At 61.3% G+C, this 115,343-nt stretch carries 102 protein-coding genes, 1 tRNA gene and 1 pseudogene (2 of these 104 cut by a window edge); 58 read left to right on the top strand and 46 right to left on the bottom strand.

Going from position 1 to position 115,343, the window contains the following annotated elements; all coding sequences use genetic code 11:
* The 6 genes from glgX to PQR53_RS23180 all read right to left on the bottom strand — a co-directional run.
* A protein-coding gene (glgX, locus tag PQR53_RS23205; RefSeq protein ID WP_408458937.1) for a glycogen debranching protein GlgX crosses the window boundary here: on the bottom strand, window positions 1–1,489 show its 5' portion. It extends 731 nt beyond the left edge of the window; 1,489 of the gene's 2,220 nt are visible here — the first part of the coding sequence; it begins with the start codon at window positions 1,487–1,489; its stop codon lies beyond the left edge, outside the window.
* 98 nt (window positions 1,490–1,587) lie between these two features.
* Complete coding sequence (glgB, locus tag PQR53_RS23200; RefSeq protein WP_408458934.1) at window positions 1,588–3,798, bottom strand: 1,4-alpha-glucan branching protein GlgB; 2,211 nt, start codon at window positions 3,796–3,798, stop codon at window positions 1,588–1,590.
* Window positions 3,791–7,255: a maltose alpha-D-glucosyltransferase gene (treS, locus tag PQR53_RS23195; protein ID WP_408458931.1), complete on the bottom strand. Its 3,465-nt coding sequence runs from the start codon at window positions 7,253–7,255 to the stop codon at window positions 3,791–3,793. The genes glgB and treS overlap by 8 nt, the downstream gene beginning before the upstream one ends.
* Window positions 7,252–10,692, bottom strand: coding sequence for a maltotransferase domain-containing protein (locus PQR53_RS23190; RefSeq protein WP_408458928.1), 3,441 nt, complete (start codon window positions 10,690–10,692; stop codon window positions 7,252–7,254). The genes treS and PQR53_RS23190 overlap by 4 nt, the downstream gene beginning before the upstream one ends.
* 405 nt (window positions 10,693–11,097) lie before the next feature.
* Window positions 11,098–11,760: a DUF1345 domain-containing protein gene (locus PQR53_RS23185; RefSeq protein ID WP_408458925.1), complete on the bottom strand. Its 663-nt coding sequence runs from the start codon at window positions 11,758–11,760 to the stop codon at window positions 11,098–11,100.
* Between the two features lie 418 nt (window positions 11,761–12,178).
* Window positions 12,179–12,331 (bottom strand): hypothetical protein, encoded by a 153-nt coding sequence (locus tag PQR53_RS23180; RefSeq protein ID WP_408459056.1) that lies wholly within the window; start codon window positions 12,329–12,331, stop codon window positions 12,179–12,181.
* On the opposite strand from PQR53_RS23180, the gene PQR53_RS23175 reads away from it, so the two are divergent.
* From PQR53_RS23175 to PQR53_RS23160, 4 genes are all read left to right on the top strand, one after another.
* Window positions 12,262–12,864, top strand: coding sequence for a sugar dehydrogenase complex small subunit (locus PQR53_RS23175; RefSeq protein WP_408459054.1), 603 nt, complete (start codon window positions 12,262–12,264; stop codon window positions 12,862–12,864). The genes PQR53_RS23180 and PQR53_RS23175 overlap by 70 nt on opposite strands.
* Before the next feature lie 122 nt (window positions 12,865–12,986).
* On the top strand, window positions 12,987–14,588 hold the full coding sequence (locus tag PQR53_RS23170; RefSeq protein WP_408458923.1) for a GMC family oxidoreductase: 1,602 nt from the start codon (window positions 12,987–12,989) through the stop codon (window positions 14,586–14,588).
* Window positions 14,589–14,608: 20 nt separating this feature from the next.
* A complete protein-coding gene (locus PQR53_RS23165) occupies window positions 14,609–16,057 on the top strand; it encodes a c-type cytochrome (RefSeq protein ID WP_408458920.1) in 1,449 nt (482 codons plus the stop codon).
* Between the two features lie 148 nt (window positions 16,058–16,205).
* Window positions 16,206–16,943: a metallophosphoesterase gene (locus PQR53_RS23160; RefSeq protein ID WP_408458917.1), complete on the top strand. Its 738-nt coding sequence runs from the start codon at window positions 16,206–16,208 to the stop codon at window positions 16,941–16,943.
* 194 nt (window positions 16,944–17,137) lie between these two features.
* Here PQR53_RS23160 and PQR53_RS23155 read toward each other — a convergent pair whose 3' ends face one another.
* Both PQR53_RS23155 and PQR53_RS23150 read right to left on the bottom strand, forming a co-directional pair.
* Entirely contained in the window at window positions 17,138–17,839 is a 702-nt protein-coding gene (locus tag PQR53_RS23155) for an RES family NAD+ phosphorylase (protein ID WP_408458914.1), read from the bottom strand.
* A complete protein-coding gene (locus PQR53_RS23150) occupies window positions 17,836–18,273 on the bottom strand; it encodes an MbcA/ParS/Xre antitoxin family protein (RefSeq protein WP_179739403.1) in 438 nt (145 codons plus the stop codon). Before PQR53_RS23150 ends, PQR53_RS23155 begins: the two co-directional genes overlap by 4 nt.
* Before the next feature lie 112 nt (window positions 18,274–18,385).
* On the opposite strand from PQR53_RS23150, the gene PQR53_RS23145 reads away from it, so the two are divergent.
* Window positions 18,386–19,030: a hypothetical protein gene (locus PQR53_RS23145; protein ID WP_408458911.1), complete on the top strand. Its 645-nt coding sequence runs from the start codon at window positions 18,386–18,388 to the stop codon at window positions 19,028–19,030.
* A 3-nt stretch (window positions 19,031–19,033) separates the two neighbouring features.
* On the opposite strand, the gene PQR53_RS23140 is transcribed toward PQR53_RS23145, so the two are convergent.
* A complete protein-coding gene (locus tag PQR53_RS23140) occupies window positions 19,034–19,957 on the bottom strand; it encodes an HTH-type transcriptional regulator ArgP (protein ID WP_408458908.1) in 924 nt (307 codons plus the stop codon).
* A gap of 106 nt (window positions 19,958–20,063) precedes the next feature.
* Window positions 20,064–20,915, bottom strand: coding sequence for a LysR family transcriptional regulator (locus tag PQR53_RS23135; protein ID WP_408458906.1), 852 nt, complete (start codon window positions 20,913–20,915; stop codon window positions 20,064–20,066).
* Between the two features lie 101 nt (window positions 20,916–21,016).
* Here PQR53_RS23135 and PQR53_RS23130 point away from each other — a divergent pair, with 101 nt between their 5' ends.
* Together PQR53_RS23130 and PQR53_RS23125 are read left to right on the top strand one after the other, a co-directional pair.
* The gene (locus PQR53_RS23130; RefSeq protein ID WP_408458903.1) at window positions 21,017–21,400 is read left to right on the top strand and encodes a tautomerase family protein; all 384 of its coding nucleotides are present in this window, start codon (window positions 21,017–21,019) and stop codon (window positions 21,398–21,400) included.
* Window positions 21,401–21,511: 111 nt separating this feature from the next.
* On the top strand, window positions 21,512–22,348 hold the full coding sequence (locus PQR53_RS23125; RefSeq protein WP_408458900.1) for a TOBE domain-containing protein: 837 nt from the start codon (window positions 21,512–21,514) through the stop codon (window positions 22,346–22,348).
* 40 nt (window positions 22,349–22,388) lie between these two features.
* On the opposite strand, the gene PQR53_RS23120 is transcribed toward PQR53_RS23125, so the two are convergent.
* From PQR53_RS23120 to PQR53_RS23105, 4 genes are all read right to left on the bottom strand, one after another.
* On the bottom strand, window positions 22,389–23,090 hold the full coding sequence (locus tag PQR53_RS23120) for a sulfate/molybdate ABC transporter ATP-binding protein (protein WP_408458897.1): 702 nt from the start codon (window positions 23,088–23,090) through the stop codon (window positions 22,389–22,391).
* 1 nt (window position 23,091) lies between these two features.
* Entirely contained in the window at window positions 23,092–23,766 is a 675-nt protein-coding gene (modB, locus tag PQR53_RS23115; RefSeq protein ID WP_408458894.1) for a molybdate ABC transporter permease subunit, read from the bottom strand.
* A 25-nt stretch (window positions 23,767–23,791) separates the two neighbouring features.
* Window positions 23,792–24,565 (bottom strand): molybdate ABC transporter substrate-binding protein, encoded by a 774-nt coding sequence (modA, locus tag PQR53_RS23110; protein ID WP_408458891.1) that lies wholly within the window; start codon window positions 24,563–24,565, stop codon window positions 23,792–23,794.
* A gap of 166 nt (window positions 24,566–24,731) precedes the next feature.
* Complete coding sequence (locus tag PQR53_RS23105; RefSeq protein ID WP_408458888.1) at window positions 24,732–25,433, bottom strand: phosphatase PAP2 family protein; 702 nt, start codon at window positions 25,431–25,433, stop codon at window positions 24,732–24,734.
* A gap of 380 nt (window positions 25,434–25,813) precedes the next feature.
* Between PQR53_RS23105 and PQR53_RS23100 the strand changes: the two genes are divergently transcribed.
* Both PQR53_RS23100 and PQR53_RS23095 read left to right on the top strand, forming a co-directional pair.
* The gene (locus PQR53_RS23100; protein ID WP_408458885.1) at window positions 25,814–27,010 is read left to right on the top strand and encodes an extracellular catalytic domain type 1 short-chain-length polyhydroxyalkanoate depolymerase; all 1,197 of its coding nucleotides are present in this window, start codon (window positions 25,814–25,816) and stop codon (window positions 27,008–27,010) included.
* A 108-nt stretch (window positions 27,011–27,118) separates the two neighbouring features.
* Window positions 27,119–27,295, top strand: coding sequence for a DUF3563 family protein (locus PQR53_RS23095; protein WP_408458883.1), 177 nt, complete (start codon window positions 27,119–27,121; stop codon window positions 27,293–27,295).
* Between the two features lie 105 nt (window positions 27,296–27,400).
* Here PQR53_RS23095 and PQR53_RS23090 read toward each other — a convergent pair whose 3' ends face one another.
* The 6 genes from PQR53_RS23090 to PQR53_RS23065 all read right to left on the bottom strand — a co-directional run bounded on the left by PQR53_RS23090 (window position 27,401) and on the right by PQR53_RS23065 (window position 33,038).
* Entirely contained in the window at window positions 27,401–28,900 is a 1,500-nt protein-coding gene (locus tag PQR53_RS23090; RefSeq protein WP_408458880.1) for a cryptochrome/photolyase family protein, read from the bottom strand.
* A 264-nt stretch (window positions 28,901–29,164) separates the two neighbouring features.
* A complete protein-coding gene (locus PQR53_RS23085) occupies window positions 29,165–29,584 on the bottom strand; it encodes an organic hydroperoxide resistance protein (RefSeq protein ID WP_408458877.1) in 420 nt (139 codons plus the stop codon).
* 171 nt (window positions 29,585–29,755) lie between these two features.
* Window positions 29,756–30,208: a MarR family winged helix-turn-helix transcriptional regulator gene (locus PQR53_RS23080; RefSeq protein ID WP_323043245.1), complete on the bottom strand. Its 453-nt coding sequence runs from the start codon at window positions 30,206–30,208 to the stop codon at window positions 29,756–29,758.
* A 295-nt stretch (window positions 30,209–30,503) separates the two neighbouring features.
* Window positions 30,504–31,310: a BPSS1780 family membrane protein gene (locus PQR53_RS23075; protein ID WP_408458875.1), complete on the bottom strand. Its 807-nt coding sequence runs from the start codon at window positions 31,308–31,310 to the stop codon at window positions 30,504–30,506.
* On the bottom strand, window positions 31,301–32,296 hold the full coding sequence (locus tag PQR53_RS23070) for a homoserine kinase (protein ID WP_408458872.1): 996 nt from the start codon (window positions 32,294–32,296) through the stop codon (window positions 31,301–31,303). Before PQR53_RS23070 ends, PQR53_RS23075 begins: the two co-directional genes overlap by 10 nt.
* A gap of 346 nt (window positions 32,297–32,642) precedes the next feature.
* Window positions 32,643–33,038 (bottom strand): hypothetical protein, encoded by a 396-nt coding sequence (locus PQR53_RS23065; RefSeq protein WP_408458869.1) that lies wholly within the window; start codon window positions 33,036–33,038, stop codon window positions 32,643–32,645.
* 200 nt (window positions 33,039–33,238) lie between these two features.
* Between PQR53_RS23065 and PQR53_RS23060 the strand changes: the two genes are divergently transcribed.
* The 4 genes from PQR53_RS23060 (at window position 33,239) to PQR53_RS23045 (ending at window position 37,075) form a co-directional block, all read left to right on the top strand.
* A complete protein-coding gene (locus tag PQR53_RS23060; RefSeq protein WP_408458866.1) occupies window positions 33,239–34,765 on the top strand; it encodes an AMP nucleosidase in 1,527 nt (508 codons plus the stop codon).
* 670 nt (window positions 34,766–35,435) lie between these two features.
* Complete coding sequence (locus tag PQR53_RS23055; RefSeq protein WP_408458863.1) at window positions 35,436–35,918, top strand: hypothetical protein; 483 nt, start codon at window positions 35,436–35,438, stop codon at window positions 35,916–35,918.
* 267 nt (window positions 35,919–36,185) lie between these two features.
* Complete coding sequence (locus PQR53_RS23050) at window positions 36,186–36,671, top strand: hypothetical protein (protein WP_408458860.1); 486 nt, start codon at window positions 36,186–36,188, stop codon at window positions 36,669–36,671.
* Window positions 36,650–37,075, top strand: coding sequence for a hypothetical protein (locus tag PQR53_RS23045; protein WP_408458858.1), 426 nt, complete (start codon window positions 36,650–36,652; stop codon window positions 37,073–37,075). Before PQR53_RS23050 ends, PQR53_RS23045 begins: the two co-directional genes overlap by 22 nt.
* Before the next feature lie 112 nt (window positions 37,076–37,187).
* Here PQR53_RS23045 and PQR53_RS23040 read toward each other — a convergent pair whose 3' ends face one another.
* The 3 genes from PQR53_RS23040 to PQR53_RS23030 form a co-directional block, all read right to left on the bottom strand.
* Window positions 37,188–37,646, bottom strand: coding sequence for a hypothetical protein (locus PQR53_RS23040; RefSeq protein WP_408458855.1), 459 nt, complete (start codon window positions 37,644–37,646; stop codon window positions 37,188–37,190).
* A 194-nt stretch (window positions 37,647–37,840) separates the two neighbouring features.
* Complete coding sequence (locus tag PQR53_RS23035; RefSeq protein ID WP_408458852.1) at window positions 37,841–38,371, bottom strand: chromate transporter; 531 nt, start codon at window positions 38,369–38,371, stop codon at window positions 37,841–37,843.
* Complete coding sequence (locus PQR53_RS23030) at window positions 38,368–38,937, bottom strand: chromate transporter (protein ID WP_408459052.1); 570 nt, start codon at window positions 38,935–38,937, stop codon at window positions 38,368–38,370. The genes PQR53_RS23035 and PQR53_RS23030 overlap by 4 nt, the downstream gene beginning before the upstream one ends.
* Window positions 38,938–39,034: 97 nt before the next feature.
* Between PQR53_RS23030 and PQR53_RS23025 the strand changes: the two genes are divergently transcribed.
* On the top strand, window positions 39,035–39,952 hold the full coding sequence (locus tag PQR53_RS23025) for a transcriptional regulator GcvA (protein ID WP_408458849.1): 918 nt from the start codon (window positions 39,035–39,037) through the stop codon (window positions 39,950–39,952).
* 81 nt (window positions 39,953–40,033) lie between these two features.
* On the opposite strand, the gene PQR53_RS23020 is transcribed toward PQR53_RS23025, so the two are convergent.
* Window positions 40,034–40,777, bottom strand: coding sequence for an LOG family protein (locus PQR53_RS23020; protein ID WP_179739347.1), 744 nt, complete (start codon window positions 40,775–40,777; stop codon window positions 40,034–40,036).
* Window position 40,778: 1 nt separating this feature from the next.
* On the opposite strand from PQR53_RS23020, the gene polA reads away from it, so the two are divergent.
* The 3 genes from polA to PQR53_RS23005 all read left to right on the top strand — a co-directional run bounded on the left by polA (window position 40,779) and on the right by PQR53_RS23005 (window position 46,008).
* A complete protein-coding gene (gene polA, locus PQR53_RS23015) occupies window positions 40,779–43,520 on the top strand; it encodes a DNA polymerase I (protein ID WP_408458844.1) in 2,742 nt (913 codons plus the stop codon).
* A gap of 177 nt (window positions 43,521–43,697) precedes the next feature.
* Window positions 43,698–45,047 (top strand): NAD(P)/FAD-dependent oxidoreductase, encoded by a 1,350-nt coding sequence (locus PQR53_RS23010; protein ID WP_408458842.1) that lies wholly within the window; start codon window positions 43,698–43,700, stop codon window positions 45,045–45,047.
* Window positions 45,048–45,135: 88 nt separating this feature from the next.
* Window positions 45,136–46,008, top strand: a complete 873-nt coding sequence (locus PQR53_RS23005) for a dienelactone hydrolase family protein (RefSeq protein ID WP_408458839.1) — start codon at window positions 45,136–45,138, stop codon at window positions 46,006–46,008.
* A gap of 149 nt (window positions 46,009–46,157) precedes the next feature.
* Here the strand turns inward: PQR53_RS23005 and PQR53_RS23000 are convergent, their stop codons facing one another.
* Together PQR53_RS23000 and PQR53_RS22995 are read right to left on the bottom strand one after the other, a co-directional pair.
* Window positions 46,158–47,027, bottom strand: a complete 870-nt coding sequence (locus PQR53_RS23000; RefSeq protein ID WP_408458836.1) for a sulfurtransferase — start codon at window positions 47,025–47,027, stop codon at window positions 46,158–46,160.
* Between the two features lie 209 nt (window positions 47,028–47,236).
* Window positions 47,237–48,343 (bottom strand): aromatic ring-hydroxylating oxygenase subunit alpha, encoded by a 1,107-nt coding sequence (locus PQR53_RS22995; protein ID WP_408458833.1) that lies wholly within the window; start codon window positions 48,341–48,343, stop codon window positions 47,237–47,239.
* A 287-nt stretch (window positions 48,344–48,630) separates the two neighbouring features.
* On the opposite strand from PQR53_RS22995, the gene PQR53_RS22990 reads away from it, so the two are divergent.
* From PQR53_RS22990 to folE2, 4 genes are all read left to right on the top strand, one after another.
* On the top strand, window positions 48,631–48,939 hold the full coding sequence (locus tag PQR53_RS22990) for an exodeoxyribonuclease VII small subunit (RefSeq protein WP_408458830.1): 309 nt from the start codon (window positions 48,631–48,633) through the stop codon (window positions 48,937–48,939).
* Window positions 48,936–49,817, top strand: coding sequence for a polyprenyl synthetase family protein (locus tag PQR53_RS22985; protein ID WP_408458827.1), 882 nt, complete (start codon window positions 48,936–48,938; stop codon window positions 49,815–49,817). The genes PQR53_RS22990 and PQR53_RS22985 overlap by 4 nt, the downstream gene beginning before the upstream one ends.
* Before the next feature lie 85 nt (window positions 49,818–49,902).
* Window positions 49,903–51,810, top strand: a complete 1,908-nt coding sequence (gene dxs / locus PQR53_RS22980; protein ID WP_408458825.1) for a 1-deoxy-D-xylulose-5-phosphate synthase — start codon at window positions 49,903–49,905, stop codon at window positions 51,808–51,810.
* A 357-nt stretch (window positions 51,811–52,167) separates the two neighbouring features.
* Window positions 52,168–52,974 (top strand): GTP cyclohydrolase FolE2, encoded by an 807-nt coding sequence (gene folE2 / locus PQR53_RS22975; RefSeq protein ID WP_408458822.1) that lies wholly within the window; start codon window positions 52,168–52,170, stop codon window positions 52,972–52,974.
* A 74-nt stretch (window positions 52,975–53,048) separates the two neighbouring features.
* Here the strand turns inward: folE2 and tsaD are convergent, their stop codons facing one another.
* Window positions 53,049–54,077 (bottom strand): tRNA (adenosine(37)-N6)-threonylcarbamoyltransferase complex transferase subunit TsaD, encoded by a 1,029-nt coding sequence (gene tsaD / locus PQR53_RS22970; RefSeq protein WP_408458819.1) that lies wholly within the window; start codon window positions 54,075–54,077, stop codon window positions 53,049–53,051.
* Window positions 54,078–54,198: 121 nt separating this feature from the next.
* On the opposite strand from tsaD, the gene PQR53_RS22965 reads away from it, so the two are divergent.
* The 9 genes and pseudogenes from PQR53_RS22965 to PQR53_RS22925 all read left to right on the top strand — a co-directional run bounded on the left by PQR53_RS22965 (window position 54,199) and on the right by PQR53_RS22925 (window position 64,841).
* Window positions 54,199–55,416 (top strand): BaiN/RdsA family NAD(P)/FAD-dependent oxidoreductase, encoded by a 1,218-nt coding sequence (locus PQR53_RS22965; protein ID WP_408458816.1) that lies wholly within the window; start codon window positions 54,199–54,201, stop codon window positions 55,414–55,416.
* A 68-nt stretch (window positions 55,417–55,484) separates the two neighbouring features.
* A pseudogene (gene rpsU / locus PQR53_RS22960) lies at window positions 55,485–55,696 on the top strand (30S ribosomal protein S21).
* A 260-nt stretch (window positions 55,697–55,956) separates the two neighbouring features.
* Complete coding sequence (locus PQR53_RS22955; protein WP_408458814.1) at window positions 55,957–56,403, top strand: GatB/YqeY domain-containing protein; 447 nt, start codon at window positions 55,957–55,959, stop codon at window positions 56,401–56,403.
* Window positions 56,404–56,480: 77 nt separating this feature from the next.
* A complete protein-coding gene (dnaG, locus tag PQR53_RS22950) occupies window positions 56,481–58,346 on the top strand; it encodes a DNA primase (RefSeq protein WP_408458811.1) in 1,866 nt (621 codons plus the stop codon).
* Between the two features lie 93 nt (window positions 58,347–58,439).
* Window positions 58,440–60,830: an RNA polymerase sigma factor RpoD gene (gene rpoD, locus PQR53_RS22945; RefSeq protein ID WP_408458808.1), complete on the top strand. Its 2,391-nt coding sequence runs from the start codon at window positions 58,440–58,442 to the stop codon at window positions 60,828–60,830.
* Window positions 60,831–60,981: 151 nt separating this feature from the next.
* Window positions 60,982–61,069 (top strand) — tRNA-Ile (locus PQR53_RS22940).
* 470 nt (window positions 61,070–61,539) lie between these two features.
* Window positions 61,540–61,746, top strand: coding sequence for a hypothetical protein (locus PQR53_RS22935; RefSeq protein ID WP_408458805.1), 207 nt, complete (start codon window positions 61,540–61,542; stop codon window positions 61,744–61,746).
* 1,371 nt (window positions 61,747–63,117) lie between these two features.
* Window positions 63,118–64,260 carry a porin gene (locus tag PQR53_RS22930; protein WP_408458802.1) on the top strand — a complete coding sequence of 381 codons (1,143 nt, stop codon included), beginning with the start codon at window positions 63,118–63,120 and terminating at the stop codon, window positions 64,258–64,260.
* A 227-nt stretch (window positions 64,261–64,487) separates the two neighbouring features.
* The gene (locus PQR53_RS22925) at window positions 64,488–64,841 is read left to right on the top strand and encodes a transposase (protein WP_408458799.1); all 354 of its coding nucleotides are present in this window, start codon (window positions 64,488–64,490) and stop codon (window positions 64,839–64,841) included.
* 136 nt (window positions 64,842–64,977) lie between these two features.
* Here PQR53_RS22925 and PQR53_RS22920 read toward each other — a convergent pair whose 3' ends face one another.
* Entirely contained in the window at window positions 64,978–66,537 is a 1,560-nt protein-coding gene (locus tag PQR53_RS22920; protein WP_408458796.1) for a methyl-accepting chemotaxis protein, read from the bottom strand.
* Window positions 66,538–66,913: 376 nt separating this feature from the next.
* Here PQR53_RS22920 and PQR53_RS22915 point away from each other — a divergent pair, with 376 nt between their 5' ends.
* A complete protein-coding gene (locus PQR53_RS22915; protein ID WP_408458794.1) occupies window positions 66,914–68,545 on the top strand; it encodes an acyl-CoA synthetase in 1,632 nt (543 codons plus the stop codon).
* Between the two features lie 96 nt (window positions 68,546–68,641).
* On the opposite strand, the gene PQR53_RS22910 is transcribed toward PQR53_RS22915, so the two are convergent.
* The 3 genes from PQR53_RS22910 to PQR53_RS22900 form a co-directional block, all read right to left on the bottom strand.
* Window positions 68,642–68,866, bottom strand: coding sequence for a hypothetical protein (locus tag PQR53_RS22910; protein WP_408458791.1), 225 nt, complete (start codon window positions 68,864–68,866; stop codon window positions 68,642–68,644).
* A gap of 290 nt (window positions 68,867–69,156) precedes the next feature.
* Entirely contained in the window at window positions 69,157–69,360 is a 204-nt protein-coding gene (locus PQR53_RS22905; RefSeq protein ID WP_007178877.1) for a cold-shock protein, read from the bottom strand.
* A gap of 303 nt (window positions 69,361–69,663) precedes the next feature.
* Entirely contained in the window at window positions 69,664–70,299 is a 636-nt protein-coding gene (locus PQR53_RS22900) for a LysE family translocator (protein ID WP_408458788.1), read from the bottom strand.
* Window positions 70,300–70,856: 557 nt separating this feature from the next.
* Here PQR53_RS22900 and PQR53_RS22895 point away from each other — a divergent pair.
* Window positions 70,857–71,120, top strand: coding sequence for an H-NS family nucleoid-associated regulatory protein (locus tag PQR53_RS22895; RefSeq protein WP_323047768.1), 264 nt, complete (start codon window positions 70,857–70,859; stop codon window positions 71,118–71,120).
* A 102-nt stretch (window positions 71,121–71,222) separates the two neighbouring features.
* Window positions 71,223–71,495: a hypothetical protein gene (locus PQR53_RS22890; RefSeq protein ID WP_408458784.1), complete on the top strand. Its 273-nt coding sequence runs from the start codon at window positions 71,223–71,225 to the stop codon at window positions 71,493–71,495.
* A gap of 10 nt (window positions 71,496–71,505) precedes the next feature.
* Here PQR53_RS22890 and pcaG read toward each other — a convergent pair whose 3' ends face one another.
* Entirely contained in the window at window positions 71,506–72,093 is a 588-nt protein-coding gene (gene pcaG / locus PQR53_RS22885; RefSeq protein WP_408458781.1) for a protocatechuate 3,4-dioxygenase subunit alpha, read from the bottom strand.
* A gap of 3 nt (window positions 72,094–72,096) precedes the next feature.
* Window positions 72,097–72,801, bottom strand: a complete 705-nt coding sequence (pcaH, locus tag PQR53_RS22880) for a protocatechuate 3,4-dioxygenase subunit beta (RefSeq protein ID WP_408458778.1) — start codon at window positions 72,799–72,801, stop codon at window positions 72,097–72,099.
* Window positions 72,802–72,908: 107 nt separating this feature from the next.
* Here pcaH and pcaQ point away from each other — a divergent pair, with 107 nt between their 5' ends.
* Window positions 72,909–73,907, top strand: a complete 999-nt coding sequence (gene pcaQ, locus PQR53_RS22875; protein WP_408458775.1) for a pca operon transcription factor PcaQ — start codon at window positions 72,909–72,911, stop codon at window positions 73,905–73,907.
* A gap of 213 nt (window positions 73,908–74,120) precedes the next feature.
* On the top strand, window positions 74,121–75,254 hold the full coding sequence (locus PQR53_RS22870) for a 4-hydroxyphenylpyruvate dioxygenase family protein (RefSeq protein ID WP_408458772.1): 1,134 nt from the start codon (window positions 74,121–74,123) through the stop codon (window positions 75,252–75,254).
* A gap of 72 nt (window positions 75,255–75,326) precedes the next feature.
* On the opposite strand, the gene PQR53_RS22865 is transcribed toward PQR53_RS22870, so the two are convergent.
* On the bottom strand, window positions 75,327–76,259 hold the full coding sequence (locus PQR53_RS22865; RefSeq protein WP_408458769.1) for a LysR substrate-binding domain-containing protein: 933 nt from the start codon (window positions 76,257–76,259) through the stop codon (window positions 75,327–75,329).
* A 168-nt stretch (window positions 76,260–76,427) separates the two neighbouring features.
* Between PQR53_RS22865 and PQR53_RS22860 the strand changes: the two genes are divergently transcribed.
* Together PQR53_RS22860 and PQR53_RS22855 are read left to right on the top strand one after the other, a co-directional pair.
* Entirely contained in the window at window positions 76,428–77,465 is a 1,038-nt protein-coding gene (locus PQR53_RS22860) for a DUF1338 domain-containing protein (RefSeq protein ID WP_408458766.1), read from the top strand.
* A gap of 52 nt (window positions 77,466–77,517) precedes the next feature.
* The gene (locus tag PQR53_RS22855) at window positions 77,518–80,523 is read left to right on the top strand and encodes an FAD-binding and (Fe-S)-binding domain-containing protein (protein ID WP_408458763.1); all 3,006 of its coding nucleotides are present in this window, start codon (window positions 77,518–77,520) and stop codon (window positions 80,521–80,523) included.
* A 9-nt stretch (window positions 80,524–80,532) separates the two neighbouring features.
* Here the strand turns inward: PQR53_RS22855 and PQR53_RS22850 are convergent, their stop codons facing one another.
* A complete protein-coding gene (locus PQR53_RS22850) occupies window positions 80,533–81,165 on the bottom strand; it encodes a helix-turn-helix domain-containing protein (RefSeq protein ID WP_179739262.1) in 633 nt (210 codons plus the stop codon).
* A gap of 228 nt (window positions 81,166–81,393) precedes the next feature.
* Here PQR53_RS22850 and PQR53_RS22845 point away from each other — a divergent pair, with 228 nt between their 5' ends.
* The 5 genes from PQR53_RS22845 (at window position 81,394) to PQR53_RS22825 (ending at window position 86,160) form a co-directional block, all read left to right on the top strand.
* Window positions 81,394–82,356: a 4-hydroxyproline epimerase gene (locus PQR53_RS22845; protein WP_408459050.1), complete on the top strand. Its 963-nt coding sequence runs from the start codon at window positions 81,394–81,396 to the stop codon at window positions 82,354–82,356.
* The gene (locus tag PQR53_RS22840; RefSeq protein WP_408458759.1) at window positions 82,353–83,513 is read left to right on the top strand and encodes an NAD(P)/FAD-dependent oxidoreductase; all 1,161 of its coding nucleotides are present in this window, start codon (window positions 82,353–82,355) and stop codon (window positions 83,511–83,513) included. The genes PQR53_RS22845 and PQR53_RS22840 overlap by 4 nt, the downstream gene beginning before the upstream one ends.
* Window positions 83,506–83,772 carry a 2Fe-2S iron-sulfur cluster-binding protein gene (locus tag PQR53_RS22835; RefSeq protein WP_408458756.1) on the top strand — a complete coding sequence of 89 codons (267 nt, stop codon included), beginning with the start codon at window positions 83,506–83,508 and terminating at the stop codon, window positions 83,770–83,772. Before PQR53_RS22840 ends, PQR53_RS22835 begins: the two co-directional genes overlap by 8 nt.
* Entirely contained in the window at window positions 83,769–85,046 is a 1,278-nt protein-coding gene (locus PQR53_RS22830) for an FAD-dependent oxidoreductase (protein ID WP_408458753.1), read from the top strand. The genes PQR53_RS22835 and PQR53_RS22830 overlap by 4 nt, the downstream gene beginning before the upstream one ends.
* Window positions 85,047–85,239: 193 nt before the next feature.
* Window positions 85,240–86,160 (top strand): dihydrodipicolinate synthase family protein, encoded by a 921-nt coding sequence (locus tag PQR53_RS22825; RefSeq protein WP_408458750.1) that lies wholly within the window; start codon window positions 85,240–85,242, stop codon window positions 86,158–86,160.
* Window positions 86,161–86,170: 10 nt separating this feature from the next.
* On the opposite strand, the gene PQR53_RS22820 is transcribed toward PQR53_RS22825, so the two are convergent.
* The gene (locus PQR53_RS22820) at window positions 86,171–87,898 is read right to left on the bottom strand and encodes a tannase/feruloyl esterase family alpha/beta hydrolase (protein WP_408458747.1); all 1,728 of its coding nucleotides are present in this window, start codon (window positions 87,896–87,898) and stop codon (window positions 86,171–86,173) included.
* Window positions 87,899–88,112: 214 nt separating this feature from the next.
* Entirely contained in the window at window positions 88,113–88,721 is a 609-nt protein-coding gene (locus PQR53_RS22815) for a TetR/AcrR family transcriptional regulator (RefSeq protein WP_408458744.1), read from the bottom strand.
* Window positions 88,722–88,902: 181 nt separating this feature from the next.
* On the opposite strand from PQR53_RS22815, the gene PQR53_RS22810 reads away from it, so the two are divergent.
* The 4 genes from PQR53_RS22810 (at window position 88,903) to PQR53_RS22795 (ending at window position 92,047) form a co-directional block, all read left to right on the top strand.
* A complete protein-coding gene (locus PQR53_RS22810; protein WP_408458742.1) occupies window positions 88,903–89,934 on the top strand; it encodes a saccharopine dehydrogenase family protein in 1,032 nt (343 codons plus the stop codon).
* Between the two features lie 220 nt (window positions 89,935–90,154).
* Window positions 90,155–90,559 (top strand): VOC family protein, encoded by a 405-nt coding sequence (locus tag PQR53_RS22805; RefSeq protein ID WP_408458739.1) that lies wholly within the window; start codon window positions 90,155–90,157, stop codon window positions 90,557–90,559.
* Window positions 90,560–90,986: 427 nt separating this feature from the next.
* Entirely contained in the window at window positions 90,987–91,463 is a 477-nt protein-coding gene (gene bfr / locus PQR53_RS22800; protein ID WP_408459048.1) for a bacterioferritin, read from the top strand.
* Window positions 91,464–91,576: 113 nt separating this feature from the next.
* Window positions 91,577–92,047: a ribonuclease gene (locus PQR53_RS22795; RefSeq protein WP_408459045.1), complete on the top strand. Its 471-nt coding sequence runs from the start codon at window positions 91,577–91,579 to the stop codon at window positions 92,045–92,047.
* 11 nt (window positions 92,048–92,058) lie between these two features.
* Here the strand turns inward: PQR53_RS22795 and PQR53_RS22790 are convergent, their stop codons facing one another.
* The gene (locus PQR53_RS22790) at window positions 92,059–92,949 is read right to left on the bottom strand and encodes a hypothetical protein (RefSeq protein ID WP_408458736.1); all 891 of its coding nucleotides are present in this window, start codon (window positions 92,947–92,949) and stop codon (window positions 92,059–92,061) included.
* A 561-nt stretch (window positions 92,950–93,510) separates the two neighbouring features.
* Between PQR53_RS22790 and PQR53_RS22785 the strand changes: the two genes are divergently transcribed.
* Complete coding sequence (locus PQR53_RS22785) at window positions 93,511–93,705, top strand: hypothetical protein (protein WP_408458733.1); 195 nt, start codon at window positions 93,511–93,513, stop codon at window positions 93,703–93,705.
* 171 nt (window positions 93,706–93,876) lie between these two features.
* Here the strand turns inward: PQR53_RS22785 and PQR53_RS22780 are convergent, their stop codons facing one another.
* Window positions 93,877–94,800, bottom strand: a complete 924-nt coding sequence (locus PQR53_RS22780; RefSeq protein ID WP_408458730.1) for a LysR substrate-binding domain-containing protein — start codon at window positions 94,798–94,800, stop codon at window positions 93,877–93,879.
* Between the two features lie 175 nt (window positions 94,801–94,975).
* Between PQR53_RS22780 and PQR53_RS22775 the strand changes: the two genes are divergently transcribed.
* From PQR53_RS22775 to PQR53_RS22760, 4 genes are all read left to right on the top strand, one after another.
* Window positions 94,976–95,863 carry a transketolase gene (locus PQR53_RS22775; RefSeq protein WP_408458727.1) on the top strand — a complete coding sequence of 296 codons (888 nt, stop codon included), beginning with the start codon at window positions 94,976–94,978 and terminating at the stop codon, window positions 95,861–95,863.
* Complete coding sequence (locus PQR53_RS22770) at window positions 95,860–96,861, top strand: transketolase family protein (protein WP_408458724.1); 1,002 nt, start codon at window positions 95,860–95,862, stop codon at window positions 96,859–96,861. Before PQR53_RS22775 ends, PQR53_RS22770 begins: the two co-directional genes overlap by 4 nt.
* Window positions 96,862–96,870: 9 nt before the next feature.
* Window positions 96,871–97,716, top strand: a complete 846-nt coding sequence (locus PQR53_RS22765; protein WP_408458721.1) for an NAD(P)-dependent oxidoreductase — start codon at window positions 96,871–96,873, stop codon at window positions 97,714–97,716.
* A gap of 73 nt (window positions 97,717–97,789) precedes the next feature.
* Entirely contained in the window at window positions 97,790–99,115 is a 1,326-nt protein-coding gene (locus tag PQR53_RS22760; RefSeq protein ID WP_408458718.1) for an MFS transporter, read from the top strand.
* Between the two features lie 18 nt (window positions 99,116–99,133).
* Here PQR53_RS22760 and PQR53_RS22755 read toward each other — a convergent pair whose 3' ends face one another.
* Window positions 99,134–101,368, bottom strand: a complete 2,235-nt coding sequence (locus tag PQR53_RS22755) for a xanthine dehydrogenase family protein molybdopterin-binding subunit (RefSeq protein WP_408458715.1) — start codon at window positions 101,366–101,368, stop codon at window positions 99,134–99,136.
* A 684-nt stretch (window positions 101,369–102,052) separates the two neighbouring features.
* Between PQR53_RS22755 and PQR53_RS22750 the strand changes: the two genes are divergently transcribed.
* On the top strand, window positions 102,053–102,553 hold the full coding sequence (locus tag PQR53_RS22750; protein ID WP_408458712.1) for a lipocalin-like domain-containing protein: 501 nt from the start codon (window positions 102,053–102,055) through the stop codon (window positions 102,551–102,553).
* Window positions 102,554–102,722: 169 nt separating this feature from the next.
* Window positions 102,723–103,190, top strand: a complete 468-nt coding sequence (locus PQR53_RS22745; RefSeq protein WP_408458709.1) for a YybH family protein — start codon at window positions 102,723–102,725, stop codon at window positions 103,188–103,190.
* 80 nt (window positions 103,191–103,270) lie between these two features.
* Here PQR53_RS22745 and PQR53_RS22740 read toward each other — a convergent pair whose 3' ends face one another.
* Window positions 103,271–103,852: a LuxR C-terminal-related transcriptional regulator gene (locus tag PQR53_RS22740; RefSeq protein ID WP_408458706.1), complete on the bottom strand. Its 582-nt coding sequence runs from the start codon at window positions 103,850–103,852 to the stop codon at window positions 103,271–103,273.
* 150 nt (window positions 103,853–104,002) lie between these two features.
* On the opposite strand from PQR53_RS22740, the gene PQR53_RS22735 reads away from it, so the two are divergent.
* Both PQR53_RS22735 and PQR53_RS22730 read left to right on the top strand, forming a co-directional pair.
* Window positions 104,003–105,283 (top strand): MFS transporter, encoded by a 1,281-nt coding sequence (locus PQR53_RS22735; RefSeq protein ID WP_408458703.1) that lies wholly within the window; start codon window positions 104,003–104,005, stop codon window positions 105,281–105,283.
* Between the two features lies 1 nt (window position 105,284).
* Entirely contained in the window at window positions 105,285–106,289 is a 1,005-nt protein-coding gene (locus tag PQR53_RS22730; RefSeq protein ID WP_408458700.1) for an alpha/beta fold hydrolase, read from the top strand.
* 60 nt (window positions 106,290–106,349) lie between these two features.
* Here PQR53_RS22730 and PQR53_RS22725 read toward each other — a convergent pair whose 3' ends face one another.
* The 5 genes from PQR53_RS22725 to PQR53_RS22705 form a co-directional block, all read right to left on the bottom strand.
* Window positions 106,350–106,712: a cupin domain-containing protein gene (locus PQR53_RS22725; protein ID WP_408458697.1), complete on the bottom strand. Its 363-nt coding sequence runs from the start codon at window positions 106,710–106,712 to the stop codon at window positions 106,350–106,352.
* Between the two features lie 130 nt (window positions 106,713–106,842).
* A complete protein-coding gene (locus PQR53_RS22720; RefSeq protein WP_408459043.1) occupies window positions 106,843–107,919 on the bottom strand; it encodes a polyamine ABC transporter substrate-binding protein in 1,077 nt (358 codons plus the stop codon).
* 818 nt (window positions 107,920–108,737) lie between these two features.
* On the bottom strand, window positions 108,738–109,046 hold the full coding sequence (locus PQR53_RS22715; protein ID WP_408458694.1) for a DUF4148 domain-containing protein: 309 nt from the start codon (window positions 109,044–109,046) through the stop codon (window positions 108,738–108,740).
* A 173-nt stretch (window positions 109,047–109,219) separates the two neighbouring features.
* Window positions 109,220–110,305 carry an aldose epimerase family protein gene (locus PQR53_RS22710; RefSeq protein WP_408458691.1) on the bottom strand — a complete coding sequence of 362 codons (1,086 nt, stop codon included), beginning with the start codon at window positions 110,303–110,305 and terminating at the stop codon, window positions 109,220–109,222.
* A gap of 33 nt (window positions 110,306–110,338) precedes the next feature.
* Window positions 110,339–111,556 carry a XylR family transcriptional regulator gene (locus PQR53_RS22705; protein ID WP_408458688.1) on the bottom strand — a complete coding sequence of 406 codons (1,218 nt, stop codon included), beginning with the start codon at window positions 111,554–111,556 and terminating at the stop codon, window positions 110,339–110,341.
* A 311-nt stretch (window positions 111,557–111,867) separates the two neighbouring features.
* Here PQR53_RS22705 and xylA point away from each other — a divergent pair, with 311 nt between their 5' ends.
* The 3 genes from xylA to xylG form a co-directional block, all read left to right on the top strand.
* On the top strand, window positions 111,868–113,190 hold the full coding sequence (gene xylA / locus PQR53_RS22700) for a xylose isomerase (RefSeq protein WP_408458685.1): 1,323 nt from the start codon (window positions 111,868–111,870) through the stop codon (window positions 113,188–113,190).
* Window positions 113,191–113,361: 171 nt separating this feature from the next.
* The gene (gene xylF / locus PQR53_RS22695) at window positions 113,362–114,390 is read left to right on the top strand and encodes a D-xylose ABC transporter substrate-binding protein (protein ID WP_323047409.1); all 1,029 of its coding nucleotides are present in this window, start codon (window positions 113,362–113,364) and stop codon (window positions 114,388–114,390) included.
* Window positions 114,391–114,478: 88 nt separating this feature from the next.
* A protein-coding gene (gene xylG / locus PQR53_RS22690; RefSeq protein ID WP_408458682.1) for a D-xylose ABC transporter ATP-binding protein crosses the window boundary here: on the top strand, window positions 114,479–115,343 show its 5' portion. Its footprint extends 704 nt past the window's final position; the window shows 865 of its 1,569 coding nt (coding positions 1–865); its start codon is at window positions 114,479–114,481; its stop codon lies beyond the right edge, outside the window.

Genomic DNA, 115,343 nt, shown 5'->3' with positions numbered 1-115,343 from the left:
GACCTTCCACGCCCCAATTGCGGCTGCAATTTTCATTGTGGCCGTCGTTGTTGTCTTCGCGATTCGCTTCGTTGTGCTTGTGCTCGTACGCGGTGACATCGGCGAGCGTAAAGCCGTCATGCGACGTGACAAAGTTGACCGATGCCCACGGTTTCCTGAAACGCCGGTTGAACAGATCGGCCGAGCCAGTTAGACGCGCGGCGAGATCGGGACGCAGGCCCGCGTCACCGCGCCAGAAACGGCGTACGGTGTCGCGAAAGCGATCGTTCCATTCGCCGAAGCCCGGTGGATGATTGCCGAGTTGATACCCGCCGGGGCCAATGTCCCATGGTTCGGAAATCAGCTTGCGTTGCGACAGGATCGGGTCCTGGCGCAAGGCGTCGAAGAAACCGGAGCCGGGGTCGAAACCATGGTGCTCGCGGCCGAGCGTCACGCCGAGATCGAAACGGAAGCCGTCGATATTGAACTTGGTCGACCAGTAACGCAGCGAATCCATCACCATCTGCAGCACGCGCGGATGCGGCAGGTTCACGGTATTGCCGCAGCCGGTGTCGTTGATATGGTGGCGTTCGTCGCCGGGAATCAGGCGGTAATAGCTGGCATTGTCGAGGCCGCGCCACGAGACGGTCGGTCCCATCTCATTGCCTTCGCAGGTGTGGTTGTAGACCACGTCGAGAATTACTTCGATGCCGGCCGCGTGCAACTGGCGCACGGCAATGCGCATTTCATCGAGCCGGTGCGTGCTCAGATACGACGGCTCCGGTGCAAAAAATGCCGCGGTGTTGTAACCCCAGTAGTTGCGCAGGCCGCGCTCCACCAGAAAGCGGTCGTTCAGAAACGCGTGCACGGGCAGCAATTCGACGGCGGTCACGCCGAGCTTCAGCAAATGCTCGATGAATTCCGGCGATGACAGCGCGGCGAACGTGCCGCGTTCGTGCTGCCGCAAATCGGGGCGCAACATCGACACGCCGCGCACATGCGCCTCATAGACGATGGTTTCGCCCCACGGTACATTCGGGCGCTTGTCGTGCGACCAGTCGAAAGCTTCGTCGATTACGACACACTTCGGCATGGCCGGCGCCGAGTCGCGCCGGTCGATGGAAAGGTCGGCACGATTCGAATGCACGCGATACCCAAACAGCGCGTCGGACCAGCGAAACTGCCCGACCAGTTTGCGCGCATACGGATCGAGCAGCAGCTTGTGCGGATTGAAGCGGTGCCCATGCTGCGGCTGATACGGGCCATGTGCGCGAAACCCGTAAGCCGTGCCGGGGTGCGCGTTGGGCAGGTAGCCGTGCCAGACTTCATCGGTGCATTCGGGCAGCGTGTAGCGCCTGATTTCCTTGCGACCGGTGGGATCGAACAGGCAAAGCTCGATTTTCTGCGCATTCGCCGAGAACACCGCAAAGTTGACGCCGAGGCCATCCCAACTGGCGCCAAGCGGATAGGGCGAGCCGGGCAGAAGCCGGTCGGGCATTGCATGCGACATGATTCCCCTTCCTTGTTCTGTTTTATCAACGCTATCGTGGGTCTTCATGCAACGGGCGCGCGGCCGCGAGGCTGCGCGCCCGTCTTACATCACCTTCGTTAATCCGCGCGCAGGACGATCGTTGCCAACGGCGGCAACGTCAGCGCGGCGGAATGCGGCCTGCCGTGGCTCGAGATTTCCTCGGTGTGAATCAAGCCGCCGTTGCCCATGTTCGAGCCGCCGTACACGCCGGCATCCGTATTCAGCACTTCGACCCAGCGGCCGCCGCGCGGCATGCCGATCCGGTAGCCGACGCGCGGCACTGGCGTCATATTGCACACGACCATGACTTCGCTGCCCTCGCCGTCGGTGCGGCGGTAGGCGTACACGCTGTTGCCGCTGTCGTCGCCGACCAGCCATTCGAAGCCGCCCGGCTCGCTGTCGAGCCGGTGCAGCGCAGGTTCCGCGCTGTACAGATGGTTCAGGTCGCGCACGAGCTTTTGCACGCCGTGATGGTTGGGATCGTCGAGCAGATGCCAGTGCGGTGACGTGTCGTGATTGAATTCCGCCAACTGACCGAATTCACCGCCCATGAACAGCAGCTTCTTGCCCGGATGCGTCCACATGAAACCGAAGTACGCGCGCAGGTTGGCGAACTTCTGCCATCTGTCGCCGGGCATCTTGCCGAGCAGCGAGCCTTTGCCATGCACGACCTCGTCGTGAGAGAGCGGCAGCACGAAGCGCTCGGAATACGCATACACCATCCCGAACGTCATCATGTGATGATGGTATTGGCGATAAACCGGATATTCTTCCATGTAGTGCAGCGTGTCGTGCATCCAGCCCATGTTCCACTTGAACTGGAAGCCGAGGCCGCCGTCTTCGACGCGCGCCGTCACGCCCGGCCACGCGGTCGACTCCTCGGCGATCGTGATCGCGCCAGGCACCCCCGGCACATAGCCGACTTCGTGATTCAACCGCTTCAGAAACGCGATCGACTCGAGATTTTCGCGGCCGCCGTAGATGTTCGGCACCCACTCGTCGGCGGCGCGCGAATAGTCGCGATACAGCATCGATGCCACGGCATCCACGCGCAGGGCGTCGACGTGATAGCGCTTCAACCACGCAAGGCCCGACGCCACCAGGAACGCACTCACCTCGTTGCGTCCGAGGTTGTAGATCATCGTGTTCCAGTCCTGGTGATAGCCTTCGCGCGGATCGGCGTGCTCGTAGAGCGGTGTGCCGTCGAAGTCGATCAGACCGTGCGCGTCGTTTGGAAAGTGCGCTGGCACCCAGTCGAGAATCACGCCGATACCGGCCTCGTGCGCCTTGTCGACGAACGTGGCGAACTGCTCTGGCTTGCCGAAGCGTGCCGACGGCGCGAATTGACCTAATGGCTGATATCCCCACGAGCCGCCGAACGGGTGCTCGGCAATCGGCATGAACTCCACGTGCGTGAAGCCCATGCTTTTGACGTAAGGAATCAAACGCTCGGCGAGTTCTTCCCACGTGAGGCCGCGCTGACCTTCTTCGGCGACGCGCAGCCACGATTCGGCGTGCACTTCATAGATCGAGATCGGCGCGCGCGGCGTTTGCCGGGCGCCGCGCGCTTGAATCCATTCGTGATCGGTCCATTGAAACTGTTCGATCTCGTCGACATGCGCGACCACCGACGCGGTGCCCGGCGGTTTTTCCGTTTGCATGGCGCAGGGATCGGCCTTGAGCGGCAACGGATGACCATCACGGGCGAGCAATTCGTATTTGTAGCGCGTGCCGGGCCCCACGCGCGGCACGAACAACTCCCACACACCGGCCTGATGACGCAAGCGCATCGGATGGCGGCGGCCATCCCACGCGTTGAAGTCGCCGACCACTGAAACGCGCCGCGCATTCGGCGCCCATACGGCGAAGCGCACGCCGGGCACACCGTCCACTTCCATGGGACGCGAGCCGAGGCATTCGAGTACCGCGTACGGGTCGCCGCCGGCGAGACGGCCGAGCGGTTCGTCGCCGAGCACGGCGCCGAACGAATACGTGTCCTCGATTTCCTGCACGGTGCCGTGCCAGTCGATCCGCAAGCGGTACGGCGCCGCCGACGTGATGCGGCCGGCAAACAGCCCCGGCCTGAGTTGTTCGAGCTCGCCGAGCGTCGCACCGTCGGCACGCGAAATGACGGTGACGTGCGAAGCGTTCGGCAACAGCGCGCGCACTACCGGACCGGCGTCCGTCTGATGCATGCCCAGCTGCGAGAAAGGATCGGGGTGGCGCGCTTCGACGAGCGCGTCGATATCGAGCGGTTGGAGGCCTGCGGCCGGATCATGCTCACTCATAGTCGCCCTCGGCCGGATTAGGCGGTGTGGCGGCGCCTGGCGCCTGGGTTGATGGATCGTGCTGCGGGCGGCCAGTGTCGCCGAGTAGCCGGCTGGTGAGCGCGGCGAGGCCGCGTACCGGCAAACTGAGCCACGTCGGACGGTTGGCCGCTTCGTAACGGATTTCGTACGCGGCTTTCTCGATCAGGAAGAGATCGAGCAAGGCCTGTTCCGCCTCGGGCGCCACCAGTTGCGTCGGCGAGTCAGCAATCGCGGTGCGGTATTCGTTCAGGAATGTCTCGGTGGCATGCGCGCGGAAACGGTCGAACAGCGCGCGCTTGCGATCGGCGGTTTGCTGCGGCGCGCTTTCGGTGGTGGACTGTGCCGCCGCGCTTGCATACGACAGCGAGCGCATCAAGCCGGCCACATCGCGTAACGGACTCGACTTCTGACGACGCTCTTCGAGCGTGCGTGCGGGCTCGCCTTCGAAGTCGATCAGGTACGCATCGCCCTGCGCGACCAGCACCTGACCCAGATGGAAGTCGCCGTGAATGCGCGTACGCAATGCGCCCGCATCGCTCGACACCAGCTTGCCGACCACCTCGACGAGTGCCGCGCGACGGTCGATCAGGCTTTGCGCCAGCGCTTTGGTGTCCGGATCGCTCATCTGCTCGATGCGCGGTGCGAGCAGATCGAGCGCGCTAGCCAGCATGGACTGCGTGCCGTCGACCCACGCCTTCACCTGTTCGGCGTTGGCGGGTTCCGGCGCGAACGCCGGGTCGTCCGTCGGCGAGGCCAGCGCGACATGCAGTTCGCCGAGCCGCCGGCCGATGATGCCGGCCAACGCGCTGTAGCCTTCCACCAGAATCGCTTCGTTGTCACGATCCGGCGCGGATTGCGCTTCCGTATCGACAGCGATCGCAAGTTCGTCCACCGAGCGGCGCAGATAGTCGAGCGACCAGTTCCAGGCGTCGCCCTGATTGTCGATAAAGCCTTGCAAGATACAGAGTGTGTGCGGCACACCTTCGGGATCGACGCGTACTACCTCACCATACAACGGCGCGGTGTTCGCGTAGCCGAGCTGGGTCAAATAGCGGCTGATTTCTGCTTCCGGATGGATGCCGCTTACCAGACGGCGCACCAGCTTCAGTACGGCGGCGTCGGCAATGATCAGCGAGCTGTTGCTTTGCTCGGCCGCCAGCCAGCGAATCTCAGGCCGCTCACCGAGGTCCTTGAGTTCGTCGAACCGTTCGGTCGGGATGAACTTGATCTCGCTCTTCTGCACGGTCGGCACCACGGCGCGTTCGCGCAGCTTGCGCAGCACGCCATGGGCGAAGATCGGCAGCGCGAACGCGTCCGTCAGATGACCCACGTTGCGGCCGCGGCGCACGCGCGCCAGCGCCAATTGCATGAACAGCGGGAAAGTGGTTTCGCCGCCCCACGTGATCGCGATCGGCACCACGTAGCGTTCGGTGTGATCGCCCACGTCTGCTTCGATTTCAGTGAAGGCGAAGCCGCCGTTCGGAATCGTGGTGAGCGCGGCGAGACGCACCGCATGCATCTTCTGATCCTTCGAGGCAAACCAGCGGCGCCGGCTCAGCCACGACGGCAGCACTTCGGATTCGAGCAGGCGTACGTTCTCCGGCGTCGGGCCGACCTGGCCCTCGCGAATCACGATGGTGACGAATTCCGGCAGCGGTTCCGAATGCGCCTGCGCCCACGTGGGACGCTGGCCGCCCGGGCACAGCATGAACCAGAGGAAGCCGTACGGCGGGAAGGTCAGCAGATACGTGAGCTGGCCGATGGCCGGAAACACCGAATCGGCGGTCATTTCGATCGGTACCGAGCCGTTGAATTCGGACAGATCGAGTTCGACCGCTTGCGGCGCGCGCGACAGATTCGCCACGCACAGGATCGGCGGCTCGCCCGGCATCTCGCGCAGATACGCGAGAATCTTGCGGTTTTCCGGCTTCAGGAAACGGATCGTGCCGCGCCCGAAGGTTTGCTTCGCGCGGCGGGTGGCGAGCATGCGCCGGGTCCAGTTCAGCAGCGAATGCGGGTCGCGGCTTTGCGCTTCGACGTTGACCGCGTCGAAGCCGTACAACGCGCCCATCACCGGTGGCAGTACCAATTGCTCAGGATCGGCGCGCGAGAAGCCGCCGTTGCGGTCCGACGACCATTGCATCGGCGTACGCACACCGTCGCGATCGCCCAGGTGGATATTGTCACCCATGCCGAGTTCGTCGCCGTAATAGATCACGGGCGTGCCGGGCATCGACAGCAGCAACGAATTGATCAACTCGATGCGGCGGCGGTCGCGTTCCATCAGCGGCGCGAGGCGGCGCCGAATGCCAAGATTCAGGCGCGCGCGGCGATCGCTCGCGTACGTGTTCCACAGGTAATCGCGCTCGGAATCCGTGACCATTTCGAGCGTCAGTTCATCGTGATTGCGCAGGAAAATCGCCCACTGGTTGGTTTCCGCGAGGTCCGGCGTCTGACGCATGATGTCCGTGATCGGAAAGCGATCCTCGCTCGCGATCGACATGTAGATGCGCGGCATCAGCGGAAAGTGGAACGCCATGTGGCATTCGTCCTCGTCGCCGAAATATTCCTTCACGTCTTCCGGCCACTGGTTCGCTTCGGCAAGCAGCATCCGGTTCGGATACTCGGCGTCGATGGTCGCGCGGATCTTCTTCAGTACCGCGTGCGTTTCCGGCAGGTTCTCGTTGTTGGTGCCTTCGCGTTCGACCAGATACGGCACCGCGTCGAGCCGCAGCCCGTCGATCCCCATGTCGAGCCAGAAGCGCATCACCTGCAGCACCTCCCTCAGCACGGCCGGATTGTCGAAGTTCAAATCGGGCTGGTGCGAGTAGAAGCGGTGCCAGTAGTACGCGCCCGCCATCGGATCATGCGTCCAGTTCGACGGCTCCGAATCGATAAAGATGATCCGCGTTTCCGTGTACTTCTGATCCGTATCCGACCACACGTAGTAGTTGCGATGGTTCGACCCTGGCTTGGCGCGCCGGGCGCGCTGAAACCACGGGTGCTGATCCGACGTGTGGTTGATGACCAGTTCGGTAATCACGCGAATGCCGCGGGCATGTGCTTCCTGAATGAAGCGCCTCACATCGGACAACTGCCCGTAGTCCGGATGCACGTTGCGGTAATCGGCGATGTCATAGCCGTCGTCGCGACGCGGCGACGGATAGAACGGCAGCAGCCAGATCGCATTCACACCGAGTTCGGCAATGTAGTCGAGCTTGGCGATCAGGCCGGGAAAATCGCCCACACCGTCGTTGTTCGCGTCGAAAAACGACTTGATGTGCACCTGATAAATGATCGCGTCTTTGTACCAGAGCGGATCGTCGCTCAAGGCCGCGGGCCTGCCTCGCCGATGCGAACGCGCCTTGGCGGCGCTGCCGGTGACTGCGCTCGTATGAGCCTGCGACGTGGTTTGGGCTGGATCGTCACGCTTCATGTCGCACCTTCCGTAGGGGTTGGGTTGCCAGCGTCTGCGTGATAGTCGCTGTCGGCGTCATCCGGACGTTCGGCGGGCAGGCCGCCGAGCGGCGCGATGCGCCAGATCGAAAACGGTTGGCCCGAACCGAGCCGGATATGCTGCCAGCGGCCGTGCCATTCGAAACGCGCGCCGGTCATCTGATCGGTCACTTCCAGCGCGCCATGGTCGTGCAGATTCCAGTTCTGGAAAGTGTCCCACGACAATTCGATGTCCGCGCCCTGTTCGTTGAACGGGTCGAGATTGATGGCCACCAGGATGACGTTGTCGCGTGCTTCGGTCGCTTTTTCGAAGAACAGAATGTTGTCGTTGTGCGCGGGCAGGAACGTGAGGCCGAGATGCGTTTGCAGCGCCGGGTTCGCGCGGCGAATCCGGTTCAACGCAGTAATCTCGCCGACGATGTTGCCGGGCCGGTTCCAGTCCCACGCGCGCAGCTGATACTTTTCGGAGTCGAGATATTCCTCGCTGTTCGGCAGCGCGGCGGCCTCGCACAATTCGAAACCGCTATACACGCCCCACAAGCCGGCGAGCGTGGCAGCGAGGGCAGCCCGAATCAGAAATCCCGAACGCCCGGACGACTGCAAATGCCGCGGGTTGATGTCCGGCGTATTGACGAAGAAGTTCGGCCGGTAGAAATCGCGCTCACTGGTTTGCGTGAGCTCGGTCATGTACTCGATGAAGTCGCGCTTCGACTCGCGCCACGTGAAATACGTGTACGACTGCGAGAAGCCAATCTTGCCGAGCCGGTTCATCATGCGCGGCCGGGTGAAGGCTTCGGCGAGGAAGATCGTGTCGGGATAGCGCGACCGCACGTCGCCAATCACCCATTCCCAGAACGGCAGCGGCTTGGTGTGCGGATTGTCGACGCGGAAAATATGCACGCCCGCTTCGATCCAGAACAGGAATACGTCACGCAAGGCGAGCCACAAATCGGGTTTGGCATCGTGCGCATAGAAGTCGGGATTGACGATGTCCTGGTACTTTTTCGGCGGATTCTCCGCGTAACGCAGCGTGCCGTCGGGGCGCCACGCGAACCAAGTGGGATGCGCCTTGAGCCACGGGTGATCGGGCGAGCATTGGATCGCGAAGTCGAGCGCGATTTCGAGGCCGTGCGCGTGCGCGGCGGCAAGCATCTGCTTGAAGTCGTCGAGCGTGCCCAGTTCGGGATGCACGGCGGTGTGACCGCCTTCGGTTGCGCCGATCGCGTACGGGCTGCCTACATCGCCTGGTTGTGCGTTCAGCGTGTTATTGCGGCCCTTACGGTTCGCCAGACCGATCGGGTGGATCGGCGGGAAATACAGCACGTCGAATCCCATGTCGCGAATGCGCGGCAGCTTCTTGATGACATCAGCGAACGTGCCGTGGCGCGCTTCGTCGTCGCTCATCGAACGCGGGAAGATCTCGTACCAGCTTGCGAAACCCGCGGCGGTCCGATCGGCGTCGATCTTGTAGATGATCGGATCGCGGCTCAGGAACGGGCGGTGGCGCGCGGCGATCATCGCCTTCGCCGTGGTCGGCGCAAGGATCAACGCGAGCTTCGTTTCGGCGTCGGCCTTGGTGAACACCTTGACGATGTGTTCGAGCGGTTCGGTCACCGCGCCTTCCGCCGTTTCCACTTCGGCGAGCACGAGGGCGAACAGATGCGCGGCTTCGTCGAGTTCGAGTTCGACGGTTTGGCCCGCCTTCAGCTTCTTCTGGATATGCTCGACCAGCGACGCAAAGTCGTCCCGCCATGCAATCACCGTGAATTCGTGACGGCCGAGGCGCTCCAGCGGAATGCGCGCCTTCCAGATGTCGAGGCCCGCTGGTTGTGCGGCGCTCATCGGGACTTCGTGCCAGGCGGTTTCGTCGGCGGCGCGCCAGACCACCGCGGCGGCGATCTTGTCGTGACCTTCGGCAAAGATCGCGGCGGTGATTTCAGCACGCTCGCCCACCGTGCGCTTGGCCGGGAAGCGTCCGTGATCGACCGAGGGTGTCACGCTCTCGATCGCCACGCGCGGCGCGTTGATCGCTTCAAGCACGGTCTTGCGGCCGCTGCGTTTGCTGTTCGCTTTGTCGATTGGCGGGGCGAGACGGATCGGCTTGTCGGCGGCGGCGCGGAACAGGCGCACGGCGCCAGGCGCGAGCGTGAACGGCGTCAAGGTGGCCGGCGTGACATGCCCGGGCGAGCCGAGCGGGACGAAACGCGTGAAATTTCCCGGCACGCCCGCGAGAAAGCGCGCCGGATCGACGCGCACAGGCGCGCCGAGGTCGGGATTGATGGCGATCAGGACAGCTTCATCGGCGTTGCGGAGGTCGGGTGTATCGGCGCGCAGCAAAACGGCGGCAGGCGCGCCGGGGCCGCTTAGCGGGCGCAATTCGCCATTGGCGTGCAGCGTCTTTGAATTGCGCAGCACCTCGTTGACATGGCCGATCCGCTCCGAGAGGTCGAATTGCTTCGACTGGCAGGCGCGAGCGAACTGCGCAGCATCGCCGCGTGTCTGCCACATCGGCTCGGTGATGCCGTATTCGAAGCCCATCGGCATCATCCAGCCGGTGCCGGTCGAGGCCGATGCGAACAGCGCGCGCCGGTAGGCACGCTCGACGATGGCGGCGTCGTGCGCATCGCTGAGATCGGCGGCGAGGCGCGTGCCGTAAGGCGCTTCGGGAAAGGCGATCGGGGCGGCGATGCGGGCGAGGGCGGCATGCTCCTCCACCATCCAGCTGGCGCGGAAGTCCCACCAGCGTACCGACGAGAACACGCTGTCGAAGCGCGCGCCCTGGAGGCTGAGCAGATCGCCACGGGCGAGACCGGGCGTCGCGGCGAGGAAACGCACCTCGGGATGTGTTGCGCGAACCGCGTCGCCGAGCTTCCCCCAAACGGCGGCCGGCACGCGATGCGGTGAATCGAAGCGAAAGCCGCTTACACCGGCGTCGGCCAGTGCCAGCAGTTGCTGCGTCCACCAGTCGACTAGCGCGGCGCTGCTGCCGGCCTCGTTGAAGTTGGCGTACGCGACGTTATCCTCGCGATGCACATGGCGCGGATCGAGCCGCGCCTCTTCAGACTCGAATGGGTGGAACCAGCCGGCATGTTCGGCGTACAGCGCGCCATCGGCGGCCATCCGGTCGATCACCAGATCGACCAGCAAACTCAGACCGTGCTGGCGGGCGGCTTGCGCGAGCGTGCGGATCGCCTCGGTGGCCGGTTGCTGAGTCTCGAACACCGGGTGCAGCCGGCCGTGGTTGCCGACCACCTGCCCGTGACCCGCCTGGCCCGGCTCGAAGACGCCGCCAATCAGCGCGTGATCGAAGCCCAGTCCGGCTGCGTGAGCGAACTGCGCAGGCCATGCATCGAGCGGCCCAACGAGAAGTGAATGAAAAAAGTAGATCCGCGGCGCATACCCGTTTGGGGATTCCATCGGTCGTTTCCAGATTCGTCCTGCTGCGGTGTGGATGCAAGTGACATGCGATCACAGCGCTCATTGGGCTTCCAGAGCCGGATACCGCGCGATGCGTGAAGCGAGGGCGCGTACTGGTCAATGTAGTGCAAAGATCGTCACGCCGCTGGCCAGTAGCAGGTGCTTTGACGCCAGGCGTCGACGGCACGGGGCCGGCCAGAACTATTGGCAAGACGCAGCAAACGCTGTGCCAGTGCGTTTGGGGACGAAGGGAAGGGGGCGGCGAGCGCCCCCGGCAGATGACAGGAGAAGGGGCGGCAAGCGCCCCCGGCAGGATGAGAGGAAGGCGGCCCTGAGGCCGGCTCACGCGGTTGCCGCGGACGGCTCGCGTGTAAAACGGGCGGCTGTCGTCCGGGTTTTACACGGCTAGGAGCCGAGCAAGCCCGCCGCGATATTCACGCACAGGCCGAGCACGGCGACGTTGAAGTAGAACGAGAGGATCGACTGCGCGAGTGCACCCCGGCGAATCGTGCGGGAACGCAGCACCACGTCCGACGTTTGCGAGGCCACCGCGATGGTGAAGGAAAAGTACAGGAAGTCCCAGTAATTCGGCTCGAGCTGGTCGTCGGGAAACAGCAGCGCCGTCTCCGGTGCAGTGGGGTCGTAGTAGAGCCGCGCGTAATGCATGGTGAAAATGGTCGGGATCAGGAACCACGCGCCGATCATCGTGAAGCCGGTCAACAGGGAGTGCCACACCGTCGCGGCGCCGGCCGTCCCCTTCGCCGAGGCCAGTTCGAGCACGATCGCGGCAATGCTGGCGACCGTCGCGACGCAGATCACGGCCAGCACCACACCCGCGTTTTCATCGTCGCGCCGGGCGAATTCGCGGACCCCGCGTTCGTCGGCCAGTGCCATGTGCACCCAGATCAGCACGAGATAGCTCCATACCGCGGCGTCCCAACCGACCAGAACGCGCACCATGGAACGTGTGTGCTCAGGCACGACCAGCGCAGCCACGACGCCGACGGCAAGGCCGACCAGCATGCGCGGCCGATTGCGAAGCACCTGCGGATAATATTTTGTGAACATGAAATCCAGTGTGGAGGGGCGTCTGTGTCGCGGATTCTACTCGCGCTTCAGGCACCATTTGTCGAATCGGCGAGTCACAGGCTATAGTCTTTCGCAACGGCCTTGCGCGCCGCTTTCAGTTGAAAGGCGATTGGCAGGCGGCAGGTTTTTCGCCGTGCGCATTGCGTGGAGGAGCTCGCAGTGGGGCTCGCCGTGGAGCTATTTCACACGGCTGTCATCAGCACAACGTAATGCGGCGGAACGTAACGCTGCACAACGTACTGCGGTTCGCACCGGCATCACGCAGTCACACAAGACCGCTTAAGCGGCGCTAGACCAGGTTTGGGGTAGAGAAATCGACGCAACGCGCGAGCGGCATCACGCCATGGCCGCGTTGCCCGTTGAGCATGACTCACGATCCACTCACCATCTGGAGCCCCTATGACAGATGTCCCTGAGAATAAAGATGCGCACCACGAAGTGACGCATTCGTCCAGGTTTTCGTCATCAGCTTCGTCTTCGCTGCCTTCTTCGCCAGGTTCTTCATCGAGCGCTTCTCAGCGGTCTTCGCAATCGCCTTCGCTTCAGGCATCGCGTTCGTTTTCGTTTTCGGCCTCACGCAGGGCATGGGTGCTGGGCGCATGCGCCGCTGCCGCCGCGCTCGCGTTTGCCGGGGCGGGCCGCTCGCTCTCATGGATCGCCCCTGCCTTCGCCGATGCGCCCGCCGGCGGTGGGCTCGATGCCTTCCTTGTGCTCTCGCAGCGTCTCACCGGCCGCACCGGCTTCGACGCCGTGCTCGGCAAACGTGTCTACGACGCCCTTGCCAAATCCGACAGCCAGTTCCCGCAAAACATCGCCGCGCTCAATACGTGGCTGCAAGGCCACGGCGGCGTACCGTCCGATACCGTCACGCAGGCATTGCAGGTCGATCAGCCGGCACTCGCGAAATCCGTGAGCGCGATCATGCGTGCGTGGTATCTCGGTCTCGTGGGCGACATGCCGCATGTGGACGTGGTCGCTTATGAAAAAGCACTGATGTTCGAGCCGGTCAAGGACGTGCTGACCATTCCATCCTATTGCCGCGACGTGCCGTTCTACTGGACACGCAAGCCGATGAGCGCCTGAACGACGTTCCTCTCGCGCGTGCCGTATCGCTGATTGAGATCGATCAGGATGAATTGACGGCATGTGAAACCAGCAAGCAACGATAAGTCGGCACAACCATCGAGCCGACACAGAGGGCAACAATGGCAAATTCAAACTCCGCCGACATCGTCGTGGTCGGCTCGGGCGTGGCAGGTGGCCTGGTCGCGCATCAGATGGCGCTGGCCGGCGCATCGGTGATTCTGCTCGAAGCGGGACCGCGCATTCCGCGCCGGCAGATCGTCGAGAATTTCCGCAACTCACCGGCCAAGTCCGACTTTGCAACGCCCTATCCGTCCACACCGTACGCGCCGCATCCCGAGTACGCGCCGGCCAACAATTATCTGATCCAGAAAGGCGACTATCCGTACAACTCACAATACGTGCGGCTGGTCGGCGGCACGACGTGGCACTGGGCGGCCGCTGCATGGCGGCTGTTGCCGTCGGACTTCCAGTTGCACAAGCTGTATGGCGTGGGACTTGACTGGCCTTATCCGTATGAAACGCTGGAGCCTTGGTATTCGGCGGCTGAAATGCAACTCGGCGTGTCGGGCCCGGATAATTCGGTCGATCTCGGTTCGCCGCGCTCGAAGCCTTATCCGATGGGCCAGCTTCCGCTCTCGTATATGGATCAGCGTTTTAGCGACGTGCTCAACGCACAGGGTTTCAAGGTGGTGCCCGAGCCGGTCGCGCGTAACAGCCGGCCGTACGATGCGCGGCCTACCTGCTGCGGCAATAACAACTGTATGCCGATCTGCCCGATCGCCGCGATGTACAACGGCGTGGTGCATGCAGAGAAGGCCGAACAGGCCGGCGCGAAGCTGATTGCCGAAGCCGTGGTCTACCGCGTCGAAGCGGATAACAAAGGGCTCATCACGGCCGTCCACTACAAGGACGCGAACGGCAACAGCACACGCGTGACCGGCAAACTGTTCGTGCTCGCGGCGAACGGCATCGAAACGCCGAAGCTGATGCTGATGTCGACCACCGACAAATTCCCGCACGGCATCGGCAACAGTTCCGACCAGGTGGGCCGCAACCTGATGGACCATCCCGGCACGGGCGTGACCTTCCTCGCCAACGAACCGTTGTGGCCCGGACGTGGGCCGATGGAGATGACCTCGATCGTCAACTTCCGCGACGGCGCATTCCGCTCCGATTACGCGGCGAAAAAGCTGCATCTGTCGAACGGCGTGCCGACCATGAGCGTGACTGCCGATCTGCTGAAAAAAGGTCTCACCGGCGCCGAGCTCGACCGCCAGATCCGCGACCGCGCGTCCCGCACGTTGAACATCAACAGCTTTCACGAGCATCTCGCGGAGCCGCAAAACCGCGTGGTGCCCTCGGCGGATCACAAGGACGCGCTCGGCATTCCTCAGCCCGAGATCTACTACTCGATCAACGACTACGTGAAGAAGAGCGCGGCGAACACGCATGAACTGTATGCGCAGATCGCGACGCTGTTCGGCGGCGCCGAGGTCTCGTTCGACGATACGTTCGCGCCGAACAACCACATCATGGGTACCACCATCATGGGCAGCGATCCCGGGGATTCGGTCGTCGACGCTGACTGCCGCACGCACGATCATTCGAATCTGTTCATTGCCAGCAGCGGGGTGATGCCGACCGCGGCGTCGGTGAATTGCACGCTGACGATCGCGGCTTTGTCGCTAAAACTGGCCGACAAGCTCAAGCGTGAAATCTGAGCCCTGAACGGAGAGCCACAATGACGAAGAACATCTCTCGCGTGCAGCCGGCCGATGCGCTTGTTCACCGCACGCGGCGTCGCCTGTTCCGGATGGCGACACTGGCGGCGGTCTTTTCGCTGTTTGCGCTGTATGTCGCCTGGCACGAAGCGCATGGGCCTGGCGCGCGACGTAACGATGAGCTGGCGATCACGCAGGCCCATGCGGACGACGCCTCGCAACCGGCCGATGCGATGGCCACCCCCACGGCCACCCCCACGGCCACACCGACGGCCGCCAGCGGCGATCTCGTGAAACGCGGTGAATATCTCTCCCGCGCCGGCGATTGTGCCGCCTGCCACACGGCTGACAAAGCGCGTCCGTTCGCGGGGGGCCTGCCGATCAACACGCCGTTCGGCACGATCGTGACGCCGAACATCACGCCCGACCCGGAAACCGGCATCGGCCAATGGAGCGACGCCGATTTTCTGCGCGCGATGCATGAAGGCGTCGGCAAGAGCGGCGAACGGCTTTATCCGGCCTTCCCGTATGCGGAGTACACCAAGGTCACCGACCAGGACGTGCTGGCGATTCGCGCGTATCTGAACACGCTCGCGCCGATCCACTATGCACCGCCGAGCAATAGCCTGAAATTTCCGTTCAACCAGCGCTGGCTGATGGCGTTCTGGAACCTGTTCAATTTCGACGAAGGCCGCTTCGTTCCCGATCCGAAACAAAGTGCCGTGTGGAATCGCGGCGCGTACCTGGTTCAAGGTCTCGCGCATTGCGAGGAGTGCCATACGCCGCGCAATTTCACGCAGGGTTTGAAAACGAGCTCGCGTTTTTCCGGAGCGGTACAGGCCGGCTGGCATGCGTACAACATCACGTCGGACAAGAACAGTGGCGTGGGTAACTGGAGCGACGATGAACTGGTGGCGTATCTGTCGACCGGTTCGGCGCCGGGCCGCGCCAATGCGGCGGGTCCTATGGCTGAGGTGGTCAACGACAGCACGCAGTATCTGACGCGCGAGGACCTCGGCGCGATCGTCACGTATCTGCGCGCGGTGCCGCCGATCAGCGGTGGCGAGTCGCGTCCGCGCGACCAGTGGGGCAATCCCGCCGTCGACGACGTCACCGCGCTGCGCGGCACCAAGGTCAACGCGGTGAACGGCGCGCAACTGTTCATCGCCAATTGCGCGACGTGCCATAACTGGACCGGGGAGGGCGTGGGCGCGAGCGCGCCGGGTGCGTATCCGTCGCTGATTCACAACTCGGCGGTCGGCGCGAGCGACGCCAATAATCTGGCGATGGTGATCCTGCGCGGCGTCAGTCGTACGACGAAACAGGCTGACGTGCTGATGCCCGCGTTCGGTAGCCAGCTCACCGACGACCAGGTGGCCGCTATCACCAACTATGTGACCAGACAGTTCGGCAATCCGCAATCCACCGTGACAGGGGATCAGGTCGCTCAACTGCGCACGCAGCAATAATGACTCTGCTAATGGCGCGTTTTCCGGTAAGTCCTGCCGGAGACGTGCCGTTTTAGCGTCGTTTCTACGTAATTGCAGCACGGCGGGCGACCAGGAAAAGATAGGCAGCGCGCATACGCAATGACGGATGCCGCACTATCATGAGCGAATGGCTTCCGTACTCATCCACCCCGTCCAGCATCATCCGGCCAATCGGAGCGGCCGCGACTTTGTCGTCGGCGATTTGCATGGCTGTGTCGATGCATTGCGCTATCTGCTGCGCGATATCGCGTTCGATCCGGCGCGCGACCGGCTCTTTTCGGTCGGCGATCTGGTGGACCGCGGCGAACAGTCGGAGCAGGCTTTGGCCCTGCTCGACAAGCCGTGGTTTCACGCCGTGCTCGGCAATCACGAAGACACCTTATGCGCCGTCGCCGACGGACGCTTGCGGCGTCAGTGGTGGTATGGCATCGGCGGAATATGGGCGGCGAATTTGTCCGACGAACGTTTGCAACACTACGCCGAACAGCTGCGGACGTTGCCGCTCGTGCGTGTGGTCGGGAGCGGCAAGGAACGCTTCAATGTTCTGCATGCCGAATTTTTTGGCACTGATGCTGAGCTCGACGCCGGCAATTTCTCCACTGAAACGCGCCAGCAGTTGTTATGGGGCCGTGATCTGGCCTTGGGCAATGGTGACCCGGTGCGTCAGCATGGCCTGTCGCTGACCTACTGCGGCCATACGCCGATGCGCGACATCCAGCAGTTCGGTTCCCAGGTTTTTATCGACACGGGCGCATTTGGCACTGGCGGCAGGCTGACGATCGTCGAGCCGCAGGCGTTGCGGCGTTGGTCGATCTCGGTCGAGGCGGCGCGGGAAGCCGGAGCGGCAGCGATGGCGCTGCCTTGATGGTTTCGGCTGCCGCGGTCGGTTGTGATTGCGAGCGGTTGTTCACAACTGCCCGCAGTTGCTTTGTGGCCGCCCGCTCTGCGTCGCTTCCGTGTCGATCTCGGGGCGCACCTGATTGAGTTCGAACGCCCTATCCCGTGCTGTTTCCTGGCGGCACACCTGTTTGAACTCGAAGCCCCATCCCCACCGGTCTCTCAGCCCACCTGATTGAGTTCGAACACCATATCGATGCTCGTGCCATTCCAGTTGTATTCCAGATACGCCGCGTGATGGCAGTCGCGCAGCAGCGTGGTTCTGAACGCGGCGAGGCACTCGCCTTCGACATCCCGCACCGACGGATACACGATGCCCGGCGCACCGCCCTCGCGCACGGTACGGCCGAGCGCCTGGCCGGCGACGTAGTCGTCCGGCGACAGCACCGCGAGATCGAGCGATACGTCGCCGCGAATATCGACCACGTTGCCTTGCGCTACGACGGTATAGAGCCGCATTTGCTGCCGCATGGGCGGCTCGGCGGTCGCTTCGAGAAATTTACCCGTGTGATAGCGCGTCTCGGCGATCGCCGTGGCACGCGAGCGGGCGCAATAGAACACGCCATAGGTGCCGTCCGAGAAGCGGCTGCCGAGCGGATTCAGATGGGTCAACGCGGCCATGATCGGTCCGTATCCCGGGCCGAAACGACGCTCTTCGCGGGGCACCAGATCGAGTTCACCGACTTCGGTGCGCAAGCGGTCGTTGGTCATGGCTTCGAGCGCGTAGAGGGCGTCGAAATCTTCCGGCGAGGCGACCCGGTCGAACAGATTGACGGCCGGAAAGCGCGTCGGAATCACGCGATACGCGGGCGACCAGTCGAGCGGCGTGCTGCGCCAGCGGTGCTGCCAATGCGGTTCTGTCACGCCCAGCCGCCTCGCATCGCGTCGAGATACTGGCGCACGGCCACGAGATCGCTGATGTTGCCGGCCAGCATGCGGTCCAGCGCGCGGCGGCCGCCGAATGGCGGCGCGCTGTTGGGGCGCTTGATCCAGGTGTCGGCGGCGCTGGGCTGCGGCAGCAGGATTTGCAGCGCCTTATAGATGCCGAGCAGCAGCGACAGACGTTCCAGCGTGTCGCGCCCAAGGCGGGCTGTCTCCGGCGCCTGCTTCCATTTGAAGTAAGTGGAGCGGCCCGGCGAGCCGAGCAACACGATCTGCTCCTCGGCGCTCAAGTCCCAGTCTCGTGCGATGTTGAAGAACGCACGCAGGCCTGCCGCCGACATTTCGGTCAGTGTGGGTTCCGAAACCGGCCGGCGAATGGGTGGTTCGGGCTGGGTTAGACGGGCTGCGTGAGCCATGAGTGGGTGAGTCCTTATCTGTACTTTAGCTTGATATTAGTCTAAAAATGGATTTTTGCAAGGGAATATAATCCGGGCTCGTTATGAAGTCGAAGATCAGGAGAAGCAGGAGATGTGGGTTCGAGTTGTAGCAATGGCAGTGGCAGCGTGGTGTGCGTCCGGTGCCGCAATGGCGGCGGGTTATTCGGAAGTGTGGAATCCGCCCGAGTCGGCCGGGCATACGGCGAAGCATCCCAGGAAAACGACGGGTGCCACCAAGGTCAAGTCTAGCGCTAGTGCGAAGGCCGGTTCGAAGCACGCGGCGGGCGGTCAACATGGTGCGCAGCGGGTTGTGTTGGCGTCGAAGAGCGGTGGTGCCAGGCCGGCAGCGCACGGAAGTGTGAAGAAGGTCGCGGCTAAGAATGCTGGCCACGCTGGCGTGGCGAAGGTCGCGGGCAAGCCTAAGTCGAAGTCGAAGGCAACAGTAGTTGCGCAGGGTAAAAAATCGCGCGCACCACTCGCTCAGGCGAAACCGGCTCAAGGCAGGGTCATGCATGCCAACCTGGTTCAAGGCCACACGGCGCATGCGCACGTGGTCAAGGTGGTGGCGAAAACCGGCGCGGCCAAACCGGCGGCAGTCCATACGAATGCGCCTGCTAACGCCGCAAATGTGACGGCGAGTCCCGCTGCCGCCACGGCCAATCCCACCACGGCTAATCCCACCACGGCCAATCCCGCCACCGCCAGCAGCGGCTCGTTGCCGCCGATCCTCCACTAACCTTCAGGCGCCGCGTTTGCGTTTGACCTTCGTACCCGGCGGACCCAGGGCAGTCCGGCCGAGTTCGACGATGCGCGCCGAAAGCCTTTCGAGCCGTGGCGACTGGACCTTCCAGGTGTGCCAGTACAGCTCGACGTTGGTGGGCTGCTTCGGCGCAAGGTCGATCAGTTCGCCGCGCTCGACGGCATCGCCGAATTCCAGTTCGGGCACCATGCCATAAGCCAGGCCACGCTGGATCGCCATGTAACGCGGCACCGGCGCGGGCACGTAGTGGCACGGATAAGCTTCCGGCGGCAGGCCGAAACGTGTCTCAAGAAAGCGCGCCTGCAACGCGTCCTTACGTGAGGAGAGGATCACCGGCGCGCGCCGCGCGCTTTCACGCGTCAATCCATGCGGAAACCATCGCTCGACGAACGCCGCCGACGCCACCAGCCGGTAGCGCATCGCGCCGAGTCGCTCCGCGAAACAGCCCCGCATCGGCGCCGGTTCGGTAGTGATGCAGCCGATCGCAAGTCCTGAGGCGAGCAGGGCGTGGGTGTGATCCTGATCGTCGACGGTCAGATCGAGCAGCACGTTTTCCTGCAGCAGGATTTCGGAGAGCGCGGGGAAAAACCACGTGGACAAGGTATCCGCATTCACTGCGGCGGCGACGTTCAGCAAGGCTTCGTTCGCGCCCGCGAGATCGCTGGCGAAGTCGTCTTCGAGTAAGGCCGTGCGCCGTAGATATTGCAACAGACGCTGGCCCGTCTGCGTCGCGCGACAGGGGCGCGTGCGGACAATCAGTGGGTTGCCCAGACGCGTTTCGAGTGCCCGCACACGCTGCGAGACCGCCGACGGGGTGAGGTTCAGGCGCACGGCGGCCTGCTCGAAGCTGCCGGTTTCGATGACTGCGCGGACAGCGGCGGTTTGTCGAGGGTCGAGGTCCACTGAGTGCCTATATGAGAGAGGGCGCCACGCGGCTTTATCAGGCTTCGCGCCGCCTCATGCCGCTTTGCGAGGACGGCCGCCTTTGCTGATCAAGCGTCTTGATGTCTCATGCGCTTGCCAACCCATTCGTCATCAACCGCAACGTTTCCATCGACCGCTTATCCCTCACCCGCGAATGCACACTCACGCGCGATTCCGGGAGCTGAGGCAAACCGAGCCGAGCGCCGACATCCACCAGGCCACGCGGCGCCACTCTGCGCGCCAGCGGCGACACGGCGAGCCCAGCTGCGACCGCGGCGCCGACCGCCGTCACACCGCCGCCGACGAACACTTCCTGCCACGCAACCCCCGCCTCATTCAGCGTTTGCAGCGCGATGTCGCGCACATTGCAGGGCGGACTCAGCAGCGCGAGCGCCAACGGCTCGCCGACGCGCGGCAGCCATTGCGGCGTGGCGAGCCAGCCAAGCGGCTCGCTGAACAGAACCTGCGCGTCGTCACGCGGCGGCTCGTCGGGACCATGGCGGACGATCACCGCGTCGAGGCGCCGTTCGTCGAATTGCGCGAGCAGCGCTGCCGACATGCCCAGATGCAATTCGACCACGAGACCCGGATCATGCGCGTTGAGCCGCGCGAGCAACGCCGGCAAGTCCGTTCCCGCGACGTGCTCGCTCAGCCCGAGCGTGAGCCGCCGCCGCTCCACCGACAGCGAACCCAGCGCCCGCTCGTGCGCGCTCAGCAGATCGCGGGCCGCGCCAAGGAACGCGCTGCCGTCCGCGGAAAGACGCACGACGCGTGGTGTGCGTTCCACCAACTGCTTGCCGAGATGCGCCTCCAGCCGCTTGAGCTTCAGGCTGACGGCCGATTGCGTGGTGTCGAGCGCGTCGGCGGCCCGCGTGAAGCTGTGCAGATCGGCGACCAGCACGAATGCGCGCACAGCATCGAGATCGAGGACTTTCATTTGGATTCAATATAGATGAAATAGCCGATGATGGCTGTTCATTATGACTGAGTGCGCCTAAGCTGTGTTTACCCCATCACAGCAACCAAGGAGGTTTCATCATGCCGCTCACACGAATCGCATTGCGCGCCGGCAAGCCGGCGGAATATCGGAAGGCACTGACGGACAGCATCCAGCGCTCGCTGGTGGAGACGTGCAATGTGCCGAAAGACGACATCTTCATGCTGATCACCGAGCACGAAGCCGGCAATTTTATTTACGACAGGCAGTATCTGAACATCGAACGCAGCGACGATCTCGTGGTGATTCAGATCACGTTTAACAACACGCGCACGCTCGAACAAAAGAAGGCGCTGTACAAACGGATGGCGGATGAACTGGCGGAGTCGCCTGGGCTGCGACGAGAGGATGTGTTCATCAATCTCGTCGAGGTGCTGAAGGAGAATTGGTCGTTTGGGAACGGGATCGCGCAGTACGCGGTTTGACGTTCCGGTGAACTCGATGGCCGGCGCGGATTGGGCGGCGCCCGTCCGCCGGGAGAGGCGCGCATCGCTATAATGATTCGCTGTCCTTTCCTACCTCGCCGACCCGCCGCCATGACATCCGACCGCACCGATCCGTCTCACGAAGCCCTTGAACTTGGCGGCTCCGTCTGGTTTCAGGCCGGCGCGCAAACGCTCGGCGGCGCGGCGCGGATCGCGCTGCTCGCGGCGATCGGCGAGACCGGTTCGATCACCAGCGCGGCGAAAGCCGTCGGCATGAGCTACAAAGGCGCGTGGGACGCCGTCGACACGATGAACAATCTCGCTGGCGAACCGCTGGTCGTGCGCTCGACCGGCGGCAAAGGTGGCGGCGGCACGAAGCTCACGCCGCGCGCCGTGAAGCTGATCGAGACGTTCCGGGCGGTCGAACGCGAGCATCGGCGCTTTCTCGAACGCGCGGGTGCGGCAATCGAAGGCTTTGCGACGGATTGGGATCTGATCGGCCGCATCGCCGTGAAAACGAGCGCGCGCAATCAGTTTTATGGCATGGTGTCGGCGATCACGCGCGGCACGGTCAACGACGAAGTGTCGCTGGCGCTGACCGGCGGCCACACAATTGTCGCGATAGTCACGCATGAAAGCACCGAGACGTTGGGGCTTGCGGTGGGCTCGGCGGCGTTCGCGTTGATCAAGGCGTCGTGGGTGGTGCTGTTCGTGGAGGCTGGCAGCGGTGCGCCGCTGAAACTGTCCGCGCGCAACCAGTTGCGCGGCAGGGTAGAGAGCGTGAAGCGCGGGGCGGTCAACGCGGAAGTGTCGTTGGTGCTGGAAGGCGGCGCGGTAATTACCGCAGTCGTCACGAATGAGAGCGTCGACACGCTCGGACTCGCGGAAGGTGGGACCGCGGTTGCGGCGTTCAAGGCGTCGAGCGTGATTCTTGGCGTGAAGGATTGAGGCGCTGAGGTTCTTGAGACTCGGACGGCACGCGGCGGCCTTAAGGCTCGCTGCGCACATACCCGGTGAACGCCTGATTCTCGCGCACGCAACCATCGCTGACCTGCACGACCTGATCGCCGAACGCGGCGACATCGTCGGGATCATGGGTGATCAACACCATCGGAATATCGAGCCGCGTCTGCAGGTCCGACAGCTCGCGCCGCATACGCTGACGCAGCGCGCTATCGAGTGCGGAAAACGGTTCGTCCAGTAACAGCAGCCGAGGTTGCGCGACAAGCGCCCGCGCCAGTGCCACGCGCTGCTTCTGTCCGCCCGAGAGCTGCACAGGATGATTCCCCGCCACGCTTTTTAACTCGAGTGCCTCGAGCCAGTAGTCGACTTGCGGGTGCGCGATTTTCGCCCGCGGATTGAGCCAACCCTGCTGCAACCCGAAGCCGATGTTCTGCCGCACGTTCAGATGCGGAAACAGCGCGTAGTCCTGAAACAGAAACGCAATCTTGCGTGCCTGCGGTTTCAGATCGACGCCGCGCGCGCTGTCGAATAAAGCGTTGCCGTGCAGCGCGATCGTGCCTTCGTTGGGGCGCAGCAAGCCGGCAATGGCCTGCAACGTCAAACTCTTTCCCGCACCCGACGGCCCGAACAGCACCACGCGCTGCGTGATCGTCTCGAACGAGACGTCCAGCGTGAAGCGTCGCTCGGCACTCTCGAAGGTCTTGCGGATGTCGACGGCGAGCGGCATATCAGCGGGACTGCAAAAGCGTGTGCTGTGGCACCAGACGGCCCGCGAGCAACAGGATTACGACACACGTCACCGAAGTCACGAGCACGAGGAAATTGGCGGTGCTGTCGTCGCCGGCTTGCACGGCTGAATAGACAGCAACCGAGAGTGTCTGCGTGCGTCCCGGCAAATTGCCCGCGATCATCAGCGTCGCGCCAAATTCGCCTAGCGCCCGCGCAAACGCCAGCAATCCGCCAGCGAGAATGCCGCGTGCCGCGAGCGGCAGCGTCACGCGAAAGAAGATTCCCGTCTCGCTGACGCCGAGCGTGCGGGCGGCCCGCTCGAGCTGCGGATCGACCGCCTCGAAGGCGGCGCGTGCCGATTTCAGCACGAGCGGAAACGCGACGACCGTCGACGCGATCACCGCGCCCTGCCAGGTGAACACCAACTGGATGCCATGGCGATCGAGCCAGCCGCCGATCACGCCACGCCGGCCCAACAAGACGAGCAGGTAGTAGCCGAGCACGGTGGGCGGCAGCACGAGTGGCAACATGAGTAGCGAATCGATCACATCGCGCGCGCCCGAGCGCCAGCGCGACAGACCGAAGCCTGCCGCGACGCCGAATACCAGATTGAGCGCGGTGGCCCAGCCCGCCACTTTCAGCGACAGCAAGAGCGGAATCCAGGCCTGTTGCATGGGCGTGCGATACCTGCTTGAAAAGTTAATGCGCGGGCTTGAATCCGTACTTCGCCAGCACGGCCTGGCCGGCCGGCGACAGCACGAAATTCATAAAGGCCTGGGCGTCGGCTGCGTGACGGCTGCCTTCGACTTGCGCGATCGGATAGGTAATCGGCGTTTGCGTCGGCACGTTCATCGCGACCTTGACCTTGTCCGGCATGACTGCGGCGTCAGTGCTGAACACGAAGCCCGCGTCGACTTCGCCGCGCGACACATAATCCAGGCTCTGGCGTACGTTCGATGCCAGGACGGCCTTCGCACTCACCGCGTCCCATACGCCCGCTGCTTGCAATGCGCCTTGCGTATAGCGGCCAACCGGCACTGAGGCCGGATCGCCATAAGCGACACGCTTCACGTTCGCCGACGTCAGGTCGTTCAGCGACGCGGGCGCAAAGTGGCTGTCGGTCGGCACGATCAGCACCAGCGAATTGGCGGCGAAGTCCTTGCGCGTAGCCGGGACGATCACCTTTTCCGCGGCGGCCTTGTCCATCGCTTTCTGATCAGCGGAGGCGAATACGTCGGCGGGTGCGCCTTTGACGATTTGCTGCATCAACACGTCGGATGCGCCGAAGTTCAGCAACACCTTGGTGCCGGGATGCTGCTGCTCGAAGACCTCGCTCACTGCCTTGAAGGCGTTGGTCAAGCTGGCGGCGGCGGAAACCACCAGTTCGTCGGCACGTGCGTTGGCGCTGACGGCAACGGAGATGGCGCTGGCGATGAACAGCGCATGTTTCGCAAGGCGACGGGACAGTGTCATGCGGCTGGAGGTCCGGCATGGACCGGAACGGTGGGTTAAAACGCTATCGTAATATACGAAAGGTTATAGCGGTACCCATGACGACTATTAGTCGTGCGCACGAAGCGGCGCGCGGATCGATCGAGGTGGAATTCAGTCGCCGGACGGGCAGCCGGCTGAACGTGCTTCAGACATCCGGCGAGTGGGGCGGCGCAAGCGTGTTAAGCGTTTGCGACAACGGCGCCGTGGCCGGGCGTACGTCACGAACGGCTTTCCACTTGGCGCGAATGAACGGTCTGTCGTGGCCCGAGACCTTCAGCGCAATATGCGTGACCCAACGTTGTGTCGGCACGTGCACGCCGTGCATCAGCACCGCGAGGATCATCAGACTCGCAGTGACGGGCAACGCCGACAGCCGTCCCGGCTCGGCATTCCAGGCCATGCGGACAAAGACCAGCGCTGCCAGCGCACCGACCAGGCAGCCGGTAACGGCTTCAGACGGCGAGTGAGCGCTCAGCACGACGCGCGACAAGCCAACCGCGATGCCCGCGGCCAGACCTAGCAGGACGCCAAGCAGACGAAGCGCTGGACGCGCCGGCAGCAACATCAGGAACAGCGCGACCGGATAGACGGCGGTAGAGAGCATGGCGTGACCGCTGACGCCGGTGAAATCCAGTTCGCGCACGCCGACGCCCCAACCGAGGAAAGCCAGCTTGGTCACGGTCACAACGCCGATGGCCGCGCCAAGCAGCAGCAGCCAGCCGGCAGCCATGCGCCACGTGTAGCCGACCGCCAGCCAAAGTGCGATGGCGAACGCGAGCGGCAGCGTCATACCGGCACCGCCGAGGCTGGTGATCGAGTACCACAAATGGGCAGGCAAATCGGGCATGGCAAAGGCGCGACCAAGGCCGCGTAGAATCGGGTTGGTAATGGTTTAACGGGTTTAACGCAGGTTTAACGCGCAGGCGGCATGAATCGCCGACGCAGCAAAAAAGCGTGTACCGAAATGATTTACCCCGCCAGTATAGACGGGTGCCAAGGGCCGGACTCGCCACGCACCAGGCTTTTTGTGACGGAGCGTGGGCTGGCGAACAAGCTTTGCGACGGTTTGACGTTGATGTGACTGCAAGGTTCGCTGGGGGAAAATTCCGGTGCCCGGTAGCGGTTTTGGCCCTCAGCATCGCATGAGGATTGGTGTTATTGTGCATTGCACAACGAAGCGTCGTTCGATCGAGCGGCACCTGTCCCTTTTTGCGAGGTTATCCGCCGATGGCAAAAAGTCTATCGAAAATCTGGCTGCGCGGTCTCAAGCGGCTGCTCGCCATTCAAACCGAGCACGCTCACGCAACGACCAAGCGCGCCCCCAAACGGCCGGTCCGCGCTGCCACCAGTAAGCCTTCGGCCAAGGCCCGTCCTATCAAGCCGGCGGCAGCGTTGCGCGCATCCGCGAAACGCGAGGCGCCGCGCACTGCCCCACGGGAATCGCGAGTTCGGCCCCGCGCCTCGGCGTGGGCGAGCGGTTCGTGGACGCGCTCGTTCCATTCGGCGCCTGCCTCGCCCGGGCGGCTCGTCAATCATCTGCAATACGGTTTGTACATGCCGTCCGGTCATACGCTCGAGGCGATGCCGCTGGTGGTGATGCTGCACGGCTGCACCCAGTCGATTGACGAATTCGCGGAAGGCACCCGGATGAACGTGCTCGCCGACCGGTTCGGCTTTGCCGTGGTCTATCCTGAGCAGTCGAAGCACGTGCATTCGCATCGCTGCTGGCATTGGTACGACGCCAGTGACAGCGCCGGCGGCGCTGAGGCGCGTGCGGTCGTCTCGCTGGTGGATTCGCTGATTGCTCAGCATGGCTTCGACGCCGAGCGGGTGTATGTCGCCGGCATCTCTGCGGGCGCCGGCCTGACGGCGCTTCTGGCCGTCAACTATCCGGAGCACTTCGCGGCGGTCGCGCTGCATTCCGGCCCCGCTTTCGGCGAGGCTCGCTCCGGCATTGCGGCAATGGATGTGATGCGGCGCGGCGCCCGCCGCGAGCCGGCCGAGCTGGTCGACGAACTCGTCAATGTGGCTGAATACCCGGGCATGCCCGCCATCATCCTCCATGGCGACGCCGACCATGTGGTCGCGCCGGTCAATGCGGACCAGTTGGCGGCGGAGTTTCTCCGACTGAACCGCATCGTCGACGAGAAAGGCGCGCGCAAATCCGGCGAAGTTCGGGAAGAGCGCAAGAGCGGCGTGATGATGCGCGACTATCTTCGCGGCGGGCGGCGCGTGGTGCGGCTGTGCCGTGTGCAAGGGCTCGCACACGCCTGGAGTGGCGGCGACGACGCCGTGCCGTTCCATTCCGCCAAAGGTCCGGACGCAAGCGCCCTGGTGTGGGAGTTCTTCAAGCATCAACGCCGCACTGGCGCAGGCCGTATCGCTGAAAGCGCCGCCACGGAAGCCTCGGGGGGCGTTCGGTGACAGCGGAACCACACTTCGAAATGAATAGTGGCGCGGTCCGAGGGTTTTCCCTATAATAGGGGTTATCCCTTAGGCGTTAACGCCTAAAATTCATTGTCGAGGTTGACCATGTATCTGCTTAGCCGCCTGTTTCTGTTCCTGACCAAATCGCCCGATCAACTCGCGAAAGAACGCGCTGACGCTTTCCTCGCAGAGGCAACCGATCTGTATGATCTGGAATTCCGTATGCGCAAGCTTGACCGTGAGGCGCGCACCCGCCAGCCGTCGTGGATGAACCAGCACTAAAGCTGCGCAAGTTGAAGCATCGGCGTGTATTTGAAGAGCGTCGGTGTTTGGGCGAGTTGTTCAAGGTGTTACCCATTCCTCGATCAAATCTGCGTGAGCAGGCGCTCACTTGCCGAAACGGGCAAGCGTACGCTGCCGAGCTTCGGCATGGTCGACGATCGGCGCAGGATAATCCTTACCCAATATCACGTCGAATTCCGCGAGCCGCTCCGCGCCCGCCAGCCATGGCGCGTGGATCCATTTGGCCGGCAGCTTCGCAAGCTGGGGCAGATAGCGTTTGATAAAGCGCCCTTCAGCGTCGAATTTTTCCGATTGCGTGATCGGATTGAAAATCCGGAAATACGGTTGCGCATCACATCCCGTCGATGCCGCCCATTGCCAGCCGCCGTTATTCGCCGAGAAATCGAAGTCGTTCAGTAATTCCGCGAAGTAGCGCTCGCCGAGCCGCCAGTCCACGCCCAGATCCTTCACCAGAAAGCTTGCCGTTACCATTCGCAGCCGGTTGTGCATGTAGCCCGTGCGGTTCAGTTGCAGCATCGCGGCATCCACCAGCGGATAGCCCGTTCGGCCGTCGCACCATGCGGCGAACGCTTCGCCGGCTTCCGGGCCCTGTGCCCAGCGCAGTTGGTCGTACTCTTCCTTGAATGACGCGCCGGCCGCCAGCCTCGGATGATGCGCGAGGATCATGAAGTAGAAATCCCGCCAGACCAACTCCGAAAGCCATGTGGCCGAGCCTTCCCCGTCGGGCTGCAGCGACATCTCGTGCGCGAGTCGTACGAGTGTGCGGATCGAAACGGTACCGAAGCGCAAATGCACCGACAGATAGCTTGGACCTTTAGCAGCGGGGAAGTCGCGCCGGTCCTTATAGCTGTCGATGCGAGTCATGAAGTCGTCGAGCAGACGTTGCGCTCCGCTCATGCCAGTGGGCAGGTTGAGCTCCGCAAGATTGCTCGGTGCGAAACCGAGTTGATTGAGCGTCGGTAACGGGTGGTCCAGGCTGGACGGCAAGGTGGCCAGATGTTTCGCGTAGGTTTCGACGGGATACGGCTTCAGATCGAAGGCCGTCAGCTGCTTGAGCCACGCGTTTTTGTAAGGCGTGAACACCGTGAAGGGTTTGTTCTGACCCGTCAGCACCTCATCGCGTTCGAAAATGACCTGGTCCTTGAACGTCAGCAACTGGCGTCTGGCAACGGTCAGCCGCTCCCGCACCGTCTCGTCACGCTCGATTGCGACCGGTTCGTAATCGTGATTCGCAAATACCACGTCTACGCCGAGCTCGTCGGCAAGCCTCGGCACGAGATCAGCCGGATTGCCGTACAGCACGATGAGGCCGCCGCCTTTGGCGCGCAAGGCCGCGTCCAATTCGCTCAACGCAGCGAGAATGAACTCGATCCGCCGGTCCTGTGGTTGTGTATCCGGATGGCGAGCTTGCCAGGCGCCGATCAGCGGTTGCAGGATCGTCGTGTCGAATACGAAGACGCACCAGACCTGCTCGCAATGCTTGAGCGCGTAGTAAAGCGCGGCGTTATCCGTGTTGCGCAGGTCGCGGCGGAACCAGACCAGACCGGTATCGAAGGTGTCGTTCAGGCGTCGGGCGCGTGTCATCGGAATCATCGGTCGGATGGAGGGTTGTGCGGCCGGGCATCGAGCGGCGCATTGGGTTCTGTCACGCGAAAACGTATTACTGCGCTGCGCGATTGTTCACCGGGTTAGCGATGGTAAGTGATCGCACAGTCCGGTATTGCACATTGCATGCCGCCTTCGCAAACGGAACAGTGCCCGTAACTGTTTTGCAGGTACGGGCACTGTTCATGGCGAGGCGGTTTAGCCGCGCCGCGCCGGTTCAGCGCGATTCATCATGGCCAGGCCTTACGCGACTTGCAAACGCACCGCGACGTTGTTGCGCGTGGCGTTCGAGTACGGGCAGACCTGATGCGCGGCGTCGACCAGTTCCTTCGCTGCGTCAGCGGGGAGGCCCGGCAACGAGATGCGCAGATCGATGTCGAGCGCGAAGCCGCCGTTGTCGTTCGGGCCGATACCCACTTCCGCCGTGACTTGCGTGTCAGCCGGCAAAGCCTGCTTGCGCTGGCCGGCGACGAATTTCATCGCGCTCAGGAAACAGGCCGAATAGCCGGCTGCAAAGAGTTGTTCCGGGTTGGTGCCCGCCGCGCCCGTGCCGCCCAGTTCACGGGGTGCTGCCAGCTTCACGTCCAACGCGTTGTCCGACGATACTGCACGGCCGTCACGGCCACCGGTGCTGGTTGCGCTTGCCTTGTAGAGAATGTTCATGGTGCTGCTCCTTTGTCTGGGTTGAGAGGATCTCATGCTTGCCGCTGTTGCTCGGCCACCGTTCCGGCGGCGCCCTATCGAAGCGGCATATGACAAAGATAGTACACAAATCATTTGTGTGCAAATGAATTTTTGCATCATAGCGATAGCGTGCTTTTTGAAGCAGGCTGGCTAGTGGTCCATGAAATCGTTGAGAGTGGCGCGAAGGCGCGTCAGATCGTCTCGCAGACGGAGCAGGAATTCGGGTGTCTGCTGGGTTGCGCAGAGGATTTCCGCCGGCACTTCGCGCGCCTGGCGCTTCAGTGCGGTGCCGGCTTTCGTGAGGCGGATATAGACGAGCCGCTCATCTTCCACGCCGCGTACCCGTTCCAGGTAGCCTTGCGCCTCGAGGCGCTTGAGGAGCGGCGTGACCGTTGCCGAGTCGAGATTCAGACGCGCGGCGAGGTCTTTGACCGTGACGTCGTCGGCTTCCCAGAGCACCAGCATCGCAAGATATTGCGGATAGGTGAGGCCGAGCTTGTCGAGCAGCGGCTTATACGCTTTCGTCATCGCAAGCGAGGTCGAATAGAGCGCGAAGCAGAGTTGTTCGTCGAGCGTGAAGGGCAAAGCGGGGCGCTGGGTCATGGTGCATCTCGCATAAAAAGAGCGTGCAAATCGATTGCGTGCAAACCATTGTGCCGCAATTCGAGGCCGGTTGACGAGTGTGGCGGGGATGTGGAACAGCGGCGCGGGGCCGCATGACGTGCCCTGAGGCGCAAGCGCTGAGGGCACCCGAGACGAGAGTACAGGGCCGCCGGGGCTGGTATGCGGACGGTCAGACGGGGACTGCGAAGGACACCAGGACGGAAGCGGGCAGCGTTCCGAATCGAAAGCACGCGGGCGCCAAAAGAACGCCCGCGCCTGAATAGCTAGCCGTCGTTCAAGCTGCCGGCGTGGTCGGCAGGTCCGGCGTTTCGGGCGTCTGCACGCCGAAGCAGCCGCGATAAGTCGCGTAGAACGAGCAGTACAGCATGGTCGTCACGATCATCGTGGCGGGCATCAGAATCGCGAACGCGAAGTCGCCCGCGCCCAGCGCCTGCATCAGCGCGGACAAGCCGAATGAGACGGTTGTTGCCACCGCGAACCACAATGCGCCGAACACGATGAACGCGCCGCGATTGCGCCAGCAACTGACGATGCTGAAGAACATCGCCTTGATGGGCGGCACGTCGTGCCACGCGGCAAGAATTGGCGAGAACCAGAAAATCATCGCGACCGGAATGTAGAACGCGAACGCGGTGATCACCGCCAGCGGAATATTGCTGTTGGCAATCGCCTCTTGATCCATCGTGGCCGCGCCGAGCATGATCTTCAGCAGCATGCCGCCGTCGGCGAGTGCCGAACCGGCCAGCACCAGCGCCATTGCGACGACATACAGCACACCGAGCACGAGCAGACGTTTGGTGACCACGGGGCCGTACGAATGAAAGCCGTCGACCAGAATGGTCGGGAACACCGGCTTGCCGGCGATGGTGTTGCGGCACGCCGCCATGAAACCGACCGCGACACCCGGAATGAAGACGAGCGGCAGCACGCCGCCGATGACCGGAATCTGCGCCGCCAACGTCATGACCAGCAGATAAGTGAAGAACAGCGTCAGAAACGCAAGCGGGTTCTTGCGGAACAGCCAGATACCTTGCCGGAACCAGACATAGCCGGTTTTCGCGGGGACTTCGATCAGTTGCATGAGGTATGAATGCCTGGAAGTGCAACGCCGGACAGGCGTTCGCGCAGAATGCGCTCGAAATGGCCGGGATCGTGCGGTTTGAGCAGCTCCGCCGCGCGCGGCAAATGAAAATCATACAGGCGCGAGACCCAGAAGCGGTAAGCGCCCGCACGCAGCATGTCGCCCCAGTGGCGGTTTTCTTCGACGGTGAACGGGCGTACGGTCTGGTAGGCACGCAGCATGGCTTCGGTGCGCGCTTCGTCCAGCTTGCCGGTGGCGAGGTCGACGCACCAGTCGTTGACCGTGACCGCGACATCGAACAGCCACTTGTCGCAGCCGGCGAAATAGAAGTCGAAGAAGCCGCCGAGCCGCACCTCGTGGCCGGTTGCCGGCTCGGCATGCGCGAACAGCGCGTTGTCGCGGAACAGGTCGGCGTGACAGGGGCCTTCAGGCAACGCGGCGTAATCCGTCGACGCGAAGAAAGCCTCCTGATGCGCCAGTTCGGACGACAGCAAGTCGCGCTGCGCGCCCTCGAGGAACGGCAGGATGGTGGGCACGGTTTCCTTCCACCACGGCAGGCTGCGCAGATTCGGCTGATAACGCGCGTAATCGCGCCCTGCCAGATGCATGCGCGCCAGCATTTGCCCGACCTCGACGCAATGCTCGACTTGCGGCGCCAATTCCGGCGCACCTTCGAGCTTGGTCACGATCGCCGCGGGCTTGCCGTGCAGCGTGCCGAACAGCGCGCCGTCTTCGCGCGGCATGGGATCCGGCACCGGCACGCGGTGCGCGGCCAGATGCTGCATCAGGTCGAGATAGAACGGCAGTTGTCCGGCCGTCAGCTTTTCGAAAATCGTGAGGACGTATTCACCGCGCGTCGTCGTCAGAAAGAAGTTGCTGTTCTCAATACCGGACGGGATGCCGCGAAACTCGACGACGTCGCCGAGATCGTAATGACGCATCCATTCTGCTAGTTGGGGTTCGGTGACAGCGGTGAAGACAGCCATGCGGGAAACGTCGGATCAGAAGTTAGTCGGGCTGGCGCGATGCGGCCAGTGCGAGGTGTGGCAAATGTGTTGCGGACTGCGCGATCAAGCTCAATCGGGCTGCGGGTTCCGGCCAAGCAACTGGCCGTGCAACGGGCCGCGATCTGGCCACGACTCTGGCCGCGATCCTCGCCATCCCGCCAAAGCCGTAAATCGTTGCGGCAATTGAGCGCGGCATCGCGGTGTTTCAGGCCATGCTGCAGGTGGCGCTAAAAATAGCCAGGCAAGCTGAAATCCCGAGGCGACGCCCTCGGGCCGCATAGATCCCGGGGGCGCGGTTCATGCCGCGCCGCCGCCCAGGCATGCATCAATAAGTCAGATTCACCGACGGCAACCGCGTGCTCGCGCGGCCGTTGTCGCGCACGCTGGGCGACGTGTCGAGCGGCGCGCTCATCTGATAGTGCGTGCCGAGATTCGAACGCACGTTGATTTCAACGGGCTTGCCTTTGTCGCGATATTCGGTGATTTCGGTGCCGTTAGCGCTGCGTTCGTAGAAACTTGGGGTGCGCGGAACGTTGATTTCGACCTTCGAACTGACCTCAGCGCCCGGACGATTGATCTTCTCCAGGTCAGGCAGACCGGCCCGTTCGTTGGCGGACTGGGGCGCACCGGGGGCCGGAGTGTCATCGACAGGCTGGGCAGCCATCGCGGCGTTGCCAAAGGCGAGGGCCAGTGCAACGGCGACGGGAAGGAGCGGCTTCATGGTGATTCTCCAATATGGTGCCCCGATTCTAGCAAATCCAGCCTTGCCCACGGGCGCGATCGCCTCATTTTGCGCCGCTTTCGCGCGCCGCGCGCGCAATCTTGCGACCGCTGTTGCAGCAGTTGTAGTAGGTGCCGCGGGGTCATTTGGCGATCGCGGGTTCCGTGGTAATGTCGTCTCATCAATAGGGGCGAATGAAGATGAACAACGATACCAATCAACGCGCGGTGCAGACTCCCGCCAACAGCTTCCCGACCGAATCCTTTGACGACGCCACCGAGGCCGTCACGCGTTTGTCGGCGATCTACGAAGCGAACACTTCGTTTCTGCGCGACGCCTTCGCGCGCTATCGCCGCAACGAACTGTTCGAACGCCGGGTGCGCGCCTGCTACCCGTTCGTCCGGGTGTGCACCGAAGTCAACACGCATATCGATTCGCGCCGCTCGTACGGTTTCGTCGCGGGCCCTGGCGTGTTCGAGACCACGGTCACGCGGCCGGATCTGTTCGGCAACTACTATCGCGAGCAGTTGCGTTTGCTGGCCAAGAACCATCACGTGAAGATCGAAGTGGGTGTGTCCGATCAGCCGATTCCGATTCACTTCGCGTTCGCTGAAGGCATCCACCTCGAGGGCGATCTGGATCGCGAGCGCCTGTTCCTGATGCGCGACGTATTCGACACGCCAGACCTCGCGCTGCTCGACGACCGCATCGTCAACGGCACGTATGAGCCGCTGCCGGGCGAGCCGCATCCGCTTGCGCTGTTCACGGCGGCGCGGGTGGATTTCTCGCTGCATCGGCTGAAGCACTACACGGCGACCTCGCCCACGCATTGCCAGAATTACGTGCTGTACACGAACTACCAGTTCTATATCGACGAGTTCGTCAAGCTCGGCCGCACGATGATGGCCCATACCGACGACGAGGAATTGCGCGCGTATCGCAACGAATACACGTCGTTCGTCGAACCGGGCGACGTGATCACATACAACGAGAATCTCGGCGAGCAGACGCAGGAGGGCACGGCGCCGCCGCGTCTGCCGCAGATGCCCGCCTATCACCTCAAGCGTGCCGACGGCAGCGGCATCACGATGATCAACATCGGTGTCGGGCCATCGAACGCGAAGACCATCACCGACCACGTCGCCGTGCTGCGTCCGCATGCGTGGATCATGCTCGGCCACTGCGCGGGGCTGCGTAACACGCAGCGTCTGGGTGACTACGTGCTGGCGCACGGCTATGTGCGCGAAGATCACGTGCTCGACGACGATTTGCCGCTGTGGGTGCCGATTCCCGCGCTCGCCGAAGTGCAGGTGGCGCTGGAGCGCGCGGTCGCGCAGATCACGCAACTGGATGGTGTCGAACTGAAGCGCGTGATGCGCACGGGCACGGTGGCGAGCGTCGATAACCGTAACTGGGAGTTGCGCGATCATCGCGAGCCGGTGCAGCGATTGTCGCAAAGCCGCGCGGTGGCGCTCGACATGGAAAGCGCGACGATCGCTGCCAACGGGTTCCGTTTCCGGGTGCCTTACGGCACCTTGCTATGCGTGTCGGACAAGCCTTTGCATGGCGAATTGAAACTGCCCGGCATGGCGGATCAGTTCTATCGCGCGCAGGTCGATCAGCATTTGCAGATCGGCGTGAAGGCAATGGAGTTGTTGCGGATGAATGGGCTGCATCGGTTGCATAGCCGGAAGTTGCGTAGTTTTGCGGAGGTGGCGTTTCAGTGAGTGCTATGCGCTGCCCTGGCGGAATACGGCTGTGAACGGATCGGCCATATGGAGCATTGCGCCAGGGCAATCGCATGCAGCTCACTCGCCGATCCGGCTGTAGCGCGACGTTGATCGGATCGACCAACTCCACGATCGCCATGATCCCGTTGCTTTTGTTTTTCGTGCCCACGCGTCCCGGTACCACGCCAAGCTACTGCCGTACGCCGACACCAGATGGAGCTCCCACTGGTCGCCGCGCACCGTCTTGCCGTTGAGGGCTACCGATCTGATCGGCCAACGTCCGAAACAGATGCGCATTCCAGCTTCGCTTCGGTGCGTGTCTGAATTGCTGCCCGGCTATCGACGCTCAACCGAGTTGCACGCCGCGCCACCACCGCTATCTCCGTCAGATCATGAGCCGGTGTGCGGCTGCGCGGATCGCGCAAATCTCCAAACGCCCCTTCGATACTGAATTACGCCTTCTTGCTCTGCTTTTCCCTGGCCTCAAAAGCCAGAGCACACGCGCCTTCAACAAAGCTTACAGGGTGCTCGTCGCCATCTGTAACGTTTCATGCGATCGCGCTGCGCTTATTCACCGCAATAGCCGCCATTCTTTCGGAATTATCTGATGTCAATCACGTCTGCGGTGACGATACATTCGCAAATGTAGTGAAAGCTACATTTGCGAATGACGATATCCACCAAACTAAATAAAAACGCGATGACTACCAGACGGTTATTTTTGCAAAAAAGTGCATTGGCTCTTATTGGCATTACATATAAAGTCGCAAAAGCATCGCCGCCATCCCCTCAGATTGCAGCCACTTCACTGCGCGGATATGCGCTAACAAACGGCGCGACTGCATTGAGACGCGACGATGGGTCATGGGTATTCTGGGTGCGCATCATAAACTTTGAGGATCCGAATAGTGATATTTCAGCGAGTCTCCAGCTGGCGACTGATAAAGGGTTCTCGCAGATTATTGATGTCCTGCCTGTCGTTCTAACAAAGACAAAATCATTTATCGCACAGCCGGTGTATGCGCCTAAAACAGGCAATGTACAGATCTATTACCGCTACGTTGTCGGATCAAGTCCGTCTACCGCGCCATCCGTCAGTTCCTCAGTGAATTCAATTGCCCCGTGGAATACAGAGTCAAAGGCTGAATGAAATGGCAAAAGCAGAAATGGTGTTTCAGTTCATCGAAAATGGTTCGAATTTGATGACTACTTTTCAGGCATTTATGTCCGCAGTAAATAGCCCGAATGACTCGCTGTCAGTTATACAGAATGGCACCAACGTCGTTGCGACCATAACAAATGTCACTCCGATGCTGCAGCCAATACGCATTCAGACAAACCGGATGAATGCGACGTCTGCATTAATAAGGGTTATGGCGGATTGGAAAACCCAAATAAGAGGGTCCCGACAAACGATGTGCTGACTATTATCAGATCCGCTGGAATGATCGCGGTCACAGTGTTTGTTTTAGCTGAAATTGGTCCTGGCACCGCAGCAGTAATCGGCGGACTCGTCCTCGCGGCCGACTTGCAATCGGCCTTTCAGCCCTATATGAACTCTGCCAAAATATGGTTGGGTAACTATATGTCAAATTTGCTGCAAATCTCGCAACCTGTATCGGTTGCTAGCGCGTCGCTTTATTGGTCAAGTCTCCAAACTGGGAGTGCGTACACCCTTGCGTCATACAACGAAATTTTGACGCAAAACGGGTTGTTTGTTTGTCTGAGTGATAAGGGTGTTTCAGGTAAAGGCTTGATGCCTATGGCGACCCCCGTCCCAGGTGGCTTCACGCCAGTCAACGAGGATCAATACAAAGAAAATTACTGTAGATATCTAAGTGTAGAGCAGGGTTGGAGCGATATTGTTAGTGGGATGGATTATTGCAAGAACGTAAAATTCTGATCGCTATGAAAACAATGCCGCGTTGTATTCGCGTTTCACTTGTTGTATTTTTTCTCGCCTTCCTGTGCGAGGCTTGGGTGGAGATTGGCTTACTTCAATCTGGCTTCCTGCCTTGGGAGGGATTTCTGGCCGTGTTCGCAAGTCTCGTGGCGAATTCCCTGGCGCTTGTGTATGGGGTAAAGAGACGGAGATGGGCTTACGATCTGCTTAAGTGGATCGGGGCCTTTGGTCTTTTATGGGCTATATTTGGCCACCCGTATTTGCAAGCATTGGGATTGTGGGCTATCGCGCTAATTACCCTTAGTGTGTGGCTCCGACTCGGGGCGCTGTTCATATTGCGGCGCAAGACGGTGAAAGATTGGATCGAAACGACTACCACCGGCGACGGTTTGCAGTGGCTTTGACGACTGCCGAATAACCGGCCTTTCTCTCCTACCATCACCTACCGCATTGCGCGGTAAGTGATGGCAGAAATTTTCACCACAGTCATCGCGCAACTTTGAAATGCCCAGACATCTAAGGTTTCAGTAACCTGTAGACCTTCGCCGACCTCCGCCAGCGGAATAGCGTCCACGCGTTCATCGCGACGACCACGATAATCCAAACTACGCCACGTGCACCAGCGTCGCCGTTGTGAGCGTCGTGTATGCATTTAATGTAAAGCTGGGCTGACATCAGGATGCCAGCCACAAACCACCAGAAGCAAATCTCGGGTGAATCGACGCCGCAAATCTCGCCCGTGGAGTGGTTTAACCATCCCATGAGTGTTTGCCAGTTATCCGTATTGCGCAGTACCGCCGTCACGACCATGCCGTTTTCGAGTCGGGGCGCGCCGCGCATTTGTACAGCGTACTGACGTTTACCTGCAACTGTGACGTTAAAGGCTATTCCAACGGTTCTCCTGCCATATTTGTCTTTATTGGCGACTATCCCGCCGATGTTTTCAAGCGTGACAGTAGTGGCATGGTAGGTCATAAGCAGATGGCGCAATAGCTAAGCTATAAGCATAGCTGTGCCGCTTAATCCCGAGATGCTGACCGAACGGTTTTTCGGCTCTACATTGCGTTTGGTCAATGCGCGAGACCGCAGGTCATCAGCATCCTTCAGCCTCCGCCGGAATCCGAAGTGTCTTGCTGACTAAAGTAACGCGATCGGATCCTCAGCTAACTTCAAAACTGCCCAAACCCCGTCAACCCAATCAAACTCCCAGCCGCCAGCAACCACAGCGGGTGAACGCGTGTCTTCAACGCCATAACAGCCGTGAACGCGGCGATCGCCCATGCAAGCGCCGTCGGATTCGACGTCTCGGCGATCAACGCCGCGCTCGCCGCAACAATCCCGGCCGTCACCGGCACCAACCCCATTTGCGCATAACGCCGCCACGGACGGTCCTTGAATCGATCCCACGCATGCAGCGCGAGTATCGTCACGAGCGACGACGGCCCGAATTTGGCCACTGAAGTCACCAGCATCCCCGCCCAACCCGCCACGTGCCAACCGACCAGTGTCACGATCATCAGATTCGGACCTGGCGCCGCTTGTGCGAGCGCGAACAGCGCGCTGAATTCGCTAGCCGGCATCCAGTGATGCACCTCCACTACCTGACGCTGCATCTCCGGAAGAATCGTATTGCCGCCGCCGAACGCGAGCAGCGAAAGCTGACTGAAAATGACTGCAAGAGAAATGAGCGTGTCGTTCATCGTGCGGCCCTCGACGCGATGTAGATGCTGAGCGGGGTGAGCACCAGCATCGTAGGCAGAAGCGGCAGTCGCATGATGGCGATCGCGATGAAGCCGAGCGCTGCGATGAGCGCGGCCATCGGTTTATTCCGCAACGGCAGCAGGATTTTCACCGCCATCGAGACCAACAGACCGGACGCAGCGGCCGAGAGACCAGCAAACAGATGGCGGACGTGCGGGTCATTTTGCGTGTGCTCGTAAAGCACACCAAGGCCGATCACGACCAGCGAAGGCCCCGCAATGAACCCGAGCAAACCCGCCAGCGCACCCGGCACGCCGCGAAAGCGCATCCCGATCGCCACTGAAAGATTGATCACATTGCCCCCCGGCAAGAATTGGCAGAGGCCGAGCAGGTCGGTGAATTCAGTGCCAGTCAGCCAACGCCGTTGCTCGACCAGGGCGCGCCGAGCCAGTGGCAGCGCGCCGCCGAACGAGATCAGCCCGAGGCCAAGAAAGCCGCCAAAAATTTCTCGCAAGGTGGGCGCGGGCGCGAGCGCTGCCTCGGTTGAGGTGAGATCGTGATCCATGTCGTTAAGCTTCCGGTTCAAGCTCAGGAGGGTAGCGCCTAACCGGCGGCGAGCAAAACGATTTTTCGGCGTGCCTTTGTGATCTAGAATCACAAGCATGGCTCGCAATCTTCCTCCATTTCCGGCGCTGCGCGCCTTTGAAGCTGCCGCGCGGCATGAGAGCTTCACCGCGGCGGCGAACGAGTTGCATGTGACGCACGGTGCAATCAGCCGCCAGGTTGCAGCTCTTGAAATGTGGCTCGGCGTGCAGGTATTCCATCGCCGCGGCAAGCGCGTGCGCCTGACCGAGGACGGCCGCCGCTATCTGGCCACCGTGCAGGCCGCGTTCGACAGCATCGCGCTTGCCACCGATCAACTGCGCGATACAGGCGTCGTCCACGTTTTAAGAGTGAATGCACTGCCGACCTTCGCAATGAAGTGGCTGCTGCCGCGGCTGCATCAGTTCCAGCGTAAGGTGCCGAACGTTGAACTGCGGCTGTCGACTTCAAACGCGCCCGTCGAAACCCTGGACAGCTTTGACGTCGCCGTCCGGCGCGGGCCGGCGCATTGGCCGAACTGCGTGAGCGGCCATTTTCTTGGTGAGAGCGAGCTCCCGGTGTGTAGTCCTGCGCTCCTGCAACGCTCGCCGATCAATACGGCCGACGATCTCGCGAAGCACGTCCTGCTGCATTCGGACACACGGCCCGATGCGTGGGGCAACTGGTTATCGGCAGCGGGTGTGACGGCGAGATGCCGGAAGAAGCAATCGTTCGATCACTTCTATCTGGCCTTGCAGGCTGCGGTGGATGGGCTCGGCGTGGCGCTCGGTCCGTTGCCTTTGCTCGCGGACGAACTGACATCGGGACGGCTCATCGTGCCTTTGGCCGGGCCACGTATCGATGCACGCGGCTATTGGTGGGTGGCGAGGCGGGAGGTCGCGCAGGCGCCACTCGTGGCGCAGTTCCGCGAATGGCTGCAAGCGCAGGGTGATCAGACGGATGCAGTGGAAGCGAGCGGCCTGAAGGCGGCCCGCTAGCAGCGCTTGCGGGCGTTGCTCGATGCGTATCGAACACCGCACGTTCGCTGCGCTTCGCGCACTGGGCGCGAAGCGCCAGCATCACAGATAGAACATCCGGTCTTCGTCCGACTTGGCCGGATGCGGCTCGGTTTCTTCCCGGTCTTCGTAGAATTTCAGCACCGCTTCGAGTACCTGATCCGGATCGTCGATCACCTGCATCAGGTCCATATCCGCCGGATTGATCAGGCCCATCGGCGTGAGCGAATTCTTGAACCACGCAAGCAAACCTTCCCAGAACTCACCGCCCACCAGAATGATCGGCACGTGGCGCGACTTCTTGGTTTGAATCAGCGTGAGGACTTCGGCGAGTTCATCCAGTGTGCCGAAGCCGCCGGGCATCACGATCACCGCGTCCGAGTTCTTCACGAACGTGACCTTGCGCGTGAAGAAATGGCGGAAGCGCAGCGAAATGTCCTGCCACTGATTGCCCGATTGCTCGTGCGGCAGTTCGATATTCAGGCCGACCGAGGGAGCTTTGCCAGCATGGGCGCCCTTGTTGGCCGCCTCCATGATGCCGGGGCCGCCGCCCGAGATCACCGCGAAGCCTGCGTCCGACAGCTTGCGCGCGATTTGCGTGGCGAGTTTGTAGTAGGGCGAGTTCGGTTTCAGGCGCGCTGAACCATAGATGCTGACAGCCGGACGAATCTCCGAGAGGTACTCGGTCGCCTCGATAAACTCTGCCATAATCGTGAACATCTGCCACGATGCGCGGGCCTTCTTAGCCGTTGCGCGCTCTTGATCTGCGAGTGATCGCAGACTCGGAATCACTTTTCTCTTAGTCATAATGCCTGAAGAACGAAGCCTTGAAGGTAAGACCCTGCTATTGGTCGACGGTTCGAGTTACCTGTACCGGGCCTACCATGCGATGCCCGATTTGCGCGGGCCCGAAGGTGGCCCAACGGGTGCGCTCTACGGGATGATCAACATGCTGCGGCGCATGCGCAAGGAAGTCACAGCAGAGTATAGCGCGTGCGTGTTCGACGCCAAGGGCAAAACGTTTCGCGACGACTGGTATGCCGACTATAAAGCGAACCGTCCGTCGATGCCGGACGATCTCTCGCGCCAGATCGAGCCGATTCACGTCGCCGTGCGTGCGCTCGGCTGGCCGCTTTTGATGATCGAAGGCGTCGAAGCCGACGATGTGATCGGCACGCTCAGTACCGAAGCCGAAAAACGCGGCATGAATGTGATCGTGTCGACTGGGGACAAGGATCTGGCGCAGCTTGTGTCGGATCATGTCACCCTCATCAATACGATGACGAACGAGAAGCTCGACCGCGAGGGCGTGATCGCCAAGTTCGGCGTGCCGCCGGAGCGCATCATCGACTACCTGTCGTTGATCGGCGATACCGTCGACAACGTGCCTGGCGTCGAGAAATGCGGGCCGAAAACGGCGATCAAATGGCTCACGCAGTACGAAACACTCGATGGCATCGTCGCACATGCGGACGAGATCAAAGGTGCGGTAGGAGACAATCTGCGACGTGCGCTCGATTTTCTGCCAATGGCGAAGAAACTCGTCACCGTCGAGCGCGCTTGCGATCTGACCGACCATATCGTGTCGATCGAAGAAAGCCTGGAGAGCCGGCCGGAATCGCGTGAAGAACTGCGCGACGTGTTCACGCGCAACGGTTTCAAGACCTGGCTGCGCGAAGTGGAGATCGCGGACGCGGTGGAAGGGCCCGAGACCGATGTGCCGCCGGCGCTCAGCGTGGATCACGAACGTCACTACGACACCGTGCAGACGTGGGAGCAGTTCGATGCATGGCTCGAGAAGATCAACGCAGCGGAGTTGACTGCGTTCGATTCGGAAACCACCTCGCTCGATCCGATGACCGCGCAAATCGTCGGATTGTCGTTCTCGGTCGAGCCGGGCCACGCTGCTTATGTGCCGCTCGCGCATCGCGGCCCGGACGTGCCGGTGCAACTGCCGCGCGACGAAGTGCTCGCGAAGCTCAAGCCGTGGCTGGAAAGCGCCGAGCACAAGAAGGTCGGCCAGCATATGAAGTACGACGAACAGGTGCTGGCGAACTACGGCATCGAAATGCGCGGCGTCGAGCACGACACACTGCTGGAATCGTATGTGGTCGAATCGCATCGCACGCACGACATGGACAGCCTCGCGCTGCGCCATCTCGGCATCAAGACGATCAAGTACGAAGAGGTGGCGGGCAAAGGCGCGTCGCAGATCGGTTTCGACGAAGTCGCGCTGGAGCAGGCCGCCGAATACGCAGCGGAAGACGCCGACATCACCTTGCGTCTGCATCAGGCCTTGTATCCGCAGGTGGCCGCGGAGAAAACGCTCGACTACGTGTATCGCGGCATCGAAGTGCCCACGTCGCGCGTACTGCGCAAGATGGAACGCACGGGCGTGCTGATCGACGCCGACAAGCTGCGCGCGCAAAGCAGCGAAATCGCCACGCGTCTGATCCAGCTGGAAAGCGAAGCATACGTGCTGGCCGGCGGCGAATTCAATCTCGGTTCGCCGAAGCAGATCGGTCAGATTTTCTTTGAGAAGCTCGAATTGCCGGTGGTCAAGAAGACCCCGAGCGGCGCGCCGTCCACCGACGAAGAAGTGCTGCAAAAGCTCGCCGAAGACTATCCGCTGCCGAAGATCCTCCTCGAACACCGCGGTTTGTCGAAGCTGAAATCGACCTACACCGACAAGCTGCCGCGCATGGTCAACGCTCAAACGGGCCGCGTGCATACGAACTACGCACAGGCGGTGGCGGTGACAGGCCGGCTGGCGTCGAACGATCCGAACCTGCAGAACATCCCCGTGCGCACGGGCGAAGGCCGCCGGATTCGCGAGGCATTCATCGCGCCGCCAGGACACAAGCTCGTCTCCGCCGACTACTCGCAGATCGAGTTGCGCATCATGGCGCACATCTCCGGCGACGAATCCCTGCTGCGTGCGTTCTCGCAAGGTGAAGACATTCACCGCGCCACCGCGGCCGAAATTTTCAGCGTGACGCCGCTCGAAGTGTCGAACGATCAGCGGCGGGTGGCGAAGGTCATCAACTTCGGCCTGATCTACGGCATGAGCGCGTTTGGTCTCGCCGCGAACCTCGGCATTACCCGCGACGCGGCCAAGCTGTATATCGACCGCTACTTCGCGCGTTATCCGGGCGTCGCGCGTTATATGGACGAAACTCGTCTGAGCGCGAAGGCCAAGGGCTACGTGGAAACGGCGTTCGGCCGTCGCCTGTGGCTGCCGGAGATCAACGGCGGCAACGGTCCGCGCCGTCAGGCGGCAGAGCGCGCGGCAATCAATGCGCCGATGCAAGGCACGGCCGCCGACCTGATCAAACTGTCGATGATCGCGGTGCAGAAGTGGATCGAAGAGTCGAAGATCGGCACACGCATGATCATGCAGGTGCACGATGAACTGATTCTCGAAGTGCCGGACGCAGAATTGTCCGACGTACGCAAGCGCCTGCCGGAACTGATGTGCGGTGTGGCCGCGCTGAAGGTGCCGCTGGTCGCTGAAGTGGGCGCCGGCCTGAACTGGGAAGAGGCGCACTGACTGGCATGTGACGGAGTGCGTGCCCGGCCATAACGTCGCACCTTGGTCACATATGCGTATTGATGGCTTGTGACAACCCGTGCCGCTCGCGGACAATCGATAGAACAGACGGAGCGCGCTTCATATTGAATGCGCGCCATCGCCACGCATAACCTATCGGCAAATACGGAGAGTTCAATGCATCGATTTATCGTCGTTGGCGGGGGCGCGGGCGGGCTGGAACTGGCGACGCGACTAGGCGACCGCTATGCACCCCACAAGAACAAAGGCGGTGTGCGCGCGCAAGTGACGCTCGTCGACCGTAATCCAACCCATATCTGGAAGCCGCTGCTCCATGAAGTGGCCGCCGGCAGCATGGACCCATTTACCCAGGAACTCGAATATGCGGCGCAAGCGCGCTGGCACGGCTTTGAGTTTCAGCAGGGCGAGTTGACGGGTCTCGATCGTGCGGCCAAACGTCTCACGCTCGGCACGGTGCTCGACGACGATGGCGCAGAACTGCTGCCCGCGCGTGAACTGGAATACGACACGCTGATCATCGCCATCGGCAGCACCACGGCGTTCTTCGGCGTGAAGGGCGCGCCGGAGTTCTCCCTGGCGCTCGATACGGTCAGCCAGGCGGAGCGCTTCCGCAAGCGCCTGATCGCGGCCTGTATGCGCGCGGAGCATCAGGTGCATGAACCGGTCGAATCGGGGCCGGGTACGTCGGTTTCCACCGAGCCGCGCATCCAGGTGGCGATCGTCGGCGGGGGTGCGACAGGCGTCGAGCTCTCGGCGGAATTGCGCAATACGGCGCAGGTGTTGTCCGCGTATGGCTTGCATAAGCTCGATCCGCGGCATGATGTCGGCATCGTGCTGGTCGAGGCGGGGCCGCGCATTTTGCCGGCTTTGCAGGAGCGTGTGTCGACGGCTACCGCCGAACTGCTTACCAAGCTCGGCGTGAAGCTGATGACCGGCGAGACCGTGGCCGAGGTCGCGCCCGGCATGATTCGCACGGCCAGCGGTAAAACCGTGCGCGCCGATCTGACGGTGTGGGCCGCCGGCATCAAGGCGCCCGCCATCCTGAGTGAGCTCGACGGCCTGCCGGTCAATCGTCTGGGCCAGCTCATCGTGCGCCGCACGCTGCAAACCGAAATCGACGACAACGTCTTCGCGCTCGGTGATTGCGCGGCTTGTCCGTGGCCTGGCAACGAACGCAATGTACCGCCGCGTGCGCAAGCGGCTCACCAGCAGGCGAGCTTTCTGATGAAGGCGCTTGCCGCGCGGCTCGACAACAAGCCGCTGCCGGAATTTACCTATCGCGACTTCGGCTCGCTGGTGTCGCTCGGGCATTTCAGCGCGGTCGGCAACCTGATGGGCGGCGTGATCGGCGGCAATATGCTGATCGAGGGACTGTTCGCGCGCTTCATGTACATGTCGCTGTACCGGCTGCATATCGCCGCGCTGCACGGCTACGCGCGAATGGTGCTCGACACCTTCGCGCACTGGTTGCGGCGCACCACGCTGCCGCGCGTCAAGCTGCACTGACGGTCAACTGCTCGAGACGGTTGCATGTGCAACAGGATGCGGGTGGAGCGTATCCTGTTGCCTCCAACCTATATTCGAGGAGCGCCGCATGCTGAAACCTGACATCGACAGCCTGGTCCCGCACGTTCCCTTCAATCGACGTACTTTCATCAAAGCCGCGCTCGGCACTGGTTTTGCGGCGGCTGTGCTGCCAGTGTCGGCGCAAACCATCCATACCGATAGCGACGGCCTTGAAGCCGGTGAGATCGCCGTGCGTTCGGGCGACACGCTCGTGCCGGCGTATCGCGCGCAGCCGAAGGGCAAGACGCATTTGCCGGTGATCATCGTGATCCATGAGGCGTTCGGCGTGCACGAGCATATTGCAGACGTCTGCCGGCGCTTTGCCAAGCTCGGTTATCTGGCGATCGCGCCGGATCTGTTCGTCCGCGAGGGCGATCCGGCAGTGCTGCCGACCATTCAGCAGATCAGCGACCAGATTCTCAGTAAGGTGCCGGACGAGCAGGCGCTGGGCGATCTCGACGCCACTGTCGCGTGGGCGGGCGAGCACGGCGGCGATCTGAACCGGCTGGGCGTGAATGGTTTCTGCTGGGGAGGACGCATCGCATGGCTGTATGCCGAGCACAATCCCCGGCTGAAGGCGGCGGCGGCATGGTATGGCCGGGTTGGCGGCGATCACAGTGCGACGACGCCGGCGAACCCGCTCGATCGCGTGGCTGATCTGCATGCGCCGGTGCTGGGGCTGTATGGTTTGCAGGATCAGAGCATTCCCCAAGCCTCGCTCGAGCAGATGAAGCAGGCCATCGCCCAGGGTCCGCAGGCAGGGCGCGGTTCGCAATTCGTCGTATATGACGACGCAGGCCACGCGTTTTTCGCGGACTACCGGCCGAGCTACAAGAAGGCCGATGCCGAAGATGGCTGGCGCCGTGTGCTAGTGTGGTTCAAGCAGCATGGGGTGGCTTGAGTCACTGCCGTGCCTGGCCGGCCGTGTTCGCCGTCGTTGACGAACCATAAAGGTGTGCCGGCGCGCTCGGATGGATGAATACTGAAAGGCCGTGGCTGCTTGTCAGCGGCCACGGCCTTTTCGCTGATCGTCCCGCTCGACGTATCGGCTTAAGGATTCGGCCCCGTCGCAATCGGCCGCTTCGGATCAGAACTCCATTCGCTCCACGATCCCGCGTATAGCGCCGCGCCATGCATGCCGGCGATCTCCATCGCGAGCGCGTTCACGCATGCCGTCACGCCTGAGCCGCATTGCAGCACGACGTGTTCCGGCGACGTGTCGCCCAGCAACGCATGGAATTCCTCGCGCAGCGTGTGCGCGGGTTTGTAGCGGCCGTCGGCCGTGAGGTTGTCCTTGAAGAATCGATTGAGCGCGCCAGGAATATGGCCGCCGACGCGATCCAACGTTTCGTTCTCGCCGCGATAGCGATCGTTCGCGCGCGCGTCCACCACGACGTGCTCTTTCGTGCCGAGATTGCGCTCGACGGTCTGCGCGTCGACCGTGACAGACAGCGGCGCGCCGGCTTTGAAGTCACCGGTATTCTGCGCCGGGACGTCTTGCGTCAGCGGGTGGCCGGCGGCCTGCCAGGCTTGCAAGCCACCGTCGAGCAGCGCAACCGCGTCATGGCCGAGCCAGCGCAGCAACCACCATGCGCGCGCGGCGTACATGCCGCCCTGCGCGTCATAAGCGACCGCCTGTTGACCCTGTTTGAGCCCGCGCGACTCCAGCGTCTCCACCAGCCGCGCGCGATCCGGCAGTGGATGGCGGCCGTTGTGGCCGGTCTTCGGCCCTGACAGGTCGCGATCCAGGTTCAGATAGTGCGCGCCCGGCAAATGCCCGGCCAGATAGGCTTTTTCGCCCGCCTCGGTGTCGGCCAGATCGAAACGGCAATCGATGACGAACACGCTGCCCGGCGCGGCGGCCAGCCGCTCCGCGAGGTTGGTCGCGGAGATGAGTGTGGTGTAGTGAGTGTGCGGCATGACGTCTCCTCGATACGGGCGATTACGGCTCCGGTCCGGCGGCTTGGCGCGGCGAGCGGATGGCCGAGCGATGTTGTTAGTCTAAACAAAAAAGACGGGCCGAAGCCCGTCTTTCCATGCTTTGAGGCCACTCGTGCACAACGCATGCAGGATCGGCTCAAACGCCGATGCAGGTGGAGCATGAACGAAGCACGCGCGGCCCGCGCGGATCAGATCGCGCCGAGTTCGCGCCGCAAGAACTCGTGGAAATGCTGCATGCCATCTTCCATCGGGCTCTGATACGGGCCAACCTGGGATTCGCCGCGTTCCATCAGCGCGCGACGGCCTGCGTCCATGCGCTCGGCGATCTCGTCGTCTTCGCGGGCCGTTTCCATATAGGCGGCGCGCTCGGCTTCGACAAACTCGCGTTCGAACAGCGCGATTTCCTCAGGGTAATAGAACTCCACCACATTGGTGGTTTTCTGCGGACCGCGCGGAATCAACCACGACACGACCAGCACGTGCGGATACCACTCGATCATGATGCCCGGGTAGTACACCATCCAGATCGCGCCGAACTCGGGCGGATTGCCGTCGCGAAAGCGCAGCACTTCGTCGTGCCATTTGCGGTACGTCGGACTGCCCGGCTGCTCCAGATCCTTGTGTACGCCGACCGTCTGCACGCTGTACCACTCGCCGAATTCCCACGTCAGATCGTCGCAATTGACGAAGCTGCCGAGGCCCGGATGGAATGGCGCGACGTGATAGTCCTCCAGATAGACCTCGATAAAGGTCTTCCAGTTGTAGTTGCACTCGTGCACCTCGACGTGATCGAACATGAAGCCCGAAAAATCGAAGTGTTGTTTAGTGCCCAGCTTTGCCAGATCGCGCGCGACGTTGCGCCCCTGCGCTTCGAACAGCAGGCCTTGCCAGTTCTGCAGCGGCGTGGCGCCGAGATTCAGGCAGGGGTTATCCGCAAAATGAGGCGCACCGAGGAGCTGGCCGTTCAGGTCGTACGTCCAGCGATGCAGGGGGCAGACGATGTTCTCCGTCTGGCCGCGGCCGTTGAGCATGATGGCTTGCCGGTGGCGGCACACGTTCGACAGCAGTTCGGCTTGCGACTGCTGGTTACGGACGAGCACGCGCCCTTCGCTCTCGCTCGGCAAGGCAAAATAATTTCCCGCTTCGGGCACCATGAGATCGTGGCCGATGTAGCGAGGACCTTTCTTGAAAAGGGTGTCGATTTCGCGCGTTAGAAGCGCTTCGTCAAAGTAAGCCGTGACTGGCAGCTGGCTGTGAACAGACCGCAACTGCAATGCATTGCTCAGATTGGACATTCCCACTCCCGATGAAAACGTGAAAGCAGTGAACAACCCAACCATCGAAGATTCGATTTAGGGAGCCCGCGATTATACCCGTTTCCCCTTCCTTGGGGCGCTTAAGTGCCTGATTTGGGTCAAAAATGTCAAGGAAGTTCACGGTTTTCGCCGCAGACCGATCGATTTTTTTCTGCGAGACTGCTAGTGCGGCGCGGACGGCAAAGGCGGGATGTAGGACGGCGGGCGGATCGGAAATGTCTCTTTTGCCGTAGAATGTTCGACTTGTTTTAATTTTGCGACTATTCATGGCGAAGACCGCGTCGAAAGATACTGCTGCTGCGCCTGCTGAGGGCGTCGATACCACGCCGTTGCCCGAGAATTACGAGGCCGCCCAGGCGGAGCTGGAAGGGCTGGTCGCGCGCATGGAAAGCGGCAATCTCAGCCTCGAGGAGTCGCTAGGCGCCTACCGGCGCGGTGCGGCGCTCGTGGCGTTTTGCCAGCAGCAGCTCGAAAAGGTCGAGCTGCAGGTGCGCGTGCTCGACGGCGAGACGCTCAAGCCGCTGCCTATGAATAGCGCAGGCACAGCCGCTACTGAAAGCGGGGACGACCTATGACATTCGAACAATGGACACGCTCGGTGCTCGAGCGCGTCGAAGCGGCACTGGAACACTACCTGCCCACTGAAGCGACCGAGCCGGCCAAACTGCATGAGGCCATGCGCTACGCGGTGCTGGGTGGCGGCAAGCGGGTGCGCCCGCTGCTGTGCCACGCGGCCGGCGAGCTGACCGGCGCGCGCGCCGAGTGCCTCGATGCGGCAGCGGCGGCGCTGGAAATGATCCACGTGTACTCGCTCGTGCACGACGACATGCCCTGCATGGACGACGACGCGTTGCGTCGCGGCAAGCCCACGGTACACGTCAAATATGACGAAGCTACGGCATTGCTGGTGGGCGACGCGCTGCAATCGCAGGCGTTCGTCGCGCTGACGTCGGATGTGGTGGCGCCGGCGCAACAGGCAGCGCTCGTGCGCGAACTGGCCTTGGCGAGTGGCTCGATTGGCATGTGCGGCGGTCAGGCCATCGACCTGGCGAGCGTCGGCCATACGCTGACGCGCACGCAACTGGAAACCATGCACCGGATGAAAACCGGCGCCTTGCTGCGTGCCGCCGTGCGCATGGGCGCGCTGGCGGGCGAAACACCGGGTGCGGACGCAATGCGTTCGCTCGACGTGTATTCGGCCGCTGTCGGCCTCGCGTTTCAGGTCGTCGACGATATTCTCGACGTCACGACCGATTCCGCGACGCTCGGCAAGACGGCAGGTAAAGACGCGAAGGACGGCAAGCCGACTTACGTGTCGATTATTGGGCTAGATGCGTCGCGGGCGCTCGCAGCGCAACTGCGCAGCGACGCCCACGCTGCGATTGCGCCGTTCGGTGCGCGTGCGCAGCGTCTTGCCGAATTGGCTGACCTGGTGGTGAACCGGGTTAGCTAAACGCGAAAGCCCGCCGCCTTGCATCGTTGATTCGAGGTGCATGTATGAAGTGCGGGCGCGTAAGTTTTCCTACAATGGAACGACGATGTACGACTTGCTGAAAACCATCGACGACCCGGCAGCCTTGCGCCGCCTTGATCGCCGCCAATTGCAACCGCTTGCCGACGAGTTGCGTGCCTTTGTGCTCGACAGCGTATCGCAGACGGGCGGCCATCTTTCGTCCAACCTCGGCACGGTCGAGTTGACCATTGCTTTGCACTATGTGTTTGACACGCCGCGTGACCGGATCGTATGGGACGTGGGCCATCAAACCTACCCGCACAAGATCCTGACGGGCCGCCGCGACAAGATGCATACGCTGCGTCAGCTTGGCGGCATCTCGGGCTTTCCGAAGCGCGACGAGTCGGAATACGACACCTTCGGCACCGCGCATTCCAGCACCTCGATCTCGGCCGCGCTCGGCATGGCGGTCGCCAGCAAGCTGCAGGGCGAGAACCGCATGGGCATCGCCGTGATCGGCGACGGTGCAATGACGGCCGGCATGGCTTTCGAGGCGATGAACAACGCCGGCGTCGAAGACGACGTGCCGCTGCTGGTCATCCTGAACGACAACGACATGTCGATTTCGCCGCCGGTCGGCGCGCTGAATCGTCACCTGGCGCGCCTGATGTCGGGCCGCTTCTACGCTGCCGCGCGTGCGGGCGTCGAGCGCGTGTTGCGCGTTGCCCCGCCTATGCTCGATCTGGCGCGCAAGCTCGAGGAGCACGCCAAGGGCATGATCGTGCCGGCCACGTTGTTCGAAGAGTTCGGTTTCAACTACATCGGCCCGATCGACGGTCACGACCTGGATTCGCTGATCCCGACACTGCAGAACATCAAGGAACTGCGTGGTCCGCAATTCCTGCACGTCGTGACGAAGAAGGGTCAGGGCTATAAGCTGGCCGAAGCCGATCCGGTGCTGTACCACGGCCCGGGCAAGTTCAATCCCGCTGAAGGCATCAAGCCCGCCACCACGCCGTCGAAGAAGACCTACACGCAAGTGTTCGGCGAATGGTTATGCGACGCGGCCGAGCTGGATGCGCGCGTGATCGGCATCACGCCGGCCATGCGTGAAGGCTCGGGCATGGTCGAGTTCGAGAAGCGCTTCCCGGATCGCTACTTCGACGTCGGCATTGCCGAGCAGCACGCGGTGACGTTTGCCGGCGGTCTGGCAGCAGACGGCATGAAGCCGGTGGTCGCGATCTATTCGACCTTCCTGCAACGCGCTTATGACCAGCTGATCCACGACGTCGCGTTGCAAAACCTGCCGGTGGTGTTCGCGATCGACCGCGCGGGTCTGGTCGGCGCGGACGGCGCCACGCACGCGGGCGCCTATGATCTGGCGTTCCTGCGCTGCATCCCGAACATGACGGTGATGGCGGCATCGGACGAAAACGAATGCCGTCAGATGCTGTACACCGCATTGCAGCAGCCGAACCCGACGGCGGTGCGCTATCCGCGCGGCGCCGGCACAGGAGTAGCAACGGTCAAGCAGATGACGGCGCTGCCGCTCGGCAAGGGCGAGGTTCGTCGCGAGACGTCGCAACCGGCCGGCAAGCGGATTGCGATCCTGGCGTTCGGCACGATGGTCGCGCCGTCGCTGGCAGCTGCTGAGCAACTGGACGCCACGGTGGCGAACATGCGCTTCGTGAAGCCATTGGACGCCGAACTGGTTCGCCAACTGGCCGAAACGCACGACGCCATCGTCACGGTCGAAGAAGGTTGCGTGATGGGCGGTGCGGGTTCGGCTTGCGTCGAAGCCCTGCTTGAGAGTGGGGTTATGCGGCCCGTACTACAATTGGGCCTTCCGGATCGCTTCATCGATCATGGGGATCCGGCCAAGCTGCTCGCCGCATGTGGTCTGGACGCAGCGGGCATCGCCAAGTCGATTCGTGAGCGCTTTCTTTCCAGCGGCGCGGTCGCTGGCCAATCCTCGGTGAAGCGCGTCGCGTAGATGGGTCGCGCGGTTGAGTTGCTTAGTTGCGTCACTTGACTCCGCGCCGATTGGCTGGGAGTTGTTCAGCTACGCCGCGTGCGCTTTGCCGCGGTGATAGCGGTCATAGCAATCTCCAACTTGAATCGATGGACCTTCGGGTCCATCATCCAGCGCCGGCAGGGGCCGGCGTTTGCCGTTGCGCAGCCTGATCCGCGCGGTCGCCGAGAACCCCCAAACCTGTTGCTTCGCGACGGTCCCCGACGGGGCAATTCCCAAGGGGACTTCCCGCGGGGCGCGGGATTTCCTTCGGGGTGGGGACTTCCCGCGAAGCGGAAAACATGGGGCCGCCCGGCGGTTTCCTGAAAGGACAAGAATATGAACCAGATGAATCCCGCCTTTGTGATGCCCGACGTGCAGAGCACGCTCGATACGCGTCAGATTCCGATTCAACGCGTCGGCGTCAAGGCAGTGCGCCATCCGTTGACAGTGCGCACGCAAGGTGGCCAAGTGCAGCCCACGGTCGGCACATGGAATCTCGACGTGCATCTGCCGGCCGATCAGAAGGGCACGCATATGTCGCGCTTCGTCGCGTTGCTTGAAGAGAACAAGGCGCCGCTCGAGGCGGCCACGTTCCGCACCATGCTCGCCGCGATGCTCGAAAAGCTCGAGGCCGAGGCGGGTCGCATCGAGGTATCGTTCCCGTACTTCGTGAACAAGATCGCGCCGGTGTCGGGCGTGCAAAGTCTGCTCGACTACGAAGTAACGTTGACGGGCGAGACTCGCAACGGCGCGACGCGTCTGTTCCTGAAGGTACTGGTGCCGGTCACGAGCCTCTGTCCGTGCTCGAAGAAGATTTCGCAGTACGGCGCGCACAACCAGCGTTCGCACGTCACGATCAACGCCGAACTGGCGGGCGACGTGGCAGTGGAAGAACTTGTTCGCATCGCTGAAGAAGAAGCCTCGTGCGAACTCTGGGGCTTGCTCAAGCGTCCGGACGAGAAGTTCGTCACCGAACGCGCTTACGAGAATCCGAAGTTCGTCGAAGACCTGGTGCGCGATGTCGCACAGCGTCTGAACGCGGACGAGCGCATCGTCGCTTATGTGCTCGAAGCTGAGAACTTCGAATCGATTCACAATCACAGCGCGTACGCAGTGATCGAGCGGGATAAGCGGGCGGCCTGAGTCGCGCGTTTCGTTGTCTGAATGAGAAAGCCGCCCTTCCGAGCGGCTTTTTTACACCCCCACGTCGCTGAGGTTCAGCGCGCGAGTGAAGTCAGATCCCAGCGCGGCTTCACCGTGAACGCGTAATCTTTGGCCGATTGATCGGGCCAGCGTTGCAGTCGCAATGCGCCGGCCAGCGCAATCATCGCGCCGTTGTCCGTACACAGCGACAAGTCCGGGTAGTGCACGAAGAAATTGCGTTTCTTCGCGGCAGCTGAAAGCGCCTCGCGCAGTTGCCGGTTCGCGCCGACACCGCCCGCGACGACCAGCCGGTTGAGCTTGGTCCGTTTGAGCGCCGCCAGCGATTTTGCCGCCAGCACGTCTACGGCCGCATCCACGAATCCGCGCGCCAGATCGGCTTTCGCCTGCTCGCAGATATTTGCGCCGCCGAGCTTCCTGGCATGCGTGAGGACCGCGGTCTTCAGGCCGCTGAAGCTGAAATCGAGGTCGCCGGAATGCAACATCGGACGCGGCAGAACCACCGCGCCGGGCGTGCCGAATTCAGCCATCCGCGATACTTCCGGGCCACCGGGATAGCCGAGGCCCAGCAGCTTGGCGGTTTTGTCGAAGGCTTCGCCGGCGGCGTCGTCCAGCGTTTCGCCGAGCGTCTCGTAGACGCCCACGTCCGTCACGCGCATCAACTGCGTATGGCCGCCCGACACCAGCAGCGCCACGAACGGAAACGGCGGCGGCTCGTCCACCAGCAGCGGCGACAGCAAGTGCCCTTCGAGATGGTGAATGCCGATGGTCGGCTTGTCCCACGCCATGGCCAGCGAATTGGCGACGCTCGCGCCGACCAGCAGCGCGCCCGCGAGGCCGGGGCCTTGCGTGTAGGCGATTGCGTCGATATCGCCGCGCAGCGTGCCGGCGCGCTCCATCACCTCTTCGAGCAGCGGCAGCGCCCGGCGAATGTGATCGCGCGACGCCAGTTCCGGCACCACGCCGCCATACTCCCGATGCATCGCAATTTGCGAATGCAGCGCGTGCGCGAGCAGGCCGCGCTCTGTGTCGTAGAGCGCGAGACCGGTTTCGTCGCAGGAGCTTTCGATGCCGAGAACGAGCATGATGGGTCGCTTGAACAGGCGCGCGAGTGAAGACACCAAGGCGCCCAAAAGTGAAAAGGCAAGCCTCAAAGTATAGCAGCGCGGGCAGAGGGCCGCAGACGCACGGGTACAATGCGGCCCCATGGAATCCTTCGATATCGCAGTGATCGGCGCAGGCGCGGCCGGCATGATGTGCGCGGCCGTGGCCGGGCAACTCGGCCGTCGCGTGGTGCTGATCGACCACTCGCAGCGCCTCGCGGAGAAAATTCGCATTTCCGGCGGCGGCCGCTGCAACTTCACGAATCTGTATGCCGGACCGGCCAATTATCTGTCGGCCAACCCCCACTTTTGCCGCTCGGCGCTGGCGCGTTATACGCCGCGTGATTTCATGGCGCTGCTCAAGCGCCATCACGTGACATGGCACGAGAAGCACAAAGGGCAGTTGTTCTGCGACCAATCGAGCGACGCGGTCATCAATGTGCTGAAGAGCGAGTGCGACGCGGGCCGCATTGCGTGGCGCACGCCGCTTGCGGTCGAGCAGGTGCGGCATGACGTCGAAGGACGATTCACGCTGGACACCCACTCGGGCCCGATCGCGGCCCGTGCGCTCGTGGTGGCGACCGGCGGCCTGTCGATTCCCAAGATTGGCGCTACCGATTTCGCCTACCGCCTCGCCAAACAATTCGGCCACAAGCTGATCGACACGCGCCCCGCGCTCGTTCCGCTGACCTTCGCCCCGGCTGACTGGGAGCCGTTTTCGGCGCTCTCCGGCGTGTCGCTGGAAGTGCAACTGGCGACCGGCAATAAAAAGACCGGCGCCGAATTCAACGAAGACCTTCTGCTCACCCATCGCGGCCTGTCGGGCCCCGGCGTTCTGCAGATTTCGAGCTACTGGCAACCGGGCGAGCCGATTCACATCAACTTGTTGCCCGAGCAGGACGCCACGACCGCCTTGCTGGAGGCCAAAACCGGCACTAAACGCCAGATCGCCAACCTGCTCTCGGAATGGGTGCCGCAACGGCTCGCCCACGTGTGGCTGGAAACTCACCAGATTCCCGCCGATGCCCGCGTCGCCGATTTGCCCGACAAAACGCTGCGCCGCGTCGGTGAGGCTTTGTCGCGCTGGACGCTCACCCCGAACGGCACCGAAGGCTACCGCAAAGCCGAAGTCACGCGCGGTGGTATCGACACACGCGAGCTCTCATCGGCGACGATGATGAGCGCCCGCACGCCGGGTTTGTACTTTATCGGCGAAGCGGTCGACGTGACCGGCTGGCTCGGCGGCTACAATTTTCAATGGGCGTGGGCCTCCGGCGTGGCGGCCGGCCAGGCGGCCGCGGAGTACGTTTTAGGGGCTTGACGGCGCGTTAGCTTTGTGAGAAAGCTCTGCTATACTCCTGAACCTTTACAAAGTTCCGTCATTGAAAAATGACGATCATCTGCGTAAAAGACAACGAGCCGTTTGAAGTCGCCATGCGCCGCTTCAAGCGCACGATGGAGAAAACGGGTTGCTGACGGAACTTCGCGCTCGAGAGTTTTACGAAAAGCCTACGGCCGAGCGCAAGCGCAAGAAGGCGGCTGCGGTGAAGCGTCATTTCAAGCGTCTGCGTGGCCAGATGCTGCCAAAGAAGTTCTACTGATTCTGGCGTTGCCGCGGTTTCCGTCGAACGGAGCGGCGACATCCAACCGGTGAGGGCACAGCAGGTGCCGTCACGGAAAATACGGCCCTTCGGGCCAGCCGGCAGGGTCGCATCTACTACGCGAAATTGCGCCAACCCGCTTGAGGAAGCAGTCCCAAGCGGGCGTTTGTGCTGGATGCCGCGTGCGAACCTGGCGTATTGGGTCGGCATGTTGGTCGATTAGCGGCCGGTTTTTAAATTTCAACGTATTCAGGTGAGTGATGAGTCTCAAGGACCAGATCAACGACGATATGAAAGCAGCCATGCGCGCGCGTGATACCGAGCGTCTCGGCACGATCCGCTTGCTGCTTGCCGCGGTCAAGCAACGCGAAGTCGACGAACGCGTCACCCTTGACGACGCGGCGATCACCGCCGTCATCGACAAGATGATCAAGCAGCGCAAAGACTCGATCAGCCAGTTTGAAGGCGCGGGCCGCACGGATCTCGCCGACAAGGAAAAGGCCGAACTGGCCATCCTGTCCGCCTACATGCCGGCGCAGATGTCCGAAGCCGAGATCGTTGCCGAAGTTCAGGCGGCGGTCGCGCAAACTGGCGCCGCCGGCCCGCAGGACATGGGCAAGGTCATGGGCGTGCTCAAGCCGAAGCTGGCCGGCCGTGCCGACATGACCGCCGTTTCGGCGCAAGTCAAAGCCGCGCTCGCGAAGTAATTCCTGTCTTTCTGGTCTGCGCTCGCTGTGGTCGACGGCGCGCGCAGTCTTGAGCTTTTTAGGTAGCGTCATTCACTGTGATTCCACCGTCATTCCTGCAGGACCTGCTCAACCGCGTCGATATCGTCGACGTGGTCGGCCGGTATGTGCAGTTGAAAAAGGGCGGCGCGAACTTCATGGGGCTGTGCCCGTTTCACAACGAGAAAAGCCCTTCGTTTACGGTTAGTCCGACTAAACAGTTCTATCACTGCTTCGGCTGCGGCGCGCATGGTACGGCTATCGGCTTCCTGATGGAGCATGTCGGCTCCACGTTCCCGGAAGCAGTCAACGAACTCGCGCAATCAGTCGGATTGACCGTGCCGAACGAGCCTTCGCCAGGGTATGGCGGCGGTTCTGGCGGGTATTCGCCGGCGGCGTCCAAGGCGGTGACCACGGCGCTGTCCGATGTCATGCAGACCGCGTGCGACTTTTACCGCAAGCAGTTGCGCGGCGCGCCGGTCGCGATCCAGTATCTGAAGAAGCGCGGCCTGACCGGCGAGATCGCCGCCCGCTTCGGCCTCGGCTACGCACCGGATGGCTGGCAGAACCTCGAGCCCGCGTTCCCCAACTATCGGGACGACGCGCTGGTCGAATCGGGTCTCGTGATCGTCAGCGAAAAGTCGGATGCGCAAGGTCAGAACCGCCGGTACGACCGCTTTCGCGAGCGGATCATGTTCCCGATCCGCAACGTCAAAGGGCAGGTGATCGGTTTCGGCGGCCGCGTCCTGGACGGCGGCGAGCCGAAATATTTGAATTCGCCCGAAACGCCTCTATTTAACAAAGGCAGCGAGCTATATGGGCTGTTCGAGGCGCGTCTGGCGATTCGCGAACAGCATTACGTGCTGGTGGTCGAAGGCTATATGGACGTGGTCGCGCTGGCCCAATTGGGGTTCCAGAACGCGGTGGCCACGCTCGGCACGGCCTGCACGCCGATTCATGTGCAGAAACTGATGCGGCAGACCGATACGGTCATCTTCAGCTTCGACGGCGACTCGGCCGGGCGCCGCGCCGCACGCCGCGCGCTGGATGCCTGTCTGCCACATGCGGCGGACAACCGGACCATCCGCTTCCTGTTTTTGCCGTCCGAGCACGATCCGGACAGCTATGTGCGCGAATTCGGCACAGAGGCATTCGCCGAACAGGTCGAGCGCGCCATGCCGCTGTCGCAGTTCATGCTGAACGAGGTACTGGCCGGCAAGGAGCTGGACCAGCCCGAAGGCCGGGCCCGCGCGCTGTTCGACGCGAAGCCCCTGCTGCAGCAACTGCCGGCGAATGCGTTGCGCGCGCAGATCATGCATATGTTCGCCGACCGGCTCGACGTGCCGTTCGACGAAGTCGCCGCGTTATGCGAAGTCGACGCCCGGATCGCGGCGGTTGCCCGTTCCGCGCCGGCCCGAAAAGACCGGCGCAGCGTGACCGGGATCGAAGAGAAGACGCTGCGCAATCTGGTGATGTATCCGCGAACGGTGGCGGTCCTCGACGAGGAGGCCGAACAGGCGCTTCTGAGCGTCACGCGGCATGGCGAACTGTTCGAGGAAGTGACGACGCATGCACGCGCACTGGGCGATTCGGCGGAGTTTCAGTTGCTGTCCGACCTATTGAGAAACGGCGCCAATGCCCCAACTTTCGAGGAAATCTTTCGCAAAATTCTAGACTATGATGAAAACGTCCGGGATTTACTACTGAAGGACCCGGAGGATGCGACCGTCATCGAGGAGCGGCGCGAGCAGGAACGGATCGTCGGAGAGGAGTTGAAAGCGGCGATTCTGAAGATGCGGTACGACGCTTACTGCGATCGTCTCGAGCAGCTTTCGCGGCAATCCCGGCACACGCCGGAGGAGTTTGCGGAGTTGACGAGCCTGAATCAGAAGCGGGCTGAAATGAAGCGCCAGCTCGGCCTGTAAGCGGGGTGGCAGAAGTCGAAGTGCTACAATAAAAGGTTTCTAGCGGTTTGTTTTTTCAATGGTTTTCCTAGCAAAGGCGAAAAGGCGATTGCGATGGCAAAGACACCAGGCGGAAAAAAAGTAACAGGCACAGGTTCGCACGAACCGACCCGAAAGGTCACCGAGGCCAAGTTAGCTTCTTCCCCCAGGAAAGCGTCTGCCGCGAGCGTCACACCTGCTGCCGGGAAGAAATCCTCGACCACTTCCGCTGCGCGAGCGGAGCCGGTCAGGGCGGCGAAAGCTGTACCACCACCGGGCACAACAAGGCCAGGTGTCAGAAGCGCAAGGGAAGCGCCTGCCGCGCAGGACGATGCGGCAGAGCGTGAGACTCCAGTATCCACGGTTCAACCGGCTGTTGTCCAACAGCCGCGAGTCGAGACTACAGCCGGTACGACGAACTCCATGACGAAAAAGCTGAACGAAACACCCGTCGATGACGACGCAACCCAGAGCGAAGAAACCCCTGCTGCCGTTCCGGGCAAGGTGGAGAAGGTCAAGGCTCGCGATCGTCGTGCTAAGGAAAAAGCGCTGTTGAAAGACGCGTTTGCGTCGTCGCAGCCGGGCACGGTTGAGGAACTCGAAGAGCGCCGCTCCAAACTGCGGGCGCTGATCAAGCTCGGCAAGGAGCGCGGCTTCCTCACGTACGCGGAAATCAACGACCACCTGCCGGACAACTTCACCGAGACCGAGGCGATCGAAGGCATCATCAGCACGTTCAATGATATGGGCGTGGCTGTGTACGAGCAGGCGCCGGACGCTGAAACGCTGCTGTTGAACGACAACGCGCCCGCTGCTTCGTCGGACGACGAAGTGGAAGAGGAAGCGGAAGTCGCGCTCTCCACCGTCGACTCCGAATTTGGCCGCACCACCGACCCGGTCCGCATGTACATGCGCGAAATGGGTACGGTCGAACTGCTCACCCGCGAAGGCGAAATCGAAATCGCCAAGCGGATCGAAGACGGCCTCAAGCACATGGTGATGGCGATCTCCGCGTGCCCGACCACGATCGCCGACATTCTGGCCATGGCTGAGCGTGTCGCGAACGAGGAAATCCGTATCGACGAGTTGGTCGACGGGCTGATCGACGCCAACGCGGAAGATGCGGACGGCTTCTCGGCGCAAGAGGCGGAAGCGATCGAAAGCGAAGACGAGGAAGTCGAGGAAGAGGAAGAAACGGACGAGGAAGAAGACGACGGCGCGGCGCAAGCCACGGCCAACGCGGCGCAAATGGAAGCGTTGAAGCGTGCGTCACTCGAGAAGTTTGCCCTCATCAGCGAATGGTTCGACAAGATGCGTCGCGCGTTCGAGAAGGAAGGCTACAAGTCCAAGTCGTATCTGAAGGCGCAGGAAACGATCCAGAACGAACTGATGACGATCCGCTTTACCGCGCGTACCGTCGAGCGTCTATGCGACACGTTGCGTGCGCAAGTGGACGAAGTGCGGCAGGTCGAGCGTCAGATCCTGCATACGGTGGTCGACAAGTGCGGCATGCCGCGTGCGGAATTCATCGCGCGTTTCCCGGGCAGCGAAACGGATCTCGAGTGGGCTGACAAGATCGTCGGTGAGGGGCACGCGTATAGCGCGATTCTCACGCGTAACATTCCGGCCATTCGCGAACAGCAGCAACGTCTGTTGGATCTGCAAGCGCGCGTCGTTCTGCCACTGAAGGACCTGAAGGAAACCAACCGTCAGATGGCGGCCGGCGAATTGAAGGCGCGTCAGGCCAAGCGCGAAATGACCGAGGCAAACTTGCGTCTCGTGATCTCGATCGCAAAGAAGTATACGAACCGTGGTTTGCAGTTCCTCGACCTGATTCAGGAAGGCAATATCGGTCTGATGAAGGCGGTGGACAAGTTCGAATACCGTCGCGGCTACAAGTTCTCCACATATGCCACGTGGTGGATTCGTCAGGCCATCACGCGTTCGATTGCTGACCAGGCGCGTACGATCCGGATTCCGGTTCATATGATCGAAACGATCAACAAGATGAACCGCATCTCGCGTCAGATCTTGCAGGAAACCGGTCTCGAGCCGGATCCGGCAACGCTGGCCGAGAAGATGGAAATGCCGGAAGACAAGATCCGCAAGATCATGAAGATCGCGAAGGAGCCGATCTCGATGGAAACGCCGATCGGTGACGATGACGATTCGCATCTGGGCGACTTCATCGAAGATACCAACACGGTGGCGCCGGCTGATGCAGCGCTGCACGCCAGCATGCGCGATGTCGTGAAAGACGTGCTCGACTCGCTGACGCCGCGTGAAGCAAAGGTGCTGCGTATGCGTTTCGGTATCGAGATGAGCACCGATCACACGCTCGAAGAAGTCGGTAAGCAGTTCGACGTGACGCGTGAACGGATCCGTCAGATCGAGGCAAAGGCGCTGCGCAAGCTGCGTCACCCGAGTCGCTCGGACAAGCTGAAGTCGTTCCTCGAAGGGAATTGAGCCAGGCTGGCGGGTAGTGGGAAATGATGTAGCGTTTGAGGGGGCCTTCCGGTTGTTTCGCTTGAGCGAAGCGGTTGGGAGGCCCTTTTTTCGTGTAGTATGTCGGCCAATCAACGAATTGGCCCGGCCTTCATGACCGGGTCTTTTTCTTGGGCCGGACGCCGTGCTGGTTGCAGGCAGCGGACTCATAATCCGCCTCCGAAAGGACACCGTCGGTTCGACTCCGACCCGGCCCACCAAGTAGTAAAAAAGGGTTCCGAGTTTTCGGAACCCTTTTTTGTTTTATGGCGAGAGCGCCTATCTGATGCGGCAATATGTCACTTCCGCTGTGTTATTAATCCGGCTCTGCCGATTCGAACCCGGTTTGTCAGAAATACTTTTGTCGCAACATTAAGCGGCTAAACGACATTCCGCAATCAACCTCTCCCGTTGAAGCGCCCGTATTAAGCATCGCGTTTCCCGTCGGCGATATTGCGGTTCGCTTTATCCATTACCGCGGCAAAATCTCCGCCGTCTCAGCGCCTTCTCCCATCATTCAAGAATATCCGGATCGCCAGCCGGTGCAGCGTGTTCTTCGAGGTAAGGCGCACAGACGCGCCTGCGACATGTCGCTAATCTCATCCACTGACACTTTGAAGTTCGCTCCGCGTGTGTGGCACGTCGTTTGCGTAGGCTCGGCTTCCAGGCTATATCAATAATGAGAACCACCATGCGACCCGACCACACCGCTCACGATTTCGCCCAGCCGCAACCGGTGCTTGCCACGCCGATGGAGGACGCCGATAGGAGTCCGCCGCAGAGGCGGTTCAATGCATTGAACCGCGCCACCTTCTGCTTTGCATGGCTGTTCGGCCTGGAGCCGTTTCTGACGGCAACCGTCGACGAAGTGCCGCGCTCCAGCGGCGATCGCCATTAATCGCGGGTCACCCAGAACATAGGCGGCGCCGCATCGACGGACCTTGAAGGATTCGCGGCGCACGATGGCAATTTCTACAGCCCTGGGCGGTCGCAAAGGCGGGAGGCCAGGCGCTCTCAGGCGACGAACGGATTCGCCGCGCGCGACGCGCCCTCGGGAACAGGCGTTGCGCCTCGGGAAGGTGGGACATCTTCCCATCTACAGGACGCCTGTCATGCAAACCGATCCCACCATCGATCCCGTTGCGGATCCTGCCAACCAACCGCTCGACGAACCCGGAGAGCAACCGCGCCCGTTGCCTGGCGCCCCGCCGGAGACTGATCCGCTGGCGCCAGGGGCTTCTCCTGAGGACGACGAGGCGGTCCGCCGGCCGCGTTGACTCCTTCACAACGTCCAGCGACCGGGAAGTAGGGAAACTCCGTGTGAAAAAACGCACGCCTGTGCCGTTAAATGATGACGGAAGGCTGTTCGATGTATGCCGTCCGCTTTCAGCACGGGTTTTTGTCACGCGGCGGTCGGCGCCGCAGCTTACCTCCGGGCAGCGCCCGTGTTGAAGGCATCTCTTTCCGCGGGATTGCCTTGCAGACTGGAACGAGCGCTTTGTTGGCAAAAGCTACAACTGGACTCCGTAGAACCGCCTGACGGCGGTTTCTTATTGGGTCGTCCGTTCACGTGCTATCTGGGGGCCGCTCGCCGCAGGCCGCGAGACGAAGCCCACCAGGCCGAAGTGTCCTTGGAGGGCGGTCGGAGGCGGCATCGGACCAATCGTCGTATCCGGGCGCCGTAATCTCGGAATAAAGCATGCAACCATTCGCCACCACCCCACCACCTTTAACCCGCCTTAATCACCGTTAATGCAAAGATTCCGTTACGCGGCGATTGAACGATTCAATCCGCCGACCGCATTAACTCAATTAAGTTCCCACTTTTCTGAAATAAATTTACTCCGCGTCGGAATGGCGCATTGCAATCGCCTGATTTTCGAGTAACCAGATGCTTCTCAATTTTTCAAACGTTCCGACCCGATTACGTCGCGAATATTAAATGCTGTTGCATACGCACAACTTTGATATTGATACGTTGCAAATAAATTTTGTCGAGAGCACCCGGGCCATCACGGTGATTTTGCGATAAATGCCTACAAAACAAAGACTTAATGCTTTTGATGATTTGATTGTTGCTGATTCTGAAAAATCCTGTTGCGCAAATCGCCGGCGTCGCTACCCAGGGTGTCCCCCTACACTCACGCTTCGTTCTAAGGGTGCCCGGCCGATCCGAAACGATTCGGCCAACAGGGCGGCAGTGAGTGATGCATTCGCTGCTGAGGCAGGTCCCGCTCCCCGCGTAAATTTATCGAACTGGAGTCCCAGCATGAAAAAGAGTCTCATCGTTGTTGCGGTTGCCGCATCGTTCGCTTCCGTCGCTCACGCACAAAGCAGCGTGACCCTGTATGGTCTGCTGGACGCGGGCCTGACGTACACCAGCAACGTCAACCACAACGCAAAGTGGGCAGCGGGTAGCGGCGGCATCAACCAAAGCATGTTCGGTCTGCGTGGTTCGGAAGATCTGGGCGGCGGTCTGAAGGCAATCTTCACGTTGGAAAGCGGCTTCAACATCAACAACGGCAAGTTCGCTAACAACAACGGCATGTTCAACCGTCAAGCGTTCGTCGGTCTGTCGAGCGCACAATACGGTACGGTCACGCTGGGTCGTCAATACGATGCAGCACAAGACTACCTGGCACCGCTGACCGCAACGGGCAGCTGGGGCGGTACGTACTTCGCTCACCCGTTCAACAACGATAACCTGAACACGAACGGCGGCCTGTCGGCTAACAACTCGGTCAAGTACTCGAGCGCTAACTACGCTGGCTTCACGTTCGGCGGCACGTACGGCTTCTCGAACCAGGCTGGCGCATTCGCAAACAACCGCGAATACAGCGTTGGTGCTGCATACCAATGGCAAGGCCTGCACCTGGGCGCGGCTTACGCGCAGCAGAACAACCCGGCTGCAAACACCAGCGGTTCTTCGGACGGCGTGCTGGCGAACACCTCGGGCGTCATCCAGGGCAACTTCCGCCAACGTGAATTCGGCGCAGCTGCTTCGTACTCGTTCGGCCCGGCTACCGTCGGTGCGGCATTCACGCAATCGCGTGTGGATAACCTCGTCGGCGCCGCAATTGGCCAACGTCAAGGCCGTTCGAACAACTACGAAGTCAACGGCAAGTACAACCTGACCCCGGCTCTGGGCCTGGGCGTTGCTTACACGTTCACGGACGCACGTGGTTATGGTGTCAATGCTGACGGCAACGACATGAAGACCCGTTACCACCAGATCGGCGTGCAGGCTGACTACTCGCTGTCGCGTCGTACGGACGTCTACGCTCAAGCCGTGTACCAGCACGCAATGGGCGACGGTGGTGTGGCTTCGATCTACAGCGGCGACAACTCGCAACTGCCGTCGTCGTCGAAGAATCAGACGGCTGCTACGATCGGTCTGCGTCACCGCTTCTAAGCTTCCGCAGAAGCTAGTTGTTGCAGAAAAGGTGCCGTTCGCGGCACCTTTTTTTATGGGCGCGCCACTTTGAACTGACCGTTGACGCTCGCCGCATTCGATCTGACGAGTCTGACGATAATTGACTTTCGCGCAAGCGCGCTTGGGTTAGTCTGAAGCGATTGATCCATAGACACTATGTTCGCGGCGCCGCCAGCACGTTCGCTGCAAGTGCGCGTTCTAACTGCATGAATACTCCGCTTTCAAACTCGCTGGCCCGCTCACCGGCCATTCAGGATCTCACCGACGAGCAATGGCATCGTATCGTGCCGCTGCTGCCGGAAATGAAAGCCCATGGACCGAGGCGTGGCCGTCCGAGCATCGACATTCGTTGCGTGGTGAACAGCGTGCTGTGGGTGCTGCACACGGGCAAGCCCTGGCACGCGATGCCCGACCGGTATGCGCCTTATCAGACGGCGCATCGCTACTACTTGCGCTGGAAGAATTCAGGTGTGCTGGCCAGCATCGCTTTAGCACTCTTTGATACCGACGCCATGTTGATGCGGCCTGTCTCTCGCAGGCGCGACGCGCGCACTGTGTAGCAGGCTCAAGACCGTTTTGGCATGGCAAACAAAAATGCCGTCACCTCGCAATCGGATGACGGCATTTTCTATTCGGCTACATTAATCGACCGAACCAGTCGACCAAGTTAATCGTCAGCATGAGCGCACCGCTCTATCACGCATGTTGCTCGACCTTGAACACCGCAACGGTATTTCGCAGACGTTCGGTCTGCTCATCGAGTGAACCTGCCGCGGCCGCCGCCTGCTCGACTAACGCGGCATTGCGCTGAGTCACGTCATCCATCTGGCGGATCGCGAGATTGACTTCGCCAATACCCGAACTCTGCTCTTTCGAAGCCGCCGAGATTTCGTTCATGATCGCCGTTACGCGCCGCACGGCGTCGACCACCTCGCCGATCGTGCTGCCGGCCTTGCCTGCCAGCGTCGATCCTTCGCCGACCTGCGCGACCGACTGATCGATCAGCACCTTGATCTCCTTGGCCGCCGTCGCGCTGCGCTGCGCGAGATTGCGCACTTCGCCCGCGACGACGGCGAAGCCGCGCCCTTCCTCGCCGGCGCGCGCGGCTTCCACCGCGGCGTTCAGCGCCAGGATATTGGTCTGGAACGCGATGCCTTCGATCACACTAATGATCTCGCCGATCTTGCGCGAACTATCGGTGATGCCGGCCATTTTCTGGACCACGTCGTTGACGACCTGGCCGCCGCGCGCGGCGATCGCCGACGCATCGGTAGCCAGTTCCGATGCGGTGGCCGCGTTGTCGGCATTCTGCGTGACAGTCTTGGTGAGCTCGTCCATGGTGGCGGCCGTCTGCTGCAACGAAGCCGCCTGTTCCTCAGTGCGGCTCGACAGATCCAGGTTGCCCGCGGCAATCTCTTTCGAGGCGACCGTGATCGTCTCCGCGGATGTCTTGATGCGCCCAACCGTCGCGGCGAGTTGATTGCGCATCTCGCGCAGCGCGAACAGCAGGCTCGACACGTCGTCGCGACGCAGGTCGATGTGAGTGGCGAGATCGCCGCGTGCGATCTGCATTGCAATCGCCGCCGCCGCGGAAGGCTCTCCGCCGATCGAACGCGATACGTTGCGCACCACGCGCGAGGCCACGAACGACGCCAGCGCCCCCAGCAGCACCAACATACCGGCCGAGCGCTCGAGCGTGGCGTAGAACTGCGCCTGGATGTCGTCCATATACGCGCCGGCGATAAAGTCCCAGTTCCACGGAACGAAGCGTTTAACGTAGCCGATCTTTTCGCTCGGGGCCGTCTCGCCGGGTTTTGGCCACCAGTAGCGCAGATAGCCCGAGCCGCCCGCCGAACCGCCTGCCTGCGCGATGTCGTGATACAGCGCGTTGCCCTTGGCGTCACGAAAGCCGCTCATGTCCTTGCCGTTCAAGTTCGGGCTCATCGGATGAGCGACCATCACCGAATCGCCGCGCACGATCGTCACGTAGCCCGACGTGCCATAACGCTGTGCGTTGATGCGGGCGATGGCCTGCTGTTTGGCCTCGTCGACCGAGAGCTTGCCCGCGTCCGCCTGTTTCGCGTAGTCCGCGACGATCGATGCCGCCATGTCGGTGACGTCGGCCAGATCCGCGCGACGTGCGTCCATTTGAGCGTTTCGCGCATCGAACGCGTTCACGACGGTAATGATCAGGAGCGCCACCCAGCAGAGCAGTATCGGCACCCACAATTTCTGTTTCAGTGTCAGACGGTTCATTATCGGCTTCGGCAATACGTTGAACTGGGAATAGGGAGGGGCTGCAATCTCCGTTGCATAGGCGACATAACGGCCTTTGCGCCGGATTCTTTATTCCGGCATCCGAAATTCCCTGCCTGGGACGTGAACCTCCGGTATGAGGCAGCCGCTGAAAAGCGGGAAACATCGGGGAAAATCGGGGGAAAATGGAACCAAATCTGTAGAAAATCGCGGGAAATCACGGCAAGCTGATGGCCAGTCCACCAGCCGTCGATGAAGGCCAGGGCGCGCCACGCTGTCTTTTGAATGACAGACAGTTCACCATGACAGTTGTCAGGCCAGGGGCATCAATCAATCAGAAAAAGCGACGGCGCGGCCAGCGCCTCAGGAGACGACGATGAAGCACATGTTCGAAGAAGGCCTTGAGCGGCGCGAGGCCAACTATGTCCCGCTGACACCCATCGATTTCATCGTACGCGCGGCGGAAGTCTACGGCGAGCGGCTGGCAGTCGTGCATGGGGAGACTCGCCGTAACTGGCGCGAAACCTATGAGCGCGCTCGACGTTTGGCCGGCGCATTGCGGCAGTCCGGCATCCAACGCGGCGACACGGTGGCTGCCTTACTGCCGAATATTCCTCCGATGATAGAAGCGCATTTCGGCGTGCCAATGGCCGGCGCAGTGCTCAACACGCTGAACACGCGGCTCGACGTCTCGTCGCTGCTGTTCATGCTGCGCCATGGCGAAGCCAAGGCGTTGATCGTCGACACGGAGTACAGCGAGCTGGCGCACCGCGCGGCGCTGGAATTCCCCGAGTTACGTGTGATCAGCGTGGCGGACGCAATGCCTGCCGACGCCGACAAGTTCATCCGCGCGACCGACTATGAAGCGTTCCTGCAATCCGGCGACCCTGAATTCGCGTGGACCCTGCCAGCCGACGAGTGGGACGCCATCGCCCTGAACTACACCTCCGGCACGACGGGCGATCCCAAGGGCGTGGTCTACCACCATCGCGGCGCCTACCTGAATGCGCTCAGCAATATCCTCGAATGGGACATGCCCAAGCATGCGGTCTACCTGTGGACCTTGCCGCTCTTTCACTGCAACGGCTGGTGTTTCCCATGGACTGTCGCCGCGCGTGCCGGCGTCAACGTCTGTCTGCGTAAATTCGACGCGAAGACAGTGTTCGATCTGATTCGTCGCGAAGGCATCACGCACTATTGCGGCGCACCGATCGTGCAAAGCGCGCTCGCCAACGCGCCGACCGAGTGGCGTGCGGGCATCACGCATCGTGTGTCGACGATGGTGGCGGGCGCCGCGCCCGCGCCGGCAGTGATCGCCAAGATGAAGGAGATTGGCTTCGATCTGACGCACGTGTACGGGCTTACCGAGACCTACGGGCCGGCCGCAGTCTGTGCGAAACAGGAGGAATGGGAAACACTGGACGACAGTGCGCGCGCTGAAATGAATGCGCGGCAAGGTGTGCGCTATCACCTGCAGGCCGCCGTAACGGTGCTCGACCCGGACACGCTCGCGCCCGTGCCTGACGACGGAGAAACGCTCGGCGAGATCATGTTCCGCGGCAACATCTGCATGAAGGGCTATCTGAAGAACGAGCGCGCCACGGAAGCAAGCTTCCGCGGCGGCTGGTTCCACACCGGCGATCTGGGCGTGCGGATGCCTGACGGCTATATCCGCATCCGCGATCGCAGCAAGGACATCATCATTTCCGGCGGTGAAAACATCTCGAGCATCGAGGTCGAAGACACGCTGTACCGTCATCCTGCGGTGTCGGTTGCCGCCGTGGTGGCGATGGCCGATCCGAAGTGGGGCGAAGTACCGTGCGCCTTCGTCGAACTCAAGGAGGGCGCTCAGGTGAGCGCAGAAGAGATCATCGCGCACTGCCGGCTGTTCCTTGCGGGATACAAGCTGCCTAAGGCGGTGCGTTTCGGCGAATTGCCGAAGACGTCGACGGGAAAAATTCAGAAGTTCGAATTGCGCGCGCGGATCAAGGCGGAAGGAACCGAATAGATCGCGCGCGATTGCATGGCGCGCCCAATGGCGCGCTATGTGGTGCTGAACGATGCAAACGCCGGGGTCCCGGCGCGCATCAGGTTCGACTCGCGCTTAACCGCGTGTGTCGACCCAGTGGCGTGCCCAGCGTGTCGAGTGCTGCAGTGCCTGTTCTTCGTTCATGAAGTAGTCGAGCGAATAGAACTGGTAGCGCCCTTCGGCACGCGCGCTATCAGCGCGTTCGAGCAACAGGTTGGATGAAAAGCTACCGTCGGGCAAACGATGCGCCGAGGGTTTGACGGCATAGCCGTTGTAATGATGAATATGTTTGTTTTGCATTTTATATTTTAATAATGTTCGAGTGCGTGCATGCTGTGCGAGCCGTTGTACGGGTCACGCGGACGAGCTGATTCAAGCCATTGCGAGCCGAATCCAGACGCAGTCGGAAAGCTAAAAAGGGCGTTAAAGCCGGAGGAGAGAATGAGGTGCAACGAGGCGTTTGGCGCTTGAGCTAGTTGCTTTTGAATCACCTGCAACTAAAAAGCGATCGCGCCAACTGTGGGAGACAAAGCTCCGCGAGGATGTCGCTGCAGCCCGATGCCCGTTGCCGGACACCGAGCCCTTCAAACTTACATCGGCTTGATGTTAGCCGCTTGCAGACCCTTCGGGCCTTGCTTCGTTTCGAAGCTCACCTTCTGATTCTCAGCCAGCGTCTTGAAGCCGTCGCCGCTGATTTCGGAGAAGTGCGCGAACAGGTCGTCGCCGCCCTTGTCCGGGGTGATGAAGCCAAAGCCTTTGCTGTCGTTGAACCACTTAACGGTACCGGTATCCATGAAGAATCCTTGAGGTAAAAATAGAAATATTTGCTCTGTTGAGGAGCGCGTGAAGCGTCAAGGAGGGAGAGGACAACGAATACCGCTGAGGAGCGAGACATTGATGAACAGCAATCGAACTTCTTGAACTTCGGGTGCCACAGTAACCGCCCGGGCGTATCAGCGTCAACACTTATCTTGTAACTATTTTGTTGCGGGCTGTATGTCGCACAGGCCAGGTGCATGGCGATACGACCCTCGCACCGGCATATCGTGTCGTGCGGCACGGCACGACACGATATGCCGGGCAAGCCGGTTGCTGTTTCAGATGCCCACTTTATGTGCCGTCAGGATCAGGCGCAATCCAAGCGCGGTCACTGCGCTTGCGGCGACGCGATCGATCCAGGCTTTCCACCGCAGATAGATCTCACGCGGCCGTTTGCTCGAAAAGCACAACGCGACCACGGTGTACCAGCCGGCTTCGATGGCGAAGATCGCGGGGGGCAATGCAAAGTAGCACCACAGCGGCGGATGTTGCGGGAGCAGTGCCGCGAAGATACTGCCGTAGTAGACCGCTGTTTTCGGATTGCTGAGTTGCGTGCTCAAACCAATCCAGAAGGATTTGCGCACATTGGTGGCGGCCGCTTGCGTGGCGTCGAACGCGAGTGGTTTGGCCGCGCCGCGCCAGATCTTCGACGCGAGGTAGATCAGATAAAGTCCACCGGCCACTTTCAAACCGACGTACAGCCACTCTACAGTCGCCAGCAAGGTGTACAGACCGAGCAAGGCGATCCCGCTGAAGAACACGCCGCCTATCCCCATGCCGAGCGCGGTTGCAAGGCCGTCGCCGCGCGACAGTCCGATTGAATTGCGGGCAACGATGACGAAGCTGGGTCCAGGGCTCATGGCACCGAGCAGCAGTGCGGCCAGAATTGTGATGATGGCTGTTGAGGCGGGCATTTCTGTGTCTCCTACAGGCGGTGATGCAGTTCTGTAAAACGTAGCATGAGAGCGCGCGATTCTGGTTTTTTTGCCTTCATGGCGCTGCCTGCCGTTATTCTACCGTGCTTCCATTTTCCTGCTTTGCGATTGGGTTATTAGCATTGCCTCACACCAGGCCGGCGCTATAAGAACCAATAAGAACCGCTAAGAACGATTAAGAATTGAATAGACTCGTGCCGAACGCAAACAGTACAACCAGGAAAGTCTGCCATCGCGGGCAAACAATCAGTTTCTGCAAGCAGCGGAAATTGGATGCTAGAATTGCTTTCCATACGCTGAAGCAGCCTTGCAGCACCGAGGCGATCAAGAGCGCGATCCGAACTGTTTGCCGACAAATTCCCCTGAAATCCAGGATTTATTGGGCATGATTTCCAGATGCAAGTTGTCATGCATCGGGAGACGATTGTGAGTTCGATTTGCACTCAACCCATCTGATTCACGCATAGGCTTCGCGTTGTTTAGCGAAGCCTTTGTTTTGCCAACGCGAGCACTATTAGCCGCGAAACCGGTACGTTATGAAAGAGCGAGAAGAACAACGGCTGTTCGACCTCGACGGGAATGCGCGTGAGCGCCTGATCGTGTGGATCCGCCGACGCATGGACGAATACGGCATTACGATGGAAGCGCTAGCGGATTCGATCGAAGCCGACAAAGCCGCGATCCCGGCCGTGATGTATCGCGATGCCTTCGGCAATACGTGGGACGGTCGTGGCGATAAGCCGGATTGGCTCGCGCGAGCAATCTACGCCGGACAGAACATCGACCATTTCCGTTGTTAAACGCGGCGTCAGTTTCCTCGGCTAATCGTTTTCCTGCGCGGCTGCGCTATATCGCGTTGTTTGGCTTGCTGTGGCTGAATACCGGTTGATCGTTCGGCACGGTTGCGGGCCAAAGCCGTCTACGTCGCCGACGAGCGAACGCGCACGGTGCTCGCTGAAAAGCAGGGTGACCGCGTCATACCGATTGCTTCGATATCCAAACTGATGACCGCGGTGGTGTCGCTCGACGCAAAGCATTTGCTGAACGCAGGCGCGAAAACCAAAAGCAAACCAAAAAAAAGCCCGCGCGGGGCGGGCTTAACCTACTCGGAGTTTCGCGATCCAGTCGCTAGACGGATCATCTCCAGTGTATGTGAAAGCAATATGAAAGTATAGAAAATCCGCGTCAAAGGTCGAAAAAGACGGTTTCCTTGTCGCCTTGCATATAGATATCGAACCGGTACACATTGGCCGTATCCGCTTCGCGGCGCGCGATCAGCGTGCCGCGCCGGTCCGCCGGAACTGCTGCGAGCACGGCATCCCGTTCGTTAGCCTCGGCTTCGTCCTCGAAATAGACGCGCGTGAAGGTGTGCAGCAGCATGCCGCGCATCGTCACAACCACATTCAGGTGCGGCGCTTCGTCGGGGCTGGCGCGGCCGGGCTTCACCGTTTCGACTACAAAGCGCTTTTGCGGATCCGTCCCCGTGCCGACGCGGGCGAAGCCGCGGAAACCCGTCTTCTGGATTTCCTCGCGCGATTCCGGGTAGTGGCCTTGCGCGTCCACTTGCGACACTTCCAGCATGGCATCGCCGATCACCTGACCGTCGCCGTCGAACACCTGGCCGACAATCGTGATGTGCTCGCCGGCCGCTTCACGATCGGCCAGAACCGGCGTGAACAGGCTCTTGAAGTCGAAGTCGTATTGCTGCGGGCACAGACCGTAGGCGAAGTACGGTCCAACCGTTTGCGAAGGCGTTTGCTTCAGGGTGGTCATGGCTTAGCGCTCCATCGGGGTTTCGTTGCGGCCGCGCAGCACGATGTCGAAGTCGTAGCCGAGCGCATAGGCCTCTTGCGTCGTATCGAGCGAGAAGTTTGCAATCAGGCGGTCGCGTGCCTGCTCCGGCGTACCCTGGAAAATCGGGTCGAAGGCCAGCAGTGGGTCACCGGGGAAATACATCTGTGTGACGAGGCGCGAGCCGAAATGGTCGCCGAACAGCGAGAAATGAATATGGTTCGGACGCCATGCGTTCGGGTGATTGCCCCACGGATAGGCGCCCGGTTTGATCGTCAGAAAGCGGTAACGGCCTTCGTTGTCGGTAATGCAACGGCCGGCGCCGAGGAAGTTCGGGTCGAGCGGCGCGTCGTGCTGGTCGGCCTTGTGCACGTAGCGGCCGGCGGCATTGGCTTGCCAGATCTCGACCAGCGTATTGCGCACCGGGCGGCCGCCTTCGTCGAGCACACGGCCGGTCACGATGATGCGTTCGCCCAGCGGCTCGCCATTGCGCACCGCATTACGCGTCAGATCGTGATCGAGCGCGCCGAGGTCTTCCGTGCCGTAGACCGGCACGCGCTGGTCGCGCAGTTTTTCCTTCAACGGAATCAGCGGGCGCGTTGGGCCGCGTTTGACCGAAGAACCGTAGCCGGGATAGACGTAAGCGGGGTGGGACGCGAAATCGCGTGCGCAGAGAAAGGACTCGTCCATCAGTGTCTCCTTCGAGGAATTGTGGGATACAGCTTGTGGAGTGACTTTATCTAACCTGCGCGGTTATGCAAAATGACGTTTTCGCCCTTTTCGTATAACCTGCCGTTATGCAACGCAGCCTCGCGGACAGCCGCGTCAAATTTCGTCATCTTCAGTGCTTTCTGGCCGTCGCCCAGTTCGGTGGTGTGCAGCGGGCGGCAGAAAGCCTGTCCATCACGCAGCCCGCGGTCTCCAAGACGGTTGCCGAACTGGAAACCATTCTCGGTGTGAAACTGTTCGAGCGCGGCCGTCACGGTGCCGTGCCGACCCGCGAGGGGCAGCTCTTCATGCCGCATGCGAGCGCCTGTGTCAGCGCGTTGCGGCAGGGTGTCGATTTGCTGGCGCATGCGGAAGGCGCAGCCGCCGCCACGCTCGAGATCGGCATACTGCCGACCGTCGCGGCTGCCTTGGTGCCACCCGTGTTGAAGCGGTTTGCCGCGCTTTGGCCGCGCGTGATCGTGCGTCTTGCTACTGGCGCCAACCCCGAATTGCTCGAACGCCTGAAGGCCGGCACGATCGAATTCGCGATCGGGCGCCTGGCGGACCCGGAACGGATGGTCGGGCTGAGTTTCGAGCAGCTTTTCAGCGAGCCGTTGATTGCCGTGGTCCGAGCCGGGCATCCGTTGGCTTTAGGCGCTGGCTTGCCAGCCACGTCGCTGGAGGATTTCCCGGTGGTGCTGCCGCCGTTCGGCACGCTGATCCGGCAATCGGCTGAAAGTCTGTTGAGCGCGTGGGGCGTGCCGCCATTGTCCGGGTTTGTCGAGGTGCTGTCGGTGTCGACGGGGCGTGCATTGACGCTCGAGAATGACGCGGTGTGGTTCGTGCCGCTGAGCGCGGTCGAATATGAGCTGGCGCATGAAATGCTGGTGCGTTTGCCCTTGCCGTTCGCTGGGACGGGCGAGCCCGTGGGGCTGATCCGGCGTTCGGACACCCAGCCGTCGCCGGTGGGCCGGGCGTTCATCGACGCCGTGCGCGAAGTTGCGCGGGAACGCATGGCGGCTGCTACCGGCAAGCCTGTGGCCAAACGGGCGTCGAAACGTGGCCGCGGCAGCACGCCGAAGGTCTGATTCACTGCGCGTGAACCATCCAGTACAAAATGAAGGTTGCGAACGTCCTCTTACCCGGTGTACAAACACGGTGCAAAAGCCGTCGCGCGCCGCATTGCTGCGGCACACCACGCAAGCGGTGTCACACTGCGAGTGATTGACACCACGCCCCGGCCAGCACCAACACCACGATCACTCGCAACAGCGTACGAAAGACTGCCCAAGGAGATTGCCATGCCCAGCGACTTGCCCACTCCAGACGCCGCGCTGCGCGCCGTGTCGGCGCCTGAGCACAATCCGCTCGGCACCGCCGGCCTCGAATTCGTGGAGTTCGCCTCGCGCGAGCCGAAGGCGCTCGGCGAGACCTTTACGAAACTCGGGTTCAAGGCGATTGCGCGCCATATCAGCAAAGACGTCACGCTGTATCGCCAGGGTGAGATGCACTTCCTGATCAACGCGGAGACGGATTCGTTCGCCGAGCGCTATGCGGAGGAATACGGTGCCGGCATCTGCGCGATCGGGATTCGCGTGGCTAATGCGCAGCGCGCCTTCGACCGCGCGATCGAACTCGGCGCGTGGGCGTTCGAAGGCGAGCGTCTCGGCGCGGGCGAACTGCTGATTCCGGCGATCCAGGGCATCGGCGATTCGCATATCTATTTCGTCGACCGTTGGCGCGGCCGTGGCGGCCAGCGCGGCGGGCTCGGCGACATCTCGATCTTCGACATCGACTTCCGGCCGATCGAGATCGATACCGCGCAAGCCGATCTGAATCACGCGGGCAGCGGCCTGATCGCGGTCGATCATCTGACACAAACGGTCGGTGAGGGCCGCATGCAGGAGTGGCTCGACTTCTATCGCGATCTGCTCAACTTCCGTGAGATTCACGAGCTGCACGCGAACTGGCATGTGTCGGCGGAATCGCGCGTGATGGTGTCGCCGTGCGGCGCGATCCGCGTGCCTTTGTATGAAGAGGGCACGCGCCGCACGAATCTGATGCATGAGTATCTGCCGGATCATCCGGGCGAAGGCGTGCAGCACATTGCGCTCGCCACCGACGACATCTTCGCGTGCGTCGAGCGGCTGCTGGCGAACGGCGTCGAATTTGTCGAGCCGCCGCCGCGCTATTACGAGCAACTCGATGCGCGCCTGCCCGGTCATGGGCTCGACGTCGAGCGGCTCAAGCGCACGCATGTTCTGGTGGATGGCGAGATCGCCGCCGATGGCGTGCCGATGCTGTTCTTTCAGACCTTCGTGCGACGCGGCGCCGGCGAGATCTTCTTCGAGGTCGTGCAGCGGCAAGGGCATCATGGTTTTGGCGAAGGCAATCTAAGCGCGTTGGCGCAAGCACGCGAGCAAGCCGGCGCTTAGCATTTACCGCGCTTACCGCTTACCGCTTACCGCTTACCGCTTACCGCCGACCGCCGACCAATCGCCACGAAATCAACCGCTATCCGGAGTGCCGGCAAGCCCTGGATTCACCTCGCTATACGCCGCCGCCGCCCGCAACAGCCACTCGCGAAAGCTCGTAAGTGGCTTGCCGTGGCTCAACTCAGTCGGATAGACGAGGTAGTACGCCGAGTCGGCGACTGCGGGCGCGTCGAGCGGCATCACGAGTCCGAGCTGTCCAAGCTGCGTATCGACGAAAAAACGCGGCACCAGCGCGATGCCGAGACCGGCTGCAGCTGCGCTGATCAGCATGGTGTGGAGTTCGTAGCGGACCCCTTGCATCGTCCGGTTATCGTCCACGCCCAGATTGGCGAACCACGACGCCCAGCCGTGTGGCCGTGTAGTGGAATGCAGCAGCGGATAGTCCAGCAGATCGGCCGCCGTCTCAACGGGCCGCGTCAACAGACTGGCTGCACACACTGGCACGACTTCCTCGCTGAACAGAAAATCCGCCGAGGTGCCCGGCCAGGTTGGTTTGCCGTAATGAATCGCCGCTTCGAAATGCGTCTCGGCGAACGCGAACGTGCCGGTGCGCACGCCCATGTTGACCCGCACATCCGGGTACTGCGCATTGAATGCCGTCAGCCGCGGAATCAGCCATTGCGACGCGAACGTCGGCAACACCGCCAGTTCCAGATAACCGCCGCCGCTGCCATGCGCGATGATCGACAGCGTGTCGCGATCCAGTTGTTCCAGCGAGCGCCGCACCTGCGCGCTATAGACCTTGCCGGCCTTGGTCAGTACCACGCGCTGTTTGACGCGCACGAACAGCCGCACGCCGAGATTGTTCTCCAGCGTATTGATCTGCCGGGACACCGCGCTTTCGGTGAGGAAGAGTTCGCGCGCCGCATGCGTGAAGCTCTCGTGCCGCGCGGCGGCTTCGAACGCGAGCAGCGCGCCCATGTTGGGAATCTTGAACTTTCGCATGTTGATTCCAAAAGCGCATCAAGTGGCGATTTTATCTCGCTTTACGGATGGGCCGTGGATTTCAATAATCTCGCATCCAACGATGCCCCGCGAGCGTCCTGAAGCCACGCCGGTTGGCCACCTTCAAACGTACCGCAGCGCACTCACCGCTCCCCGCCCGGAACCGATATGCGAAACCTCAAGAATGCGAATGTCGAACAATTGCTGCTGAAACTGCTCGGCGCAGAGAAAACCGCAAGGCTGTTCACCACGCTGAACCATCCGCGGATTCTCAACGAATGGGAGGACGGCACCGTCACCCGCGCCGAACTGGCGCAGGCGATGAACATGGCGCTGTTCGAAGACCTGTTGGCGCGCTCGGCGAATGGCCGCCAATACACCGAGGAGACGATCGCCGCGGGCGGCAGCGTCTACTTCGACCATGGCGCATTGCGCACGGTGCGCTGGACCTCGAGCGGCGCGTTGCCGCCGGGTGAAGCTGCCTTTGCGCGCATCCTGCGGCCGCTCGGCTTCAGCATCAACGGCCGTTATCCGCTCGATCGTCTCGGCATGACCGGCCGCGCTTGGGCGCACGACGATGCGCCCGACGAGATCGCCCAGTTCTTCGTCAGCGAATTGCACCCGGAGCGTTTTTCGACGGAATTCCAGCAGGCAGTGACGAACGTGATCGGCGCCTCGCTCGATCCGTTGACGCCGCAAGCCGTTAGTCAGCTGTGGGAGCTGGAGCGTGAAGGGGTGCTGCCGCTCGAGACGGCACACGCGTTGCTGCCGGTCATCGTCGGCGCGTTCGCGCGTCAGCACGAGACACCACGCGAAGCCGATTACGAAGTATTGTTGAAGGAATCGGCGGAAATGGCGTGGATCGCAACCGAGGGCAACGCTTTCAATCACGCCACCGATCGCGTCACGGACGTGTTCCAGCTTGCCGACGACGAAAAGGCGAAGGGTCGTCCGATGAAGCCGGAAGTCGAGCGTTCGCGTTCGGGTCGCGTGTTTCAGACTGCGTACCGCGCGGACACCGTGCGGCGCGAACTCCGCGCGGCCGACGGCAGCATCGTGACGCGCGAGGTGCCGGGCTCGTTCTACGAGTTCATCACGCGCAAGCGCACCTTCGATCAGGACGCGCGCCGCTGGGAAACGGACCTGCGTTTCGACGCGGGCAACGCCCAGGGCATCTTCAAGATGACCGCGAGTCAGGCGGCCTGATGCGTTGTTCAGGCCAACGCGCGGGCATTGGACACGAGACACGAGGGACGCAGTGGGAACGTCATTAGAGGAAGAGCAGGGCGCGAGTGTGAATGCTTTGTTGAGCGATGCTGCTGACAGCACGTCAAGAAAGCCGCGCGTCGCCACGCCCTTTTCGAGTACTGCCGCCGTCATGCAGGCGCTCGAAGCCGACTTGCGCCGCAACGTGCGCGGCGAAGTGCGTTTCGATCAGGGTTCGAAAGCGCTGTATGCCGCGGATGCGTCGAACTACCGGCAAGTCCCGCTCGCCGTGGTGGTACCGTCGGACGTCGACGATCTGTTGGAAACGCTCGCTGCCTGCCGTCGCAATGACGTGCCGTTTCTGCCGCGCGGCGGCGGCACCTCGCAGAACGGCCAATGCGTGAACGTCGCGGTGGTGGCCGACGCGAGCAAGTATGTGAACCGCGTCGTCTCGGTCGATCCTGTCGCGCGTGTGGCGATCGTGGAACCCGGCGTGGTGTGCGACACCTTGCGCGACGCCGCCGAAGCGCACGGCCTCACGTTCGCCCCCGATCCGGCCACGCACAGTCGCTGCACGCTCGGCGGCATGATCGCCAACAATTCGTGCGGCGCGCATTCGGTGATGGCCGGCAAGACGGTCGAAAACGTCGAAGCGCTGGAAATCGCGACCTTCGACGGCGCGCGTTTCTGGGTCGGCCCGACTTCGGATGACGAACTCGAACGCATCATCTCGGCAGGTGGCCGCAAGGGCGAAATCTACGCCGCGCTCAAGCACCTGCGCGACACCTACGCCGAGCAGATCCGCGCGAAATTCCCGCGGATCAAGCGGCGCGTGTCGGGCTTCAATCTCGATCAACTGCTGCCGGAGAACGGTTTTAACGTCGCGCGTGCGCTGGTCGGCACCGAGGGCACATGCGCCGTGACCTTGCAGGCGAAAGTGCGGCTCGTGAAGAGTTCGGCGAAACGCGTGATCGTCGTGGTCGGTTTCACCGATATCTACGTCGCCGCGGACGCCGTGCCGCATTTCATGCGCTGTGGTCCGATCGCGATCGAGGGGCTCGACCGCGCGATCATCCGCGGTTTGCAGGCACGTGGTTTGAAGAAAGACGAAATCGCGCTGCTGCCAGAAGGCGATGCATGGGTTGTGCTCGAATTCGGCGCGGACACCCACGAGGATGCGGTACGTCAGGCGGAAACCGCCGCGGCGTATTTCCTGTCGGGCGAAGCGGGGCCGGAGGTCTCGGCGATCCTCGTCGAAGATCGCGCGTTGCAGGCGAAGGTATGGTCGATTCGCGAGACGGGCGCGTCGGCGGTGGCGTTGTCGGTGGATTCGGACATGCCCGATCCGGTGGTCGGCTGGGAAGATGCGGCGGTCGATCCCATGCGCCTCGGCGATTATCTGCGCGCGTTCCAGGCTTTGGTGGATCGTTATGGCTACGAGACGAGCCTGTATGGTCATTTCGGCGATGGCTGCGTGCACGCGCGTATTACCTTCGATCTGCGCAGCGTCGCAGGCGTCGCGACATGGCGCAAGTTTCTGCGCGAGGCGGCGGAACTGGTGGTCGAATTTGGTGGCTCGCTCTCGGGCGAACATGGCGACGGCCAGGCCAAGGCCGAGTTCCTGCCGGTCATGTACGGCCCCGAACTGATGCACGCGATGGAGCAGTTCAAGGCGATCTGGGACCCGGCCAATCGACTGAATCCCGGCAAGGTCGTGCACGCCTATCGCGCCGACGAAAACCTGCGCATGGGTCCGGCGTACAAGCCGGTGACCCTGCAAACGAAGCTCACGTTCGCGAGCCAGGAAGGTGACGGCTTTCAGCGCGAGATCGAGCGATGCATCGGCATGGGCAAATGCCGCTCGCTCGAAGGCGGCACGATGTGCCCGAGTTATCGCGCGACGCGTGAAGAGAAGTATTCGACGCGTGGCCGCGCGCATCTGTTCTGGGAAATGCTGCAAGGCGACGTGATTGCCGGTGGCTGGCAAAGCCGCGAAGTGAAAGAAGCGCTCGATACGTGCCTGGCATGTAAGGGCTGCAAATCCGATTGCCCGACGCACACGGATATGGCTTCATACAAGGCGGAGTTTCTGGCGCATTACTACGAGACGAATCGTCGGCCGCGTCAGGCGCTGTTTATGGGGCGGATTGGTGAGTGGGCGCCGTGGGCGGCGAGGTTTCCGCGGCTGACGAATTTCATGACGTCGGCGCCGGGCCTGGCTGCGGTTGGCAAGTGGCTTGCCGGGGTGGCGCAAGCGCGTGAGTTGCCGAAGTTTGCCAAAGAGACGTACCGGCAGATCGCGCGGCGTGCGCCTCACGCCGCTGATTCTGGCGAAAAGGTCAGGAAAGTCATCCTGTGGGTCGATACCTTCAACGATCACTTCACGCCTGAGATCGCGCAGGCCGCAGCCGATGTGCTGACGCAAATGGGCTGGCATGTCGTGCTGCCGAAGAATCGTTTGTGCTGTGGACGTCCGCTGTATGACTTCGGTTTGCTCGAGCGTGCGCGTGAGTTGCTGAGCACGATTCTCGATGACCTCGGGGACGATATTGCCGCCGGTGTGCCGCTGGTCGGTCTCGAGCCGGGTTGTTTATCGGTGTTCAAGGACGAGTTGTTGAAACAGTTCCCCGGCCATGTTTTGGCGAAGCAGTTGTCGGCGCAGACTTTTCTGTTTTCCGATTTCGTTGCACGTCAGCCGTTCGAGTGGCCGACCCTTGCAGCCGACGTGATCGTGCATGGGCATTGTCATCAGAAGGCGCTGTTCGGTATGCAAGGCGATACCGCGCTGCTGAAGAAACTCGGAGTGAACTGGACGTTGCTCGATACGGGATGCTGCGGGATGGCGGGATCGTTCGGCTTTAACGACGAGCATCACGCGCTTTCGGAGAAGATCGGCGAAGACAGGCTGTTTCCGGCTGTGCGCGCTGCCGCCGCGGCGAATGCGGACACGATTGTGCTGACGAATGGTTTCAGTTGTCGTGAGCAGATCCAACAGGGAACCGGGCAACACGCGATGCATATCGCGCAACTGGCGCAGCGGGCGCTGGCGGCGCGGTGAGCGCCGCCGTTATTTCTTCGCCGATTCAACCGTGGCCAGGGTCTGCGGAATGTCGGCGCTGGTCGCCATCCACAGCACTTCCGCGTCTTCGTCGCTGGTGGATACCGCGGCGTGGCCGGTGCGGCTGTCGAAGTACAGGCTGTCTCCAGCATTCAGATGCGTCGGTGCGTACAACTCGGAATAAAGGCACACGCTGCCGCTGATCACGTACAAAAATTCTTCGCCTTCGTGACGGCCCCAGTCGTCGAACGCGTCGAGCGTGTGCGCCGAGATGCGGATGCGGAACGGCAGCATCGCTTTGTGCGCGAGGTCGGTGGCGAGCAACTCCATCTGATAGCCGCGATAGGCGTGACGCTGGCCCTCGTTTTTACGCGTCAACGCGCGGCGGCCGCTTGCGCTGACTTTGGGCGTCGAACCGAATAGCTCGCCGATTTCGATCTGCAAGCCGAGGACAATCTTCTGCAGGACGTCGAAAGTGGGGGACATCAGGCCGTTTTCGACTTTGGAGAGCGTGGAGCGGGAGACGCCACAGAGGCGGCTCGCGGTTTCCAGCGTCAGGTCCTGCGCCTGACGGGCGGCGCGCACGCGCCGGCCGAGGTCGGTTGTCGATTGATCGGCGGGTTTGGTGAGGTGGGTGTCCATGGGCTTGCTGCTTCAAATGCACGCTTTGAGGGGCGATCGGTGTTTCCGATAATAACATTTGGCCGGTGCCGCTCTGGTTGGCGAGCGATATGTCCGCCTATCGAGCAACTTTTCCCATCGGAAACGTAGGGCGTCGAGATTGATATGCGATCGGTGGCCGCGCTATGCCGAAATCGTCATCGAAACCGGGCCGATGGCGCAAGACAGCGCGTAGCGCCACGCCCTACGATTGCTGCCATGAAAACACTGACCACAATCGACTCCCACACCGGCGGTGAACCCACCCGCCTTGTGATTTCCGGCGGCCCCGAACTGGGTCATGGACCGTTACAGGAACGCCTTGCCCTGTTCCTGCGTGATTTCGACCGCGTCCGCGCGGGCGTCGTCAACGAGCCGCGCGGCTCCGACGTCATGGTCGGCGCGCTGCTGTGCGAGCCGCATGATCCGGCTTGTTCGGCGGGCGTCATCTTCTTCAACAACGTCGGCTTTCTGGGCATGTGCGGCCACGGCACGATCGGCCTTGTGGTCTCGCTGGCCCATTTGGGCCGGATCGAGCCGGGTGTGCACCGCATCGAAACGCCGGTAGGTGTCGTCGAAGCCGAACTGCATGCCGACCGCAGCGTCACCGTTCGCAACGTGCCGGCGTATCGCTATCGACATGCGGTACCAGTCGATGTGCCCGGCCTCGGCCGCGTGCACGGCGACATCGCGTGGGGCGGCAACTGGTTTTTCCTCGTATCCGATCACGGGCAGACGCTGGATCACAGCCGCATCGACGAATTGACGGACGCCACCTGGGCGATCCGGCGGGCGCTGGAAGCCAACGGTATCGTCGGCGAAGGCGGCGCGCTGATCGATCACATCGAACTGTTCGCCGATTCGGACCGGCCCGGCATCGACAGCCGCAATTTCGTGCTGTGTCCGGGCAAGGCCTATGACCGCTCGCCGTGCGGCACCGGCACGAGCGCCAAGCTCGCCTGCCTCGCGGCGGACGGCGTGCTGGCACCGGGCGCGCTGTGGCGCCAGGAGAGCATTATCGGCAGCGTGTTCGAGGCGCACTACGACACGGATCCAGCACTGCCCGCAGGGCAGATTCGGCCGCGCATCCGGGGCACCGCGCACGTCAACGCGGAATCCAGGCTGCTCTTTTCCGACGACGATCCGTTCGCGTGGGGCATCCGCGCGTCATGAAGCGGTCGAACGGTCGGCCGGACGTCGTGGTGATTGGCGCGGGTATCGTCGGTGCTGCTTGTGCCTACGAGCTCGCATTGCAGGGCCTCGACGTGCTGGTGGTCGATCGCGCGGGCGTCGGCGGTGGCGTGACGGCGGCCGGCATGGGCCACCTCGTGGTGATGGACGATTCGCCTGCCGAGTTCGTGCTCAGCGCCTGTTCACGTGCGCTGTGGCTCGCGCTGGCGCCGCGCCTCGATGTGCGTCATGCGTTTGTGCGCAGCGGCACGCTATGGGTTGCCGCCGACGACGAGGAGTTCGCGCTGGCGCGAAATCGCCAGCGCGCGCTGCAACAGCAGGGCATCGATTGCGCGACGCTCGACGCGCAGCAAGTGCGCGAAGCCGAGCCCGCGTTACGGCACGACCTATACGGCGGGATGATCGTGCCCGACGACGCGGTGGTCTACGCGCCGGCCGTCGCGGCCTGGTTGCTCGCGCAACCTGTTGCCGGACGGATCGTGCAACGTCTGGATACCGAAGTAATCGGTATCGAACGTGAAGGCGTGCGTCTCGCGGACGGAGGTTTCATTGCCGCCGGTGCCGTGCTGCTGGCCAACGGCCTGCAGGCGACGACACTGTTGCCGGGCTTGCCGTTGCAGGCAAAGAAAGGCCATCTGCTGATTACCGATCGCTACCCCGGCACGATCCGGCATCAAATCCTCGAATTGGGTTACATCAAGAGCGCGCACAACCAGAGCGGCACATCGGTCGCTTTCAACGTGCAGCCGCGCCCCACTGGCCAGCTGCTGATCGGCTCGTCGCGTCAGTTCGACAGCGTCGATCCGAACGTCGAACCGGCGATCCTCGCGCGCATGCTGCGGCGTGCAGTCGACTACTTGCCTGAACTGGCCGGCCTGAATGCGATCCGCGCGTGGACCGGTTTTCGTCCGGCATCCAGTGACGGTTTGCCCTTGATCGGCCCCGCTGGATTCTTTGCAGACGACAACGCAATGCATCCAGCGACATGGCTTGCGGTTGGACATGAGGGATTGGGCGTGACCACCGCGCTCGGTACGGCGAAGCTGCTCGCGTCGCAGATGCTGGGCCAACCGGCGCCGTTCGACGCCACGCCTTATCTGCCCGCAAGGTTCACGCACTCAGGGACCGTCCATGCATAAACCGATCACACTCGACATCGACGGACAGCACGTGAAGGTGACAAACGGCTGCACGGTGGCCGCCGCTATCGCGATCGCTCGTCGGGACGCAATGGGCGTAACACGCCGCTCGGTCAGCGGCGAATTGCGTGCGCCGCTCTGCGGGATGGGTATTTGCCAGGAATGCCGGGTCACGATCGACGGTGTTCGTCATCGGCTCGCCTGCCAGACGATCTGCGCGGCAGGTATGTCGGTTGTAACTGCTGGAGCGGCCCGATGAATTTCGACGTACTTGTGATTGGCGCCGGCCCCGCCGGACTCAGCGCCGCGCAGGCCGCATCGATGCGTGGCGCAACGGTAGGCGTCGTCGACGATAACGCGTTGCCAGGCGGACAGATCTGGCGACAAGGACCGCAGTACCCGGCGAGCGGAACGGCGCGTGCCTTGCTCGCAGACCTGGGCGCGCGTCAGCACGTCGCGTTGTTGAGCGGCGCGCGCATCGTGCAGGCGCTATCGACACACACGCTGCTCGCCGAGCGGGATGGACGCGCGTTGACGATCGGTTATCGCAAGCTGATCGTCGCGACTGGTGCACGTGAACGCTTTCTGCCGTTTCCTGGTTGGACCTTGCCGGGCGTCACGGGCGCGGGCGGCTTGCAGGCGCTGATCAAGGGCGGCACGCCGGTGAGAGGCGAGCGCATCGTGATCGCCGGCAGCGGTCCGCTGCTGTGGGCGGCCGCTATGACGGCGCGTATGCAGGGCGCGCACGTCGTCGCGTTGGTCGAGCAGGCTTGCGCGGCGTCGGTGGGACGCTTTGCCCGCTCGCTGGTTCGAACGCCGGCCAAACTGCTGCAGGCGGCGCGTATGCGTGCCGGCCTGTGGAGGACACCGTATCTGCTCGACGCATATGTCAGCGAAGCGACCGGCGGCGCAAGTGTGCACGAGGTGCGCGTGACCCAGGCGGGCAGCGACCGGTTGATTGCCTGCGAGCGCCTTGCCTGTGCGTATGGCCTGTTGCCGAATACCGGCATCGCGGCCGCGCTAGGGTGCCGCGTCGACACGCAAGGGCCGGTGGACGCGATTGCGGTGGATGAATGGCAGGCCACCTCGGTGCCGGCCGTGTTCGCCGCGGGCGAATGCACGGGTGTGGGGGGCATGGAGTTGTCGGCGGTGGAGGGCAAGATTGCCGCGCTGGCGGCCGTCGGCGAGTTCGAGCGCGCTCGAGCGCTGTTTGCCGAACGGGCGCGCTATCGGCGCTTTGCGCAGCACATGCACGAGGCGTTCGAACTGAACCCGCGCCTGCGCACACTCTCAACACCGGACACGCTGGTTTGCCGCTGCGAGGACGTGCCCTATCGGGAGATGGCGCAGCACGCTTCATGGCGCGACGCGAAACTGCACACGCGTTGTGGCATGGGTCCATGCCAGGGAAAAGTGTGCGGCGCCGCAGCTGCGTTCTGTTTCGGCTGGCAGCGCAGCGGCGAGCAGATGCTGCGTCCGCCATTCTCTCCGGTGCGCATTGAAACGCTGCTCCAAGTCGGATCCGACGCGTAATTTTTCCTTCAATCGGCCCTGTGACATTCATGCCTGACCTGGTTCTTCCCGATTCGAACTGAGTTTCGACTGTGCAGATTTCATCTCTTTCGTTCGCGAAAAACCCCAAGCCCCGATCCGGATAAAACCCGATACTCATTCACATATTCAACATGCGTCGGCAAGACCGACCTTTACGAAGGAGATTTGTACCGTGAGCCGCAACGCTATCCAATGGAGCGGGGTGTTTCCCGCCGTCAGCACCCAGTTCAGGCCGGACTTTTCGCTTGATGTCGATGCAACGCATCGTGTGGTCAGCAATCTGGTCAAGGACGGCGTGTCGGGCCTCGTGGTCTGTGGCACGGTCGGTGAGAATACGTCGCTCAGCACCGCTGAAAAGATGGCGGTGATCGAAGCCGCGCGCGACGCGGCCGGCGGCAAGGTACCGGTGATTGCCGGCGTCGCCGAGTTCACCACTGACTTCGCGCGCCAGACTGTGCGCGAAGCCGCGCGCGTGGGTGTCGACGGCGTGATGGTGATGCCGGCTCTCGTCTATTCAGCCAAGCCGCACGAGACCGCCGCCCATTTCCGCGCGGTCGCCACCGGTACCGATCTGCCGGTGATGATTTACAACAACCCGCCGATCTACAAGAACGACGTCACGCCCGATGTACTGATCGCGTTGCAGGACTGCGAAAACATCGTGTGCTTCAAGGACTCGTCGGGCGATACGCGGCGTTTCATCGATCTGCGCAATGCGGTCGGTGACCGCTTCGTGCTGTTCGCGGGACTCGACGACGTGGTCGTGGAAAGTATCGCGGTCGGTGCCGAGGGCTGGGTGTCGGGTATGTCCAATGCTTTCCCGAAGGAAGGGGAAACGCTGTTCCGCCTCGCGAAGCAGAAGCGCTTTGATGAAGCGCTGGCGCTGTATCGCTGGTTCATGCCGCTGTTGCATCTCGATGCGCGTCCCGACCTCGTGCAATGCATCAAGCTGTGCGAGGAACTGCTCGGGCGAGGCAGCGCGGTCACGCGGCCACCGCGCCTCGCGCTGCAAGGCGAGACGCTTGACGAGGTCAAGCGCATCGTCGAAAAAGCGCTCGCAACGCGGCCGACGCTGCCGGACGTCGGCCTTTAAGCACACTAGATCACTGCGTCGCGCACGTGAAACTCGACGCAGCGTTGATGTCGCCGGAACCGTTATACCGTGGGAAGCTCGGATATTCGCAAAGCGGCCGGGTACGTCCCGGCACACCCGCGGTATCCGCAACGGTCTGCGCAGGTGGCGTCACGCCTTTTTCGACCCAGTTTTCCAGGGTCGTGAGCGAGTCCCATGCTGCGTTGTACACCGAGCTGACCGCATGCCCATATCCGGGAATTTCGTAGAAGCGCACGAAGTTGGTCACCGCTGATGCGCCCATCGTCGCTTGCAAACGCTGATAGTACTGTTCACTGGAGCGCGTGCTAACGAGCGCGTCGGCCATGCCATGCGCCATCAGGATCTTGCCGCCTTTCGCATTGAACGCCGACAGATCGGTCTTGTTGACGTCCTGCAATCCCGTCAATTGACTGATACGCGCTTGCAGACTGCCCGGATTCTGCGGGTCGACGCTCAGCGAGTTGGCGTTGGGGTCACGCGTCACAAAGTAGCGGATCCACTGGTCCCAGAAGACGCTGAGATACGGGGCGGTAGTGGGCATCGGCGAGGCCGGTTGCGATGTGCCCAGCGCGAGCGTCGTGACCGTCGGTTGCAACGCTGACGGATTCGCGACGCCAAGGTCCGCGCCGTAAACGTTGAAGCCGGGAAACTGCGTTTCACCGCTGGCAAGCGGGTAACCGAAGGTGATCGGCGTGTTGTACACGTTGAGCGCGGCAATTTGCGCGTCCGACAGACAGGCGTCGCCCGTGTCCGCGCCGCCGGCGCAACGTAACGGCGTGCCGTTGACCGTTGCCGTGGCGGGATTGAAGGTGGCGTTGCACGCTGCGACGTTGCTGATCAGGCCGTCGGCGACGCCATCGAGTGTGTCGCAAGCAGCCAGTACCGCGTTGAGCAGGACTTTCCGCTTGGCCTGATCCGGATAGGCGCCGGGCGCCGCGAGCGCGCGTGTGATGCGGCCGAACTGAAGGTCGAGACTGGCGGCGGCCCATGCCGGATAGAGGACGATCGAGCCATCCCAGTCTTGCGGCCAGCGCTGCACCACAGCAAGTGCCTCGCGCCCGCCGGACGATCCGCCCGCGAAGTAGGCGCGCTTCGGCGCCTTGACCGCATAGCGGGCGTCGATCAGATACACGGCGGCGTCGCGGGTCTTTTTCAGCGCGTCGCCGGAGAAGTTCTGCACCGCTTCGTCGTTGACGCCGAACGAGCCGTCCTCGCTGCCCAGTGCGTTGGCCTGATGCCCCGAGTCGCTCGCGAAGGTCGCGTAACCGCGTCCGAGTGGGGTGAGTTGCGTCGTGGGGCCGGCCGGCACGTTGCCGGTCGGCGCAGGAATCGTACCGTCATAGCCACCGCCGCCGAACATCATGATTTTGTTGTTCCAGGCGGTGGGCATGGCAATCTGGAATTTGATCTGGGGCGCCGCTGGACTCACAGGATTGATCGCGCCACTCACAAGGCAATATTCTCCGGTCGCTTGCGCACCGGTGCCCGCAGCAGGCATGGTGGTTGCTGCGGTCACGGTCGCGCCGGTGGTGGGCAGACCGATGGAAGACGCCGGCACGGTCTTGCCCACAAGCTGGGTGCAACTGAGGGGCGTCGCCGCGGGGGAGTTGACATCGTTGTCGCCGCAACCGCTTAGCGACAGCATGATGAGTACTGGACCAACGACCAACGAGGAACCGATGCCGCCGGGTTTTCGGACGGTGTGCTTCGTTTGCATTGTCTGTCTCCGTTATGGGTGGGCGCCCCCCTACGGTTCGTCTGCTTCGCCGGTGCAAGTACGCAGATGAGGACGCCTTGCAAACTTGGCGTGGCGCGGCCGTTCTGTCAATCGTCTTGTCACTCAACGAGTGTTATTTCGCCTGCGAGGCTTTGCGCCGCGCAAGCCGGTTTCGACCAAACCAGTTGACCCAAGGCATGGCGGTCCTCTCAGGTCAGCCGGGTTTTTCTGCCACCGAGATCAGGGCTAGCGCCGCCGGCACCAGCGCTTGCGCCGTCTCCTTGGCAAGCTGTCCGCAGACGTAGGCGCCGTCAATCAGAAGTGCGATCTGACTGGCCAGGTTATCCGGCCTGGCAACGCCGATCTGCTTCGCTAGCGTATCGAGACGGCGGCGCAGCTCCGCCTTATGCCTGAGCGCCACCGCCCGTGCCGGATGATCCGGCGCCGGAAACTCGGTTGCCACGTTGATAAATGGACACCCGCGGTATTTCGGTGCCGCAATGTCACGAGCGATCCACTGCAAGTGAGCCTTGAGTGCATCTTTGGGCGCGTTCCGGTGGCGCGTCGCGGTCTTGTCCCAGGCGATCCAATAGTCCGCGTCATCCCGTTCAAGCACCGCGGCGACGAGCTCGTCCTTGGTTGTGAAGTGCCGATAGAGACTGGTCTTCGCAACCCCTGACCGTTCGACGACGAGATCGACGCCGACGGCTCTGACGCCTTCCTGGTAGAACAGATCAGCCGCCGTATCGAGTATGCGGTCGCGGACGCTGGCGGAACTGCTGGTTCCGGCTTCTTTTGCTGTGGTGGGTGTGCCTCTGCTCATGGCGAGTCCTCTTGAGAGACGGAAACTTTTTGCTTCCCGATTACTTTACCCGGATATCGCTTGACACGCTACAGATCTGTATCTTAATCTTCGAAAAAACATACAGGTCTGTAGCGTCGTTGCGTCATCAAAACTACTGTCCTGCCATTCGAAGAAACATCCCGACAACTGGAGGTTTGCAATGACGTCAAATCAAACCGTGGCCGTGTTCGGCGCCTACGGCCATACCGGCCGCTTCGTGGTGTCGGAACTGGTCAGGCGCGGCTGGAGACCGATTGTTTCCGGGCGCGATGCCAGCAAGCTGAACGCGCTCGGGGCGGTTTATCCCGGGCTGGACATTCGGCCTGCGTCGATCAATGACCCGGATTCGCTCGATCGCGCGCTTGCGGGTGCGGCCGCTGTCATCAATTGCGCCGGCCCCTTCGCCAGTACGTCCGCGCCCGTGATCGAAGCCGCGTTGCGGGCGCGGATTCCGTATCTGGACGTTGCCGCCGAGATAGAGGCCAACCTGGATACGTTCGGGCATTACGCTGAACGGGCGCGCGACGCGGGTATCGTGATCGTGCCGGCCATGGCGTTCTTCGGCGGGCTGGGCGATCTTCTTGCCACGGCGGCAATGGGCGATTGGGCGTCCGCGGATGAAATCTCCATCGCCTATGGGCTCAGCAACTGGAAGCCGACCTTCGGCACGAGGGCTGCGGGTCAGGTTTCGAGGCAGCGTAGAGAGGGTCGGCGAATTGTCTTCTCGAATGGGCACATGGTGTTCCGCACCGATGCAGCGCCGATTACCGAATGGACGTTCCGTGCGCCGCTCGGCACGCAACCGGTCGTCGGAGAATTCACGATGGCGGATACGGTGACGATTGCGCGCCACCTGAAGACACCCGAGATACGCTCGTACATGACAGTCGCGGCAGTTAAAGGTCTGTCGGACCCGGACCTGTCGTCGCCTGCCGCGGTCGACGAGAGCGGACGCTCCTCGCAAACCTTTCTGGTCGAGGTGGCCGTGCGTTCGGGCGGCATCGAACGCCGTTCGTCGGCAAGTGGTCAGGATATCTATGCGATCAGCGCGCCGCTGGTGGTTGAAGCGGCGAGGCGTGTCATCGGCGGCTTAGTCAACGGGACGGGCGTGCTTACCGCCGGCGAAGCCTTTGACGCACGTGACTTTCTGGAATCGCTCGGAGAGGAGCATCTGTCATTGACGATGCCGTGACGTGAGGCGTTGACTTCGGCGATTTGAAGACATGCCGCAACCGGCGAGCAAACGCGAGCAGACCCCACGCAAGGCCGCACCGCGTGGACTGAAACGCCCGTGGCACGGGCCTGAGCGGCGACTTGCACGAGCGTGGCGATGCGAGTATTGAATGTGAGCTTTTACTCGTAACATTCTCCGTACGGAACGCAACGAGCGATCCGCGTTAACGGAGATCGACATGAGCAGTCTCACCACCACCATGAAGCTCAATCACATGAGCTTCCCCTCGACCGATGTCAGCACCACGGCGACCTTCTTCGAGGAACATTTAGGCTGCACCATCGCCGCGCGTGGCGCGAGCTGGATTGTGAAACGACCCGGGTTCGACATCGTGATCGATGACGCCGGCGGCCATCCGGTCGAGTGGCCTCACAACTTTCATATCGGCTTCGAACTGGCCACCCTCGATGAGGTTCAAGCGCTCTACGGACGGATGATTGCCGCAGACATCGTGATGAAAACCGGGGTGTTCAGGCATGAGCGGGGCTCGCGATTCTTCTGTGAAGTTCCGGGCGGCGTTCTCGTCGAAATCAATACCCGTTCGGATGCCGACGAGCAGTATCGCGGCACCTTCGACCTGTGACACGCGAGGCAGTGGCCGCGTCGTCACGCGCGCCGGCAGCGCGAGGGTCCGCGACAGCTAGCCTGCGATGCTGGCGCACGTCATTCACCGCGAGCACGAAAATCCGCCTCCCACTCGCTTCTATCCGCCACGCTTTGGGCGGAATATGGCTTGCGGTGATCGAACCGATACGGCATGCGTGCGCCAAAGCATTCGCAGCGTAAAGAACGACGCGATAGCGACGACTTCGCTTTAAGCGACTGATCATCTGAAAAAACGATGACAATTCTCATTCGTAGCGTTGGCCGGGCTATGCACTATGCTGCGCTAACGTGTCTCGCAGATGCGTGGCATGCTGCTGCGCACCAGAAAGCCTGACGAGTAGCGGGGCGCCTGAGAGACGCCCGCGCCTCATTCGAGGCGTGGCGTGGCTAATCTGGGAGGCTATATGCAAGGAGATGCCAAGGTTCTCGAATACCTGAACTCGCAGTTGAAGAATGAGCTGACCGCGATCAACCAATATTTTCTGCACGCGAGAATGTACGACCACTGGGGCCTGAAAAGTCTCGGCAAGCATGAGTATGACGAATCGATTGGCGAAATGAAGCATGCCGATCTGCTGATCGCGCGCATTTTCATGCTGGACGGCCTGCCGAATTTGCAAGACCTGCACAAGCTGCTTATCGGCGAGGAAACGACGGAAATCCTCGAGTGCGATCTCAAGCTGGAAAAGATTTCGCAGAGTACCTGCAAGGAAGCCATTGCCTACTGCGAATCGGTGCGCGACTTCGTGTCACGCGAGATCCTCGTGCATATCCTCGACGATACCGAGGAACATATCGACTGGCTCGAGACCAATCTGGCGTTGATCGATAAAGTTGGCATTCAGAACTATCAGCAATCGGGAATGGATTCGGTGGAGTGAACACCGGGTAAAAAATCCTGTTTCCAGTCGGACATTGATTCACCCAGCCATTAGCGATACCCTTGAATCGTTCATGGTCGTCCAATGCTGGTCAACCCGGAGACAACCGATTGGTGAAGCGAGCCTGGACTTTCTCGTGCATCCTCGCCGTGAGCGCGATCCTCGGAGGATGCGGCAAGGGCGGATCGCAAAACGCTAATCAAGAATCGGGCGCATCCGCGAGTCAGGCGCCGGATCAGCCTAGGCTGGCCGCGAGCGGCACACTCGCCGCATCGGGTGCGCAGGAGCGGGGCGCGTTGGCCGCCGTCACTAAAGCGCAGTTGCCGGGGGAAGCCGCCGAAACACTGCGTCTGATCAAAGCGGGCGGCCCCTTTCCTTTTGGCGAGGACGGTGTCCTGTTCCGTAACAGCGCGGGGTTGCTGTCGCAGCATCCGCGCGGCTACTACCACGCATATACCGTTCGCACGCCTGGCTCGGCGGATCGCGGGCAACGCCGCATCGTATGTGGTGGACCGCGCAAGCAAACCTCCGACTGCTACTACACCGACGACTACTACGTCAGTTTCAAACGCATCGCAGAGTAACCTGCGCCAATTCAATACTCGCAACTCTGACATGTGCGACTGACGCACTCCTTCATCATCGCCTGACGTTGCTGCTGAAGTTCGTGGTTCCGTCTGTCCCTCCCTGGAAAGGTCGCATTGACCTGGTCATTGCAGGCTTTTACCGCCGACCGATCGCTTGCACTAAGCTGATCAAGAGGCTTCGGATCGCCCTTCTGCGGGACGACCAGATGCCCGAACACGACTGTCGGCACCGGGCCACCGTGTTGAGCGGGCCAGACATTGAGTTCCGCCTGGTCGAGCATGTGGGGATAGTTCGAGGTATTGCCGGCGTAACCACGACTGGTTGGGGCATTCAGCATTTGCGTGGCTTGGGCCCTGACGAAATTGTGGAATGAAGGCCTTGCGAATTCCGGCATTTGATACGCGTCGTCGAGAATCTTGAAGGATTGACCGCCGGTTAGAAGCTCTGCAATATAGTTGGACCCCGCGGCGACGTACTGCCCGAGGAGCGCATTGTCTCGCTTGATTCGAGCGTCCTGATACGCATAAAAGACTTCTTCAAAGTTCGGAGCCGTAGGTGGTGTGTTGTGCAAGAGGTCTCGTGCTCGCACGTAAGCGGGCACGATGGTCTGCATGTCTTTTTTGATGTCCGACTGAATGTCCTCGCGTTGCCTGGCAATGTTGGCATTCAGTTGACAGGAAGATGCGCAGTTCTGCGCGCATTGAGCGTTGCCGCCGCACCTCGCGTAACAACCGCAGTCATCCGCATGCGACGCGCCACTGGCGATCCCGATCAGGAGCGCAAGCGCTGAACGAAACATCATCCTCCAGACGATATCCGGACCGAACCTCGTCATTGCAAACCTCTGCTGGTGTTTGTCGCCGCTTAAGGTGCCGGTTGATGAACTACAGAGCCACATTCGCAGAATGCGGTCGCGCGAGTAGGTTCCGGGATCGAGTGTTCGTTCTTGCTGCCGATAACGTTTTCAAGGAAATTTGAAGGCGATGTGTCGGACGACATCAGGCTAGTTGAAAACCAGGCATTGGCGCTATGGGACTTCTACCGATGTCTTTGATGCCCCGTACGTACGGTACCGAACAGCTAACGGATCGACGTCTCGCGCCACCCTTGTTGGCCGGCCGGGTGTGTCGACAATTCGTCGACGCCGACGACGCGCGACCGTCCCCGTGAGACACCCGGTCTTCAACCGGTCTATTCCCTGGCCGACTGCTCTGTGTTCTTAAACGACCAACAGGGCATTGTCATATGTTGGAATCAAGCCCACATGCCGAATATCCTGAGTCGCTCGACTAGAAGAGACGAACTCAGAATGTCTATTTTAAACAGCAGGTTACGCAGCGTCGCGTGCCTCATGCGAACTTGGCACAGATTGTGAGTTGTAGCTTGGCGAGCGGCAATGACAACCGCTCAGTTACAGACCAGATCTTGTTGCCCAACTACTTTTAATAGGTGAATCGAAATGAACACACTGAATATCGTTGACCTGCATCAGGAGACGGAACTGTCCTCTTCCGATATGGCCCGTGTCGTTGGCGGACACGATATAGATAAGGAAAAAGCACTCGTTGAACTCTACGCTGTTATCCACAGCATGGATGTAACGGCGAATACACCTGACCCGGCCCCCGCTCACGTGCCGATGAGGTTGCCTTGATCGCTATCGATCGTTGACAAGGGAGCCGGTAGAAGGGACCAGATAGGAGACTGCCATAAGGGCTGGATTACCGGCCCTTATGAGCCGGCCATCGTCCGGCTCAGTGTGGCCATGAAGAGAACACTAGCCCCTATGGCGCTGAGCGATGGAAGCTCGCGAAACAGCGAACCCTCAAGAATCTGCCTCGTCGATCTCACTGTCCAGAACGGGGTGATCGACTCTCAACTCCTTCAACAGCCAGGTCTTGAACGTGTCAAACGCCTGGTGATAATGAAGCCGTTTCGGATAGACGAGGTAGTGTCCGATATAGGGCACTTCACGCGTACGCCCGAGCAGCGGGCACGCCAAACTCCCGTTCTTCAATTCGCGATCGGCCAGTAGCGTCGATTCGAGCACGACGCCGAGTCCGTCGACCGCCGCCGCGATCGCCATCGAACTGCGGTCGAAGTGCAGGCCGTAATGACTGGGTGGGCTCAGATCGTTAGCTTCAAACCAGCCTCTCCACTGGAACATCTGGACGTCGCATTGAATCAGCGTGTGCGCATAGAGGTCTTCGGGGCTGCGGATTTGCGCGGCAAGGTCAGGTGTGCACAACGGCGTGAGCTTCTCCATCGCGAGCGGAATCTTTTCGTGTGGCGATGGCTTCGGCTCGCCGTACACGATGTCGAGGTCGAAATCATCGTTTTCGAAACGCGCGTAATCGGTGCTCGCGGAAAAACGCAAATCGATGTTCGGATTTTCGCGGACGAAACCCGATAGCCTGGGCAACAGCCACTGCGTCGCGAAACTGGGCGCCGTATGCAGGCGCAGCGGACTGGGTCCGTCGGTCGCAACGAGCGCGAGTCCGCGCAGCATTTCATCCATGCCGCGCTGCACGTGCTCAAGCAGGATCGTCCCCTCGCGAGTGAGTTTCACCTCACGCGTACTGCGCTGAAACAGTCGCAGCTTCAACGTCTCTTCAAGTTTGCGGATCGAGTGGCTTACCGCGCTCGGCGACAGATCGAGTTCCTCGGCGGCTGTCGCGAACGACGCCGTTCGGCCGGCCGCCTCGAAGACCCGCAGGAAGGGCAGCGGCAGCTTCCGGATCGGCTTCATGCGTGAATTCCATTCATGAGTAGGTGCAATCCTTTCTTTTGTCAGGCCGTTTTACCCAATGATACTCTGGCTCTGCGTCGAATTGATCCACTACTGATGAATGAAACGCACCTGTCGTCGCCGGATATTGCGACGCGCGGGGCACAAACATTCCGCACAATCCCAGGACGGAGACATGACACCCATCACCGAATCAACGCGGCCGGCCGCCCACCTACCTGCCGACTCCCACGCGAATCTCGCGCACCACGCCTACCGGATTCGCCGTTTTGCCCTGCGTATGGGCGAAGTCCAAGGGCAAGGCTATATCGGTCAGGCACTCGGCCTCGCCGACGTGCTCGCCGTCGCCTGGTGCCACGCCATGAAGATCCGCCCGGACGATCCCGAATGGGAGGAGCGCGACCGCTTTCTGCTGTCGCACGGACACTATGCGATCGCCCTCTATGCCGCGCTGATCGAAGCCGGAATCATCGAGGAAAGCGAACTCGAAACCTATGGGTCGGACGACAGCCGCCTGCCCATGTCGGGCATGGCGACCTACACGCCGGGTATGGAAATGTCGGGCGGCTCGCTCGGTCAAGGTATGACGATTGCCGTGGGCATGGCGCTCGGCCTGCGCCTCAAAGGCAATCCTGCCTTTGTCTACAACTCGATGTCCGACGGCGAACTCGACGAAGGCGCGACCTGGGAAGCGGCGCTCTCCGCTGCACATCATCGGCTCTCCAATCTGATCGTGCTCGTCGACATCAACCGTCAGCAGGCGGACGGTCCCTCGCACGACATCCTCGCGTTCGAACCGCTCGCGGACAAATGGCTGGCTTTCGGCTGGCACGTTGAACGTGTCGACGGCAACGATCTCGACGCTGTGATCAGCGCGTTCGACCGGGCGCGTGCGCTTCCCGATGAGAAGCCGCGGGTCATCCTCTGCGACACGCTGATGGGTAAAGGCGTGCCGTTTCTCGAAGCACGCGAGAAGAATCACTTCATCCGCGTCGATCAGGAAGAGTGGCAGCAAGCGATTGCCGTGCTCGATCAGAACCACTCGCAAGGAGATCGCTCGTGAGCGCCGTCACTGAAAAGAAGCCCCGTCTGACCACGTCCGCGATGATCGCGTCGATCGCATCGGAAGGACAACGCACACGCTCGGCGCCGTTTGGACACGCGCTCGTGGCCGAGGCGGAGAAGCGTCCGAATATCGTTGGCATGTCTGCCGATCTGTCGAAGTACACGGACCTGCACATCTTCGGCAACGCCTTTCCCAAGCGTTTCTTCCAGATGGGTATGGCCGAGCAGCTTCTGATGGGCGCAGCGGGCGGCATGGCCAAGGAAGGCTTCATTCCGTTCGCCACCACTTACGCGGTGTTCGCGACGCGCCGCGCCTACGATTTCATCCATCAGGTGATCGCCGAGGAAAACCTCAACGTCAAGATCTGCGCCGCATTGCCGGGACTGACGACAGGTTACGGTCCGAGTCATCAGGCAACCGAAGACATCGCCTTGATGCGCGGCATCCCAGGCCTGACCATCGTCGATCCGTGCGACGCGCTGGACACGGAACAGGCCGTCGCCGCGATTGCAGCCCACAACGGCCCCGTGTATATGCGCCTGTTGCGCGGCAAGGTACCCGTCGTGCTCGACGACTACGACTACACGTTCGAACTTGGCAAGGCCAAGTTGCTGCGCGATGGCGCCGATGTGCTGATCGTCTCGTCCGGCATCATGACCATGCGTGCGCTCGAAGCTGCGCAGGCGCTGGATGATGGATCGGCCAGCGTCGCCGTGCTGCACGTGCCGACCATCAAGCCACTCGATGAAGCCACCATCATCGAACAATGCAAACGTCCGGGCCGGCTCGTCATCGTCGCGGAGAACCATAGCTGTATCGGCGGGCTTGGCGAAGCAGTCGCCACCGCGCTGATGCGCGCGCGCGTGATGCCTGAGTTCCGGCAAGTCGCGTTGCCTGATCAGTTTCTCGACGCGGGCGCCCTCCCAACGCTCCACGACCGTTATGGCATCTCGACTTCATCGATCGTCGAGAACATCAAACACTGGCTGAAGTAGGCGGACATCATGAAGGTAACGTTTGTTGGTATCGGTGCGATTGGTTTGCCGATGGCGCTGCAAATTAAACGCGCGGGCCATAGCGTGACAGGCGCCGACCTGTCGAGCCACGCGCGGGGGATTGCACAGGCGAGCGGTCTCGATGCTGTCAGCTCATTCGATGCGGCGCCCGCCGCGGAGGTCGTCGTCGCGATGGTTGCCACGCCCGCGCAGCTGGCTTCGTTGATCGATGGCGTAGGCGAAGCAGTGGCCGGGCAGCGCTGGATCATCATGTCGACCGTTGGTCCGGCGAGTGTGCGTGAACAGGGGGCGCGTTTGCGAGAAGCGGGTGCGCGGGTGGTCGATGCACCCGTAACGGGCGGCGTCGCGCGGGCGAGGACGGGCGAACTGGTCATCTTCGCCGCCGGCAACAGGGACGACATCAGCGCGCTGCGTCCGGTGCTCGATGCGATGGGCAGCGTGCGTATCACGGGCGAGAACCTCGGCGATGGTCAGAGCATCAAGGTGGTGAACCAGCACTTGTGCTCGGTGCACATCGTCGCCGCCGCAGAGGCACTCAACCTTGCCCGCTCGCTCGGCCTCGAACCTGCCGCGGTGCTCGAACTGATCGAGAAAGGTGCCGCGGGGTCGTGGATGTTATCCGATCGCGGGCCGAGGATGCTGGCCGGGACCGACGTCAGCGTCACAAGCGCCATCAATATCTTCGTGAAGGACAGCGATCTGGTGGCCGCCGCCGCCGAAGGCTGCGATGCCGACGTACCGTTGCTCGCGGTGGCCAATGCCCGCTACCACCAGGCAGCGGACGCCGGACTCGGCGCACGGGACGATAGCCGCGTGATCGAAACCTGGCGCTGAGCGACTGGCGCACAACGACCGTCGCCCCAGCGCGGCGGTTCTGACTTATTAGAACGATTCGGAGACAAATGCCATGAGTACCTCATCTGCGACGCCCGCCGCGAAAGACAATCCCGTCAAGGTTTCCTTTGCGTCGATGATTGGCTCGGCGGTGGAGAGCTATGACTTCTTTATTTACGGCACCGCCGCCGCCGGATGGTTCGGAAAGATATTTTTTCATACGAGCGATCCGATCATCGGCATTCTCGCGGCGTTCGCTACGCTTGCCGTCGGCTTCCTGATGCGTCCATTCGGCGGCTACCTCGCCGGTCATTTCGGTGATCGCCTGGGCCGCAAGACCGTGCTGTTCTGGTCACTGCTCGCCATGGGCGCCGCCACGGTGCTGATCGGCGCGTTGCCAACCTACGAGCAGGCCGGCGTGCTGGCGCCGGTCCTGCTGATCGTATTGCGGATGGTGCAAGGTGTAGGTTTCGGCGCCGAATGGGGTGGTGCGGTGTTGATGGCGTGCGAGCACGCTCCGGCAAAACGCCGAGGCTTTTTCGGCGCTGTGCCACAAGTCGGCATCCCGTTTGGATTGCTGCTCGCCAACGGTGCGTTCCTGTTGTCGTCGCATCTGTTCGAAGGAAACTGGGTATGGCGCGCGCCGTTCCTTGTGTCATTCGTGATGGTAGCGATTGGCATCTTCATCCGCTTGAGCGTGAAAGAGTCGCCTGCATTCGAGGCCATCAAAGCCAGCGACACGATCGTCAAGCAGCCCGCGTTGCAGGTGCTCCGCAGCGACTGGCGGATGATCCTGAAGATCATCGGATTGCGTCTCGCGGAAACGGGCGGCTATTACATCACGACCAGTTTCATGCTGTCCTACGTCATGCTGGCGCATGTGACGAGCAAGGAGAACGTGTTGTGGGGGACGATGATCGGCTCGGCCATTGGTCTTGGCAGCCATCTGTTGTATGGCGCGCTAAGCGACAAACTGGGACGACGCCCACTTTTCCTGTTTGGCTCGCTGTTCACGATAATCTTCGGCGTGCCGATGTTCCTGTTGATCAACACCGGCTCGGGCGTCATGGTCATTACCGCGGTGTCGCTGTCTCTGCTGTTCAGTCACGATCCTATTTTTGCCGTGGAATCGAGCTGGTTCTCCGAGCAGTTTCCTGCCAATGTGCGCTCGTCAGGGATTTCGCTTGGCTACAACGGGGCGTCCGTCGTGGCGGGGCTGCTGCCGTTCATCGCCACCGGACTGTTTGGCGTCGTTGGCTGGATGGGACCTGCCATCATGTTTTCACTGCTCGGCGTCGTCTCAAGCCTGTGCGCATTGTCCATGCGCGAAACCGCGCCGGCGGTGGTGGAGAAACAATCCGTCATGCCCATGAACCAGCATGAAATGGGCACCCGTTGATGTTCGAGTCGGGCGCTTCTACAAGGACACCTGAGCCGTGAGCAGGTCTTCGATCCGAACCGGAAGATTACGCACACGTACGCCCGTCGCGTGATAGACAGCATTCGCAATCGCAGGTGCAATACCCGCGATCCCTATCTCACCGACACCGCGCGCGCCGAGTGAATTCAATGCGAGATCGGGATAGTCGAGGAACGTGACGTCGATCTTCGGTGCATCGGCATGCGTGGTCATGACGTAGTCGGCGAGGCTGCGGTTGATCGGGGCACCGGAACGGCTGTCGTAATTCGTCTCCTCGAAGAGCGCCATACCGACACCCATCACCACGGCTCCTTCGATCTGGTTACGGGCCGTACGGGCGTTAATGATCTTGCCTCCATCAATCACGCTCACCACGCGGCTGACTCGCAACCGCGCTGTTTCCGGCTGCCATGTAACCTCGACAAAATGCGCGCAGTACGAGTGCACCGACACGCGCTTTGCGTCAGGATCGTCCTGATTCGGGCCGGACCTGCCCCTTCCCACCACCGTGTTGATCCCCGCCGGCCCCAGGATCCGCTCGAAGGGCACGCCTGCTCCCGGTGAGGTTCCTTTGCGGTAGACCATTCCCTGCTCAAAGCCAAGCACCTCCGTCTTCAGTCCGTTGAAGGGCGAGTTGGCTGCCTCGGCTGCGGTGAGCAAAAGGTGCTGGACTGCCGCTTGTGCCGCCTGTGTTACAGCCGGAACCAGCGATGCCGAAGCTCTCGACCCCCCCGACATCGGGCCAGGAGGCAAGCGGGTGTCACCGATCACGGCTGAAATTCTGTCGAGCGCGATCCCGGTCACATTTGCCACCATCTGAGCGAGTATGGTGTACGTTCCGGTGCCAATATCCTGAGTCGCTGTCAAAACGCGCGCCGTTCCGTCAGCGTTCAGTTCAACGATGGCTTCGGCAGCGGATCGCTGCGCTTGCCACGACCCCGCTGCGATGCCCCAGCCGATCACCAGACCGTCACGCCGCATCGAGCCGACCGGCGCCTTGCGTGCCGTCCAGCCGAATTGTTCCATGCCGCGCGTCAGGCATTCCTTGAGGTGCCGGGAGGAAAACGGCACATTCAGGCTTTCGTCAATCGCCGGCTCATTGACCAGGCGCAACTGGACGGGGTCGATATTCAGCCTGATGGCGAGCTCGTCGACGGCCGATTCGATCGCGAACAAGCCAGGGACCGCGCCCGGGCCGCGCATCGATGTGCTGGGTGCGATGTCCCGGCGCGCATAGGCGGCAGTCACTTGCAGGTTCGGCGAGCTGTAGAGATAGCCCGTCGCCTCACCGCAATTCTCTTTGCGTGTATCGAGGCGGGCTGCCTGATAGACGTAGTGTTGCTGCAACGATGTCAATCGTCCATCGCGTGTTGCCGACAAGCGTATGCGTTGCTCCGTGGCCGGGCGATGCCCCACGTTCTGGAACATCATCTCGCGGGTCACCACCAGCTTGATGGGGCGCCGCAGATTGCGGGCCGCGGCGGCAGCGAGTAGCGAGTGGGGCCACGGAAACAGCTTGCCGCCAAATCCGGAGCCTAGATACTTCATGATGACGCGTACCTGGTCTTCCGGCACGCCGAGCATTTGTGCCATCATCTGCCGCTGGTTGACGATCGACTGGGTCGTTTCGTAAAGCGTGTAGTTCGCGCCATCGAATACTGCCACTGTGGCATGCAGTTCGATCGGGTTGTGCGTTTCGACCGGCGTCGTGTAGATCTGGTCGAGCTTCAGCGCCTCAGAGGTGGCCGCGAATGCAGCCGCCGCGTCGCCGCGCTGTGTGTCGACAGACGGCGTCCCTTCCGCCGGCATCCGGCTCGTTACATCGGGTTGACTCTGCGTATACCGCGCCTTCACTGCACGGGACGCGGCGGTTGCCTGCTCGAACGTCTCAGCCACTACAACTGCAATGTACTGGCCATAGTACGAGATGATGTCGTCATCGAGCGGCGGCCGCCTTTCGTCGATTCTTGGTCCGAAGCCGATGCGATAGAACTTTCCGATGTTTTGGCGTGTGAAGACAGCCCGGACCCCTGGCATCTTTGAGGCAGCGGCCGTTTCCAGTTGATTGATGCGTCCCTTGGCGATGGTCGCGCAAACCGGTACGGCGTAAAGCGTCCCTGGAAAGTTGAAATCCGACGTGTAGGTTGCCGTGCCACTGACCTTAAACGGTCCGTCAATTCGGCTAAAGTCGCCGCCGATGAGTGGCTGCGTTTTGTTGCTGGCTAATTGCACGTTCTCTCCGCGTCACGAACATGGGGTCAAGCAATCTGTGTGGTCGGCTTGGGGGCCGGTTCTCATTTCTAACACCCGCCGTATAAAACAGGAATGACGCCAAGATGAAACTCGCGACATTTTTGAAGTCTGGACGGGAGGTGTGGCGGGACGTCGCACAGCTTGTGCGCAGGAGAAACTGGGCGGTGGGGTGATTCCCGCGAATCAAGGAATGCACGTGGCGCTCTGTTCGTGATGGAACCCGATCGGCCGTTGGACCTCGACATGGGTGTACTCGTTGAGACATTTCAGCTAACGCGTCGTGAGGCGCCACTTACCGCGTTGCCTGTGCGTGGCTGCGATCTTGCGGAGGCGGCGTTGAAGCTCGCAATCGCTAGAGGCACGCTCGTTTGGTGAAGGTAGTCAGGATGTTGTAACCGCATAGCGATAAAGAACCTATTCACGTTCTCGTCGCAATGTCGGATGCTGCCGCGCTCTGGAACGGTGATCGGCGACTTGTCGGGTCGCTCGCAGTAGTAAAGCTATCATTTGCGTTACAAACCACTAGTATTCCTTCACGCGTCGCTGCGCCGACGGACGCTTTCGGGTGACATCGCGCCATCCCGATCAACGAATGGAAACGAGCCACGTAGTGGGTGTCGGATTCTGCGGGCGGCCGCGCGCAATGACGCGTTGGAGATAGCCATGAAAGCAACGCTGGGAGCCTTGGCGGCCGTCGCGATGGTGGTCCTCGCGACGTGTATCTCGACGCCGGAGGCTCGCGCGCAATCTGTCAGTCTGGTGGGATCGTGGTCGCTGGTCTCTCTGACTGTCACCCGAAGCGGAACCGAGGAGGAAGTGCTTGGCGCACATCCCGAGGGCCTTCTCGTGTTCGGGAACGATGGCCGCTATGCACTGGTCGGTGTGCGCGCCGACCTGCCGAAATTCGCTTCGGGCAACCGTCTGCAGGGAACGGCCGACGAGAACGCTCGAATTGCTCAGGGAAACGTGGCCCACTTTGGTACATACACAGTAGACACTGCCGCGCACGTCATCGCTTTTCATATTCAGCGAAGCACGTTTCCTAACTGGGACGCGGATGTGCAGAGACGTCCCTTCATTATCGACGGCGATCGATTGATCTATGTCACGCCGGGCAGCTTCGGTTATGGAGCAGCCAAGGTCGTGTGGCAACGAATGAAGTGAACCGGGTGTCGACAGAGTTCGCCAGGACGTCGCGAAGATACTGGCCACCGCCGGGGGGCAGTCTGAAACATCGATGGGATGTCGGTTGTGCCCGCACTGGCGCGGCCGTCTTCGCACATCGTCGCAAACTTCGCGAGCACACGAAACGCAATTAATCTTGGGAGGCTGTATGTGTCACCTATTAAAAAGATCGCTTTCTCTTTTTGCGCTCCTCAGTGTGCTCGTTGGTTTTGCGAATGCCGTGTCAGCGCAGGGGGATGTACGCGCGTCTATCGAGGCCAGCAATCAACGTTGGGAAAAAGCGGTCAGTCGTGGCGACGCGGCTGGTATCGCTTCGCTTTATACCGGAACTGCGAAACTTCTTCCGCCGAACAGTCAAGTCGTGAGTGGGCAGAAGGCAATCACGAAGTATTGGAAAGGGGCGATTGATTCAGGGTTCAAAGCGATAAAGCTGACCTCCGTGGAAGTAGAGGCCCATGGCGACAGCGCCTATGAGGTGGGCAAGTACACGGTCCCGGGAGAAGGGGGCAAGGTATTGGACGCCGGAGATTACGTCATTTTATGGAAGAGGACGGATGGTCACTGGAAAATGCATCGCGACATCTGGACCACCAACACGCCTGCGCCCCAACAATAAGACGGACATCCTGCCGGACCGCGTCATCCCGTCTGGGGCGACGTCCGTTTGGGAGACCCCAACAGGTTTCCCGGACCCACTCAAAGCGTCAATAGATTCTTGCACAGGTCAACCGTGTTGCTGACTGAATATTTGCGCAGCAAGCTCGCACGATGAACATGCACAGTTCGTGGACTGATCTCCAGCCGTCGTGCGATTTCCTTGCTGCTGCAACCCTCGAGCAGCAGCATGGCGATTTCCCGCTCGCGCGCCGTGAGCGAAGCGCGTACGGCCGACACCATTTGCGGTTCAACCGACAAATCTAAGAACGTCCAGATTGCGCGGGCATATGGGGCGCGCTTGTCGACGGTTGTCCCGCTTACATGGCTCCAGAACATCTCCCCGTTCAGCCGCTTCATCAGCCAGTTGTCGGAGTAGCTTCCGCGCTTCGCGAGTAGTGGGCCGATCTTTTTTCCCCGCATGTCGAAGTCGCTCTCGCCAGCGTAAAGCACCGCGAACGACAGTCCGATTATCTCTGCGCGCGTTCCTCGCCAGATGCTCGCGAACAGCTCGTTGCAATCGACGATGATGCGCTGATCCAGAACAGCGCAGGCGATAGGGCAGAGCTCGAAAATCTGGCGGTAATCAAGTGGCTCGCCAGACACAACCCGGTTCTCTTTCACAATCAATCCCTCCCTTTGCAGCGTTTACCTAGGTAAACGAAACAGTTTGAATCACGTTTTTGGCCCGTTAAACTCGATTTTGCATTACCTAGGTGAGTAAGTAAAAGGTCAATCGCACGCAACTCCTGGCCGACCATTCACGGAGCAAAAATGGAAATATCGGAATCGCTGGGCATCGCCGAAGTTCGGCCGAGCCCACATCGGGCTATCGTGGCGACTGTTATCGGCAACGGGCTCGAGTGGTTCGATTTCACGGTGTACAGCTATTTCGCCGTGATACTCGCCAAAGTGTTTTTCCCGACAGGAAACGATTTCAGTTCGCTGCTGCTTGCGGTCGCGACATTCGGCGTCGGGTTTTTCATGCGTCCTATCGGCGGCATCGTGCTGGGTGTCTACGCGGACAAGAAAGGGCGTAAGGCCGCAATGACGCTCACCATCATGATCATGGCCGCCGGCACGACCTTGATCGCGGTGACGCCGTCATACGAATCGATAGGCCCGCTCGCGCCATTGATCATCGTGGTCGCGCGTCTGATGCAGGGTTTTTCCGCGGGCGGTGAAATGGGCACGGCCGCGGCGTTTTTGACCGAGCATGCTCCTGAAGGCCGCCGCGCGTATTACTCGAGCTGGGTGCTGTCGAGCATTGGCTTCGCCGTCCTGCTTGGCGCGGCAGCCGGCACGTTCGTGACAACGGCCCTCGACCCCGCGTCTGTCAAAAGTTGGGGGTGGCGTTTGCCGTTTCTGCTCGGCGCCCTGATCGGTCCGGTGGGATTTTATTTCCGCTCCAGGATTACTGAAACACCCGTCTATGAGCACACAACGCATCGTGTTACCGCGTCGCCGCTACGGGAATCCATAACCACGCACGGCAGAGACACATTCGGCTGTTTCGCGATGGTCATGCTATGGACAGTCGCCATCTACGTGCTGCTGTTCTATATGCCGACGTATGCGGCCAGTGTCCTGCATCTCCCGCAGTCGGACGGTTTCATTTCGGGAATGGTCGGCGGTTTTGCCATGATGTGCAGCGCGCCACTTGCCGGTTTGCTCGCCGATAGGGTGGGACCTGGACGGGTATTGGCGCCATCGGCGGTGCTGGTTTTTCTGCTCGCGTGGCCGATGTTTACCTACATTAATGCTGCCCCGGGCCTGGTGTCGCTGCTGGCGTTCCAGGCTGTCTTCGGCATTCTGACCGGCACCTATACGGGTCCGATCCTGTACGCGTTTTCACGGCGTTTTCCGAGTCCCGTTCTGGCGACGGCCATATCGATTGCGTACAATTTTGGCGTGACGGTGTTCGGCGGTTTCGCGTCGTTTTTCGTCACATGGCTGATCGTTGCCACCGGAAGCACCGTCGCGCCAGCGTACTACGTCATGGTCGGCGCGGCTTTCAGTCTGGTAGGCATGTGGTTGCTGCGGCGGGTCGATTGATATGCAATGCGAGACATTAATCTGCAGGAATATGCTATTGAGCAGTGGCAAAACACTGCCCGAGGCGAAGCTCGTATACGCAACGGCCGGCCGTCTCAATGACGCACGTGATAACGTAATTCTCTATCCCACGTCGTTCGGCTCCAGCCATGTCGACATAGCATGGCTGGTCGGGCCGGGCCGGCCGCTCGACACTGACCGCTATTTCGTGATCCTGGCGAATATGCTTGGTAACGGCTTGTCGTCGTCACCGAGTCACTACCCGCCGGGCATGTTTCCGTCGATATCCGTCAGCGACAGCGTGAAGCTCCAGCACACCCTCATTCACGATGTGTTGCGCGTGGAGCGTGTAGCTTTGGTCGTTGGGTTCTCGATGGGAGGACAGCAGGCCTATCACTGGGCTGCACTATTCCCTGAAGCGGTGGAGCGCGCCGCAATCATTTGTGCGTCTGCAAGAACATCGGTTCATAACCAGGTATTTCTGGAAGGATTGAAGGCGGCGCTCACGCTCGATCCGGCCTGGAACGGCCGGTATTTCTCCGGCGCGGCGCCGCGAGGCATTCGCGCGATGGCGCAAGTCTATGCAGGTTGGGGCATGTCCGCGGAATTCTACAGACGCGCGTTATATCTCACGGCCGGATACCGCGATGTCGAAGATTTCGTGACTAACGACTGGGGCGCGTTTCTCGCCCGTACGAACCCAAACGATTTGCTGGCCATGATCGACGCCTGGCACGGCGCGGACATCAGCAACAACGCGCGCTACAACGGTGTTTTACCGAATGCGCTCGATGCCATTCAGGCGCGATGCCTGGTGATGCCAAGCCTGACGGATATGTACTTCTCCGCCGCAGAGATCTGCGACGAAGCCCGGCAGATCAATAACGTCGACATCCATCCCATTGATACGATCTGGGGTCACCGGGTCAACAATCCCAGGCAGAATCCCGATGACGCGCTGTTGGTGGAGCGCAAGCTCACCGAGCTACTTGGCTATAAGCGGTGATTCGCTTCAAGAGGTTTTCATCATCGCGCCAACCAGGCCATCGCCGCCCCGACTCTAAACCTACCCTTTAAACTCCACCGAAACAAAAATCTTCTTACACGGCTCAACGACCTCCCACGTGCCCTTAAACCCCGCCGGAATCAAAAACCGATCGCCGGCCCGCACAGTCTTACCCGTCCCATCCGCATCCCGGATCACGGACACGCCCTCAAGAATCTCGCAGTACTCACTCTCGGTGAAATTCACCGTCCATTGCCCGCAAGCGCCCTCCCAAATCCCCGCCGCGAGTTGCCCACAAGGACTAGTGAAATGGGTGTGAACAACCTGCAAAGGATCGCCGGCAATTACCGCTTCCGCCTTCGGCATGTACCCGATACTTTCCCTGGCAGGAAGCGCGAAATCTACGATGTTCAGAATGCTCATAGTGGTTCGAATATAAACAGAGTTAGAAAACAACGGGCCAAAAAAAGGGCGTAGCGCACACACCCACTGCATGCGCCACGCTCAAAAGGGATCATCTGACATCACCAAAGCACAGCACAACAGTCAATCCTCAACTCCCCGACTTCAACTGCGCCCAAAGACGGTTCTCAAGCCGCATGATCGGCGCAGGCTGCGGTCGCATCAGCGTCATCTTGTTCAGCACAGCCTCGGGCGGATACACGTTCGCATCCTGCTCGATCGCCGGCGTCACAAACCGTCTCGCGGCCCGATTCGCAGTCGGATAAAACACTTCGTTCGTAATCTCTGCGCTCACTTTCGGATCTTCGATGTAGTTCATCCACTTCATCGCTGCTTCCGGATGCGGCGCATCTTTCGGAATGACCATGACGTCCATCCACACCAGGCCCGCGTCCTTGATATTCGAGAACCGCACTTCATACGAACGCTTCGCCTCCGCCGACCGTCGCCGCGCAATCCCCACATCGCCCGAATAGCCGAACGCCACACAGATATCGTTGTTCGCCAGATCGTTGATGTAGCCGGACGAATTGAACTGAGTGATATACGGGCGTATTTTTCTCAGCACTTCATAGGCGGCCTGATAGTCGCCGGGATTGGTGCTGTTCGGATCCTTGTGCATGTACTGAAGCACGGCCGGGAACACATCCGCGGCCGCATCGAGGAAAGACACACCGCAGCTTTTCAGCTTCGAAAGATTCGCGGGATCGAACAACAGCGACCAGCTATCAACCGGCGCATCGGCGCCGAGCGCCTTCGTCACGGCCTGAACGTTGTAGCCGACTCCGTCGGTACCCCATGCCCACGGCACACCGTATTGATTGCCCGGGTCGGCGTCCGCAATCAGTTTCATCAATCCCGGATCGAGGTTCGCAAGGTTCGGCATCTTCGATTTGTCGATCTTCTGATACACGCCGGCTTCGATCTGGCGCGCCATATAGCTCGATGTAGGCACCACGATGTCATACCCGGAACTGCCCGCAAGCAGTTTGGCTTGCAGCGTGTCGTCGCTATCGTAGCTGTCATATTTCACCGTGATACCGGATTGCTTTTCGAAGCCGGGAATCGTGTCTTTGGCGATGTAGTCCGACCAGTTGTAGACGTTGATCGTCGTGTCCGCTGCGCGTGCAGCATTCATCGCGGTTAAAGCGGCCAGCGAGCACAGCATGGTGCTGGTGAGCGAGAGAAGCTTGGCATGACGGATTTTCATTTCGACTATCTCCTTGATTTCGATCTTCAGTTTTCGCCGCGGCGCAGACCTGGACACAGACGTCCAGACGCACAGGCGTGACGACCCACGCACCCATTTGTCGCGCAGGAATGCGGACGAGAGAGGGCGTGACGCCGCCTGCCGCAGCGCGAGCGCACAGCAGAGCTAAATGAAACTGGACAGACGAGCGCTATAAACCGGCCAGCGCTAGCAAGACAACTTGCCAGGCGCGGACAGGCAACCGCATTGCAGGCGTTCAACCGCTAGATAAGCGGCTCACACGCATGCAACACTTGCTCGCGAAAAGAGAAGGGGACTAAGGCAGAAGCGACGCGATTTCGTCAGTTCGCACGCCGATGGCTGCGGGCGCGGCAATGACGTTGTGTCGGCGCACAGAGCGGCGCGACAACACGGTATCAATGGACAGGGGACGGGACGGCGAAGCGCAGCGACTCCCCTGATGAGCGATTGAACAGCCGGACAGGAATGTTCTTTCCCGACCAGGCTGATATCTCACCAATGGACCACGGACTTTCACGATGGAACCCGAAGCGACGTTGAGTAGAAGTTCTCGCCAATGCAAATCGACTGCGCTGCGAGAACCACCAAACTGCCGCCCTAGGATATAGGAGCCATTATTTTCGTCAAAGGATTTTCTGACACTGTGCCGTCATAGTCGCGCAAAGTGGAATGCGTTCGATGCGAGCGTGCGCCTGAACAAGCACGGTTCGCATCGAACGACGCAGCGATAGACGACAGCAGATAGCAGTTGCGTGTTACTGACCGTCCATCGGCATGGGCTGACCCGGCATCGCAGTGGCTGCGGGAGTGCCGGTTTGCGATGACCCGTTGCCCGAGGAACCATAGCCGGTGTCATGCTGTGCGGCTACACGTGCTTCTGCGGCCTGAATATCCGCGGGATAGGTCGCATCAGTTGCAACCGCTGGGTTGTAGCCGGCCTGCTCAATCTGAACCAGTTGCGCCTTGACCTCCGCGCGGGTCAACGGTTGCTCGGACTGTGCGAACGCAGCCACCGGGGCTGCGAGAACTACAACTAGCGCGACTGCTTTGATCAGCGATTTCATGATGCTTCCCTCCGAGAATTGATTTAGTCGGCACCGCAACATGTGCTCGGTGCCCATACATCGATTCTAGGAAGCGGGCGATCCAGGGAAAACCCCTAAACCCGTAATTCAGTCTTGCAGAAAATAACAAGTCGGCGTTATGTAATGCCGCTCATAAGATATGAAGAATTACTTCAGACTCCAGAACGTATTCCAACCCGATACGCCGTTAGCTGCTGGTAAGCATTGCCCGGCCGCACGATGACCTGCTCCTGCCCGGCCATATTGACCTGATTTGGAAAGCCACCCGCTTCGAGGCAGAGTCCGGCGTGCTGCTGGTATGCAATGCCGCCGCGTCCCGTGTCCCCGTTCAGGAAATTGCCGGTATAGAACTGTAAGCCGGGCTGATCGGTCGAGACGGTCAGTTCACGCCCGCTGCCGGGGTCATATGCACATGCCACCTCGCGCATCCGCTCGATGGCACCGACCATCGCGGTATCAGGCACGTCACGCAGCACATAGCAGTGATCGAAACCGCTGGCTCTCGCAAGTTGCGCATGCGGCCAATCGAGCCGCGCGCCGATCGGCGCGCTCTGCCGGAAGTCGAACGCGTTGCCCGCCACTTCGGCAAGCTCGCAAGGAATCATCGACGCATCCACTTCGAAGAACCGGTCTGCATCGATCGACAACACATGTCCGCGGATATCGGCGCCTCGCCGGCCCGTGAGGTTGAAGTACGGATGACTCGTCAAGTTGAGCGGTGTCGCTGCGTCCGTGACGGCTTCATAGGCGATCGTCAACGTGCCGTCGTTGTCGAGCGAATAACGCACTTGCACCGTGACGTTGCCCGGAAACCCGGCGTCACCTTCGGGCGATTCGAGGCGCATGAGTAGTGCGCCATTGTCTTCGCTTGCATCCCACATCGTGCGATTAAAACCCTGCGTGCCGCCATGCAGCAGATTCGTGCCTTCATTGCGATCGAGTGTGTACTCGATGCCGTCGAGCGAGAAGCGCGCATCGGCAATGCGGTTCGCCCACCGGCCGATCAGTCCGCCCATGTAGGTTGTGGCCGCAACATATTCGGCGGCTGTGTCGTGGCCGAGCAGAATGTCGCCGAGACGTCCCGCGCGATCCGGCGCATGCCAGGAGACCAGCGTCGCGCCCAGGTCGCTAATGGCGACTTTCATGCCGTGCGCGTTGCGCAGCGTGAAGAGCCGCACGGGATCGCCGCCGGGCAGCGTGCCCCATGGCTCAGAAGAAAGAGGTGCAATGCTGATCATTTCGTCGGTCGAGGTAATAGATGAAAGGCATGCTCAGCCGGGCGTCGCCGTGGAATTCGCGCGTTCCTGGTATTCACGCGGCGTACAACCGAGTTCGCGGCGAAATACCGCGTACATGTATTGCAGCGACGTGAAGCCACACCGGATCGCTACCTCGGCGCTCGAGGCATCGCGCTTGGCCAGCAGCGCCTTTGCGACATCGAGCTTGTGCCGCAGGATTTCCTGATGCACGGTGCATTGCCGTTCACGTCGAAAGTACTCTTCGAGCGAAGAACGCGACACACCCACGTAATCGGCAACCTGTTCGGTGCGAATGCCCTGGCAAGCGTACTGACGGATGAAGTGCCGCGCGCGCATCACATAGGGACTCGCTAGCGGCTGGTGTTGGGTCGATTCGAGCACGTTGATGCCTACCGGCGGCACGAGAATGCGCCGCCCCGGAAAACGTGCGCCATGCAGCATCTGATGCAGCAGGTGAGCGGCGGTGCGTCCCATTTCCTCGGTGCCTTGAATCACGGAGGAAAGCGGAATACGAGTGAGCGTGCGCGTAAGTGGATCGTTGTCGATGCCGATGATCGCGATTTCTTCGGGTACGGGAATACCCGCGATCAAACAGGCCTGCAATAGATGCCGCGCACGAGCGTCGGTGACGGCGATGATGCCGACCGGCTTCGGCAATTGGCTCAACCACGCGGTGAGCTGTTCGGTTGCCTGATTCCATGACGGCGCACTGGTCGACAGCCCGCGATAGATCTCGGTGCCGATCTGCTCGGCACTGTGGCCGTTCGCGCTGCGCAGGTGAGCGAATGCGAGCTCACGTTGCTGCGCCCAGCGATTTTCTTGCGCCTGCGGCAGGCTATACAACGCGAAATGCTCGAGTCCCGCGCCGATCAGATGCGTATAGGCAAGCGAAACGAGCTTGCTGTTATCGGTTGCGATATAGGGTAAGTCCGGAGGATAGTGCGCCGGATCTTCGAACGACGAACCGACCGCCACCACCGGCAGCGCGCAATCACGCAGCGCTTCGCCCACAGCGGGATCGTCGAAATCCGCGATGATGCCGTCACCGTCGAAACGCTCGATACCCGTCAACCGGCAGCGGAAATCTTCTTCGAGGAAGAGATCCCACGCCACGCGCGTGGACAGCAGGTAATTGCCGATGCCGGTGATGATCTCGCGGTCATACACCTTGTTCGCGTTGAACAGCAGCGCGATCCTATGGGTCGTCTGGGGTGTTTGCGGACGGGTCATGGCAGTGGGCGGCGTGCGGATCGTCAGGACTCGCGGCGCCTTCGTCTCCTGTAGGGTGCGCTCCGAAGGCAGCACCGTTTTTAAGCGTCTGGTTATTCTAGGCCGCGAAGCTCGCGCCGGTGTGAAACAAACGCGTGGGCAGTGAGAAACGTTAAGCACGCTGCGCAATTTCGCAATTGCCGATGCCTCTGGCAAGCGGCAGCATGGCGTCACCTTATCGACCGGCGCGGCGATGTCGCACGGGTTGCAATGCAGCATGGGACCTGAGTAAGCGCTAAGGCGCTAAATCCAGGTCGACACAGGAGACGCTGATGTCCTACTTCGAACACATTCCCGAGATCCGCTATCAAGGCCCGCAATCGGATAACCCGCTTGCGTATCGCCACTACGACAAGAGCAAACGCGTGCTCGGCAAGACACTCGAAGAACACTTGCGCATCGCCGTGTGCTACTGGCATACGTTCGTCTGGCCGGGCGTGGATATCTTCGGGCAGGGGACATTCCGGCGTCCGTGGCAGCAAGCAGGCGACGCCATGGAGCGGGCGCAACAAAAGGCCGATTCGGCATTCGAGTTGTTCTCGAAGCTTGGTACCCCGTACTACACGTTTCACGATACCGACGTCGCACCGGAAGGCAATAGCCTGAAGGACTATAGCGAGAACTTTACGCGTATCGCCGATTATCTGGCGCGCAAGCAGCAGGATACCGGCATCAAACTGTTGTGGGGCACGGCCAATCTGTTCTCGCATCCGCGTTACGCCGCGGGCGCGGCGAGCAGCCCCGATCCGGAAATTTTCGCGTTTGCCGCCACGCAGGTTCGTCATGCGCTCGACGCAACCCAACGGCTCGGTGGTGAAAACTATGTGCTGTGGGGCGGGCGGGAAGGCTACGACACGCTGCTCAATACCGACCTCGCGCGCGAACGGGATCAGCTTGCCCGGTTCCTGCACATGGTCGTCGAGCACAAGCACAAGATCGGCTTCAACGGCGCACTGCTGATCGAACCGAAGCCGCAGGAGCCGACCAAGCATCAATACGACTACGACGTGGCGACCGTACACGGCTTCCTGCTGCAATACGGGCTCGAAAAAGAGATTCGCGTGAACATCGAGGCCAATCACGCGACCCTGGCCGGTCACTCGTTTCATCACGAGATCGCTACCGCCTACGCGCTGGGCATTTTCGGCAGCGTCGACGCGAATCGCGGCGATCAACAAAACGGCTGGGATACGGATCAGTTTCCGAACAGCGTCGAAGAACTGACGCTGGCCTTCTACGAAATTCTCAAGCACGGCGGCTTCACGACCGGCGGGATGAATTTCGACGCCAAGGTGCGGCGGCAGAGTGTCGATGCGGAAGATCTGTTTTTCGGCCATATCGGGGCAATCGATAATCTGGCACTCGCCGTCGAGCGCGCGGCGACGCTGATTGAAAACGACCGGCTCGAGCAGTTCAAACGTCAGCGCTACGCAGGCTGGGAGTCGGAGTTTGGCCGCAAGATCCTGACGGGCGACTATTCGCTCGCGACGCTGGCCACGGATGCATTGACCCGTGACCTGAATCCGCAGCACGCGAGCGGCCGCCAGGAGCAGTTGGAAAACGTTGTGAATCAGGCGATTTATAGCAGGCGCTAAAAGGCAGTCACGAAGTAACGCCCAAACAGGGCGCGCAGTAAACGATAAAAATCGCACGGCCACGTCGACCGCGCGAGACAGGAAGCTTTGGGTTGTCGCTTGTCCGGTTCTGTGGCTCGCAGCACAGACCGTCCAATCCGGTATTCCGGCTATCAGAACAAGGAGTGAGACATGAAATTCGCAACGCGTCGTACCGTACTGAGTTCGCTCGTGTGTGGAGCGATGCTCGCCAGCCTGTCGCTTGTCGCGCCACTCGCGCATGCAAGCAAGGACCACCCTGAAATTGGTTTCTGTATCGATGATCTGCGCGTCGAGCGCTGGTCGCGCGATCGAGACTATTTCGTTGCCGCAGCAGAAAAGCTTGGCGCCAAAGTATCGGTGCAATCCGCCGATGCGAGCGAAGAGCGACAGATTTCGCAAATCGAAAACCTGATCTCGCGCGGCGTGGACGTGATCGTGATCGTGCCGTTCAATTCGAAGACGCTCGGCAATGTGGTCGCCGAAGCCAAAAAAGCGGGCATCAAGGTCGTTTCGTATGACCGCCTGATTCTCGATGCCGACGTGGACGCCTATATCTCGTTCGACAACGAGAAGGTCGGCGAGCTGCAAGCGCAAGGCGTCTACAACGCGCAACCGAAGGGCAACTACTTCCTGCTCGGCGGCGCGCCGACCGATAACAACGCGAAGATGCTGCGCGAAGGCCAGCTCAAGATCCTGAAGCCCGCGATGGATAAGGGCGACATCAAGGTGGTCGGTCAGCAATGGGTACCGGAGTGGAGCGCGTCGACCGCGCTGCGCATCACTGAAGACGCGCTCACGGCGAACAACAACAAGATCGACGCAATCGTCGCCTCTAACGACGGCACCGCGGGCGGCGCGATTCAGGCGCTCGCCGCGCAGCATATGGCGGGCAAAGTGCCGGTATCGGGTCAGGACGCCGATCTGGCCGCAGTGAAACGTGTGATCGCCGGTACGCAGACCATGACCGTGTACAAGCCACTGAAACTGATCGCAGGCGAAGCGGCAAAACTCTCCGTCGCACTTGCGAAGGGCGAGAAGCCGGCCTTTAACGCCCAGTACGACAACGGCAAGAAGAAGGTCGACACAGTGCTTCTGCAACCTACCTTGCTCACCAAGAGCAATGTCGACGTGGTCGTTAAGGACGGCTTCTACACCCAGGCCCAGCTCGCGAGCCAATGAGCGTAACGTGTGCGCGGTAGAAGCCGGTGTGCCTGATACGCGTCAGGCACACCGGCGTCACCGCGCGCCTTGCAGCGAGGCATAGCGAATGACGCAACCATTACTGACGATGCGCGGCATCGTCAAGACGTTTTCCGGCGTGAAGGCGCTGGACGGCATCGACCTGACGGTGGCCCCAGGCGAGTGCGTGGGCTTGTGCGGAGAAAACGGCGCGGGCAAATCGACGCTGATGAAAGTGCTGTCCGGCGTCTACCCTCACGGTACCTGGGACGGCGAAATCATCTGGGAAGGTGAGCCGCTGAAGGCCGTGAGCATAAGGGACACGGAACGCGCGGGCATCATCATCATCCACCAGGAGTTGATGCTGGTGCCGGAGCTCTCGGTTGCGGAGAACATCTTTCTCGGCAACGAAATCACGCTGCCCGGCGGCAGAATGAATTACGCCGCGATGTATCAGCGCGCCGATGAACTGCTGCGCGAACTCGGCATAAGCGGAATCAATTCCGCACAACCGGTGATGAACTACGGCGGCGGTCACCAGCAATTGATCGAGATCGCCAAGGCGCTGAACAAGCGCGCAAAGCTGTTGATCCTGGATGAACCGTCGTCGTCGTTGACCGCTACGGAGATTCATATCCTGCTGGATATCGTGCGCGATCTGAAGCGCCGCGGTGTCGCCTGCGTGTATATCTCACACAAGCTCGACGAAGTAGCGGCCGTGTGCGACACGATCAGCGTGATTCGCGACGGCCGCCATGTCGCTACCGAGCCGATGCGTGCGCTGACCACGGACCGCATCATTTCGCTGATGGTCGGCCGCGAGATCAAGAACCTGTTTCCGCGCGAACCTCATCCCATTGGCGACGTGATCTTCGAGGCACGCCACGTCACCTGTTTCGATGTCACTAATCCACGCCGCAAGCGTGTCAACGACGTGTCGTTTGCGCTGCGAC

The organism is Paraburkholderia fungorum (assembly GCF_046027605.1).
GTDB lineage: Bacteria > Pseudomonadota > Gammaproteobacteria > Burkholderiales > Burkholderiaceae > Paraburkholderia > Paraburkholderia fungorum_F.
Note: the sequence above shows the minus strand (reverse complement) of the source record. Positions and strands in the feature narration are given on the sequence as shown.

Coding starts and splice junctions, on each gene's coding strand:
- glgB (WP_408458934.1), bottom strand. CDS start 3,798: ATGAGTGAGCATGATCCGGCCGCAGGCCTCCAACCGCTCGATATCGAC.
- treS (WP_408458931.1), bottom strand. CDS start 7,255: ATGAAGCGTGACGATCCAGCCCAAACCACGTCGCAGGCTCATACGAGC.
- PQR53_RS23190 (WP_408458928.1), bottom strand. CDS start 10,692: ATGGAATCCCCAAACGGGTATGCGCCGCGGATCTACTTTTTTCATTCA.
- PQR53_RS23185 (WP_408458925.1), bottom strand. CDS start 11,760: ATGTTCACAAAATATTATCCGCAGGTGCTTCGCAATCGGCCGCGCATG.
- PQR53_RS23180 (WP_408459056.1), bottom strand. CDS start 12,331: ATGCCTGAAGCGAAGGCGATTGCGAAGACCGCTGAGAAGCGCTCGATG.
- PQR53_RS23170 (WP_408458923.1), top strand. CDS start 12,987: ATGGCAAATTCAAACTCCGCCGACATCGTCGTGGTCGGCTCGGGCGTG.
- PQR53_RS23165 (WP_408458920.1), top strand. CDS start 14,609: ATGACGAAGAACATCTCTCGCGTGCAGCCGGCCGATGCGCTTGTTCAC.
- PQR53_RS23160 (WP_408458917.1), top strand. CDS start 16,206: ATGGCTTCCGTACTCATCCACCCCGTCCAGCATCATCCGGCCAATCGG.
- PQR53_RS23150 (WP_179739403.1), bottom strand. CDS start 18,273: ATGGCTCACGCAGCCCGTCTAACCCAGCCCGAACCACCCATTCGCCGG.
- PQR53_RS23145 (WP_408458911.1), top strand. CDS start 18,386: ATGTGGGTTCGAGTTGTAGCAATGGCAGTGGCAGCGTGGTGTGCGTCC.
- PQR53_RS23135 (WP_408458906.1), bottom strand. CDS start 20,915: ATGAAAGTCCTCGATCTCGATGCTGTGCGCGCATTCGTGCTGGTCGCC.
- PQR53_RS23130 (WP_408458903.1), top strand. CDS start 21,017: ATGCCGCTCACACGAATCGCATTGCGCGCCGGCAAGCCGGCGGAATAT.
- PQR53_RS23125 (WP_408458900.1), top strand. CDS start 21,512: ATGACATCCGACCGCACCGATCCGTCTCACGAAGCCCTTGAACTTGGC.
- PQR53_RS23120 (WP_408458897.1), bottom strand. CDS start 23,090: ATGCCGCTCGCCGTCGACATCCGCAAGACCTTCGAGAGTGCCGAGCGA.
- modB (WP_408458894.1), bottom strand. CDS start 23,766: ATGCAACAGGCCTGGATTCCGCTCTTGCTGTCGCTGAAAGTGGCGGGC.
- modA (WP_408458891.1), bottom strand. CDS start 24,565: ATGACACTGTCCCGTCGCCTTGCGAAACATGCGCTGTTCATCGCCAGC.
- PQR53_RS23105 (WP_408458888.1), bottom strand. CDS start 25,433: ATGCCCGATTTGCCTGCCCATTTGTGGTACTCGATCACCAGCCTCGGC.
- PQR53_RS23100 (WP_408458885.1), top strand. CDS start 25,814: ATGGCAAAAAGTCTATCGAAAATCTGGCTGCGCGGTCTCAAGCGGCTG.
- PQR53_RS23095 (WP_408458883.1), top strand. CDS start 27,119: ATGTATCTGCTTAGCCGCCTGTTTCTGTTCCTGACCAAATCGCCCGAT.
- PQR53_RS23090 (WP_408458880.1), bottom strand. CDS start 28,900: ATGACACGCGCCCGACGCCTGAACGACACCTTCGATACCGGTCTGGTC.
- PQR53_RS23085 (WP_408458877.1), bottom strand. CDS start 29,584: ATGAACATTCTCTACAAGGCAAGCGCAACCAGCACCGGTGGCCGTGAC.
- PQR53_RS23080 (WP_323043245.1), bottom strand. CDS start 30,208: ATGACCCAGCGCCCCGCTTTGCCCTTCACGCTCGACGAACAACTCTGC.
- PQR53_RS23075 (WP_408458875.1), bottom strand. CDS start 31,310: ATGCAACTGATCGAAGTCCCCGCGAAAACCGGCTATGTCTGGTTCCGG.
- PQR53_RS23070 (WP_408458872.1), bottom strand. CDS start 32,296: ATGGCTGTCTTCACCGCTGTCACCGAACCCCAACTAGCAGAATGGATG.
- PQR53_RS23065 (WP_408458869.1), bottom strand. CDS start 33,038: ATGAAGCCGCTCCTTCCCGTCGCCGTTGCACTGGCCCTCGCCTTTGGC.
- PQR53_RS23060 (WP_408458866.1), top strand. CDS start 33,239: ATGAACAACGATACCAATCAACGCGCGGTGCAGACTCCCGCCAACAGC.
- PQR53_RS23055 (WP_408458863.1), top strand. CDS start 35,436: ATGACGATATCCACCAAACTAAATAAAAACGCGATGACTACCAGACGG.
- PQR53_RS23040 (WP_408458855.1), bottom strand. CDS start 37,646: ATGACCTACCATGCCACTACTGTCACGCTTGAAAACATCGGCGGGATA.
- PQR53_RS23035 (WP_408458852.1), bottom strand. CDS start 38,371: ATGAACGACACGCTCATTTCTCTTGCAGTCATTTTCAGTCAGCTTTCG.
- PQR53_RS23030 (WP_408459052.1), bottom strand. CDS start 38,937: ATGGATCACGATCTCACCTCAACCGAGGCAGCGCTCGCGCCCGCGCCC.
- PQR53_RS23025 (WP_408458849.1), top strand. CDS start 39,035: ATGGCTCGCAATCTTCCTCCATTTCCGGCGCTGCGCGCCTTTGAAGCT.
- PQR53_RS23020 (WP_179739347.1), bottom strand. CDS start 40,777: ATGACTAAGAGAAAAGTGATTCCGAGTCTGCGATCACTCGCAGATCAA.
- polA (WP_408458844.1), top strand. CDS start 40,779: ATGCCTGAAGAACGAAGCCTTGAAGGTAAGACCCTGCTATTGGTCGAC.
- PQR53_RS23010 (WP_408458842.1), top strand. CDS start 43,698: ATGCATCGATTTATCGTCGTTGGCGGGGGCGCGGGCGGGCTGGAACTG.
- PQR53_RS23005 (WP_408458839.1), top strand. CDS start 45,136: ATGCTGAAACCTGACATCGACAGCCTGGTCCCGCACGTTCCCTTCAAT.
- PQR53_RS23000 (WP_408458836.1), bottom strand. CDS start 47,027: ATGCCGCACACTCACTACACCACACTCATCTCCGCGACCAACCTCGCG.
- PQR53_RS22995 (WP_408458833.1), bottom strand. CDS start 48,343: ATGTCCAATCTGAGCAATGCATTGCAGTTGCGGTCTGTTCACAGCCAG.
- PQR53_RS22990 (WP_408458830.1), top strand. CDS start 48,631: ATGGCGAAGACCGCGTCGAAAGATACTGCTGCTGCGCCTGCTGAGGGC.
- PQR53_RS22985 (WP_408458827.1), top strand. CDS start 48,936: ATGACATTCGAACAATGGACACGCTCGGTGCTCGAGCGCGTCGAAGCG.
- dxs (WP_408458825.1), top strand. CDS start 49,903: ATGTACGACTTGCTGAAAACCATCGACGACCCGGCAGCCTTGCGCCGC.
- folE2 (WP_408458822.1), top strand. CDS start 52,168: ATGAACCAGATGAATCCCGCCTTTGTGATGCCCGACGTGCAGAGCACG.
- tsaD (WP_408458819.1), bottom strand. CDS start 54,077: ATGCTCGTTCTCGGCATCGAAAGCTCCTGCGACGAAACCGGTCTCGCG.
- PQR53_RS22965 (WP_408458816.1), top strand. CDS start 54,199: ATGGAATCCTTCGATATCGCAGTGATCGGCGCAGGCGCGGCCGGCATG.
- PQR53_RS22955 (WP_408458814.1), top strand. CDS start 55,957: ATGAGTCTCAAGGACCAGATCAACGACGATATGAAAGCAGCCATGCGC.
- rpoD (WP_408458808.1), top strand. CDS start 58,440: ATGGCAAAGACACCAGGCGGAAAAAAAGTAACAGGCACAGGTTCGCAC.
- PQR53_RS22935 (WP_408458805.1), top strand. CDS start 61,540: ATGCGACCCGACCACACCGCTCACGATTTCGCCCAGCCGCAACCGGTG.
- PQR53_RS22930 (WP_408458802.1), top strand. CDS start 63,118: ATGAAAAAGAGTCTCATCGTTGTTGCGGTTGCCGCATCGTTCGCTTCC.
- PQR53_RS22925 (WP_408458799.1), top strand. CDS start 64,488: ATGAATACTCCGCTTTCAAACTCGCTGGCCCGCTCACCGGCCATTCAG.
- PQR53_RS22920 (WP_408458796.1), bottom strand. CDS start 66,537: ATGAACCGTCTGACACTGAAACAGAAATTGTGGGTGCCGATACTGCTC.
- PQR53_RS22915 (WP_408458794.1), top strand. CDS start 66,914: ATGAAGCACATGTTCGAAGAAGGCCTTGAGCGGCGCGAGGCCAACTAT.
- PQR53_RS22910 (WP_408458791.1), bottom strand. CDS start 68,866: ATGCAAAACAAACATATTCATCATTACAACGGCTATGCCGTCAAACCC.
- PQR53_RS22905 (WP_007178877.1), bottom strand. CDS start 69,360: ATGGATACCGGTACCGTTAAGTGGTTCAACGACAGCAAAGGCTTTGGC.
- PQR53_RS22900 (WP_408458788.1), bottom strand. CDS start 70,299: ATGCCCGCCTCAACAGCCATCATCACAATTCTGGCCGCACTGCTGCTC.
- PQR53_RS22895 (WP_323047768.1), top strand. CDS start 70,857: ATGAAAGAGCGAGAAGAACAACGGCTGTTCGACCTCGACGGGAATGCG.
- pcaG (WP_408458781.1), bottom strand. CDS start 72,093: ATGACCACCCTGAAGCAAACGCCTTCGCAAACGGTTGGACCGTACTTC.
- pcaH (WP_408458778.1), bottom strand. CDS start 72,801: ATGGACGAGTCCTTTCTCTGCGCACGCGATTTCGCGTCCCACCCCGCT.
- pcaQ (WP_408458775.1), top strand. CDS start 72,909: ATGCAACGCAGCCTCGCGGACAGCCGCGTCAAATTTCGTCATCTTCAG.
- PQR53_RS22870 (WP_408458772.1), top strand. CDS start 74,121: ATGCCCAGCGACTTGCCCACTCCAGACGCCGCGCTGCGCGCCGTGTCG.
- PQR53_RS22865 (WP_408458769.1), bottom strand. CDS start 76,259: ATGCGAAAGTTCAAGATTCCCAACATGGGCGCGCTGCTCGCGTTCGAA.
- PQR53_RS22860 (WP_408458766.1), top strand. CDS start 76,428: ATGCGAAACCTCAAGAATGCGAATGTCGAACAATTGCTGCTGAAACTG.
- PQR53_RS22850 (WP_179739262.1), bottom strand. CDS start 81,165: ATGGACACCCACCTCACCAAACCCGCCGATCAATCGACAACCGACCTC.
- PQR53_RS22840 (WP_408458759.1), top strand. CDS start 82,353: ATGAAGCGGTCGAACGGTCGGCCGGACGTCGTGGTGATTGGCGCGGGT.
- PQR53_RS22835 (WP_408458756.1), top strand. CDS start 83,506: ATGCATAAACCGATCACACTCGACATCGACGGACAGCACGTGAAGGTG.
- PQR53_RS22830 (WP_408458753.1), top strand. CDS start 83,769: ATGAATTTCGACGTACTTGTGATTGGCGCCGGCCCCGCCGGACTCAGC.
- PQR53_RS22820 (WP_408458747.1), bottom strand. CDS start 87,898: ATGCAAACGAAGCACACCGTCCGAAAACCCGGCGGCATCGGTTCCTCG.
- PQR53_RS22815 (WP_408458744.1), bottom strand. CDS start 88,721: ATGAGCAGAGGCACACCCACCACAGCAAAAGAAGCCGGAACCAGCAGT.
- PQR53_RS22810 (WP_408458742.1), top strand. CDS start 88,903: ATGACGTCAAATCAAACCGTGGCCGTGTTCGGCGCCTACGGCCATACC.
- PQR53_RS22805 (WP_408458739.1), top strand. CDS start 90,155: ATGAGCAGTCTCACCACCACCATGAAGCTCAATCACATGAGCTTCCCC.
- bfr (WP_408459048.1), top strand. CDS start 90,987: ATGCAAGGAGATGCCAAGGTTCTCGAATACCTGAACTCGCAGTTGAAG.
- PQR53_RS22790 (WP_408458736.1), bottom strand. CDS start 92,949: ATGTGGCTCTGTAGTTCATCAACCGGCACCTTAAGCGGCGACAAACAC.
- PQR53_RS22785 (WP_408458733.1), top strand. CDS start 93,511: ATGAACACACTGAATATCGTTGACCTGCATCAGGAGACGGAACTGTCC.
- PQR53_RS22780 (WP_408458730.1), bottom strand. CDS start 94,800: ATGAAGCCGATCCGGAAGCTGCCGCTGCCCTTCCTGCGGGTCTTCGAG.
- PQR53_RS22775 (WP_408458727.1), top strand. CDS start 94,976: ATGACACCCATCACCGAATCAACGCGGCCGGCCGCCCACCTACCTGCC.
- PQR53_RS22765 (WP_408458721.1), top strand. CDS start 96,871: ATGAAGGTAACGTTTGTTGGTATCGGTGCGATTGGTTTGCCGATGGCG.
- PQR53_RS22760 (WP_408458718.1), top strand. CDS start 97,790: ATGAGTACCTCATCTGCGACGCCCGCCGCGAAAGACAATCCCGTCAAG.
- PQR53_RS22750 (WP_408458712.1), top strand. CDS start 102,053: ATGAAAGCAACGCTGGGAGCCTTGGCGGCCGTCGCGATGGTGGTCCTC.
- PQR53_RS22745 (WP_408458709.1), top strand. CDS start 102,723: ATGTGTCACCTATTAAAAAGATCGCTTTCTCTTTTTGCGCTCCTCAGT.
- PQR53_RS22735 (WP_408458703.1), top strand. CDS start 104,003: ATGGAAATATCGGAATCGCTGGGCATCGCCGAAGTTCGGCCGAGCCCA.
- PQR53_RS22730 (WP_408458700.1), top strand. CDS start 105,285: ATGCAATGCGAGACATTAATCTGCAGGAATATGCTATTGAGCAGTGGC.
- PQR53_RS22725 (WP_408458697.1), bottom strand. CDS start 106,712: ATGAGCATTCTGAACATCGTAGATTTCGCGCTTCCTGCCAGGGAAAGT.
- PQR53_RS22720 (WP_408459043.1), bottom strand. CDS start 107,919: ATGCTGTGCTCGCTGGCCGCTTTAACCGCGATGAATGCTGCACGCGCA.
- PQR53_RS22715 (WP_408458694.1), bottom strand. CDS start 109,046: ATGAAATCGCTGATCAAAGCAGTCGCGCTAGTTGTAGTTCTCGCAGCC.
- PQR53_RS22710 (WP_408458691.1), bottom strand. CDS start 110,305: ATGATCAGCATTGCACCTCTTTCTTCTGAGCCATGGGGCACGCTGCCC.
- PQR53_RS22705 (WP_408458688.1), bottom strand. CDS start 111,556: ATGACCCGTCCGCAAACACCCCAGACGACCCATAGGATCGCGCTGCTG.
- xylA (WP_408458685.1), top strand. CDS start 111,868: ATGTCCTACTTCGAACACATTCCCGAGATCCGCTATCAAGGCCCGCAA.
- xylF (WP_323047409.1), top strand. CDS start 113,362: ATGAAATTCGCAACGCGTCGTACCGTACTGAGTTCGCTCGTGTGTGGA.